We start from the raw sequence: 113,057 nt of genomic DNA, 5'->3' as shown, positions 1-113,057 counted from the left end.
TGTCGCCGGAAGCGCAGGCCAAGGCGCTGGCGGCCGGCAACATCGTGCCGTCCAACACCACCGCGAAAGCCACGACGCCGGCAGCCGAGCAGAAGCTCGCGACCTTCCACGTCTTCATGAAGAGCGCCGTCACGCTCGACTGGGACGTCATCAACGCCAAGCGCCCGGAGTGGAATACGCGCTGGAACAGGATGATCGAGCGGTGAGAAGAGTCGTAGGGTGGGCAAAGGCGCTCCGCGCGATGCAAAGCATCGTGCGAAGCGACGTGCCCACCGTACCCGCCACGCGTCGCGGTGAAATGGTGGGCACGGCGCGGTCAGGCAGCACGTCGCAAAAGCAACGAGCGGGCGCGCCTTTGCCCACCCTACATTGCCGCGCGCGAACTAATCCGCCGGATAGCTCGTCGCATACGCCTCCGTCAGCGCCTCATCGAGCCGCCGTCCAGCGCTGAAACCTGCCAGCGTCGCGGGACGGGTGACGCCCCGCAGCAAGCGGCCATCGGGCTCCGGCGGCCCGATCAGGGTGTGCACCGGAATGCGCTCGGCGTAGATCGGAAGCGCATAATCCTCCTCATCATCGATGACGCCCGCGGCGCGGATCTTCGCCGATGCCTTCTCGATCTCCATGGTCACGACTGACGTGGCCTTGAGCTCCTGCTCCGTGGTCGGGCGCAGGCTTGCAGTGCGGCCGGGAAACAGCCGATCGACCATCATCACCAGCGCGCGCGCCTTCTCGGCCTGATCCTCGATCAGCCGGGCATGCCCGAACGCCATCACCGAGCGGTAGTCGGCGGAGTGATGGAAGGCGCTGCGCGCCAGCACCAGGCCGTCGAGATGGGTGACGGTGAGACAGGCCGGCTGTCCCTCGGACAGGCTGCGCAGCATGCGGCTGGCGCTCGATCCATGCCAATACAGCGTCGTTCCCTCGCGCCAATACAGCGTCGGCGTGCAATAGGGCTGGCCGTCGATGACATAGGAGACGTGGCACAGCGTTGCGGAGTCGAGCAGGGCATGGACGGTCGCATGATCGTAGTGGGCGCGCTGATGCCGCCGCTTGACCCGGTTGGTGTCGTCGACGGGATAGCTCGGCATCTGTTGCTCGGACATCGTCAGTCTCCTGTTTCCGCCGACGTCATGCCATGGCAAAGTGGTTGCCGGGAGTTCCACTTCGATGCGAAAGCAAGCAACCACTTCGCGGCGCCGCGACGACGTGCTGGCGCTGCCGATCCACCTCGACCGCACCATCCGCAGCCAGTCGCAGCAGGTGCACGGTGCGCTGCGAACCGGCATCGTCGATGGCCTGCTCGTGCCCGGCCTTCGTCTGCCTTCGACGCGAGGGCTTGCCGAGCAGCTCGGCGTCCGCCGCAACGCGATCGTCACAGCCTATGAGGCGCTGCTGTCGGATGGCCTGGTCGAGGCGCGCCACGGCGCCGGCACCTATGTCGCCGCCCGGCTGCCCGCACCGCAGGTCGCCGCGCCGGTCGCCGAGCTGGATGTTCGCATTCCGCCGCGCCGGCCGTTCGCGCTCGGCTACACGCTGGTCGATCCCGCGCTCTTGAGGCGGCTCGCCGCAGCCAGCCGGCGCCGCATCGCCCACGCCGCGCCCGATGAACTCGGCTATGGCGATCCGCGCGGCAGCCTGCATCTGCGCACCCAGGTCGCGCACTACCTTGCCGCCAATCGCGGCGTACGCTGCGACCCAAGCTGCATCCTGATCGTGAGCGGCACCCAGCATGGCCTGCGGCTGTGCATCGACGCGTTGCTTGCGCCGGGCGATCCCGTCTGGTTCGAGGATCCCGGCTATGTCGCCTCGCGCCACACATTGAGCACGACCGGCGCGAAGCTGGTCCCGGTGTCCGTCGATGATGAAGGCATCATGGTGAGCTCGGGCGAGACGGCGTACGCGGCGGCCAAGGCCGCCTATGTGACGCCATCGCATCAGTTTCCGACCGGCGTTGCGATGAGCATGGCGCGGCGCATCGCGCTGCTCGACTGGGCGCGCAGGGCGGACGCCTACATCTTCGAGGACGACTACGACAGCGAATACCGCTTTGCCGGCCCGCCGCTGACGGCGCTGGCCGGAATCGGCGGTGAGCGCGTGATCTATCTCGGCACCTTCGGCAAGACGCTGTTCGCGGGACTGCGGCTCGGCTACCTCGTGGTGCCGCCGGCGCTGGTCGCGCGGGTCGTCGCAGCGCGCGCGGCGCAGGACCGGTTTCCGCCGGCCTTCATGCAGGACGCTCTGGCCGACCTGATGGTCGACGGCGTGCTCGCGGCCCACATGCGGCGGCTGCGCGCGCGCTACCGCCAGGCGCGCGATGTCGTCGCCGAGGCGCTCGCCAAGCACGGCAAAGGCAGCCTGCAACTGGCCGCGCCGTCGCAAGGACTGCATCTGCTGGCGACCTTGCCGCCGGCAGCGCCGAAGGGCGCAGCGAAACTGATCCGCGACCGGTCCGGCATCGAATGCCGGTTGTTGTCGGATGCGCGGATCGTGCAGCGCGCGCCCGACGGTTTCATCCTGGGCTATTCGGGCTTTGCGGCGAAGGATCTCGCCGATGCCGCGAGGCGGCTCGGGCGCGCCACACAGGACATCCTGGGCGCGGCCGGGCGCCCACGCTGAGCATCATCGATGCTGCAGGTGTGGCCGAGCCGGGCGAGACGGATCGCAAGCCTCGGGCATCATCTGCCGCGAGAATGCGCCCTCATGTTCATGGCTGTGCGAGATGTGGTTTGGAACAGATGCGCGTCAGGCGGCCCGGATGGGCATTGTCGCACCCGCGGCGCGTTCATTCATAGGGATTGTGCTCGGCGTTCGTCATCGTCTGGCGCACCCGGCGCAAGGTGATGGGTGTGCCGTCGGAGACGAACTGCAGCTCATAGGCGCGGCCGCCGTCGTCCTTGGCGGAGCAGGTCACGCTCGTGACCTTGAGCATCGCGAAATTGCCGACCTGACGGCACACGCCGGCCGAGCTCTTCGTCGCCGGCACCGGAATGCCATCGACCTTCGGACGATGCTTGGAATTCAGCAGCATGCGGTCGATCGGCAGCTCGTAGACGTTCTGAATCGACCTGCGGCCATTGACGCCGGAGAATGCGATGATGTGGCTCTCGTCGGCCGGATCGTCGAGCGCGACGGTGAAATGAGCCCGCCCCTTCTCGCTGTGAAAGAACGCCACCGTCTTGCACGAAAATTCGCGGCCATCGACCTTCGCGGTGCGGCAGGAGCCGGACATCAGCGCATAGAGGTCGATGTCGGGCTTGTTCTCAGACGTGCTGGCAGCCGTCATCGGCGCCTGGGCCAGACAGGACGAGCCGAGGCAGAGGCCGAGCGCGACGGCGACAATGCGAGGAAAATGCAGGGACATCCGCGGCGTCAGGCCCGATGGGAGAATCAGGAATTAAGGTTCGATCAACGGATGTGTCAACTTTGCGGCAAAATGAGGTCGGTAATCGCCGGACGCTATTTGCCAATCTGCACCTTCTGCTTCCACAACACCCAGGCACGATCCATGATCACCATGTTGACGCCATCGGCCTTGGCGGCCTCCTCGGCGCTGAGATACGTCACCTCGGAGCCGAGCCCGAGTGCCTGGGCCTGAAGCTTCGCATTCACATCGGTGTAGTAGGCGCGGAACACGGCGGCCTGGACCGCCGGACCGACGGTGACGTCACCATGGCCGCGCATCAGCACCACGGACTTGTCGCCGAGCGCGGATGCGAGCGACCTGCCGATGGCGTTGTTGCGCACCAGCATGTCGGTCGCGCCGAACTCCTTGCCGATGTCCCACACCGGGGCGCCGTCGCCGAGAAAGGCCGCATTGTGATAGAGCGGCTTCAAGGGTGTACGGCTGACGCTGAAGGGGACGACGCCGGGCGAATGCGTGTGTACCACCGCGTTGACATCCGGGCGGGCCTTGTAGATCTCGGCATGGATGAAGCGTTCGAGGAAGACGGCGCGGTTCTTGGCATCGACCGGCTCGCCGTTCTCGTCGAATTCCATGATGTCATTGGCCGTGACCTGCGCCGGCGCGATCGAGCGCGCCATCAGGAAGTGGCGCGGATTGGTGGGATGCCGCGCACTGACATGGCCGAAGGCATCGACGACGCCGAGATCGGCGAGCACGCGGCTGCCGGTCGCGATGTCCTCCAGCAGTTCGCGCGGCACGCCGGGGATAGAGTCTTCGGCGCGAGAGGGGGCGGCGGAGAGGAGGAGGGCGGTGACGGCAAGCGCGGCGAAGCGGCTGAAGCTGGACATCTGGCTCTTCCTCCCGGCCTTCGTTGTCTAGGCTCGTTGCTTCAACATACGCGTCATTGCGAGCGAAGCGAAGCAATCCAGGATGGTGGTCGGGACCCTGGATTGCTTCGCTTCGCTCGCAATGACGGGGAGAGGTTTGAGCGAGGCAACTGGCATGGCAGGGTGAGCGCTCCCTCAGGTCACCGGCGCCGGATTGAACAGCGTCAGATCGTTGTGGATGCCCCAGCGGTCCGACCATGGCTTGGTGCGGCCGCTCGCAACCTCGAGGATCAGCTTGAACAGCTCCCAGCCGGTCTCCTCGATAGTCATCTCTCCGGTGGCGATGCGGCCGGCGTCGAAATCGATCAGGTCCTTCCAGCGCCGCGCCAGTTCGCTGCGGGTCGCGACCTTGATCACGGGCGCGGCGGCGAGGCCATAGGGTGTGCCGCGGCCGGTGGTGAACACCTGGAGCGTCATGCCGGAGGCGAGCTGCAGGGTGCCGCAGATGAAGTCGGAGGCGGGCGTGGCTGCGAACAGCATGCCCTTCTGCTTGGCCTTCTCGCCCGGCGCCAGCACGCCATGGATCGGACCGGAGCCGGACTTGACGATCGAGCCCAGCGATTTCTCGACGATGTTGGCGAGCCCGCCCTTCTTGTTGCCCGGCGTCGTGTTGGCGCTGCGATCGGCGCCGCCGCGGGCCAGATAAGAGTCGTACCAGTCCATCTCGCGGATGAGCGCGCGGCCGACGTCCTCGTTGATCGCGCGCCGGGTCAAGAGCTGGATGGCGTCGCGAACCTCCGTCACCTCCGAGAACATCACGGTCGCGCCGGCGCGCACCAGCAGGTCGGCGGCGAAGCCGACCGCAGGGTTGGCGGTGACGCCGGAGAACGCGTCGCTGCCGCCGCATTGCAGGCCGATCACGAGATCGGCTGCCGGGCAGGTCTCGCGCGTGCGCTTGTTGAGCTGCGCGAGGCGCCGGTCGGCCTGGGTCATGATGGCGTCGACGATGGCGCCGAAGCCGTCGAAGGCCTCGTCCTGCATGCGGACGATCGAGTCTTCCGTGCCCTCCGGCAGCAGCCGTTCCGGCGCGAGCTTCTCGCAGCCGAGGCCGACGACCAGGATCTCGCCGCCGAAGTTCGGGTTCAGCGCCAGGTTCTGCAGGGTGCGGATCGGCACCACGGCATCGGGCGCCGTGATCGCGACACCGCAGCCATAGGCGTGGGTCAGCGCGACGACGTCATCGACATTGGGGTACTTCGGCAGCAGCTCGCTCTTGATGCGCTTGATCGCGAATTCCAGCGTGCCCTTGACGCATTGCACCGAGGTCGAGATGCCCAGCACGTTGCGGGTGCCGACCGAGCCGTCGCGATTGCGATAGCCTTCGAAGGTGTAGCCTTCGAGCGGCGGCAGCGGCGCCGGCACCGCGGTGGAGATTTCGAGCTGATCGAGGGCAGGGGCCTCAGGCATGTCGATGCGAGCCTCGTCCACCCATTCGCCGGATGCGATCGGCGACTTCGCATAGCCGATGATCTCGCCGTAGCGGACGATCGGCGCGCCCTCGGCGATGTCGACCAGTGCGGTCTTGTGGCCCTGCGGGACGAAGCTCCTCAGCGTCAGGCCATCGGGAAATTTGGTGCCGGCAGGCAGGCCGAAATCGTTCACCACGATCGCGACGTTGTCGCGTGCGTTGAGCTTGATGATGCGGGGCTCTTGGTTGGCGACGACCTGCTGGTTCATGCTCGCTCCGTGCTGCTCCGTAGGGTGGGCAAAGCGAAGCGTGCCCACCGTCTTTCGTCGTCTTCGAGCCGTCGGTGGGCACGGCGCTTCGCGCCTTTGCCCACCCTACAGGTCTTGGTTTCCGTCATTGCGAGCGAAGCGAAGCAATCCAGGGCCGAACAGGAGGTCTGGATTGCTTCGTCGCTTCGCGCCTCGCCATGACGGCGCTCACGACGGGCGAGGTCTCACACCGGATAGGTGTAGGCCGTCTTGACCGTCGTGTAGAATTCGCGCGCGTAGGAGCCCTGCTCGCGGGCGCCGTAGCTCGAGCCCTTCCGGCCGCCGAACGGCACGTGATAGTCGACGCCGGCGGTTGGCAGGTTGACCATCACCATGCCGGCCTCGCTGTTGCGCTTGAAGTGCGAGGCGTATTTGAGGCTGGTGGTGCAGACGCCAGCCGCGAGACCGAACTCGGTGTCATTGGCGATTGCCAGCGCCTCGTCGTAGTTCTTCGCACGGATCACGCAGGCAACCGGCCCGAAGATCTCCTCGCGGGCGATGCGCATGGTGTTGGTGGCCTCGGTGAACAGCGCCGGCTGCATGTAGAAGCCGGGCGTTTCGCGGTTCAACAACTCGCCGCCCCAGGTCAGCTTGGCACCTTCGTCCTGGCCGATCTTGAGATAGCGCTGGTCCTGCTCGAGCTGATTGCCGTCGACCACCGGGCCGATATGGGTGCCCTGCTTGACGGCGTCACCCACGACCAGGCCCTTCAGCCGCTCGGTCAGCGCGGCAACGAATTTGTCGTGGATGCCCTCGGTGACGATCAGGCGCGAAGACGCGGTGCAGCGCTGGCCGGTCGAGAAGTAGGAGCCGTTGGCGGCGGCCTCGACCGCGACCTTGACGTCGGCGTCGTCGAGCACGACGAGCGGGTTCTTGCCGCCCATCTCAAGCTGGAACTTCTTCATCGGGTTCGACAGCACGCAGGTCTGCGCGATCTTGCGCCCCGTGCCGACCGAGCCGGTGAAGGAGATCGCGGCGACGTCGGGGTGCTCGAGCAGCGTCTGGCCGACCACCGAGCCGGAGCCGACGACGAGGTTGAACACGCCGGCGGGAAGGCCGGAGCGCGCGATGATCTCGGAGAGCGCATGCGCCGAGCCGGGCACCAGCTCGGCCGGCTTGAACACCACCGTGTTGCCGTAGCAGAGCGCGGGCGCGATCTTCCAGGCGGGGATCGCGATCGGGAAATTCCAGGGCGTGATCATGCCGACGACGCCGACCGCCTCGCGGGTGATCTCGACGTCGAGGCCCGGACGTACCGAGGCGCCCTTCTCGCCGGTCAGGCGCAGCGCCTCGCCGGCAAAGAACGCAAAGATCTGCCCCGCACGCGCCACCTCGCCGATGCCCTCCGGCAGCGTCTTGCCTTCCTCGCGCGCCAAGAGGCGGCCGAGCTCTTCCTTGCGCGACAGGATCTCCGCCGAGATCTTGTTGAGCGCGTCATAGCGCTCCTGCGGGGTCGAGCGCGACCACGCCGGAAAAGCGGCCTTGGCGGCGGCGATCGCCTTCTCGGTCTGGGCGCGGTCGGCCTTGGCATATTCGCCGACGACGTCGTTGGTGTTGGACGGGTTGATGTTGCGGGTCACCCCGCTGCCGTCGACCCACTCGCCGGCAATGAAATTCTTGAGGATCGCGTTCATGTTGTTCTCCAGACTTTGCGCGATTGCTCGGACAATCTAACCGATCGCCTCCGTCATCGCACGAGACAGGGGCGCTTGTCGTCGAAGGTCCAGCCGGGGATCAGATACTGCATTGCGACGGCGTCGTCGCGTGCGCCGAGCCCGTGGCTCTTGTACAGCGCATTGGCCTTTTCGATGGCGCCGCGGTCAACCTCGATGCCGAGCCCGGGTTGCTCGGGCACGGCAATCCTGCCGCCCTTGATCTGCAGCGGCGCCTTGGTCAGCGCCTGGCCGTCCTGCCAGATCCAGTGGGTGTCGATCGCGGTGACCTTGCCCGGTGCGGCGGCGGCCACATGGGTGAACATCGCCAGCGAAATATCGAAATGGTTGTTGGAGTGCGAACCCCAGGTCAGGCCATTGTCCTTGCAGGTCTGGGCGACGCGGACCGAGCCCTGCATGGTCCAGAAATGGGGATCGGCCAGGGGGATGTCGACCGCGCCGAGCCGCAGCGCATGGCTGAGCTGCCGCCAATCGGTGGCGATCATGTTGGTCGCGGTCGGCAAGCCCGTCGCGCGGCGGAACTCGGCCATGATCTCGCGCCCGGAGAAGCCGGCCTCGGCGCCGCAGGGGTCCTCAGCATAAGCAAGGATGCCGTGCATGTCCTTGCACAGCCGGATCGCCTCGTCCAGCGACCAGGCGCCGTTCGGGTCGAGCGTGACGCGCGCCTGCGGAAAGCGCTTGGCGATCGCGGTCACCGCCTCGATCTCGGCCTCGCCCTTGAGGACGCCGCCCTTCAGCTTGAAATCGGCGAAGCCATAGGCGTCGTGCGTCGCCTCGGCCAGCCGCACGACGGCTTCAGGCGTCATCGCCTCCTGATGACGCAGGGCGAACCAGCCGTCCTTTTCGCCCTCGCCGGTCGCGTAGGGCAGGTCCGTCTTCTTGCGGTCGCCGACGAAGAACAGATAGCCAAGCGCCTCGACCGATGTGCGCTGCTGGCCCTCGCCGAGCAGCGCCGCCACGGGCAGGCTGAGATGCTGGCCGAGCAGGTCGAGCAGCGCCGACTCCACCGCAGTCACGGCGTGGATCATCACCCGCAGGTCGAACGTCTGCTTGCCACGGCCGCCGGCGTCGCGATCGGCGAAAGCGGTGCGCATCGCGGCCAGGATGGTGTTGGAGGCGCCGATGCTTTTGCCCACGATCAGGCTCTTCGCGTCCTCCAGCGTCTGCCGGATCTTCTCGCCGCCCGGCACCTCGCCGACGCCGGTGTGGCCGGAATTGTCGGTGAGGATGACGAGGTTGCGGGTGAAGAACGGCCCATGCGCGCCGCTGAGATTGAGGAGCATGCTGTCACGGCCGGCGACCGGAATGACCTCCATGCCGGTGACGACCGGCGCGCCGGAGATCCCGGTCTTGGTGGCTGCGTGACTCATCATGCTCCTCCCTCGTCGTCTCTTCTTGCTGCTTCGCTTCCCCTCATGGAGAGGCGGCGCGTAGCAGTCTTACTCCGCGGCCTGTCGCGACGGCATCGCTGCTGGCAGCGCCTTCACCAGCGCCGTCAGCTCCGCCATCTCCTCCGCAGTCAGATCGGTCAGCGGCAGGCGGACAGGGCCGGAATCGCGGCCGATCACCTTCATGCCGGCCTTGATGATCGAGACCGCGTAGCCCTTCTTGCGGTTGCGTATCGCGATCAGCGGCAAAATGAAATCCTTCAATCCGGCCTGGATGGTGGCGTGGTCGCGCTTGCGCACCGCGGCATAGAAGTTCGTCGCGAACTCCGGTACGAAGTTGAACACGGCCGAGGAGTAGGTCGTCACGCCCATGTCGAGATAGGGCAGGGCGAAGGTCTCGGCGGTCGGCAGGCCGCCGATATAGGTCAGGCGGTCGCCCATCCTGGTGTAGACACGGGTCATCAGCTCGATGTCGCCGATGCCGTCCTTGTAGCCGACCAGGTTCGGGCAGCGCTCGCACAGCCGTGCCAGGGTGTCCGGCTGCAGGATGGCGTTGTCGCGGTTGTAGACGATGACGCCGATCTTCACCGACTTGCAGACCGCCTCGACATGGGCGGCGAGGCCGTCCTGCTCGGCATGCATCAGATAGGGCGGCAGCAGCAGGAGGCCGTCGGCGCCGGCCTTCTCGGCGCCAATCGCGATCTCGCGCGCGATCGCGGTGCCGTAGCCGGTGCCAGCGAGCACGGGCACGCGGCCCTTGGTCTCGTCGACCGCGACCTTGACCACCTCCGGCACCTCGGCCGCGGTCAGCGAGAAGAACTCGCCGGTGCCGCCGGCGGCGAACAGGCCTGCGACCTCATAGCCGCACAGCCAGTCCATGTTGGCGCGATAGGTGGCCTCGTCGAACGAATGGTCGGCCTTGAACGGCGTCACGGGGAAGGAGAGCAGGCCGCTGCCGATCTTCGCAGCCATTTCCGTCGGGGTCATCTTGCTCATCGTGCGGGTCCTTCACGAATGTCCTTGGGAACGGGCGCGGCAGGCGCCGGCGCATTCCCCGGGCGATGTCGTAGGACCAAGTTCGATGCCGGTCCAAGCCAATGATGGTATCGATTGATGCAGATCAGATATCAATCTTCCGCTTGCTGCACGGCGAGATTGCCGGCCAGCTCGACCAGTGCCGGCAGCAGCGGATTGTCGTGATCGCGCCGCCAGACCAGGAACAGCTCGGCCGGCGTCGGGTTGCGCAGCCTCAGCGGCCGCAGCCGGACATCGGCGATCTTCAGGCTGGCGGCAGCTTCGGGCACGATCGCAAGCCCGAGGCCGGCGCGCACCATCGCCAGGATCGAGTGGATCTGGCTCAGGTGCTGCACGTAGCGCGGCAGCACCTCTGCGCGCATGAACTGCGACACCAGGAGATCGTGGAAATAGCGCGCCTCGGTCTGCGAATACATGATGAAGTTCTGGCCGTCGAAATCACGGATCGACACGGTCTCGGCCGAGGCCAGCCGATGCCGGCGCGGCAGCGCGGCGCAGAGCGGCTCGGCGACGACGCGGCGGGTGGCGAATTCGGGCCGCGCGATCGGCGGCCGCAGCAGGCCGGCATCGATCTGGCCGGAGGCGAGCGCCTCGATCTGGTCGCCCGAGACCATCTCCTTCAGCGACAGATCAGCTTCGGGCAGCTCTGTTCGGCAGGCGGCGACGAGGTCGGGCAGGAAGCCGTAGGCGGCGGCCGCGGTGAAGCCGATCTTCAGCGACCCGCTCTTGCCGCTGGCGATGCGCTGCGCCACCTGGGCGGCGCTCTCCGCCATCTTCAGGATGCGCCGCGCCTCCGGCAGGAAGCTGCGCCCGGCCGGCGTGAGCTTCACCGAGCGGCTGGTGCGCTCGAGCAGGACCGCATCGATAATGTGCTCCAGCACCTGGATCTGCCTGGAGAGCGGCGGCTGCGTCATGTTGAGCCTCACGGCGGCGCGGCCGAAATGCAGCTCCTCGGCCACGGTGACGAAGCAGCGCAGCTGGTTGAGGTCGAACATCGATGCTTCCTCGGCATGGATAGGGCCGGTGGTGCGAGTTTGGTAGCATCGATTGGGGGCAGTGGGAATATTGGCGGGATCTCCGGCCGCGGCTTTGGCAGACGCGCCAAACTCGGCGGTTGGCGTCAGGCAGGGCCACTGCTTGACGCCCCCGTCATGCGCGGAGCGAAGCGATGACGGAATCCAGAGTCGCCGGCCGTCGGAGCCAGCCACTGAGCCGCACCTTGCAGGCACGGCGTTGCTGCTGGCTGTCCATGGTGAGCGTCAGGCGCCGGCTCACTTGCCGGATGCAGCGGCGCGGGCATCCGCAATGGCCTGCTTGAAGGCCTGTGCATTGGGGACGCCGGGGATGCGGAAATGGCCGATGATGAAGGCCGGCGTGCCGCGGAAGCCGAGGCCCGTGGCCTGCTCGTGATTGCGCGCAAGCACGGCGTCGATGTCGGCGCGCTTGGCCGCGAGGTCGGCCTTGGCGCGGGCGAGGTCGATTCCGGCGCCGCTGAGCGCCGCATCGACCTTGGCCTCCGACAGCTTCTCATTGAGCGAGATCAGCGCCTCATGGGCTTCGGCGAACTTGTCCTGATATCTCGCCGCCAGGGTGAGACGCGCCGCGTAGATCGAGGCGCCGCCGAAGATCGGCCAATCCTTGAAGACGAGACGGACGTGACCGTCGTCGCGAACCACCTTGGCGAGCTCCGGGCTGATCTTGCGGCAATACGGACACTGATAGTCGAAATACTCGACGATCGTGATGTCGCCATCGGCGTTTCCGACAGCGGGGATGGCGGGATCGTGCAGGATGCGCGCTTCGCTCAGAATGTCGGTGTCGTCGTCCTCGGCGCGAGCCTGGATCGGCAGGATGGCCGCAGTCAACAGCAGCAGCATGGCGATCGATGCGGTAAAGGCCTTCATGGTCATGACTTGTCGTTCTCCTGATGAGGGATGGTCGATGCGGTGTCGATGGCATCCAGCACGGTCTGCGGCGTCAGCAGTTCGGGGAGCAGGATGCCGTTGGGAGCTCCGGGGCCGTACACGATGTTGAACGGCAGGCCGTAGCGGCCGAAGGATCGGAGATAGGTCGCGATCGCGTCGCTGGGCGAGGTCCAGTCCGCCTTGACGGCAACGACACCCGACGCGAGTCGGCTGCGCACGGCCGTGCTGTCGAGCACGAGCTTCTCGTTGACCTTGCAGGTGACGCACCAGCTGGCGCCGATGTCGACGAAGACCGTATGGCCGGCACGCACCTGTGCCGCGATCTCGGCCGGAGCCAGCGGCTGCCAGGCGATCTCGGCCACCCGGTCCCTGCCGTCCGGCGCCTTGATGTAGGTTGCTGCCGTCAGCGCCAGACCTGTCGCGATGGCGAGGCTGGCTCCAGCGATCGTTCGCCGCAACGGGAAACGGAGCGCCGCCGTGATCAGCGCAGGGACGAGCAGCGCAGCGGCGAGGATGACCGCAGTCGGGGGGCCACTGATGTCGGCGAGCACGATCAGCAACCAGAGCGCGGTCGCCGCCATCGCGGCCGCTGCGACGGCGCGCAGCTTCAGCATCCAGCGGCCGGGCCGCGGGAAGAGTGCGGCAAGGCCCGGCGCCGCGGCGAGAGACAGATACGGCGCAGCCATGCCGAGCCCAAGCGTGGTGAACACCAGCAGGATCTGCGGCGCGGCCTGCGACAGCGCAAAAGCGACGGCGGTGCCGACGAATGGCGCCGAGCACGGCGTGGCCAGCAGCGTCATGACGAAGCCGTTGATGGCATGACCTGCCATCGTCCTGCGGCTCGCAGCGTTGCCGAGGCGGCCGGCGATCCACCACGGCAGGCTGATCTCGAACAGGCCGAGCAGGTTGGCGCCGAATGCTGCGAGCACGATGATCATCGCGATGAGGAAAGCGGGCTGCTGAAACTGCAGGCCCCAGCCGACTTCGGCGCCCGCGGCCTTGAGCGCGGACAGGATGATGGCAAGGGTCACGAACGAGGCGACGATGCCGGCCGCCGTCGCCAGGAATGCCCGACGCGGCGAGGGCGCGTGTGCGGGATCGTGATCGACCAGCGAAACGAGCTTCAGCGACAGCACCGGAAACACGCAGGGCATGAAGTTGAGGATGAAGCCGCCGAGCAGGGCCACGCCGAGAATGGCCCAGATCGATGCCGCCGAAGGACGCGGTGCCGGTGTGGCTGCTTTGGCCGCAGAAGCGTGAGCAGCTTGATCGACATCCACCGGAAGCATGGCTTCTATCGATCGGTCGCCATCGACCAGGGTGACCCGCAGGCGTTGCACCGGACCGGCCCGATCGAGGCCTTGCACCGGCACGGCGATCCGTACGCCGCCGTCCGACATCGTGCTCACCTGGGGACGGCCGCCGGACACGGCGTCGTCCCCATCAAGGAAGACGTCGGGCGCGTGCAGTGGCGGCGTCGCATGCGCTTCGAGCAGCAGTTGCGGCTTTGGTTGCCGATCGATGCGCAGCGCCGTGATGGAAAGTCCGGGCGAACTCGCCCGCGGGACGCTCTGCCGCCATTCGTCGATCAGCGCCTGATCGTTCGGCCGACGCGAAACGGCGGGGATGTCGGCCTCGAGATCGGCCTCCTGTTGGGTGCAGATGACCGAGCAGACGAACAGCACGGCCTTCAGCGTGAGATGTGTGGGCGCCGCTCCATCCTCGAGCCGCACGCGCAACGGAAACAGCACGTGCTCGGCATAGCCGAACGTGTCGATATCCTGCTCGCTGAAGCGGCTCGGCGCCGGCCATTCGACGGTGACATCGGCGACGTTGCGCGAGCCGCTCCAGTCGAATTGCGGTGGTGCGCCGGCGTCGCCGGCCGAGCGCCAATAGGTGTGCCAGCCTGCATCCAGCCTGACATCCAGTCCCGCCCACGCCGTGGCCGGGCCGTCGTCTGCTCGCGTGATGTCGCCGACCAGCAGGCGCGTGTCGACGTTCGCCTGCGGCCGCAACTGACCCGCGGCGGCGGTCGTCGCCGCAAGATGGAGCAGGCCGAGCAGCAATACGAGCCGGCCAAGATGACGGATGGACATGATGATCTCCCGCGCGCTGATCGCACATTGCGGTGGCCGTTGCGCCGCGCGATCCGGCGCAAGGCACGCCTAGAGACGGGCACCACGAGCCGATCCGCGTGACCCGCGATCGATGTTGGATATTCGTTCGCTCAAGTCACGGCGTTACGCTGCCCGTGAGCCGATGAGCACGGAACGGTCAGGCGTGGCGACAGGGAGGACGGTAGGGCGAGGACCCGTGGCATTGCGTCGTCAGCGCCTCGTCATAGGGGCGCCAGGACAGCGTCCGGGAGGCGGCAACCGGCTGTGCCGCAGGATTGTCGTTCGCCGGGACGGCGGTCAGACCAGCCGCGGCAAACGGACAGGTGTTGATCATGCCCGGAAGGACGGCCTTCCTGCACGGCTTGGGCGCGCTCGTGGTCGTTCGGGACCATTGAGGGGCACCGGCACCGGTGTCTGCCGTGGCAACCTCGAACGTTCCGAGCAGAGGCGCCAGACTCAAGACGAGCGCGATCAGCGCCGCCATCAGGCGGCGTGTCATCGCGGGCATCTCGAAATCAGCATGCCTCATCTTGGATCATCTGCTCCAGCTTGGACTGGTCGCGCAGACCGGCCGCTCTTGGCAACTGACATCTTCGTGACGCCGCGAACTTGCGGCCCAGGCCGGCATCGCGTGAGCAAAGCGAGTGGTTCTCAAAGTACGTTGATCGGTACCTTCAGGAATGTCTTTCCCGTCGCGTCCGCGGGAGGCAGATGTCCGGCGCGGATATTGACCTGAAGCGATGGAATGATCAGGCGCGGCATGCCGAGCGTCTTGTCGCGGGCCTCGCGAAGCGCAACGAACTCGTCCTCGGTCATCCCGTCTCGCGCGTGGATGTTGTGGAGCCGCTCCTCGCCGACGGTCGTTTCCCAGCGCACCGCGCGGCCGTTGGGGGCATAGTCGTGACACATGAACAGCCGGGTCTCGCGCGGCAGCGTTTCAAGGATCTTCCGGATCGAGCGAAACAGCGTGCGCGCATTGCCGCCTGGAAAGTCGGCCCGCGCCGTTCCCCCGTCGGGCATGAACAAGGTGTCGCCGACGAAAGCTGCATCGCCCATCACGTGCGTGGCACAGGCGGGCGTGTGACCGGGCGTGTGCATCACGAGGGCCATCATCTGTCCCACCTGATAGGTGTCGCCATCCTTGAACAGCCGGTCGAATTGGCTGCCGTCGCGGCGAAACTCCGTGCCCTCGTTGAAGACCTTGCCGAAGGTCTCCTGCACGGTCAGGATATGCTCGCCGATGCCGATCTTGCCGCCGAGCCTGTCCTGGATGTAGGGCGCAGCGGAGAGATGATCGGCATGCGCATGCGTTTCGATCAGCCACTCTGGCCGGAGGCCGTTGATCTTCACGTAGTCGATCAGCATGTCGGCGGAGCGGGTGCTGATGCGGCCGGCCGCGTAGTCGATGTCGAGGACGGGATCGACGATCGCGCAGCACGGCGATGACGGGTCCTTCACTACGTAGCTGATCGTGCTGGTGTCAGGATCGAAAAATCCGGCCACCTTCGGCTGCACGCGGAGATCGATTGGATCGGACATGGCTGCTGCTCCACGATTTGGCTCCGGGGCGGCATCGCCGCCCACGCCGCGTTTGTTGTCCTGCGCGGTCTAAGACATCGGACTGGATTTCGTTCCGCAGGTATTGATGCCGAGCATCGCGTAGGGCGGGCACCAGCCGATCAGTGCGGTGCCGAGCGGGATCAGGCCCAGAAGGCCCCACAAGGTCTGCGGCCCTACGACCGTGAGACTGAGGATGGCGAGTCCGACGATGATCCTGAGCAGCCGGTCGATCTTGCCAATGTTCCGTGTCATGTCGCGCTCCCCTTTGGCTTGCGATGATGCAGACGATAGGGCGGGATACGGCGCGCGTATGTAACTAAGTCACCAAGAGGAGCCGGTTCCTAATCATGCTGGGCCAGCTGGACAAGCGCCGGTCTGTCGGTGATCTCGACGATTCCGCGAGCCATTCGCAACCAGCCGCGCCGCGCGAATTCATTGAGCTGGCGGCTGATGACCTCGCGTGCGCTGCCGAGCTCGTTGGCGAGATCCTGATGCGTTGCAACGATCTGCTGCTTTGCCCCGGCAAGCTCGAGAAGCTTCTGGGCGAGCCGCACATCGATCCGCTCGAACGCAACCTCCTCGATGATGCGGAAGAGATTGGTGACGCGGCGGCTGAACGCGGTGAAGACGAACTGACGGAATTCGCGCGAGCTGGCGATCAGCCGGTCGAACAGCGCGCGCGGGATCGCCACGGCGCGGATCCGGGTCTCCGCGATGCCCTCGGCCTGGTATTCCTCGTAACCCATCAGGCAGGCCGTGGTCAGCGCGCAGCTTTCGCCTGCCTGGACGCGGTAGAGCACGATCTCGCGGCCGGACTCGGACGTCTGCTGCACCCGGATGGTCCCGTCCAGCAGCAGCAGGAAGGAGTCCGGCGCCTGGCCGGGGCCGAAAATCCGGCTGCCTTCCGGAAGCTCGACAATGAGGCTGGCCTCGCGCAACTGCGCGAAGATCTCCTCCGGCAGTTGTCGCAACGGCGGGAAAGCGCTCGTCCAGTCCTGCTCCGACGACATCACGACATCCGGCTGCGCCACATCGGCGTCGTCCAGACTTGCCATAGGATCGCGCGTGGGTCGAGGGACGGGATCTGCCCCCCCCGACCCTAATCTTCGGCACCACGAGGGAGCTCGCATGGACTCCGGCAGCGCGTTGCCTTGCAACCGATCGGCGTCTCACGCATGCGCGGCCGTTGCAGGCGGGCCAGACCAACAGGTTGCCGCACCTGCCGGCAGAGCAAGGCGCGCGCACTCTCGGACCGCGCCTTTCCTCGCTCTTTGCTCTTAGCTCTTGGTGCTTGCCGTCTTGTCGAGCGCCGCCCGCAAACCCTTGGCGAGCTTGATCGCATCATCGTTCGCCCAGAAGTGCATGAAGAAGAGGCGGGGGTGTTCGTCCAGCATGTGGCTATGCAGCGCCGTGACCTCGATGCCGTGGGCACGGAGCGTCCGGATCACGGGGTTCACCTCCTCCCCGCTCAGCACGAAGTCACCGGTGACAGCGGCCTTGCCCGCGCCGGTCGGCTGGAAGTTGATGCCCGTCGCGACGCCCATCGCCGCGACGGGAGACAAGGATAGTCCGCCCTCGACAATTGGATCGCGTCGCGGCACGTTGAACTGATAGACCCCGCCATTGGCCTGTCCTTTGACCGCCAGGATCTGATCGAGCTGTGCCGTATCGAGATCGATGGCCGGTGGCGGCGTGGTCGGCGACGCCGCAATCGTCAACGGTGTCTTGCTGTCGGCGAGGGCGTCGCGGATGGCGGACGCGAGTTTGACGGGATCGCCGTGGCCGGCGACGTGCATGTAGAACGTTGCTGGGCTCGCGCGGAGCAGATGGTTGTGCACGGCGCTGATTTCGAGCCCGCCGGCGATCATCTTCGCCATTACCGGATTGACCTCTGATTCCAGCAGGACGAGATCGCCCATGATCATGGTGCCGCCATGCGCCGGCTTGAACGCGACCCAGCCGCCGAGCGCGAGCGCCGGCCTGATGGTTACGCCGTCCAGGGTCACCGCGAGATCGGTGCGCGGGAAGCCGTACCGGCGGACGTCTCCCGCCACGGACGGCTTCCGGCCCAATGTCTCGTCGACCTTCGGCCAATCGATGTCCTGTGCGCGCGCCGTCGAGACGATCGGTCCGGCGCCGGGTGCGAGGAGGCAGGCGCCGAGGCCCAACAGACTCCAGAACGTGCTTCTCATCGTTCGCTCCTTTTGGTCTGGCACTGCCCCATGTTCCGTCGCAGCGTGCTCTCAGATGGCGCCCGCAAAGCGCATCAGGATGCCCGCGATACACGAGGCGGCGAGCACGACGAGCATTCCCACGTTGAAGCGGAAAATGGCCGTAGCGGCCGCAACCGACAGGACAACGGCCGGCAGGTCGATGCTCATCGGCCGGGGCGCGTCGAATGACAGTCCAAATCCCTGGATCGGAAAGGTCTCGCGGAAGAGGGTGTGCAGCGCGAACCAGATCGACAGATTGAGAATCACGCCCACGACGGCGGCGGTGATGGCCGAGAGCGCGCCGCCGAGCGCCTTGTTTCCCCGCAACGCCTCGATGTAGGGCGCGCCAACGAAGATCCAGAGAAAGCACGGCGCGAACGTCACCCACGTCGCCAGCAGTCCGCCCAGCGTGCCGGCGAGCATGGGAGACAGCCCGCTGGCCCCGCGGAACGCGGCCATGAAGCCCACGAACTGGACGACCATGATCAGGGGACCGGGAGTCGTCTCCGCCATGCCGAGGCCGTCGAGCATCTCGCGCGGAGCAACCCAGTGATAGTACTCCGCGGCCTGTTGCGCGACGTAGGCGAGCACGGCGTAGGCGCCGCCGAACGTCACCATCGCCATCTTGCTGAAGAAGATCGCGATCTGGCCGAAGACGTCGTTCGGCCCGAGCAGGATCAGCAGTGCGAAGACGGGGACGAGCCAGATCGCGAGCCAGACGGCCGCCACGCGCAGCGTGCGCGCAGCGTTCGGACGGACGTGATCCGGCACGGCCTCGCCGAGCATGCTGTCGATCGCGCCGGCGCTCTTGCCGCCGTGCTCGAGGGGTGCGAACTCCGGCCGGCCGAGGCGGGCACCGACGAAGCCGATGACTCCGGCGGCAATGACGATGATCGGAAACGGCGCCCCGAAGAAGAAGATCGCAACGAAGGCTGCGGCCGCCAGTCCGATCATGATCCGATTGCGCAGCGCACGCTTGCCGACGCGGACGACGGCCTGGATCACGATCGCCAGCACGGCCGCCTTGAGGCCGAAGAACAAGGCTTCGACGACGCCGACATTGCCATAGGCTGCATAGATGTAGCTGAGGCCCATGATGGCGAAGATGCCGGGCAGAACGAAAAGCGTTCCTGCGACGATGCCGCCCGTGGTCCGGTGCAGCAGCCAGCCGATATAGGTCGCAAGCTGTTGCGCCTCCGGGCCGGGCAACAGCATGCAGTAGTTCAGGGCGTGCAGGAAGCGGCTCTCCGAGATCCAGTTCTTCTCCTCGACGAGGATGCGATGCATGACCGCGATCTGGCCGGCGGGGCCGCCGAAGCTCAGCACGGCCACCCGGATCCAGACGAGAAGCGCCTCATTGAAGGAGATGCCGTGGGCGAGCTCCTCCGCGATCGGCTTCCGGGATGCTGCGACGTCCGTCATGACTTCACCTTGCTGGTCGGCCAGTTGTGCGCCTCCTTCGTGGCGTCGCGGCACCAGCGGTAGAAGGCATCATAGAGCAGCAGGCCGGCGTTCAGCTGGTCCAGATCGTCGTCATACATTCGCGATAGGCCGAGTGAAGCGGCAAGGAGGCCAGGAGCCTCGGGCGAGAGATCAAGTCGCGCCGTATCCGCGGCACGCACCAGCGTGGCGAGTCGTTCCAAGGGTGGTGTCCGCAGACCGAGCTCCTCGACCATGACGTCGAAGGTGCAAAGCTCGCCGCGGTGGCTCCAGAAGACATTCTCGATGTCGAAGGGAGTGGCTTGGAAACGCTCGGCGACGGCTTCGACTTCGGCCGGCGTCACGAACAGGAAGACCGCGGCGGGGTCGACGAAGCGACGGATCAGCCATGGACAGGCGATGCGGTCGATCTTGGGGCGTGATCGCGTGACCCAGACGGTGCGGCCGCGGTCGTCCCTGCTCGGAATTCTGTCGGCTGGCACGGTCGGGAGTTGTGCCTCTGTCCAGCCGACGTGCCCGCCCTCGAGGACCTCGGCTGCGACGTTGCTGCACCGGAGCCAGGCCGCGGTGCCTTCGCTCAGCTTCTTGCCTTTCTGGCAGATCACGACAACCGATTGGCCGGTGAAGCTCGGTGCCCATTGCTGGACGTCGAGATGGGAGCGCCTGACGGCGCCGGGGATGAGGCGTGGGTCGGCGGCGAAATCCTCGTCGACACGCACGTCGACGAGCCGTGGCGAGGTCGCCGTGCCGATCAGTCGAGACAATTTTTCGGATGATATCGAGGTGTATGATGATGACATGTTGCGCCCTTGGTGACCAGGACGCGATTCTTGGGCATGTCGCCTCGCGGGGAGATCGCACATCCCCGTAAGCGAAATAAAGCGCTCGATGGCTCGGCTGTCAACTGCCGGATGGGCCGGGAACGCCGCGGAGGTAACGCGCTGATCTCTCCCTGTCCGGCTGGATCCCGGATCGCGGGCCTCACGTGATGAATTCGTGCAGACCCAGCCACCCCGTATAGACCCCGACGAGCACGATCAGAGCCGCCGAGACGTAGGGCGCACGGTGGGCGAAGCGACTGAGCCCGCTCCAGTGCCGCTCGACGTGCCGCAGGCTAAGGGCCGCCGCGACGCCAACCGAGACCATCGTGATCGCCAGACCGATGCCGAAGCACAGCACCAGAATGAAGCCGAGGGCGAACTGCTTCAATTGGATGCAGAGCAGCAAGACGGTGATGGCGGCGGGGCAGGGGATCAACCCGCCTGTGAGACCGAAGGCGACGATCTGCGCGGTCGTGACCGTACGTCCCGCAAAGCGCTTTCGAATGTCGTCCGCATGGGCGCGTGCGTGGGCATCGTCCTCATCGCCGAGGTCCATGTGATCGTGCCCGTGTTCCTCGAACAGGATCTCGGCAGTGTCACCCGCAAGCGCAAGCCGTGCCTTGAACGCGTGCGGCTCGGGAATCTCCTCGATGCTCTCCAGGTAATCGCTTGCGGCGCGGAAGCTGAAGCTCTGCGCGTCGCCATCTCCGCGAATGGTCGTGAGCTGGAGTTCGCCGGCCGGAGGGAGCGCGCCGGACTCGGTCCGGACTCGCCAGCGTGGCGGCACGCCGTCTTCGAAGATCTCGAGCAACAACGTACGTCCGGTCAGCACGACGGATGTCGGCGCGTCATGATGATGATGACCGTGATGTTCATTCTTATCCCGCCACGTGCGCCAGACCATCCACACGGCGATGCCGATGATGACGACGGCCGAGATCAGTTGCAGATAGGCTTCGCTCCGCGCCCCGGACAGTTCCTGGCCAAAGTGAAGCCCGGCCAGCGCGATCACCCACACGATCGCGGTGTGGGAGAGGGTTGCCGACAGGCCGAGCAGCACGGCCTGAAAAACGGTTCCTCGAATCGCGACGATGAACGCAGCCATCATGGTCTTGGAGTGACCCGGCTCGAGCCCGTGCAGCGCGCCTAGAACGATGGCGCTGGGGACGAACAGCCACGCGTTCGCGCTGCTTTGTTGCAGAAGGTGAGACAGGTCGGTCATGCGAGTGTCATTTCAGATAGGTTCGAACCACTTCGATGAGGTCCGCGGCGCCCTTGGCCTTTTCAGGGTCCTTTTCGTGCGCCGGATCGACGACATGGTGGCGGATGTGATCCTCCAGCAGCTCGGTGGTCAGGCCTCCGATGGCGCCCCTGACCGACGCCACCAGCATGAGGACGTCGGCGCAGCCCAGCTCCGCGTCCAGCGCCCGTTCCACGGCATCGATCTGTCCTTTGATGCGCCGGACGCGCGCAAGCAGCTTCGACTTGTGTTTGATCGTGTGCGACATCTCCATAAGATAGGGGGGTACCCTACAGAGGTCAACAGGACTCCGGGACCCCGACCGGTCTTTCGCCCGTGGCAGGAGCGCTTCTCGAGCCAGCCCGGCTCGACATGGACGACGTTGCGCGCGACGTGCGTCCGCCGTCCTCGACGCATGATCGGACCGTCCAGCCCGCCTCAGATCAGCAAGGGCAGCTGTGCGTCCGCCCCGGCGTCATTCTGCTGCTGCAAGGATGACAGCGAAACGCCGAGGAGCCGCACCGGCTTCGGCAACGGCATCTCGCTCTGCAGGAGAGCAACGGACAACCGCGCCAGATCCTCGCGACTCCCGACCGCGTGGGCGACGGACCTGCTGCGCGTCATGATGTCGAAGTCGGCGAACTTGACCTTCAGCGTGACCGTCCGGCCTCGGTTGCCGCTGGTTTCACAATGCTGCCAGACCTTGTCGATCAGGGGCTGCAGCTCCGCCAACATCGGCTCGAATTCCGTCAGGTCCGTCGAGAAGGTGTTTTCGGCGCCGACGGATTTTCGGATGCGATTGGCTCGGACCGGGCGATTGTCGATTCCGCGCGAGATCCAATAGTAGTGGTTGCCCGCTTTGCCGAAGTGCCGCTGGAGGAAGGGCAGGGTCTGATTGCGGATGTCGAGGCCGGTATGAATTCCGAGCGCGTTGAATTTCGCAGCGGTCGCCGGGCCGATGCCGTGAAACCTGCCGACCGGCAGCCCCTCCACGAAGACCGGACCCATCTCCGGCGAAATGACGTATTGCCCATTGGGCTTGCGATGGTCCGAGGCCAGCTTGGCGAGGAACTTGTTGTAGGAGATTCCCGCGGAGGCATTGAGTCCGGTTTCGGCCTTGATCTTGGCCCGGATCTGCAACGCGATGTCGCGCGCCAGCGGAATGCCTCGCAGGTTTTCGGTGACGTCCAGATAGGCCTCGTCCAGCGACAGAGGTTCGATGATCGGCGTGTGCTCGGCGAAGATGGCGCGGATCTGCTGGCTGATGGCCTTGTAGACCTCGAAGCGCGGCTTGACGAAGATCAGGTCCGGGCACTGGCGCTTTGCCGTCACCGACGGCATGGCCGAGCGCACGCCGAACGCCCGAGCCTCGTAGCTTGCGGCTGCCACGACGCCGCGCTCGCGCGATCCGCCGACGGCCACGGGTTTGCCGCGCAGCTCGGGATTGTCCCGCTGCTCGACCGACGCATAGAATGCATCCATGTCGATGTGGATGATCTTGCGAATGGCCGGCGGCGCGGCATCCTGTTCCGGACCGGAGCTTGGCATCGCCAAGCTCTATCAGAGCGTGGCGATGAAGTCTGCCCGGCCCGAGCGCTGCCTGCGACGTCCCTTTGACGGCGGCGTTGCGATGAGATCCGCCCGTCAGGCCTTCAAACGGCGGCTGGGGAAAAGCGCTCAGAAAAAGGGATGGCCTACGGTGATTGAAACGAAGCAGCGCAGCCGGGACCCGTTGTCAAAACGGGTCACGCCGCCGCGACCGAAATTCGTCTGGCCCGGCTGTGATGTTTGAGCTCACGTTTCTGGGGACCTCGGCGAGCGTTCCGTCCGCGGACCGCAATCATCCCGGCCTTCTCGTTCGAGCAGGCCGGGATCGCATTCTCGTCGATTGCGGCGAGGGGATCCAGCGTCAGCTGCTCCGCGGTGGGGCAGGCTTTCGGCGGCTCGATCGGATCCTGCTCACCCACGGCCATTTCGACCATGTCCTCGGCATTCCCGGACTGTTTTCCACCCTGCGGCTGCGCAGGAGCGCCGACATCATGCGCGTCCACGGCAGCCCCGGCACGCTCGATGTGGTGATCCGAATGCTCGCGGGGCTGTGGGGCGAGGGCCGCGCGCCGATCCCGCTTGAGTTCGTACCGCTCAGGCGCGGGGAGGTTCTCGACGCCGGTGAGTTTACGATCAACTGCTTTCCCGTCCGGCACCGCGACACCGACAGCTTCGGCTTCGAATTTGTGAGTCGAGCGCGCCGCCATCTGCTGCCAGAGCGTCTGGCAGCGCTCGCCGTGTCCGATGGGCCCGTGCGGAAGGCCTTGGCGGAGGGCCGGCCGGTCACGCTGGAGGATGGCCGAACCATCGATCCTGAGGATGTTCTGGGGCCTCCGCAGGGACCAAAGAAGCTCGTCATCGTCGGCGATGCGGAAACGACCGAGGGTCTGCATGAGTACGTCCGCGACGCGGACATGCTCGTGATCGAGGCGACCTTCCTCCGGCGCGATTCTGCCATGGCTCGCGACTACGGCCACCTGACGGCCGCGGAGGCCGCCGGCCTCGCGGCGTCCAGCAACGTCAGGCAGCTCGTCCTGAACCACATCTCCGGCCGCTATCCCGACGAGGAGATCCTCGCCGAGGCGCGGGAGATCTTTCCTGACAGCCGAGTCGCGATCGATTTCGACCGGATGGTGGTCTAGCGGCTCGTTCGGGCACGTCTGCTACGTCGCACCCGAGCCGCTCTGCAAACGGCTCTGGGCGAACGCGATGTACCAGTCGAGGCAACCGGGATTGGCCATCGCATCGCGGTTGATGACCTTGTCGAGGGGCTGCCCGAGCAGGAGCTTCTTGATCGGGAGCTCCTGCTTCTTGCCGGACAGCGTGCGCGGGATCTCGGTAACCGCGAAGATGTCGTCAGGCACGAAGCGTCGCGACAGGCTGCTTTCCACCGCCATGTTGATCTTCCGCTTCATCGCTGCATCGAGCGCGACGCCGTCGCGCAGGACCACGAACAGCGGCATGTAGCTGTCTCGGCCGAGATATTCGAGATCGACGACCAGCGAATCGAGGATCTCCGGCAGCGCTTCGATGGCCGAGTACAATTCGCTCGTCCCCATGCGCAGCCCGTGGCGATTGATGGTCGCGTCGCTACGACCATAGATCACGCAGGAGCCGTCCGGATTGACCTTGAGCCAGTCGCCGTGCCGCCAGACCGGCCCGCCCTCGCGCGTCTCGAAGGCGTCGAAATAGCTTGCGAGATAGCGCACATTCCCCGCGTCGTTCCAGAACCGCAGCGGCATCGACGGCATCGGCGCGGTGCAGACGAGCTCTCCGACCTCGCCGATGACAGGCTTGCCCTGGTCGTTGAAGGCCTCGACCGCTGCGCCGAGGACGCGGCACTGCATTGTTCCGGGCACCTGCGGCAATTCGCGATTGCCGCCGATGAAGGCGCCGGCGAAGTCGGTGCCGCCCGAGATGTTGGCCCACCACATTTGCGCCTGCGCCCGGCAGCCATTGACCTGCGACAGCGCCGCGAACCGCTGATCGAACCAGGCCTGCGTGTCGGCGCTGAGCGGCGAGCCGGTGGACCCGAGGCAACGCAGATGGGACAGATCGCCCGCGTCGGCCAGGTTGATGTCCGCCTTGACGCAGCTCGCGAAGAACGCCGCGCCCGCACCGAAGAAGGTGGATTTCGAATTCGCCACGAATCGCCACAGCGTGGTCCAGTCCGGACGATCCTTCGGTCCGGCGGGGCTGCCGTCGAAGATGCAGCACGTGGTCCCGTTCAGAAGCGCGCCGACCTGGTTGTTCCACATGATCCAGCCGGTCGAGCTGTACCAGTGATAGCGCTCGCCGAACGAATTTGGCTGATACGAGCAGCCGATGTCGTTGTGCAGTCCGAGCAGGGCGAGTGTGACGATGATGATTCCGCCGTGACCATGCACGATCGGCTTCGGCAGCCCGGTGGTGCCGCTCGAATAGACGATCCAGAGCGGATGATCGAACGGAAGCCGCTCCGGTTCGAAGGCATCGACGCCAGGGCTTGTTCTTGCCAGAACGTCCGAGAGACGAACCCCGTCGCTCACCTGCGCGCCGGCATCGTCACTGCGCAGGATGACGTGACCGAGTGTCGGCAACGACCGGCGCAGCTCCTCGACGACACCGCGGCGATCGTGCCGGCGGCCGGCATAGGTGACCGCATCGCAGGCGATCAGCACCTTGGGTTCGATCTGCTTGAACCGGTCGATCACGGCGGGCGCGGCCATGTCGGGCGCGCAAACGCTCCAGATCGCGCCAATGCTCGCCGAAGCGAGAAACGCGATGATGGCTTCGGGTATATTGGGCAGATAGGCGGCGACCCTGTCGCCGGGCGCCACGCCTTGCTCGCGCAGATGCAGCGCCAGGGCGGCTGCCTTTCGCCGAAGCTCGGGCCAGGTCGTCTCCGTGAGCCTGCCGTCCTCGTGACTGCTGATGATCGCAGGCAGGCCCGCCGCATCGGCGGCGTCGACGTGACGAAAGACCTGCTGGGCGTAGTTGACCGAAGCGCCCGGAAACCAGACCGCTCCCGGCATCGTGCGCTTGCCGAGGACGGTCGAAAACGCGGTCGGCGACTGCAGGTCATGATAGTCCCAGATGCTGCGCCAGAATCCGTCGAGGTCGCGGATGGACCATTGCCGCATCTGCTCGAAGTTCTCGAAGTGGAGGCCGCGATTGTCCCTCAGCCATTGGCGATAGAGGGCCATTTGCGGGACATAGGGAGCTGTCATCATTCGTTCCGGCTTGTTTGCATGGTACGGCCAGGAGACGCCAAGAGGCGCTCATTTCGACTTCTGCTTCCGCCGCTTGTAGAGCGCGTTGAAGCCCCCGGCCATGAAGGTCACGAACCGCTCGCGGACCGCGGCGAAATCGTCGGACTTGCACAGGCCGCCGGACAGGCGGTCGATCCGGCCGGTCCGTGACAGGATCAGCGAGTAGGCGCCGGAGGTGAACTGGAAGCTCCAGAACAGGTCCTCAGGCTTGGCGTCGGGCAACGCCTTCTGCAGCAGCCCGATGAGACGCAGCACCAGCGGATCGAGATAGGTGTCCATCATCTCCACGCCATAGCCCGGCGCGTTGGCGACCTGCGCGAAGATGCGGCCGAAGTGTCGCCAGTTGTCCTCTTCGTTGACGTAGACGTCGAACGCGCCGTCATAATAGGCACGCAGCGCGCCTTCAACGGTCGGACGATCTCCGACCTTGGCCTCGTAGGCATCCAGCCCGGCCGTGCGCACCGTGACCGCGTATTCCATGCGGCGTTCGAACACGGCATCGAACAACGCCCTCTTGCCCTCGAAGTAGTAATGGATCAGCGCAGGATGGATGCCCATCTTGTCCGCCACATCCTTGATCGTCACGCCGAAATAGCCGAGCTGCGCGAACAGCTCCTCGCTGGTGTCGAGGATCAGCTTCACCGTCGTCGCGCGCTGTTCCGCGCGCGTGCGGCGCCCTTCGGGTTTCGGCTCTGCTGGCATGCTCTCCGTGGTCCCTGATCGGCGCACACAGGAACGGCACCGTTGGTGTTTTGACGATGAGGGGGTGGGCGCGCCCGGTCAAGCAGGACTTCGGGCTTCCAACATTTTCATTTAGTGCTAAATGAATGAACTTGACCGGCGGCCGGCCGGACGGTAGGTCTCGGAGACCTGATGGAAGGCGGTCGACGATCGGGCGGCGGGCAGCGCGTCGCCAGTCTCGTCGTGCGCGGACATCATCAAAAACAATCGGCTGGCCATGGATCAGCCGCTCACGGGAGGACACAATGACACGGATCAAGTCGACGGCGGCTGCCCTGCTGATGCTCGGCGTGGGCCTTTCAGCCCCGGCATCCGCTGAAAAGAAATACGACGTCGGCGCGACCGACACCGAGATCAAGATCGGCCAGACCAACCCGCTCAGCGGGCCGGCTTCCGCTTTCGGTGCCATCGGCAAGGCGGAGGCGGCCTATATCCGCATGATCAACGAGCAGGGCGGCGTCAACGGTCGCAAGATCAACCTCATCCAGTATGACGACGCCTATAGCCCGCCGAAGACCGTCGAGCAGGTGCGCAAGCTGGTCGAAAGCGACGAGGTGCTGACCACGTTCCAGATCATCGGCACGCCGCCGAATGCCGCGGTCCAGAAATATCTGAACGGCAAGGGCGTTCCGCAGCTTCTGGCGGGAAGCGGAGCGTCCCGCTTCACCGATCCCAAGAACTTTCCGTGGACGATCTCCGCCAACCCGAACTACCAGTCGGAAGCGCACATCTACGCAAGATACATTCTGGAGACCTATCCGAACGCGAAGATCGGCATCCTCTATCAGAACGACGACCTCGGCAAAGACTACGTCAAGGGCCTGAAGGACGGGCTCGGCGCCAAGGCCGGCATGATCGTGAAGGAGCTGTCCTACGAGCTGTCCGACCCGACGGTCGATTCCCAGTTGGTGACGCTGAAGGCATCGGGCGCCGACCTCTTCTACAACATGTCGACGCCGAAATTCGCGGCGCAATCGATCAGGAAGGCCGCCGAGCTCGGCTGGAAGCCCGTCCACATCCTGGAGGTCAACGCGACGGCGGTCGGTCAGGTGCTCGTGCCTGCGGGGCTCGAGCATGCCAAGGACATCATCTCGGTCGCCTACGGCAAGGATCCGCTCGATCCGCAATGGGCCGACGACGAGGGCATGAAACGCTACAAGGCGTTCATGGCGAAATACGCGCCCGGCGAGGACGCCAACAGCGGCTTTGCGACCTATGGCTACTCGACGGCCGCTCTGCTCGTCCACATTCTCAAGCAATGCGGCGACGAGCTGACGCGCGCCAACATCATGAAGCAGGCGACCAACATCAAGGGCTTCGTTCCCGATCTCGGGCTGCCGGGAATGTCGGTGACGACGACCCCCGATGACTACCGCATCAGCAAGCAATTCCAGATGATGAAATTCGATGGTCAGCGCTGGATCATATCGGGGCCGATCCTGACCGACGACTTCAAGGCGGACTGAAGCTTCTCACCGGGCCACGGCCTGATCGGGCGCTGCTTGTGCGCCCGGTCATCCCGCGGCCTCTGCTTTGCCGTCACGGTGCCGCGGCGAAGGCCGGTGGCCGAAGCTGACCCCTGTCCATCGGAGCGCCGCTCATGACCAGTGAAGCCGTCTGCCGCCGTCGCGGCTTCGATCCTGCGGCGCTTGCGGCGATCGGCCCGGAACTCGCCGCATTCGTCGATCGCGGCGAGCTCGCCGGCATCGTGTCTCTCACCTCGCGCGGCGGCGAGATCGTTCATGCCGAGACGATCGGCTGGCGCGATGTCGAAGCCAAGAGCCCGATGCGCCCGGATACGTTGTTCCGGATCGCGTCGATGACCAAGCCGATCACCTCGGTGGCGGCGATGATGCTGGTCGAGGAAGGCAGGATCGCCTTGGCGGACCCGATCTCCCGGTGGATTCCAGAGCTGGCCGATCTGCGGGTCCTGCGTGACGCCGCCGGCCCGCTCGACGATACCGTGCCCGCCCGGCGCGCGATCACCGTCGAGGATCTGCTCACGCACCGTTCGGGCATCGCCTATGCGTTCTTCTCGGAAGGCCCGCTCAAGCTCGCCTATGAGCGCGCGCTCGGTGATCCCGCGATGAACCGGTCCACGCCCGACGAATGGCTCGCTGCGCTTGGCACGCTGCCGCTGGCGTATCAGCCCGGCAACCGCTTCCACTACGGTCATTCGACCGACGTGCTCGGCTTCCTGATCGGCCGGGTCGAAGGCAAGCCGTTCCGGCCGGTGCTGCAGGAGCGCATCTTCACGCCGCTCGGCATGGTCGATACTGATTTCTGGTTGCCGCACGCCAAGCGAGATCGTCTGGCGAGCCTGTACGGATATGACGAGACGGCGGGGCGGCTCGTGAAGGTCGAGCCGGTCATGTATGACGAGCCGCCGGCCTATACGCCGGGCGGCGGCGGGTTGATCTCGTCCGCGCCCGATTATCATCGGTTCTCGCGCATGCTGCTGAGAGGAGGCGAGCTGGACGGCGTCAGGCTGTTGCGACCCGAAACCGTCAACCTGATGCGCACCAACCGGCTGATTGACGCGCAGCGCCAGATTCCCTTCGCCGGCATGCCGCTGTGGCAGACCTCCGGATTTGGGCTCGGACTTGCGATCGCCGAGGATTCCACCGGCAATCCCTATGCCTGTGGCGCACCGGGCTCGATGACCTGGCCGGGCATCTTCGGCACCTGGTGGCAGGCCGATCCCGTCAATGACCTGATCATGATCTATCTGATCCAGCATCAAGTGCCGGTCTCGGCGGGGACAGGGGCCACGATTGCCACCGGGCGCGGCGCTGCCGGCCGCCGTGCTCTTCCCGTCTATCAGCGTGGAACCTACGCCGCGTTGTCCCACATTGTGGAACAAGCGACATGACCGGGGCAGCGCTTGTCACCCCCCGCGTGTCGGGCGGATTCGTCCAGGATGTGGACGCCAACATTCCGCCGAATGAAACGTCCGATCAGCGGCGAGCCGCCTGTCCTCACATTGCCGGAGCGGCAACATGCGTTCATGTCATGCCGAGCTTGTCATCCGGCCGTTATTCTGCTCAGTGCTTCTTCAAATTGCGCGATCATGCGCATCGATCGACTGAAGTCGACAGCCCGCGAGGAAACAAGACTATGCGCAAGCTAACTTTGGCCATTGCCCTGATCGTCCCGATGCTCGGTCACGCCGCGCAAGCCGAGGACACCGTCAAGATCGGCTATATCGATCCGCTGTCCGGCGGCGGCGCCAGTATCGGCGAGGGGGGCCTGAAGACGTTCCAGTATCTGGCCGACGAGCTCAACGCCAAGGGCGGCATTCTCGGCCATAAGGTCGAGATCGTGCCGTTCGACAATAAGACCAATCCGCAAGAGAGCCTGGTCCAGGCCCAGAAGGCGATCGACGCCGGCGTCCGCTACATCACGCAAGGCAACGGATCGTCCGTCGGGCTCGCGCTGGAGGATTTCGTCAACAAGCACAACACGCGCAACCCCGGCAAGGAAGTGCTGTACTTCAACTATGCCGCCGTCGACCCGAGCATGACCAACGAGAAATGCAGCTACTGGCATTTCCGCTGGGACGCCAGCTCGGACATCAAGATGGAGGCGCTCACCAACTACATGAAGGACATCCCTTCCATCAAGAAGGTGTATCTGATCAATCAGGACTATTCTTTCGGCCAGTCGGTCCGCAGCGACGCGCGCAAGATGCTCGCGGCGAAGCGGCCCGATGTCCAGATCGTCGGCGACGAGCTGCATCCGCTGCTGAAGATCACGGACTTCTCGCCCTACATTGCCAAGATCAAGGCGTCCGGCGCCGACAGCGTCATCACCGGCAATTGGGGCCAGGACATCGCGCTGCTGCTCAAGGCCGCCGCCGATGCCGGCCTGAAGGTCAACTGGTACACCTATTATGCGGGCGGCGCCGGCGGCCCGACCGCCATCAAGCAGACGGGTCTGGATCATCAGGTCTTCCAACTGACCGAAGGCTTCGCCAATTCGGGCCATCAGGCCGCGATGGACTACGAGAAGGCGTTCCGCGCCAAGGTCAACATGTCGCTGTGGTACCCGCGCGCGGTCAACGAGATGCGCATGTTCAAGGCGGCGGCCGAGAAGGCCAACTCCATCGACCCGGTGAAGGTCGCGGCCGCGCTCGAGGACCTCAAGCTCGAGGTGCTGGATGGCGGCACCGGCTTCATGCGCAAGGATGATCACCAGTTCTTGCAGCCGATCTACGTCTCGTCCTTCGGCAAGCTCGCGGCGAACGAGACGTTCGACGAGGAGAACACCGGCTGGGGATGGCACCTGGTCTCCAGGGTCGATACGCCCCAGGCCATGGTGTCGACGACGTGCAAGATGGCGCGTCCGTAACGATCCGCGCCGGCTTCCCGCACGAGGTCCGCGTGCGGGAAGTGGCGCCGGCCGTGCGTCGGTCCGTCAGAGAATGAGCGGCAGGGCATTGAAGCCCGGGACATTCGCGAGTGCGCCGTGCTTGAACTCATCGTCATTTCGACCCTCAACGGCGTGCTGTTCGGCATGCTGCTGTTCCTGCTGTCGAGCGGGCTGACCGTCATCTTCAGCATGATGGGGGTGCTCAATTTTGCTCACGCCAGCTTCTACATGCTCGGCGCCTTCTTCGGCTTCCAGCTCACGAAGTGGGTCGGCTTCTGGCCGGCCCTGCTGCTCGCGCCGCTGCTGGTCGGGGCCATCGGCATGGCGGTCGAGCGCTATGGTCTGCGCAACACGCACAAGCATGGCCACGTTGCCGAGCTGCTGCTGACCTTCGGCCTCGCGTTCGCCATCGAGGAGATCGTCTCGATGATCTGGGGCAGGACTCCGCTCGACTATCGCGTGCCGGCGCTGCTGGACTTTCCCGCGTTCACGATCTTCTCGACCAACTATCCGGCGTACAAGCTTTTCATGCTGGCGGTATCGGTGACGATCTTCGTGGTGCTCCTGATCGTGCTCAAGCGCACCCGCGTGGGCCTGATCGTGCAGGCCGCGTTGACCCATCCCCATATGGTGGGCCATCTCGGCCACAATGTCGGACGCGTATTCATGGTGGTGTTCGGGGTCGGCAGCGCGCTGGCCGGCCTCGCCGGCGTCATCGCCGGCCCCGCCTTGGTCACGCAATCCGACATGGCCGCCGCACTCGGGCCGATCCTGTTCGTGGTGATCGTGTTCGGCGGCCTCGGCTCGCTGCCGGGCGCCTTCATCGCCTCGCTCGTGATCGGCCTGGTGCAGACCTTCGCCGTCGCGTTGAACGGCTCGCTGGCGAGCGCCTTCGGACCGCTCGATCCCTCCGCAGGGCCATCGGTGCTCACCGACATCTGGAACGTGACGATCGCGCAGGTCGCGCCGATCGTTCCCTACCTGCTGCTGGTGCTCGTCCTGATCGTGCGCCCCGTGGGCCTGATGGGGACTCGCGAATCATGACCGCAGCAGTCACCTCCGCGTCTCATCTCGCGGCAAAGCCCGCCGGCTCCCGTCTCCGCTTCTACGCCGTCTGGCTGATCGGCGTGGCCGTGCTGATTGTGCTGCCGCTGCTGTTCAATTCGGGCGGATCGCTGACCTCGTTCAGCCTGATCGGGATCGCGATCGTGTTCGCGCTCTCCTACAACGTCCTTCTCGGTCAGACCGGATTGCTGTCGTTCGGCCACGCGGTTCACTACGGCCTCGGCGGCTTCGCGGCCTGTCACATGATGAACGCGGTGTTGGCGCATGGCTGGCCGATTCCGCTGCCCTTCATCCCCCTGTTCGGCGGGCTGGGCGGCCTCGCCTTCGCGATCATCCTCGGCTGGGTCATGACCAAGCGCGCTGGCACGGTGTTTGCGATGATCTCGCTCGGCATCGGCGAGCTCGTGGCGTCGTCGTCGCTGATCCTGCGCTCGGTGTTCGGCGGCGAAGCCGGCATCACCACGGACCGCACCGCTCTGCCGCGCATGTTCGGCTGGACCTTCGGCCCGCAGCTGCAGGTCTATTACCTGATCGCGTTCTGGCTGGTGCTGTCGGCAATCGCGATGTATGCGCTGACCCGGACGCCCCTGGGACGGATCAGCAATGCGGTGCGCGACAATCCCGAACGGGTCCAGTTCATCGGCTATGATCCGCACGTCGTCCGCTATCTCGCTTATTGTTTTGCCGGGTTCTTCGCTGGCATCGCGGGCGGACTCGCGGCGATCAGCTTCGAGATCGCGAATTCCGCCTATCTCGGTGCAATCCAGTCGGGCCTCGTGCTGTTCGCGACCTTCATCGGCGGGACGGCCTACTTCTTCGGTCCGATCCTCGGCGCGATCCTGGTGACCTATCTCCAGCTCGGGCTGACGAGCCTCACCAGCGTATGGCAGCTCTATTTCGGCATCATCTTCATCGGCATCGTCATGTTCTCGCCCGGGGGCATTGCCGGTCTGCTGATGATGCACCGGCCGCTGGTCCGTGCCGGAACGCTCGGAATGGTGATCCCGTCCTATCTCGTGGCCATCGTGCCGACCGCGGCGCTCGCCTACGGCGTCATCCTGACCATCGAGACGGTCGCGCGCTATTCGGCTGGTGACGCCATCAACCTGTTCGGCATGGCGTTGAATCCGCAATCGCCGGCGACATGGGGTGCCGCCGCGATTCTGGTGGTCGCCGGCTTAGTCGTCGCGCGGTGGACGTGGCAGCGGATCGCCGAAGCCTGGGACAGGGCCGCCACCGTGGCGCGTGACCGGGGGTATCTGGCATGACCGCAGCGATCGAAGTTCGTGCCGTCGAAAAGCGCTTCGGCAATGTCGGCGTGATCCGCGACCTCAATCTCAGCGTCACCAAGGGCGAGCGCCACGCCATCATCGGCCCGAACGGGGCCGGCAAGTCCACGACGTTCAACCTGATCAGCGGACACATCAAGCCGACCTCCGGCGAGGTGAGGCTGAACGGCGAGGTCATCTCGGGCCTGCGGCCGTTCGAGATCAATCGGCGCGGCCTGTCGCGCTCGTTCCAGGTCACCAACGTGTTCGCCCGCATGACCGTGTGGGAGAACGTCCGATGCGCCGTGCTGTGGGCGACCGGACATCGTTACGCGTTCTGGAAGAACGTCGACAGTCTCCCGGAGGTGCGGGAGCGGACCGCCCAGATTCTCGACGACATCCATCTCACGCATCGGCGTGACATTCCCGCGGGATTGTTGACCTATGCCGAGCAGCGCGAGCTGGAGATCGGGGTCACCATTGCGAGCGGTGCGACGGTCGTCATGCTCGACGAGCCGACGGCCGGAATGAGCCACGCGGAAACCGAGCGCGCCGTGTCGTTGATCCGGCGGCTCACCGAGGGGCGGACGCTGGTGATCGTCGAGCACGACATGAGCGTGGTATTCGGTCTCGCCGATCGCATCTCGGTGCTGGTCTACGGCCACATCATCGCGTCGGGCACGCCGGAGGAGATCCGTCGCGACCCGAAGGTGAAGGAAGCCTATCTCGGCGAGGAGGCCCACTGATGCTCGAAGTCAGGAACCTCCACGCCTACTACGGCAAGAGCCATATTCTGCAGGGCGTCGACCTCGACGTCGCCGCCGGCGAAGTCGTGAGCCTGCTCGGCCGCAACGGCGTCGGCCGCTCGACCACCGTGAAGGCGATCATGGGCGAGGTCAGCCCGCAGGGGACGATCCGCTTCAAGGACCGGGACATTGCAGGTCTGCCGAGCTACAAGATCGCGCGCCTTGGGCTCGGTTATGTGCCCGAACATCGCGATATCTTCCCGAGCCTCACCGTCCGGCAAAACCTCGTGCTCGGCATCAAGGACACGCGGCGGCCGGGGAAGTGGCGCCTTCAGGACATGCTCGACATGTTTCCCAATCTCGCGGCGCGCGCCGATACGCCGGCCGGCGTCTTGTCGGGCGGCGAGAAGCAGATGCTGACCACCTGCCGGACGCTGATGGGCGACCCCGACCTGATCATGATCGACGAGCCGACCGAAGGTCTGGCGCCGCTGATCGTGCAGCAGGTCGGCGATCTGATCGCCCGGATCGCAGCGGCGGGCGTCGCGATCCTGCTGGTCGAGCAGAAGCTCTCGATCGCCATGCGGATCTCGAAGCGCGTCTACGTCATGGGCCATGGCCGTGTCGTGTTCGAAGGAACGCCGGATCAGCTCAAGGCCAACACCGCGGTCCGGCAGGAGTGGCTCGAAGTGTGAGGTGCGCGGACTGCGGGCACGCGTTCGCCGATGCAGCTCGGGCAGATGTGCAACAGACATCCTGCCGTGCCCGAATCCATCAGTTCAGGTCTGAGGCGCTGGATGTCCCAACATGCCTCGCGGAAACGAGGCGTCGCGCTCGCGCAGCCTCAGGGCAACGAGACGCGCGATGCAGATCGACGCCGTCGCGATCGCGATGCCGGCGATCATGTCGACGAGGAAATGCCCGCCGCCGATTGGGGTCGAGAGCAACATCGCGCCGTGGATCAGGACATTGAATGGTCGCAACCAGCGCAACGACCACAGCGCCCAGCCGTCGAGAACCGCGGCCGCCGCGTGAAAGCTCGGAAAGGTCACGATCCCCGCGAGATGGCTGGTGTCCAACAGGCGCAGCGTCCCGTCGCGAACCAGGGGCACCTCGCGCGCCGTGTCGAAATAGGCCTGCGGGATGAGGTTTGCGTAGGCGGACGGCGGCAGCTCCAACGCGTGGTACACGCCGAGTGCAGGAACAAACAAGGTGACGATGCAGGTCAGCGCCAGCGTCAGGCTGATCGCGAGGTTGAACTCCGCGAACCGGCGGTAGTGGCCCAACAAGGGAAGGGCCACGACGATGATGCAGATCGTCCAGGAAATGGATCGATAGCCGAACGCGAGGGTCAAGACGGCCCACGGACGGTCATTGACGAACGACAAGTACTCGCGAAAGTCGAAGCCGAGGGCGCGATCGAGGGCGAGCAGGTTGGCGTCCTGAAGCGGCAGATTGGCGGCCGTCGCAATGTAGGACAGTGACGCCAGCACGGTGGATGCCAGGGTGGTCTGGGCCATCCCGGTCAGGAATGAGAACATCCAGGGTTTGGCACGCTGGGCCGACCGTGCATTGGCGTAGCCGATGAGGCCATAGACGGCCGATGTCGACAGCACGACGACGTAGCCGATTGGTTCGATGCGAAAGTCCGTAAAGATCAGGCACAGTCCGAACAGCGCCCAAAGTGCTGTCATGACAGCCCAGTTAAACCGGAACACGGCCCAGGCTGTCGCTGCATCCCCGCCTTCATGGCGCCGTCGCAGGACGCTCTTTGTCCAGGGGAGCCAGCGGCGGCTGAGATCAGGCAATAGACCACCGGCGGCGGTGTCCGACATTGTCGTCCGCTCTCACGTTTCAATGGATTTCGACTTGTTTCCCGTCGGTGTCTTGTTACGGCCAATCAGGCCAACAAATCAACCTTTGCGGGTAAAATACAGGGATACCGTGATGAGATGCTTAACTGAACGTAGCCTGGAATCCTGTATCGGTTGTGTCGAGACCGCATTCATGTCCGGAAAACGAAGCCGCTTTCGCGTCGACACAGCCCTCGTGTAAAGGGTCTTCACCATTCATCATGGGAAGCCACCCTTGGTAGTGCTGTCGCATGCGCCGCAGCTCGCAGGCCGGCTTGCGGGAGGGCCGGTCGCCGCGGTCGCTGTCCGTGCAGCCGTCTTCCGTCCGATCGCCCCGGCGCGATGTCGCGTGCGATCACAGTTTCTGGCGGCCGTAGATCAGAAGCATCAGGATGATCACGGCGCCGTAGATCAGCTGGCGGCCGGCCTCGCTGATCTGCATCACCGACAGGATCGATTGTAGCAGGGTGATCAGCACGACGCCGGCGACGGTGCCGAGATAGCTGCCGCGGCCGCCGAGAATGTGCGTGCCGCCGAGCACGACGGCGGCGATCGAGGGCAGCAAATAGGCGTCGCCCATCGACTGCGCTGCCTTCGAGGCATAGCCCGCGAGCAGCACGCCGCCGAAGGCGGAGAGGGCGCCCGACAGCGCGAACGCCAGCATGGTGATGCGGCGTGTATCGATCCCTGAGAGATAGGCGGCGCGCTCGCGGTTGCCGATGGCGTAGATGGCGCGGCCGAACGTGGTCCGCGACAGCAGCCAGATCGCTGCGCCGCCGATGATCGCCCAGACCAGCACCGCGTTCGGAACGCCGGGAACAATGGTGCCGGTGGCGAGATAGCGCATCGCCTTGGAGGCGGAATCCTGCGGCGCGAAGCCGCCGGTGTAGGCGACCATCAGCCCTTGCGCGACCGCGTTGGTCGCCAGCGTGATGATCATCGAGGGGATGCGCAGATAGGCGACGCCGATGCCGTTCAACAGACCGATGGCGGCACCGCAGAGAATGCCGCAGGGAATCGCGATGATGGCGCCGGTCGTGCCATGAGCGGCCGCCGCGCAGGCCATCATCGCACCGGTCGTGACGACCCACGGCACCGACAGATCGATCTGGCCGAGCAGGATCACCAGCATCATCCCGGTGGCGATCACGCCCAGGAAGCTCGCGACCTTCAACTGCTGCAGCAGATAGTCCGGCGACAGGAAGCTGCGCGAATAGAGACTGCCCACGAGCAGCAACAGCAGGATGCAGCCGAACGAGGCCGCCACCGCCGGATCGATCCGGCGCAGTATGGCGATCCCCCGACGGGCCGGTTGTGATGCCGTTGCGTCGCTCATCCGAACCACTCCAGGCGATTGCGCACCCGCACCAGGCCGAACGCTCCGATCGAGACCGCGAGCATCAGCACGAGGCCCTGGAATAGCGGCTGCCACAGCGGATCGAAATCGAACACGAACAGGAGATCGCCGATGGTGCGGAACGCGAGGGCGCCGAAGATCGCCCCGATCGCGCTGCCGCGCCCGCCCATCAGCGACACGCCGCCGAGCACCACGGCCGCGATCGAGAACAGCGTGTAGGCGTTGCCGCTCGCATAGGCGGCCTCGCCGGTATACGAGAAGAACGTCAGGAACAGGCCGCCGATCGCCGACAACAGGCCGGCCAAGGTGTAGGCGACAAACTTGGCCGCGCGGATCGGCGCGCCGGACATGTAGGCTGCGACCTCGGAGGAGCCGGTCGCGAACGCGGCGCGGCCGACGACCGAGCGGCTATAGGGCACCCAGATCAGCAGCGCCGTCACAGCCAGAACCACGAGACTCGTGGGCAGCACGCCGAACAGCCTGCCGGTCAGGGCATCGGCCAGCGTCTCGTTGACGGATCCGCCGGGATTGGGTCGCAGGAACAGCGCGAGCCCGTAATACATCGCGCCCGTGGCGATCGTGGTCACGATCGGCTGCAGACGCCCGAAGATCACGATCGCGCCGTTGATCATGCCGCAGACGATGCCGGTGCCGAGCACGCCGGCCACGCCGAGCGCCGTCTCGGTGGCGGTTCCGACCACGATCCAGGACGCGAGGCAGTTGGTCAGGGTCAGGATCATGCCGACGGACAGATCGATGCCGGCGGTGATGACCACGATCGCCTGCGCCATGGCGACGAAGGCCAGCAGCGTCGCCTTGTTGGCGGCGGTCTGCACCATGTTGGCGCTGAAGCCGGCCGGATGATTGGTCGCATAGAGCACGAACATCGCGACGAAGATCCCGATCGCGAGCAGGGTGCCGCGCTGTTCGGAGAGCCAGTACCGCCACTCGGTCATGCCAGACTCGCTTCCGCTCGCTCGCCCTCGTCGACGTTGAGCGCGCTGCTGACCAGCGCACGTTCGGTGATCTCGGCGCCCGCGAGCTCGCGCCTGATCGCGCCATCGTACATCACCAGCACGCGGTCGCAGCAGCCGATCAGCTCGTCATAGTCGGTCGAATAGAGCAGGATCGCGGCACCCTCGTCGGCAAGCCGGCGCAGCAGCCGGTAGATCTCCTGCTTGGTGCCGACATCGATGCCGCGCGTCGGATCATTGAGCAGGATGATGCGCGGCTTGTTCATCAGCCATTTCGCGATCACGACCTTCTGCTGGTTGCCGCCGGAGAGCGCGCTGACGGCGAGATCGGGGGAGGCGGTCTTGATCTCGATCAGGCGGATCATCTCGTCGATCAGCGTCGATTGCCGCTGCCGGTCGATGATGCCGAATGTCGCGAACCGGTCGAAGGCGGCAGCCGAGAGATTGTCGCGCACCGACATCGGCAGCATCAGTCCTTCGGTCTTGCGGTCCTCCGGAATGAGCGCGAGACCGATGCGCTCCGACTTGGCGGTGACGGGGCTGTCGATCGTCACCTTGTTGCCGTCGATCAGAATGTCGCCGCGACAGTCCCGCAGCACGCCGAACAGCGCCAGCAGCAGCTCGCGCTGGCCCTGGCCGTCGAGCCCGCCGAGACCGATGATCTCGCCGGCCTGCAGCGAGAACGAGATGTCCTTCAGCCGGTCGCCCCAACTGATGCTCCTGCATTGCAGCGCGGGCGGCCGGCCATCGATTTTCCGCGGCGGCTTTTCCGGGAAGGCATGCTTGTACTCACGGCCGATCATGAGCTCGATCACTTCGGCATCCGTCTTGGTGCCGGCCGGGAAGGTCGCAATGCGGCGGCCGTTGCGGAACACGCTGCATTCGTCGGCGAGCTCGGCGATCTCGTGCATGCGGTGGGAGATGTAGAGCAGCGCCAGCCCCTCGCTGCGCAGGCGCTTCAGCACCTTGAACACCTTGGTCACGTCGGAAGCGGTCAACGCCGAGGTTGCCTCGTCGAGGATCAGGATCTTGGGCTGCCGCGACAGCGCTTTCGCGATCTCGACCATCTGCCGGCGCGACAGCGGCAGGTCCTTCACCAGCGCACGCGGATGAATATCGCCGGCGCCAGCGCGGTGCAGCGCCTCCTCTGCAAGTCGACGCTGGGCTCGCCGATCGATCATGCCGAACCGCGTCGGCGGATGAGAGATCATGATGTTGTCCGCGACCGACAGGTCGGGAATCAGCGACAGCTCCTGGAAGATGCAGACGACGCCGGCATCGTTTGCCGCGGAAGGACCGGTGAAGGCGACCTCGCGTCCCGCAAGCGTCATGCGGCCTTCGTCCGGCGTGACCACGCCGACCATGAGCTTGATCAGCGTCGACTTGCCGGCGCCGTTCTCGCCGAGAATCGCGTGGATGCGGCCGGGATGGACCTCCAGGTCCGCACCGTCGAGAGCGATCACGCCGCCGTAGCGCTTGGACAGTCCTTCGGCGCGAAACAGCGGCTCGGCCGCGATCATGCTTGCTCCCTCAGTCGCTTGAGCAATAGGGACAGGCTGGCCGCGAGAGAACTCGCGGACCAGCGATCACACCGGCCTATTGATTTTCCTTCGACTGACCCATGATCTCCTGCGCCGTGAAGTTGATGCCGCAGGTCGGGAAGGAGTTGCCGACGAAGAAGTTGTCGGACTGGGCCGGGAAGTAGTCCTGATCCTTCTTGAAGTTCGGATCTTCCACGACCGCGAGCGGCAGCTTGACCGATTGCGGCACCACCTTGCCTTCGAGGGCGGCGAGCGCGACCTTGATCGCGACCGCGACCTGCGCAGGTCCGGTACCGGCGGAAGAGCATTTCAGGCCTTCGGACGCCTTGGCGGCGCAGAACTTGCGGAAGCCGTTTTCGGTCTCGCCACCGAACGGCACCATCTTGTGCTTGGCGTCGAGCATGGCCTGCACGATGCCGGTGTCGCCGCCTTGGCCGGAGATCGCATCGAACGGGCCATTGGTCGCGATCGCATCCGCCGTGGCCTTCTGGGCGACGCCGTCGTCCCATTTGCCGACGACCTCGGTGACCTGCCACTTCTTGCCGGAGCCGTCGAGAACGGAGTGGAAGCCGTTGTGACGATCGGTGTCGACCGAGGTGCCGGCGACGCCGCGCACCTCGAGCACCTTGCCGCCGCCCGGCACGTTCTTGACCAGCCACTTCGCCCAGAGTTCGCCGAGACCCTTCTGGTCGACATTGACGTTGATCGCATCTTCCGTCGCAAGGATGTTGTCGAAGGCAACGAGGATGACGCCGGCCTGCTTGGCGCGCTTGATCACCGGCCCGAATGCGGTCGGGTTCTGCGCGTTGACGACAATGGCGTCGTAGCCGGAGTCGATGAAGTTGTTGATCGCCGAGATCTGGGCCGGGACGTCCTCGCCGGTCGAGACGACCTTGAACTCCTTCAGCTTGGCCTTGACCTCCGGCTGCGCCGCATAGGCCTTCGCGGTCTGAATCATCTGGATGCGCCAGGTATTGGCGATGTAGCCGTTCGCCAGTGCGATGCGGTACGGGCCCTTCTTGGCCGGAAACTTGAAGAACTTGGTGTCCGCGGTCCACGGCACCATGCATTCAGGCTCGGTCGCCGGTCCCTTGACCATCTCCGGCTCCGCCAGCGCCTTGCCGGCAAACGCCGTGACCAACACCAGCGATGCACAAGTGGCAAGGCATCGCGCCCTCATCGACTTGGACGACATTCGTGACCTCCCCTGTTGTTGTGGCGCCAAATCAATGACGCATGTGCGAGACGCCTCTTTGTTTCCGGAGGTTTGTGCGAGCATTGCTCGTCGTCTCGACCCGCCAAGCGTTACTGATCAATGACAGCGCTGTCAATTACCGTCGCGCGGCTTTTGCCAAGCGGCCGGTCGCATGTCATGAATATGGTTCGGACAAATCCGCGTGAATCAATGTTGCAAGGATCATGTCTCAGAAGCGTCGCACCACGCTGGAGGACGTCGCCCGCATCGCTCATGTCAGCGCTGTCACCGTGTCGCGGGCGCTGCGGCGGCCCGATATGGTTTCGCCGGAGTTGCGCAAGCGGATCGATGCCGCGGTCGAGAGGCTGGCCTATGTGCCGAATTTCGCGGCGAGCCGGCTCGCCTCGACCCGCACGCATTCCATCGGCATCGTCGTATCGTCGCTCTCCAACGGCATCTTCGCGGACTACCTGCAGGCGATCTACGACACCCTGCTGCCGCTCGGCTTTCGTCCCGTCGTCGTCAGCAGCCGCTATTCGGCGGAGGAGGAAGAGGGCGCGATCAGGACGCTGCTGGGCCAGAACATCGAGGCGCTGATCCTGGTCGGGGTGAACCAGACTCGGGCCGCGCGGCGCGTTCTCGAACGTTCGCGGATTCCGGTGGTGCAGACGTTCGAGCTGACCGACGATCCGATCGATCTGAACGTCGGACTTTCGCAGCGCCAGGGCGGCTACGCCGCGACCCGCTTCCTGATCGAGCTGGGACATCGGCGGATCGCCTACCTCTCCGGACAGCGCGACGACCGGGCACGAGCCCGGCTGGAGGGTTATCGCGCGGCGCTGACGGAAGCTGGTTTGGACGGCGAGTCGCTGGTTGCCTGGCTCCCGGCACAGACGACGATCTCGCTGGGGCGGAAGCTGACCGAGGAGATGCTCGCGAGCGGAGCTCCCGATGCGATTTTCTGCTGCGATGACAACATCGCGCTGGGTGCGTTGTTCGCCTGCCAGCAGGCGGGGCTGGAGGTCCCGCGCCGGATCTCGCTGATCGGCTTCAACGACCTGGAATTCGCGGCGGCCTCCAATCCGCCGCTGTCGACCGTGCTGACGCCGCGAGCCGACATGGGGCGCGTGGCGTCCGAACTGGTGCTTCAGGTGATCGCCACCGGCAAGCGGCCGAGAACGCGGCGGATCGACCTCGGTTTCGAGATCGTCGCACGCGGCAGCACCGGACCGCACCTCGTGGCTTCGTGATGATGGTCGCGCCCTTTCGGGCGCAGTGCTGCACGTGGTGCGGCCGAGCACCCATTGCATCACCCACGAGCAGGCCAATCTCTCGCAAGGAGGCAGCGGCCGCGCTGGGCGAGATCGCCGCGCCGGCCACCAGCGTTCCCGACCGCCTGGCGGACCAGGCGGTAAGCCAGATGACGAGCCTTGCGACGATCACGTCGCGGCCGATCGCGCGCGAGCCCCGAAGCGCCGCGCGCCGCACGTTCTCGTGCACCCCACGCCCCGTTCTGGACGGCTCCGATATTGTCTGACAGAAACGTCGGACGCATCCATCGGGCATCATGACCGCTGCAGCGCAAACGGGGAGAGCGGCCGGCCAATCCGGCCATGGTGACACGCCTCCGTTGCCTCGGCCGTCGCGCGGCCGCGTGGTGATGCACCGTGCCGAGGTCTGACATGACCGAGGACGAGCTGCAAGAGAAGCCGGAGAGCTGCCATGAACGCCAATGTCAAACTGCCTGCCGCAAAGGGCGTCTTCATCGACAACACGTGGCAGCCCGCGCGGTCGGGCCGCACCATTGCGATGCTTGCTCCGGCGACCGGCCAGGTGATCGCTTCGATCGCGGCAGGGGATGCGGCCGACATCGATCTTGCCGTGGCGGCGGCGCGCCGCGCGCTCGAAGGCCCGTGGGGCCGGCTCGCCGCGGTGGACCGCGGGCGCCTGCTGTCGAAGCTCGGCCGCCTCGTCGAGGACAACGCCGAGGAACTCGCGAAGCTCGAAGCGGCGGATACCGGCAAGCCGATGAAGCAGGCCAAGGCGGACGTGGTCGCGGTCGCGCGCTATTTCGAATATTACGGCGGCGCCGCCGACAAGGTGCATGGCGACACCATCCCGTTTCTCGACGGCTTCTTCGTCACCACGGTCTATGAGCCGCTCGGCGTCACCGGCCATATCATTCCGTGGAATTATCCGGGGCAGATGTTCGGCCGCACCGTCGCGCCGGCGCTGGCGATGGGCAACGCGACCGTAATCAAGCCGGCCGAGGAGGCCTGCCTTGTGCCGCTGCGTCTTGCCGAGCTCGCGGCGGAAGCCGGCTTCCCGGCCGGTGCGATCAATGTCGTGCCGGGCCTTGGCGAGGAGGCGGGTGCGGCGCTGTCGGCGCATGACGGTATCGATTTCATCTCCTTCACCGGCAGCCCGGAGGTCGGCACGCTCGTGCAGACGGCGGCCGCGAGGAACCACATCGGCTGCACGCTCGAACTCGGCGGCAAGTCGCCGCAGATCGTGTTCGCCGACGCCGATCTCGATGCGGCGCTGACCTCGGTGGCCGCGGCGATCGTGCAGAACGCCGGCCAGACCTGCTCGGCCGGCTCGCGCGTGCTGGTGGAGCGTTCGATCTGGGACCGTTTCCTGGCTGACCTCAAGCTCCGCTTCGAGAAGATCACCGCCGGCACCCCGGAGATGGATCTCGATCTCGGCCCCGTCATCAGCGCGGTGCAGAAGAAGCGCATCGAGAGCATGCTGGCGCGTGCCGAGTCCGGCGGCGCCAAGCGCGTGGCCCAGGGCAAGATCGCCGACGGCGTGCCGAGCGAAGGCTTCTACGTCGCGCCTGCGCTCTATCAGCAGGTCGCCCGCGACTCCGAGCTGGCGCGCGACGAGGTGTTCGGCCCGGTGCTGGCGGCGATGCCGTTCGACGACGAGGCCGATGCGATCAAGCTTGCCAATGGCACCGATTTCGGCCTGGTCGCGGGCGTATGGTCGGGCGACGGCTCGCGGGCGATGCGCGTCGCGCGCAAGGTCAAGGTCGGCCAGATGTTCGTCAACGGCTACGGCGCTGGCGGCGGCATCGAGCTGCCGTTCGGCGGCATGAAGAAATCGGGACACGGCCGCGAGAAGGGTTTCGAGGCGCTGTACGAGCTTGCGGCGATGAAGACCCTGATCGTCAAGCACGGCTAGCGGATTCGCATCTCCGATCAATTCCGCCGTGCGGACGTCACTGACAACGCCGCCCGGCGTTGTTGTTGTCAGTCCGCGCGGCGAGGCGCTAGAGCATGATCCGGAAAAGTGGAAGCCGGTTTTCCGAAAAGATCATGCTCAGACAAAGAGCTGACATCTGGGTTTGCAGAAGGAGACGAGCGGATGAGCGACGAAAAAGAATTGTTCGAGAAGGGCCTGAAGGTGCGCCGCGAGGTGCTCGGCGCGGCCTACGTCGATGGCAGCCTCGCCAAGGCCGACGACTTCATGATGGCCTTCCAGCACATCACCACCGAAATGTGCTGGGGCTATGCCTGGACCCGGCCAGGACTGGATCGCCGCACCCGCAGCATCATCAATCTCGCGATGCTGACCGCGCTGAGCAAGCCGAGCGAGCTGAAGCTGCATGTCAAGGGCGCGCTCACCAACGGCGTCACGGTCGACGAGATCAAGGAGATCCTGCTGCACGCCACTGTCTATTGCGGCATTCCCGCAGGGCTCGAAGCCTTCAAGGCGGCGCATGAGGTGCTGGTCGCGGAGGGCGCGATCGCCAAGAAGGACGGCGCAAAGGACGGCACATGAGCGCGCCGGGGAAGATCCTGTTCGTCGGCATCGGCAACATGGGCTGGCCGATGGCCGCGCGCCTGCTCGGCGCCGGCTTTGCGGTGGCGGTCAATGATGCCGTTCCAGAACGGGCTGCGGATTTCGTGCACCAGGTCGGCGGCATCGAGGCGGGGGATCTCGCGGCGGCAGCGGCAGATGCCGACGTCATCATCACGATGCTGCCGACCAGCAAGCATGTCGCGGACGCGGTCGGGACCCTGCGCGCCGGTCTGAGGCAGGGTCACATCGTGATCGACATGAGCTCCGGCGCGCCGGCCGCGACGCAGGCGATCGCGGCCGATCTCGCCCCGCTCGGCGTGATCATGCTCGATGCGCCGGTCAGCGGCGGCGTGCCGCGCGCGGTGACCGGCGAGCTCGCGATCATGGCCGGCGGCGAGCCGGCTGCGCTCGATCGCGTCGAGCCGCTGTTGCGCGCGATGGGCACGACGATCCACCGCATCGGCGGCCTCGGCTCGGGCCAGGCGATGAAGGCGCTCAACAACCTCGTCTCGGCCGGCGGCTTCCTGATCGGCATCGAGGCGCTGCTGATCGGCCAGCAGTTCGGCATCGATCCCGGCCTGATGACCGACGTGCTCAACGCCTCGACCGGCATGAACAACTCGACGCAGAAGAAGTTCAAGCAGTTCGTGCTGTCGCGCCAGTTCAACAGCGGCTTCGGCCTCGACCTGATGGTCAAGGACCTCTCGATCGCGCTCGAGGTTGCGCGTGCCAGCGGGGTCGCGGCCCCATTCTCCAATCTCTGCCGCGAGCTGAGCGCGAGCGCGCAAGGGATGCTCGGACCCGGGCAGGATCACACCGCGCTGGCGAAGCTGAGCGAGGCGCTGGCCGGCATCGAGCTGAAGGGCTGACTACCCCTGGCGCCGCAGGAAGCCGGTGATCGTCACCTTGTCCCAGATGCCGACCGCGGCAAACGGGTCGGCGCGGTTGAAGGCTTCGACCTCGGCGCGGCCGGCAGCCTCGACCAGGAACAGGCTTCCGATCATCGTCGACCCATCGTCGGAGACGAGCGGGCCGGACATCACGATGGTGACGGGCAGGCGGGCGGTGTCACCGAGATAGGCCTTGTGCGCGTCGTAATTGGCAAGCCGGACCGGCAGCGCGTCCGGCTTGTCGATCGCGTGAATCGCAAACAGCATGAATTCTCTCCGCAAGTTGAAGCCGGACGGCTCCATGCCGTCCTGCTTCCGGACTGATGGCTGATCCTATTTCGCGCTGAGCTTGCTCGCCTCTTCGAAGGTCGGGCAGGTCCGCTGCTCGAGCGGAACGTCGAACGGCTGGTAGTTGTCCTTGGTGATGACGGTCGGCTTCAGCACGATCTCGCCGACGACCGGCTGGCCGCGCAGCGAGCGGACGACCATCATGGTGCCGAGGCAGCCCTGGGCGAAGCCGTTATAGTCGCCGCTGGCGAGCAGCTTGCCGGACTTGATCGCGTCGATCGCCTCCTTGGTGCCGTTGATGCCGATCACCTGGGCCTTGCGGTTGGCGCCGTCCAGCGCCTCGATGGCGCCGACGGCCATGGCATCGTTGGCGGCGAGCACGCCGTCGATCTGCGCATTGGACTGCATCAGGTTTTCCATCACCTGGAGGGCCTGCAGGCGCTGATAGTTGCCGGGCTGCGACGCCAGCAGCTTGGCGCCGGGGTTCTCCTTGAGCGCGTCGTTGAACCCGCGCACGCGGTCGACATTGGTCAGCGAGCCCTTGACCCCTTCGATGATGACGATGTTGCCCTTGCCGCCGAGCGTCTTGAGCAGGAACCGGCCCGTCTCCAGGCCGAGGCTGTAGTCGTCGGCGCCGACGAAGGAGACGAACTTGCCGCCCGCCGAGCGGTCGGTGATGTTGACGACGGGAATCTTGGCGTCGTTGATCTTCTCGACGCCGGGCACCATCGCCTTGTAGTCGACCGGCGTGAAGACGATGGCGCTCGGCTTCTTCACCACCACGTCTTCGATCTGGCTGAGCTGCTCGGGGATCGAGTCCGGCTTGGTCGGGATGTAGTGCAGGATCTTGGCGTTCAGCACCTTCGCCATGTTGTCGGCGCCGACCCGCACCGTCTGGAAGAACGGGTTGGTCTGGTTCTTGGTGAAGACGGCGATGGTCTCGCCGTCGGCCCGGGCCTGCGTCGTGACGGCCGTGATCAGGAGTGCGAGCGCGAGGCTGTGCGGTATCCGGTGTTGCATGGTGTTTCCATCCCTCGTTTTCTGAGTTTGCTTATGAGCTCATTGCGTCGGGCGCCGCGTCTTCATGTCGAGCCAGACGGCGATGATGACGATGATTCCGGTGACGAGCGGCTGCCAGTTGGCGCTGATCGCGAGCAGGTTCATGCCGTTCAGCACCAGCGTCAGGATCAGGGCGCCGATGAAGGTGCCGAACACGGTGCCGACGCCGCCGAACAGCGAAGTGCCGCCGATCAGCACCGCGGCGATGGCCGGCAGCGTCAGGCTTTCGCCGATGTCGGCTTCGGCGGAGTTGAGCCGCGACAGAAAGATGATCGAGGCGAGGCCGGCCATGGTGCCTGAGACGGTGTAGACCAGCAGCAGCCGGCGCGCGACCGGAATGCCGGAGAGTCGCGCCGCGACCGGATTGGCGCCGATGGCGTAGATCTCCTGGCCCCATGTGGTGCGTTGCGCGAACAGCGTTCCGATCGCGAGGAACACCAGCAGCAGATAGACCGGGATCGGCAGCCCGAGCAGATAGCCGCTGCCGATCTGGCGGAAGCCGGCCGGAAAGCCGTGGATCGTCTCGCCCGCCATGTACCAGTAGGTGACGCCGTTCAGCACCCAGAGCATGCCGTAGGTCGCGATGAAGGAGGGGATGCGGAGCGCCGTGACCATGAAGCCGTTGAGGAAGCCGACGCTGCCGCCCGCAAGCAGCCCCGTGGCGATCCCGAGCACCGGCGAGCCGGTCTGATGGATCACGGTGCCGGCGAGACACGCCGATAAGGCAACGTTGGCGCCGACCGACAGATCGAGGCCGGCGGTCAGCACCACGAGTGTCAGGCCGGAGGCGATGAAGAAGGTCAGGCTCGCCTGCCTGAGCACGTTGAGGATGTTGCCGAGGCTGAGGAAGGAGTCGCTCAGCACGGTCAGCGCGGCGCAGATCAGCAGCGCGGCGAGCAGCCGGTAGAACACCTGTGCCGCGTTCTGCGACAGGAACGACCGCTGCGGCAAGACGCTCTCTTTGGCGATGTCGGTCATGACCGGCTCCGCAGGCCGTCGAGGAACATCGCGACGATGACGAGCGCGCCGACGCTCGCGACCTGCACGGAGGATGGCAGCGACACCAGATTGAGGCCGTTGCGCAGCACGCCGACCGCGATGACGCCGAGCACGGTGCCGAGCAGCCAGCCATTGCCACGCTCGAACGAGGTGCCGCCGACCGCGACCGCCGCGATGGCGTCGAACTCCAGCCCGAGCCCTGCGGTCGGATGTCCCGAATTCATCCGCGCGGTCATCAGCAGACCGGCGATGCCCGCCATCGTGCCGCCGATCGCATAGACCGCGATCAGCAGCCGGGTCGGCGACAGGCCGGCATAGCGGAGCGCCTCGCGGTTGCCGCCGAGCGCGAAGATGTAGGTGCCGAACCTGGTGTGATAAAGCAGGCCGTGAAACACCGCGTAGGTTGCGAGCCCCATCACGATCGGCACGGGGATGCCGAGCAGCGTCGCCGAATAGATGTCGCGCACCCCGTGGGGAATGCCGACCACGCTCTGGCCGTCGCTCACGACCAGCGACAGGCCCTGCGCCATGCCGAGCGTGGCGAGGGTGGCCACGAACGGCGGAATCCCGACGATCGCGACCAGCCAGCCATTGACGGAGCCGAACGCCGCGCCGACCAGCACCGCGGCGCCGAGGCCCAGCAGCACGGACTTGGTCGCGAGCGAGACGATGGCGACGCAGAGCGACGTCAGCGTCAGCACCGCGCCCATCGAGAGGTCGAGCCCTTCAGTCATGATGATCAGGGTCATCGGCAGCGCGAGCATGGTCAGGATCGTCGACTGCACCAGCACATTGGAGAGGTTCGCGGCCGACAGGAAGCCCGGCGCGATCGCGCCGAACAGCGCGATCAGCAGCACCAGCACGATCGCCACGCCGGGGATGCGCTGCAGCGACCGGATCGGCGAAACGACGGCGGCGTCACTCATCATGCATCCCCAGTCGCACGATATTCTCCTCGGTCAGCTCGCTGCGCGCCAGGTGTCCGGCGATGCGGCCCTCGCGCATGACATAGGCGCGGTCGCAGACGTGGCAGATCTCGATCTGCTCGGACGAGATCATCAGCGCGGCCGCGCCCTCGGCGACCAGCCGGTCGATCAGCGCGAAGATCTCGGACTTGGCGCCGACGTCGATGCCGCGCGTCGGCTCGTCGAAGATGAACAGCCTGGCGCCGGCCGCGAGCCACTTGCCGATCACGACCTTCTGCTGGTTGCCGCCCGAGAGCAGGCCGACCGTCTGGCGCGCATTCGGTGTTGCGATCCGCAATTGCCGGATCAGCCCGTCCGCGGTGCGCTGTGCGCCGCGGGGATCGTAGAGCCCGCTGGGAAACAGCTTCTTCAGCGCCGAGACCACGAGGTTGTCCCCGACCGAGCGCAGCAGCGCCAGGCCCTCGCTCTTGCGGCTCTCGGGGATCAGCGCGATGCCGCGGCGGGCCGCGATGTCGGGCTCGCCCGCGATCGGTTTGCCGTCGAAGATGATCTCGCCCTCGCTGACCGGATCGGCGCCGAAGATCGCGCGCGCCACCTCGGTGCGGCCGGAGCCGACGAGGCCGCACAGGCCGACGATCTCACCCCGCCGCACCTCGATGTTGATGTCGGCGATCCCGGTCGTGGCGCTCAGTCCCTTGACCTCGAGCAGCAGCTCGCCGGGTGCTTCCGCGAACTGGCGCGGATAGGTCATGTCGACATTGCGACCGACCATCATGCGCACGAGTTGGTCGGGCGTGACGTCGGCGGGGCTGACATCGCCGATGCGGCGGCCGTCGCGCAGCACGGTGATGCGGTCGCCGAGCGCGAACACCTCGGCCATGCGGTGCGAGATGTAGACGATCGCGACGCCGTCCGCCTTCAGCCGTCGGATCAGCGCGAACAGCAGCTCCGCCTCGCGGTCGGACAGCGCCGCCGTCGGCTCGTCCATCACCAGGATCCGCGCATTCTGGCTGATCGCCTTGGCGATCTCGACCATCTGCTGCTGCGCGACGCCGAGCGTGTCGACGATGACAGAAGGATCGATGTCGAAGCCGATGCTGTCGAGCACGCGCTTCGCATCGGCCAGGATCCTGCGGCGGTCGATGGTGCCGGGCAGGCGGCCTTTCGGCTCGCGGCCGAGATAGATGTTCTGCGCGATGTCGAGGAACGGCACCAGCGAGAATTCCTGGAAGATCACGGCGATGCCGAGGTCTTGCGCATCGGCCGTCGAGGCGATCGCAACCTTCTTACCCTTGTAATAGACCTCACCCGCATCGGCGCTATAGGCGCCGCACAGGATCTTCATCAGGCTGGATTTGCCGGCGCCGTTCTCGCCGAGCAGCATATGGACTTCGCCCGGGTGGATCGTGAACGACACATCATCCAGCGCCTTGACGCCCGGAAACTCCTTGCTGATGCCGCGCAGCTCCAGCAGCGGCGATGGAGATGCGATGGCGGCTGCGGCGCTCATGCCTGCGCTCCGGCGGCGAAGATCTTGCCCGGATTCATCAGGCCATCCGGATCGAGCGCGGCCTTGATGGCGCGCATCACCGCGACGGCTTCGCCGAGCTCGTCCCGGAGATAGTCGACCTTGCCGAGGCCGATGCCGTGCTCGCCGGTGCAGGTGCCGTCCATCGCGATCGCGCGCGCCACCATGCGCGACTGCAGCGCCTTGGCGCCGGCCAGCTCGTGCTCATCAGTTGGATCGATCAGGATCAGCATGTGGAAATTGCCGTCGCCGACATGGCCGACGATCGGTGCGAGGAAGCCGTTGGCGTCGGCGTCCCGGCGCGTTTCGGTCAGGCATTCGGCCAGCCGGGAGATCGGCACGCAGACATCGGTGATGACGGCGCGGGCGCCGGGGCGCAGGCCGAGGCCGGCGTAGAGCGTATTGTCGCGGGCGTGCCAGAGCCGGCTGCGATCCTCGGCGGCCTTGGCCGAGGCGAAGCCTCGGCCGCCATGCTCGATCGCGATCGCCTCCGCCGTCTGCGCCTGCTCGGCGACGGCGGCATCAGAGCCGTGGAATTCCAGGAACAGCGTCGGGGCTTCCCGATAGCCGAGCTTCGCATAGGCATTGATGCCGCGCATCATAACGTCATCGACGAGCTCGATGCGGGCGGCGGGGACGGCCGACTGGATCAGCGCGATCGCTGTGTCGACCGCGTCGTGCAAAGTCGGGAAGCTGCAGGTTGCGGCCGAGATCGCCTGGGGCAGGGGATGCAGCTTCAGCGTGATCTCGGTGATCACGCCGAGTGTCCCCTCCGATCCGACGAACAGCCGTGTCAGGTCGTAGCCGGCGGCGGATTTGCGCGCACGCTTCGCGGTACGGATCACCCGGCCGTCGGCCAGAACCACCTCCAATGCGAGGACGTTGTCCTTCATGGTGCCGTAGCGCACCGCCATGGTGCCGGAGGCACGGGTCGAACTCATGCCGCCGATCGAGGCATCGGCCCCGGGATCGATCGGAAAGAACAGGCCTGTCCCGCGCAGCTCGGCATTGAGCTGCTTGCGGGTGATGCCGGGCTGCACCACGACGTCCATGTCGGCGTCATGCACGGCCAGCACCTTGTTCATGCGGGCGAAGTCGAAACAGACCCCACCCGCGACAGCCGCAGCGTTGCCTTCGAGCGACGTGCCGGCGCCGAACGGCACGATCGGCGTGGCAGCCTCGGCGCACAGCCTGACGATGTCGGCGACCTCCTGCGTCGTCTCGGGAAACACGACGATGTCGGGCGGCATCGCCGGATAGTACGACTCGCTCCGGCCGTGCTGATCCAGCACGCCGCGCGCGAGACTCGCACGCGGCCCGATCAGGTTCGAAAGCCGCTCGGCCAATGCGCCGGTGCCGACCCGCAACTCCATCATTCCTCCCGTCCGCTTCCTCGACGATGACAGGACTCTTGACGGTCCTTGTCGTCCGCTCAGCTCAAACCTGATTGGCGCGCTCCGCAAGCCGTTTCAGGCCGAAATCATAATTGAGATGAAAATATCCGTCCGTCACCATGCGGCCATCTGGCGCACGGCCCGGCGGGCAGCGCGTGAAGTCGCGGATCAGGCTGTCCTTGACGCCGAACACGACGTCGGAATCGAGATACTGGTCACCGGCCACGAACACATGCGTCACCAGCCGCTCGAAGCCCGGCGCCGAGATCATGAAATGCACATGCGCCGGCCGCCACGGATGCCGCCCCTGCGCCGTGAGCATGTCGCCGACCGGCCCGTCGTTGGGGATCGGATAGGCGGCGGGCTTGATCGACCAGAAATGGAAGCGGCCGTCGGCGTCGGTATGGAAGCGCGCGCGCATGGCGAGATCGCCGATCTGCTCGAGCCGCTGCACGTCGTAATAGCCGTCGTCGTCGGAGTGCCAGACGTCGACCACGGCGCCTGCCAGCGGCGCGCCGTCCGCGCTCGACACCGAGCCGGTCACCAGCAGCGGATCGCCTTTCATCGGGCCCGCGATATCGTCGCCGTTGGCGCGTTCCGGCGCCGCCTGGACGAAGAAGGGGCCGAGCACCGTGGTCTCGGTGGCGCCTTCCGGCACCGGATGATTGATGGCGTCGACCAGCATCGAAACGCCGAGCGTATCCGACAGCAGGATGAACTCCTGGCGCTTGTCGTCGCACATCTGGCCGGTGCGGGTCAGGAAGTCGATGCCGTATTCCCATTCCTGCTGAGTCGGACGGACCTCGCGCACGAAGGCATGGAGATGCCGCACCAGCGCCTCGCTGACCTGTTTGATCCGCGCATCACGCGCGCCCGCCAAGCGTTCGAGCACGGCATCTGTGATCGTGGTTTCGTTGAAGTTGCGCAAGACGCGGCTCCTTTCAGAGAGGCTCGCCGAGCCCGGACAGCCGCTCGACATGCCGGACGGTGGCGAGGAAGTCGGTGTCGGCATCGCCTGACGCGATCAGCGCGCCATAGGTCTCACGGACCTGCGCCGCGAGCTGCAGCGGCACGCCGACGGCATGGCCGGCGCCGAGAATCAGATCGAGATCCTTGGCCATCTGCGCGCAGGAGAACGTCGCGGCAAAGTCGCGCGCCAGCAGCGGCGCGGTCTTGTACTTCACCATCGGCGAGGCGACTGCGCTGTCATGCAGCACCTGCAGAATGTCGGGCCAGGCGATGCCGCCCTTGCGTGCGAGGGCGAGGCTTTCGGCCATCATCGCCGCCGTCGTCGCGATCATCAGGTTGACGGCGAGCTTGGCGTAGCGCGCCTCTTCCGCCGCGCCCAGATAGGTCTGCGCGCGCGTGAAGCCGGCCAGCACCGGCGTAATCAGGGTGAACGCCTCTCTTGGACCGGACACGAAGCACGTCAGCTCGCCGGTGTGGGCGATGCTGGCATTGCCGGAGATCGGCGTGCGCAGATAGGCGACGTCGCGAGCGCTCGCGGCGGCCGCGACCGCGCTCGACGCGTCGACACCCACGGTGCTGGTCTCGATCAGGATCGCGCCCGGCGCCATGGCCGCGATCAGTCCGCCGCTGTCCAGCATCGCCGCGCGCAGTGCGGTATCGTCGGGCAGTGACGAGATGACGACGGCATGGTCGCGCACCGCCTCGGCAGCGGACGACGCGGCGGCCATGCCGAGCGCACGTGCCTCGTCGAGCCGGGCGGCGTTGGGATCGAACGCCGTGACGTCATGGCCGGCCTTGGCGAGCCGCGCCGCGATCGGCAGGCCGATCTTGCCGATGCCGATGAAGGCGAGGCGCTTGTCAGGAAGTGACATGGGTGAGGTCCGCCGATTGCTTCATTTGCTGCGCCTGTGGCGACGCGATGCTGCCTCGCAGGTTCGTCGACGTGAGGGGGCCGGTCACGTGCCGGTCGCCACGGGATAGTCGACCTGGAAGCGGCCGATCCTGAGGTCGCCGAGCTCCTCGCGGACGCGCAGGTGCTCCGGATGCGACGCATAGGCCTTCAATGCGGCGCTGCTGGCGAATTCGGAGAACAGGACGACGTCGCAGGCATAGTCGACGTCGCTGACATCGAGACCGACCTCGATGTGGGTCAGGCCGTCGATCCGGCCTTTCAAACTCTCGAACAGGGTCTTGACCTTGAGCCGGGCCGCGGCGCGCTCGGCAGCCGTTTCGGCGCGCAGCCGCCACATCACGATGTGCCTGATCGGCCCCGTCATTCGTGCGTTCCTCACCTGTGCTTGGTCTTGTCGGACGATTTTGCCTTGCAGGAAATGGAAATAAAGGACAAAAATTGTAACTCTGTTTTCCGCTCAGCGTAACAATGGACCGTCTGCTCCAACTCGAGGTGTTTTCCAAGACGGCCGAGCTGGGCAGCCTGTCCAAGGCCGCCGAGTCCCTGCGGATGTCCAACGCCGCGGCGAGCCGGCATCTCAGCGCGCTGGAGGAACGGCTCGCGGTGCGCCTGATCGAGCGCAACACGCGCCGGCTCTGGCTGACCGAAGCCGGGCAGGAGCTGCTGCAGCGCTGCGGCCCGCTGCTCAACGAGCTGGCCGAGGCCGAGGACGCCGTCAGCGACCGCGCGCTGTCGCCGCAGGGCATGCTGCGCGTCACCAGCTCGCTGTCGTTCGCGACGATCTATCTCGCGCCGATGCTGCCGGCGTTTCGCGCGATGTATCCAAAGCTGAGCCTGCAGATCATCGCCGCCAACCGCTACCCGGATTTCATCGAGGCGGGCATCGACGTGGCGATCCGCACCCGCGAGCATGAGCCGGACTCGGGCATCGTCGTCCGCCGCATCGGGCAGATGCGGCGCGTGCTGGCGGCCGCGCCGTCCTATCTCGCGAGCCGTGGCTGTCCCGTCGTTCCCGGCGATCTGGTGCGCCACGACATGCTGATCTACAATCTTGCCAATGATCCGTATTCCCTGTCCCTGCGCAACGGCACGACAGCCCAGAGCATTCGGATCGCGCCGACGCTCGACAGTAATGACGGCCAGGTGATCAAGGGCGCCGCGCTTGCCGGGCTCGGCATCCTGATCCAGCCGCTCTACATCGTGCAGAGCGACATTCTGGCCGGCCGGCTGGTGCCGGTCCTGCTCGACTGGGAGTTGCCGCTCTTGACGATGAACATCGCCTACCAGAACCGCGTCAGGCTGCCGGCCAAGATCAGGGTGTTCGCCGATTTCCTCGTCGATCACATCCGGACCCATTCCGACCCGGGAATCTGGATCGAGCCGCCCAAGCCGGATTGAGCCGATGCCCGCGTGCGGGGGAGGGCGGATCATGTTCTGAGAAAAATAATTACCTTGCTATTTTTCGGAAATCATGGTCTCCTGCGTGCATCCCGCCTCGAGCAGAGGGACGTACGCGTCGTCACGAACGTGGAGGTGGGCTGCGATGGACGTGACGGCTGTGCCAGACGAGCGCAGGCGGCGCGGACGGCGAAGTCGTGTGGTCCTGGCCTCTCGACGCTGAGGTCAAGTCCGTGGTCGTTGCTTGACGGCACGCGCGGGCGATGGGGGCAAGAACGCCGATCCCCAGGGAGAGCACGAAGGACACCGTTAACACCGTCGCGCGGGGAAGGCCGGGTCTGTCCGGCTGTACCTGTGGTACCTGCCGCCTGCATTCTTTTGAGCAGGCGGGCCACGGGCCTCAGCCGAGGTCCGGCCTTCCTCGCGCCCTCTCATGATCAGGAGGGACACGACGAACCCACACCTCGGGCCTCGTAGGCCGCGGGAACGCACGCGCTCATCTCCATGGCTGCTCATGTCGCCAACCCAATCCCCGGTGTCGTCCCGGACAAGCGCGCACAGCGCGCCGATCCGGGACCCATAACCCCAGGGCGCAGACGGGCATCCAGTACGCCGCGGCGTCTCGGCGGATCATGGCCGCCGGTGGTATGCTGGTTCGCCCGCCCGCGCGGGCGATGACGGCGGTGATGGTCTGTCCTCGGGGGGGAGCGACGCTCGCACGGACGCGAGGTGCCGCAGCCCGCCGCAATATGTCGGTTGGCCCGTAGAAATTCGGATTTGGATCGAAAGATCAATACTTATCAACGGCTTGTGACTGTCATCCGACTGTCATCGAACCTTTATAAAAGCCACACTGAGGCCCCGTAAAGCGGCCGGGGAAGCGCAATCGGGCGCAGATGGCGCTTCGCTTCCCAAGCATGGAGACCAGCTATGAATTTCGTCAAAGCTATCGTCGCTGCCGGCTTGGTCGCCGCATCGACGTCGGCCTTCGCTGCCGACATTACCGGTGCGGGCGCGACGTTCCCGTTCCCGATCTATTCCAAGTGGGCGGACGCCTACAAGAAGGAGACCGGCAACGGTCTGAACTACCAGTCGATCGGTTCTGGCGGCGGCATCAAGCAGATCCAGGCCAAGACCGTGACCTTTGGCGCCACCGACGCGCCGCTCAAGGCCGAGCAGCTCGAGAAGGACGGCCTGGTGCAGTGGCCGATGGTGATGGGCGGCATCGTGCCGGTCGTCAACCTCGAGGGCGTGAAGCCGGGCGAGATGGTGCTGGACGGCGAGACGCTCGCCAACATCTATCTCGGCAAGATCACCAAGTGGGATGACGCCGCGATCAAGAAGCTCAACCCCAGCGTCAAGCTGCCGTCCGATGCGATCGCCGTGGTCCGCCGCTCCGACGGCTCGGGCACGACCTTCAACTTCACCTACTACCTCTCCGAGGTGAGCGCCGACTGGAAGAGCAAGATCGGCTTCAACACCGCCGTCGAGTGGCCGGTCGGTGTCGGCGCCAAGGGCAACGAGGGTGTGTCCGGCAACATCGGCCAGACCAAGAACTCGATCGGCTATGTCGAGTACGCCTATGCCAAGCAGAACAAGCTCACCTACACCGGCATGATGAACAAAGCCGGCAAGACCGTGCAGCCGACCGTCGAGGCCTTCCAGGCCGCGGCCGCGAATGCCGACTGGGCCAAGGCCCCCGGCTACTACGTGATCCTCGCCAACCAGCCCGGCGACAAGTCCTGGCCGATGACGGCGGCGACCTTCATCCTGATGCACAAGGAGCCGGCCGACAAGGCGGCGTCCGGCGAAGCCATCAAGTTCTTCAAGTGGTCGTTCGAGAAGGGCGGCAAGATGGCTGAGGAGCTCGACTACATCCCGATGCCCGACAGCGTCGTGAAGCTGATCGAGAAGACCTGGTCGGCCGACATCAAGAGCTGAGCTGGACGTATCGAAAATCCCCTCTCCCGGCCTCCGGGGGAGGGACGCTACCGGGGTTGCGGCGTGTCCAAGGAACAGGGGGCAGAATTGGCAGAGATGGCGGTTCAGACCGAAGTCAGCGATATCGCGGCCGCTGCCGGACCCTATGACCGGGCACGCGCGCTCAACGCCTTCAAGCTCGGCGACGTGACCTTCTATTGGATCACGCGGCTGTCCGCGATCTCCGTCCTGTTGATCCTGGGCGGCATCATCCTGTCGCTCATCGTCGGCGCATGGCCGGCCATGAGAGAATATGGCTTCGAATTCCTGTGGACGCGGCGCTGGGCGCCGTCGGCCGATCCGCCGGTGCTCGGCGCGCTCGGCCCGATCTACGGCACCTTGGTCACGTCCTTCATTGCGATGCTGATCGCCATTCCGGTCGGTCTGGGCATTGCGATCTTCCTCACCGAGCTGTGCCCGCAATGGCTGCGCCGTCCGATCGGACTTGCCATCGAGCTGCTCGCCGGCATTCCCTCGATCATCTACGGCATGTGGGGCTTCTTCGTGCTGGGGCCGTTCCTGGCCTATACGTTCCAGCCGTTCATGATCAATCTCTGCGCCGGCATCCCCGTGCTGCAGGACATCTTCGCCGGTCCCCCGTCCTATCTCAGCCTGTTCAACGCCTCGCTGATCCTGGCGATCATGGTGCTACCGTTCATCACCTCGATCTCGGTCGACGTGTTCAAGACCGTCCCGCCGGTGCTGAAGGAAGCCGCTTACGGGGTCGGCTGCACCACCTGGGAGGTCGTGCGCAGCGTCGTCATTCCCTACACCCGCGTCGGCGTCATCGGCGGCGTCATGCTGGCGCTGGGCCGTGCGCTCGGCGAAACGATGGCGGTGACCTTCATCATCGGCAACTCGTTCCGGATCTCATCCTCGATCTTCGCGCCGGGCACCACGATCTCGGCCGCCATCGCCTCCGAATTCCAGGAGAGCGACGGGCTGCACCAGTCGAGCCTGATCCTGCTCGGTCTGCTGCTGTTCGTGCTCACCTTCTTCGTGCTGGCGAGCGCGCGGCTGATGCTCATGCGGCTCGAAGCCAAGGCGGGAAGATAAGCCATGTCCAGCGCTGACACGCTTACACTCGATGCGCAGGTCAATCCGATCTATGCGCGCCGGCGCCGCAGGGACATCGTGATCCGCGGCCTCTGCGTCGCCGCCGCGATGTTCGGCGTCACCTGGCTGGCGTTGATCCTGTTCACGCTGTTCTATAACGGACTCGCCGGCCTCAGCCTGCAGGTTTTTGCCGCCGACACGCCGCCGCCCGGCTCCAGCGAAGGCGGCCTGCGCAACGCCATCGTCGGCTCCTTGATCATGACGATCATCGGCGTCGGCATCGGCGCGCCGCTCGGCCTGTTCGCCGGCACCTATCTCGCCGAATACGGCCGCAACGACCGCCTGACCTCGGTGATCCGCTTCATCAACGACATCCTGCTGTCGGCGCCCTCGATCATCATCGGCCTGTTCATCTATGGTGCGGTCGTGGTGCCGATGGGCGGCTTCTCGGCACTCGCGGGTTCCCTTGCATTGGCGGTCATCGTGATCCCGGTGGTGCTGCGCACCACCGAGGACATGCTGCTGCTCGTGCCCAACCCGCTGCGCGAGGCGGCGTCTGCGCTCGGCCTGCCGCGCTCGCTGGTGATCCGCCGCATCGCCTATCGGGCGGCGCGCTCGGGCCTCATCACCGGCGTGCTGCTTGCCACCGCCCGCGTCGCCGGCGAGACCGCGCCTCTGCTGTTCACCGCGCTGTCGAACCAGTTCTGGAGCCTCAACCTTTCCAGGACGATGGCGAACCTGCCCGTCACCATCAACAATTTCGTCCAGAGCCCTTATGCCTACTGGAAGCAACTGGCCTGGAGCGGAGCCCTTCTCATCACTCTGGCCGTGCTCGCCCTGAACATCGGTGCACGCATTCTCGGCGCCGAGAGGAACACCAAATGACCGAACTGTCCGTCTCCGTCAGTCAGCCCAATCACGCTCTTCACGGCAAGGCGCTTCCGGATGCGCCGGCCAAGGTGACCGCGCGCAACCTCAACTTCTACTACGGCGACCATCACGCGCTGAAGAACATCAACCTGTCGCTGGGCACCAACCGCGTCACCGCGTTCATCGGCCCGTCCGGCTGCGGCAAGTCCACGCTGCTGCGCATCTTCAACCGGATGTACGATCTCTATCCGGGCCAGCGGGCGACCGGGCAGCTGATGCTCGACAACACCAACATCCTCGATCCCAAGCTCGATCTGAATCTGCTGCGCGCCCGGGTCGGCATGGTGTTCCAGAAGCCGACGCCGTTCCCGATGACGATCTACGAGAACATCGCCTTCGGCATCCGCCTCTATGAGAAGATCTCGAAGTCGGAGATGGACGACCGGGTCGAGAAGGCGCTGCGCGGCGGCGCGCTGTGGAACGAGGTCAAGGACAAGCTCAACGCCTCGGGCCTGTCGCTGTCCGGCGGCCAGCAGCAGCGACTGTGCATCGCGCGCACCGTGGCGGTCCGGCCGGAGGTGATCTTGTTCGACGAGCCGTGCTCGGCGCTCGATCCGATCTCGACCGCCAAGGTCGAGGAGCTGATCCAGGAGCTCGCCGAAAACTATACGATCGCCATCGTGACGCATAACATGCAGCAGGCGGCGCGCGTCTCCGACAAGACCGCCTTCATGTATCTCGGCGAGCTGATCGAGTTCGACGACACCAGCAAGATCTTCACCTCGCCGAGTGATCGGCGGACCCAGGATTACATCACCGGCCGGTTCGGCTGACGCCGACGACATTGTCTTCAGGAGATCATCATGGCCAGTGAACATACCGCCAAGGCGTTCGACAGCGATCTGCAGGACCTCACCCGTCTGGTATCGGAGATGGGCGGCCTCGCGGAGCGGCTGATCGTCGATTCCGTCGATGCGCTGGTGCGGCGCGACATCGCGCTCGGCCAGAAGGTGGTCGCCACCGACGCCGAGGTCGACAAGCTGCAGCGCATCATCGAGGAGCGCGCCGTGCTCACGATCGCCCGTCGCCAGCCGATGGCGGTCGACCTGCGCGAGATCGTCGGCGCGATGCGCGTGGCGACCGATCTGGAGCGCATCGGCGACCTCGCCAAGAACATCGGCAAGCGCGTCGCGGCGCTGGAGAGCGACTTCCATCCGCTGAAGCTGATCCGCGGCCTCGAGCACATGACCGATCTGGTGCAGTCGCAGGTCAAGACGGTGCTGGACGCCTATGCCGCGCATGACCTGCCGGCGGCGATGACGGTGTGGAAGGGCGACGAGGAAGTCGACGCCATCTGCACCTCGCTGTTCCGCGAGCTCCTGACCTACATGATGGAGGATCCGCGCAACATCTCGTTCTGCATCCACCTGATGTTCTGCGCCAAGAACATCGAGCGCATCGGCGATCACGCGACCAACATCGCCGAGACTGTATTCTATATGATCGAAGGCCAGCAGATCATGGACAAGCGCCCGAAGGGCGACATGACGAGCTTCGCGACGACGATTCCCGGTAACTAAGAGAGACGGTTCAGACATGGGCGCCCGAATTCTGGTGGTGGAGGACGAGGAGGCGCTGACGACGCTGCTGCGCTACAACCTCGAGGCCGAAGGCTACGAGGTCGAGACCGTGGCGCGCGGCGACGAGGCCGACACGCGGCTGAAGGAGCGCGTTCCGGATCTCGTCGTGCTCGACTGGATGCTGCCGGGCCTCTCCGGCATCGAGCTGTGCCGCCGCCTGCGCGCGCGCTCCGAGACCCGGCAACTGCCGATCATCATGCTGACGGCGCGCGGCGAGGAGAGCGAGCGCGTGCGCGGACTCGCCACCGGCGCCGACGACTACATCGTCAAGCCGTTCTCGGTGCCGGAGCTCCTGGCGCGCGTGAAAGGCCTGCTGCGGCGGGCGAGCCCGGAGCGGCTGGCGACCGTGCTGTCCTATGGCGACATCGAGCTCGACCGCGAGAAACGCCGCGTGGCGCGCTCGGGGCGGCCGATCGATCTCGGCCCGACCGAATACCGCCTGCTCGAATTCTTCCTCGAGCACCCCGGCCGCGTGTTCAGCCGCGAACAGCTGCTCGACAGCGTCTGGGGCCGCGACATCTACATCGACGAGCGCACCGTCGACGTCCATATCGGCCGCCTGCGCAAGCTGCTCAATCCCGGCCGCGAGCAGGACCCGATCCGCACCGTGCGCGGCGCCGGTTATGCGCTCGATGATCGCTTCGCCAAGAGCGAGCAGGTGTAAGGGCGATGGGCGTGAGGATGAAGAAGGTGTGAGGCGCGAGCGGGCCCGATTGAGGAGATCGCGGTCCGCTTTCCGCCACGCCGCCGCCGTCTTGATCGTGTCTGCTTCGTGGCCCGTCACGATGTTTCGGTCCCAGCGGACGCCCTTGATCAAGACCATCATCATATCTCTTGTCATGCTGCTCGGCAGCTTGGCGGGCGCCACGGCCGCCGAGCTCGAAGACGCGGTCGCGGCGGCAGGCAACGGGCAGCATGCGGCGGCGATGCGACGGCTGCTGCCGCTGGCCGCCAAGGGCGATGCGCGGGCGCAGTTCGACGTCGGCTTCATGCAGGCGTTCGGCTGGGGCGTGCCGCGTAATCCGAGCGAGGCGCTGGCCTGGTACCGCAAGGCCGCCGATCAGGGGCTCGCCGTCGCGCAACATTATCTCGGCATCGCCTACGTCAATGGCGAGGGTGTTGCCTCCAACTACGGCGAAGCCAGTCGCTGGTTCAGCCGCGCCGCGGCGCAGGGCTTCGCCCAGTCGCAATACATGCTCGGCCTGATGCTGCTCGACGGCCGCGGTGTGAAACAGGACGTCGTGCAGGGCTATGCCTGGCTGGTGATGGCGGGCCGTAGTGGCGTGCGATCGGCCGGCCGCGACGTGCAGCGGGTCAGGTTGACCGAGCCGCAGCGCGTCCAGGCCCAGAGCGCCATTGCGTCCTGGCAGCCGAAACCGGAATCGGCGGATGCGGGCATTGCCACTCCGCGTCCGGAGCAACTGCTCGGGCTCGATCGCCACATCGGCGAGGTCGTCGATCCCACCTCCTGGCCGGCGTCGTCGATCGGCGTCGTCACCGTCGCGCAATACTCGAGCGGCGGCTGGTGCACCGGCACCCTGGTGGCGCCGCGCGTCGTGCTCACCGCCGCGCATTGCGTCTTCAACGGCGTGGCGCAGGTCAGCCCCGGCAATGTCCGCTTCCTGGCCGGCATGAACCGTGGCACGCCGGCGGCATCGTCGGTCGCCGACAAGCTGATCGTGGCGCCCGATTTCGTTCCGACCCGGCACGACAGATGGTCGCTCGACCGCTCGCCCGCCGATTGGGCGCTGATCGTGCTGAAGGATGCTCTGCCGTCGAAGCCGGTGGCGGTCAAGGCGCTGACCCGCGAGGAGCTCGCGGCTGCGACCACGGCCGGAACCATCTCCGAGATCGGCTATGGCCAGGAGCGGCGCTATTCGCCGACCGGCCAGCGCAATTGCAGCGCCGGCATGACCGGGGATGCCCGGCTGTTGACAGTGCATTGCCTGGCCAATTTCGGCTATTCGGGCTCGCCGATCCTGGCCGAGGTCGGCGGGGAGCCGGCCGTGGTCGGCATCTTCTCGGCGTTCCACGAGGAGACCCGGCTGATGTTCGCCGCCCCCGCGAGCCAGTTCGAGGCGGTCGTGCGGCGCGAGATCGCGGCACAGAGTGCCTCGGCGCGGTGAGGGAAGGAGGGGGCGAGAGGGACGAGGTCCCCGCCGCTGGTCATGATCTGTGCGTGACTGGATAGCGGGTTGCCAAGCGAGAGGGCAATCCGGGAAGCGCCGCCCAGGTTTTCCTGCAGCTTTTGCCTGCAGCGGGGGCTTTACCGAACTGGCCTGGCTCTTGCTATAGTCCGAGTATGACGATTGTTCCAATTGATCATCCTCGGGCCGCGCGGCTGCTGTGGTGGCGGTCGCAGCCCGGCCGGACCGTCGCGCTCGTCGCCGGGCTGGTCGCGGCCAACGCGCTCGCCTGGGCCTGGGCGTTCGCGCTCTATGCCGACCGCCCCGCCATCGTCGGCACCGCGATGCTGGCCTGGCTGCTCGGACTGCGTCATGCGGTCGATGCGGATCACATCGCGGCCATCGACAACGTCGTGCGGAAGCTGGTGCAGGACGGTAACCCCCCGCGCGCCGCCGGCCTCTATTTTGCGCTCGGCCACTCCAGCGTCGTCGTCATCGCCACCATCGTCGTGAGCCTCATCGCGGGCGCGGACCTCCTGGATGAAGAGGGTGCGATCAGGACGATCGGCGGCGTCGTCGGCACGTCGGTATCGGCCGGCTTCCTGCTGCTGATCGCGTTGGCGAACCTCATTCTGTTCGTGAACCTCTGGCGCCGCACGGCACAGCCGCAGTCCGAGATGGAAACCGCCGGAAGCCCCGGACGGGGCATCCTCATCCGCCTGCTGCGCCCCGTGCTCCGCCTGGTGGGACGCGCCTGGCACATGTATCCGCTCGGCTTCCTGTTCGGTCTCGGCTTCGACACCGCGAGCGAGATCGGGCTTCTCAGCCTGTCGGCGACCGAGGCTGCGCGCGGCGCGAGCCTCGCCCATGTGCTGGTATTCCCGGCGCTGTTCGCGGCTGCGATGGCCACCGTCGACACCGCCGACAGCATGCTGATGGTCGGCGCCTATCGCTGGGCGCTGACCGATCCCGCACGCAAGCTGCGCTATAACCTCGTGATCACCGGCGCATCCGTTGCGATCGCGCTGGTGATCGGCAGCTTCGAGGCGTTCACGCTGTTGGCGCCGCGGCTTGGCCTGACGGGGGGATGGGCTGACGTCGCCACCGCGCTGGGCGACGGTGTCGCCAATCTCGGAATCGTCGCGATCGGCCTGTTCGGACTGGTCTGGGCGGTCGCCATGCTGCTCGGTCGCAGTCAGCGCGGTTCCGAGGCGACGCCCGGCGAAGCGCTTGCCAGCGTTCGTGCGGGGGCGCTAAACCCGCCGGCGATACGAAGCGGAACGCATAAGACGGGCTAGGAGCGGGGCCTCATGATGGTCGGCTCGGAGGGAACGATCAGGATGCTGTGGCTGCAGGGCGCGAGCTGCGGCGGCTGCACCATGTCGATCCTGGAAAGCGGTGCGTCCGGCTGGTTCGACGAATTGCGCCAATCCGGCATCGATCTGGTATGGCATCCCTCCGTCAGCGAGCAGACAGGGGACGAGGTCGTGGAGCTGTTGGAGGCGATCCGCGACGGCCGCGAGCGGCTCGATCTGCTGGTGCTCGAAGGCTCGGTGGCGCGAGGCCCCGGTCTGACCGGCCGCTTCAACATGCTCGCCGGCACCAACCGCTCGATCTATCACTGGCTGCTCGATCTGGCGCCGCTGGCCGACTACGTCGTCGCCGTCGGCAGCTGCGCCGCCTATGGCGGCATTCCCGCGGCTGGCATCAATCCGACCGATGCGGTCGGACTGCAGTTCGAGGGCAGCGATATCGGCGGCGCGCTTGGCGCGGCCTTCCGCTCGAAACGCGGGCTGCCGGTGATCAACGTCGCAGGCTGTGCGCCGCATCCGGGCTGGATGATGGAGAGCCTGCTGGCGCTTACCTCGGGCGATCTGACGGCAGACGGCCTCGACACAGTCGGCCGTCCGACCTTCATCGCCAACCACCTCGCTCATCACGGCTGCTCACGCAACGAGTTCTACGAGTTCAAGGCGAGTGCGGAAGCGATGTCAGAGCGCGGTTGCCTGATGGAGCATCTCGGCTGCCGCGCAACGCAGGCGGTCGGCGACTGCAATCAGCGCTCGTGGAACGGCGGCGGCTCCTGCACCAAGGGCGGCTACGCCTGCATCGCCTGCACCTCGCCGGGCTTCGAGAGCGCGCAGAACTATCTGGAGACGGCGAAGCTCGCCGGCATCCCGGTCGGCCTTCCCACCGACATGCCGAAAGCCTGGTTCGTCGCGCTCGCAGCGCTGTCGAAATCGGCCACGCCGCGCCGCGTCCGAGTCAATGCGACTGCCGATCACGTCGTGGTGCCGCCGGGCCGGGCCAGTGACAAGCGTCGCCCATGACGCGGATCACGGTCGGGCCGTTCAATCGTGTCGAAGGCGATCTCGAGGTCAGGCTCGATATCGAGAGCGGTCGCGTCACGAGGGCAGAGGTGACGGCGCCGCTCTATCGCGGCTTCGAGCAGATCTTGGAGGGGCGGCCGCCGTTGGACGCCCTGGTGATCGCACCGCGAATCTGCGGCATCTGCTCGGTGTCGCAATCGATCGCCGCCGCCGCGGCGTTGCGCCAGGCCATGGGTATTGCGGCAGCGCCAAACGGTGTCCTCGCGGCCAACATCGCGCACGCGGCCGAGAACGCAGCGGACCATCTGACGCATTTCTACATCTTCTTCATGCCGGACTTCGCCCGCGACGCCTACGCCTCGCATGCCTGGCATTCGGCTACGGCCGAGCGTTTCGCGGCGACGAAGGGCAGCGCGGCCCGCGAAGCGTTGCCTGCGCGCGCGCGACTGCTCGAGATCATGGGCCTGATCGCCGGCAAATGGCCGCACAGTCTCGCCTTCCAGCCGGGCGGGACGACGCGCGCGATCGAGCTCGGCGAGCGCGTGCGGCTCAACGCGATCGCGGCGTCGTTTCGCGGTTTCCTTGAGCGCGTCCTGTTCGCCGACAAGTTGGAGAACGTGCTCGCCTTGTCGACGCCGGACGAACTCGACCGTTGGCGCGAGGGCCGAGCCGGCGACTTCGCGCATTTCCTTCGGCTGGCCGATGCGCTCGCGCTGGCCGACCTCGGCAGCGGACCAGGTCTCTTGATGAGCTTCGGCGCGTACCACGACTTCAATGGGGCTCGTTTTCGCGCTGGCGTCCGCACGAGCAGTGGCGAGGTCCAGGCTTTGCCGTCGGACGGCATCACCGAGGACGTCTCGCACGCCTGGATGCACGATACGTCGCTCGATCCGGCCGAGAGCCGCACCGTGCCCGATGCCGACAAAGCCGACGCCTATAGCTGGTGCAAGGCGCCGCGTCTCGCGGGAGAACCGGTCGAGGTCGGCGCTCTCGCAAGGCAGGCCATTGACGGTCAGCCGCTGATCACCGCGCTGCTCGCGAGCGGTCGCAGCAATGTCCGCAATCGTGTCATCGCCCGGCTGATCGAAACCGCGCAACTCGCGCTGTCAATCGAGCACTGGATCAAGGCGCTGCGTCTCAACGAGCCGTTCTGCGTGAACAGCGGTGAGGCGGCCGACGGCCACTTCGTCGGGCTCGTGGAGGCTGCGCGCGGCAGCCTCGGCCACTGGCTCGCAGTGCGCTCCGGCCGGATCGAGCGTTATCAGATCATCGCGCCGACGAGCTGGAATTTTTCGCCGCGCGACGCCAACGGCGTTGCGGGCCCGCTCGAGCAGGCGCTCGTCGGCACCGAGGTCGGCGATGCCGGCGCGCGTGCGGTCGGCATCCAGCACGTGGTGCGGTCGTTCGATCCCTGCATGGTCTGCACGGCGCATTGAGCGCGCTGCACACAGGCAGGCGGCAAGCGGAAACAAGATTGTCGGTGCAAAGCGCGTGATTTCCGATTGTCGCGCGCGATCCACCACCGAAGGCTCCGTCACTGCGATCGCACCGCTTCAAGCATCTGAAATCATTATGATTCAAATCCAGCAATGATGCTGGCCCGCATCTTGCTGTCCTTCTCGCCAGAACGCGATCAGATGATCGCCAACGCGATGTCAGGGGAGGACTCATGGGCGCGGCAACGGAAACCTTTTACAGCGTCATCAGGCGTCAGGGCATCACGCGGCGCAGCTTTCACAAATTCTGCAGCCTGACCGCGACGAGCCTCGGCCTCGGCCCGGTCGCGGCGAGCCGCATCGCCAATGCGCTGGAAACCAAGCCGCGCACGCCGGTCATCTGGATGCACGGGCTGGAGTGCACGTGCTGCTCGGAGAGCTTCATCCGCTCGGCGCATCCGCTGGTGAAGGATGCCGTGCTGTCGATGATCTCGCTCGACTATGACGACACCATCATGGCGGCGGCCGGCCACCAGGCGGAGGCCATCCTCGACGAGACGCGCGCGAAGTACAAGGGACAGTATATCCTCGCGGTCGAAGGCAATCCGCCGCTGAACGAAGGTGGCATGTTCTGCATCGACGGCGGCAAGCCGTTCGTCGAAAAGCTGAAGATGATGGCCGAGGACGCCATGGCGATCATCGCCTGGGGCGCCTGTGCCTCCTGGGGCTGTGTGCAGGCGGCAAAGCCCAATCCGACGCAGGCGACCCCGATCGACAAGGTCATCACCAACAAGCCGATCATCAAGGTGCCGGGCTGCCCGCCGATCGCGGAAGTCATGACCGGCGTCGTCACCTTCATCACCACCTTCGGCAAGCTGCCGGAGCTCGACCGCCAGGGCCGGCCGAAGATGTTCTACTCACAGCGTATCCACGACAAGTGCTATCGCCGACCGCATTTCGACGCCGGCCAGTTCGTCGAGGAGTGGGACGACGAGGCCGCGCGCAAGGGCTACTGCCTCTACAAGATGGGCTGCAAGGGCCCGACCACCTACAACGCCTGCTCGACGGTGCGCTGGAACGGCGGCGTGTCGTTCCCGATCCAGTCTGGTCACGGCTGCATCGGCTGCTCCGAGGACGGCTTCTGGGACAAGGGCTCGTTCTACGACCGCCTCACCAACATCAAGCAGTTCGGCATCGAGCACAACGCCGACCAGGTCGGCATGGTGGCCGCGGGCACGGTGGGCGCAGCGGTCGCGGCGCATGCGGCGGTGACGGCCGTGAAACGGCTCGCCACCAAGCGCGACGACGCCAAACAAGATCATTGATCGCATTCAGGGCAGGCAACGATGGGCATCCAGACTCCCAACGGCTTCAATCTCGACAATTCCGGCAAGCGCATTGTCGTCGATCCGGTCACTCGCATCGAGGGACACATGCGGGTCGAGGTCAACGTCGACTCCGACAATGTCATCCGCAATGCGGTTTCCACCGGCACGATGTGGCGCGGCATCGAGGTGATCCTCAGGAATCGCGACCCGCGCGACGCCTGGGCCTTCACCGAGCGGATCTGCGGCGTCTGCACCGGAACGCATGCGCTCACATCGGTGCGCGCGGTCGAGAACGCGCTCGGCATCACCATTCCGGAGAATGCCAACTCCATCCGCAACCTCATGCAGCTTGCGCTGCAAGTGCACGACCACGTCGTGCACTTCTATCATCTGCACGCGCTGGACTGGGTCGACGTGGTCTCGGCGCTCTCGGCCGATCCGAAGGCGACGTCGACACTGGCGCAGTCGATCTCGAGCTGGCCGCTGTCGTCGCCCGGCTATTTCAGGGACCTCCAGACCCGCCTCAAGAAATTCGTCGAGTCGGGGCAGCTCGGCCCGTTCAAGAATGGATATTGGGGCAGCAAGGCCTATAAGCTGCCGCCCGAAGCCAACCTGATGGCGGTGGCGCACTATCTGGAGGCGCTCGATTTCCAGAAGGAGATCGTCAAGATCCACACCATCTTCGGCGGCAAGAACCCGCACCCCAACTGGCTCGTGGGTGGCGTGCCGTGTCCGATCAACATCGACGGCACCGGTGCGGTCGGCGCCATCAATATCGAGCGGCTGAATCTCGTCTCCTCGATCATCGATCGCCTGATCGAGTTCAATGAGATGGTCTATCTGCCCGACGTCGCCGCGATCGGCTCCTTCTACAAGGACTGGCTCTATGGCGGCGGCCTGTCCGGCAAGAGCGTGCTCGCCTATGGCGACGTGCCCGAGCATGCCAATGACTACTCCGCCAAGAGCCTGAAGCTGCCGCGTGGCGCGATCATCAACGGCAACCTGTCCGAGGTGTTTCCGGTCGATCACGCCAATCCGGACGAGATCCAGGAGTTCGTGGTTCACTCCTGGTACAAATACCCCGACGAGACCAAGGGACTGCATCCCTGGGATGGCATCACCGAGCCGAACTACGTGCTCGGCCCCAACGCGAAGGGGAGCAAGACGGACATCAAGGAGCTCGACGAGGGCGGCAAATATTCCTGGATCAAGGCGCCGCGCTGGCGCGGACACGCGATGGAGGTCGGACCGCTCGCGCGCTGGGTGGTCGGCTATGCGCAGAACAAGGCGGAGTTCAAGGACCCCGTCGACAAGTTTCTCAAGGATCTCGACCTGCCTCTGACGGCGCTGTTCTCCACGCTCGGCCGCACCGCGGCGCGTGCGCTGGAATCGGTGTGGGCCGGACGCCAGATGCGCTACTTCCAGGACAAGCTGATCGCCAACATCAAGGCGGGCGACAGCTCGACGGCGAATGTCGACAAATGGAAGCCCGAGAGCTGGCCGAAAGAGGCCAAGGGCGTCGGCTTCACCGAGGCGCCGCGCGGCGCGCTCGCGCACTGGATCAAGATCAAGGACACCAAGATCGACAACTACCAGTGCGTCGTGCCGACGACCTGGAACGGCTCGCCCAGGGATCCCAAGGGCAACATCGGCGCATTCGAGGCGTCGCTGATGAACACCCCGATGGCCAATCCCGAGCAGCCGCTCGAGATCCTGCGCACGATCCATTCCTTCGATCCGTGTCTGGCCTGCTCGACGCACGTCATGAGTCCGGACGGACAGGAGCTGGCCAAGGTCAAGGTCAGGTAGGCGGGAGAAGCACCATGATGGATGCAGTTGCACGTCCCGCGGAGTCCGAGCCCAATCTGGCCGCGATCGCGGCCGATGCGGCCGGCGAGCATGCGATCGGCCGGCCCACGGTCTATGTCTACGAAGCGCCGGTGCGCATCTGCCACTGGGTCAACGCGTTCGCGATCATCGTTCTGATGATCACCGGTTATCTGATCGGATCACCGCTCCCGACGGTGTCGGGAGAGGCGTCCGCGAACTTCGTGATGGGCTATATCCGCTTTGCCCATTTCGCGGCCGGACAGGTGCTGGCGGTGTTCTTCCTCGCCCGCATCTTCTGGGCCTTCGTCGGCAACCACCATTCCCGGCAGATCTTCTACATTCCGGTGCATCGCAAGCAGTTCTGGAAGGAAGTGCTGCACGAGATCCGCTGGTACGCGTTCCTGGAGCGTGAGCCGAAGATGTATGTCGGCCACAATCCCCTGGCGCAGACGGCAATGTTCACCGGCTTCACGCTGTTCGTCGCCTTCATGATCGTCACCGGCTTTGCGCTCTATTCGGAAGGCACCGGGATCGACAGCTGGCAGCACAAATTGTTTGGCTGGGTGTTTGCGATCTGGCCGAACAGCCAGGATGTCCATACCTGGCATCACCTCGGGATGTGGGCGCTGGTCACGTTTGTGATGGTGCATGTCTATGCCGCCATTCGCGAAGACATCATGTCGCGCCAGAGCATCATCTCCTCGATGATCTCAGGCGAACGGCAGTTCCGCGACTAGCAGGGGGCCGGCATGGTCGATGAGCGCGGGCGCGATCGCATTTTGGTGCTCGGGATCGGCAACATTCTCTGGGCTGACGAAGGCTTCGGCGTGCGGGTGGTGGAGGAATTCCACCGCCGCTTCACCGTGCCCGACAACGTCACGATCCTGGATGGCGGCACGCAGGGACTTTACCTCGTCAACTATGTCGAGGAAGCCGACGGCCTGATCGTGTTCGACGCCATCGACTATGGCCTTGTGCCGGGCGAGCTCAAGCTCGTCCGCGATGACGAGGTGCCGCGCTTCACCGGCGCCAAGAAGATGAGCCTGCACCAGACGGGCTTCCAGGAAGTGCTGAGCGCGGCCGACCTGCTCGGCCGCTATCCGCAGCGGCTTGCGCTGATCGGCTGCCAGCCGCTCGACCTCGAGGATTGGGGCGGTCCGCTGACTGCGCCGGTTCGTGCGCAGATCGCGCCGGCGATCGAGCTGGCCTGCGCCCTGCTGGCGGAATGGGGCGCGCCCGCCGTGCCGCGGCGTGAGCCGCTCGCCGGCGACGCGCGCCTGCTCGCCAACGACATCGACCATCACAACTATGAGCAGCGGTCGCGCCCGGCCGAGTGACCGCGTCGCGAGGGAATCCGACATGTGTCTTGGCCTGCCGATGACAATCCTCGAGACCGATGGCGTCTCGGCGCTGTGCAGCTTCGACGGCGAGGAGCGCCGCGTCTCGGTGCTGTTGCTGTCGACCCCGCCGGTCGGGGCCAAGGTGCTCGTCTATATCGACAACGCCGTTCGCCTGCTCGATGACGAAGAAGCGCGGCTGATCGGCGAGGCGCTGCGCGGCCTGCAGGCGGCCGTGAACGGCGAGAATTGCGACGACTTCTTCGCCGACCTGATCGGGCGCGAGCCGGAGCTTCCGGAGCATCTGCGGTAGCGGTGTTATGCCCTTGGATGGGCGCCAGATTCCTGGCAATAAGATTTCCATAAGAAAAGTAAGTTGCCAGATATTATCTGGAAAGCGGCTTTCCGATTGATTGCGCGGCCCTTAACTTCGATAAAAATCTGATATTTTTCAATGTATTGAGCTACACGCTGCCGCGTGGGCGTCTGGCACGTTGATTGCTAAAGTGGAGAGCACGGCAACGATAACTGGTCAGGGAGAAGCATCGATGGAAATGCAGCAGCGTGACCCCGCGCGCATGCGAGGCGGGTTGCCGGAGGTCGATGCCGGCACCGTCGATGCCTTTCTCGCCGAGGCCGATCGCGCCGGGCTGGTCGCCGTGCTGCTGTCGGCCGGAGATCCCGCGCGGTTTCCGGAGGCGCTCGATGTGGCCATCGTGCTGCCGGAGCTGATCACCGCGTTGCAGGGCCGGCTGCGTGGGGGGGTCATCGCGCGCGACGCGGAGGCGGAGCTCGGGACGCGATTCGGCGTGCGCGTGCAGCCGAGCCTGATCCTGTGCCGCGGGGCCGACACGCTCGGCCTGATCGCCAAGATCCAGGACTGGTCTGTCTATGTCGATCGCATCTCGCGGCTGATCGACCGGCCGCAGGGCGCGACTGCAACGGTCGTTGCCAGCATCGTCCCAGTCCATCAGCCTGCGGGAGCCGAGCGATGAAGCCGGGATTCTGGATCGCGCCTGAAGGAGCCGAGGAGCCGGTCAACATCTTTCCGATCGGCGAAGAGGCGCTCGATACATCGCACAAGGGGCTGACCGCTTCCGGGGCCCTGGCCAAGCTGGCCTCGCTCGACTCGGAGGCGCTGGCGCGCAGCTGCCCGCGGGCGGTCGAGCTGCTGTCGACGATTGCAGCGGCCGTCGCGGCGCAGACCGCCGGCGCGCCGACGCAATTATTCCGGCTCGAGGGCCTCAACGATCTCGAGCGCCGGCTGATCGACGACGTGCTGGGCGAGGGCGAAGTCGCCGGCGTCGTGGCTCTTCCCGACGGGACGCTGGCTCAGATCCAGGAATCGGTGCTCGCCGGAATATGGCGGGTGCGGCTGGAGGCGGACGAGCGCCACGACTACGTCGAAATCGGCGCCGTCCCGGAGATCGTATCGCGCGCCGCCGCCGATCTGACTGCAGGTGACATCGTGATCGGCCCTGTGCCCGAGGGCACCATGAACGCGCTGCCGGTGCTCGCCGAGATCCGCGAGCGCGCGCTGTCCTGGCGACCAGGTCAGCGCTCGCAGACCATCAACTTCACGCTGCTGCCGATGAGCCCAACCGACATGAGCTTCCTGCAGCAGACGCTCGGCAACGGTCCGATCCAGCTGATGTCGCGTGGCTACGGCACCTGCCGCGTGCTCGCGACCGGCATCCGTCATGTCTGGTCGGTGCAGTTCTTCAACGCCATGGACACGATCATTCTCGACACCCTCGAGGTCGGCGGTGTGCCGGTGGTCGCGCTCGCCGCGGCTGAGGATTTCGAGGATTCGGCCGAGCGTCTGACCCAGATCATCGAGGCCTATTTCACATGAGCGGCGGCTTCGAGAATTTCGGTGTCCGCAGCGATCTCGCTGATGACGTGCTGCTGGAGTGCGGCATCTGCTGGACGCGCTACGACCCGGCCGAGGGGGATGGCGTGGCGCAGATTCCGCCGGGCACGCCGTTCGCGGCCTTGCCGGACGACTGGCATTGCCCGAACTGCGATGCGCCGAAAGCCAAGTTCATGGTGGTCGGGCCATGAGCACTGAGGCGGTCGGGCAGGGGACGTCGGACGTCACGCCGGCCGCGTGGGGCGAGCGTCTTGCCGGCGTTTATCGCGAGATCGGCGCTCGTGCGATGCGCGAGCTGCCGATCTATCACGACGCGCTCGACGTCGAGGCGATCGGATTTTCAGTGGTCGACGGCCGCATCCTCGGAATCGTCGTCACGCCCTGGTTCATGAACGTGGTCACTCCGGCCGCACAAGGCGCCGCCGGATCCGTCGTCAAGATCGTGCTTCCGGCTGGCTCGTTCGAATTCACGATCGGCGATGTTGCCGAGGTCGGTCGGATCGCGAGCTGCTCGCTGTTCTCGCCGATGTTCCAGTTCGAGGACATGACCGCGGCGCGTGCGGCGGCGGAGGCTGCGCTCGCCGCGCTGATGACGGCGCCGGAGGATGATCTGTCGTCCGAACGCGCTGCGAAGGCGTCGAGCGCGATCGATCGCCGTGCGTTCCTGCGCGGCACCCTCTCCGAGGGCCGCGCATGACCCTCACCTTTCGCAACCGCATCGACGTGACGCTGTCGGTCGCCGATCGGCTGATCACAGGCGTCGACATTCAGCCGCGCACGAGGCCGCCGCTGGGACGACTGTTCGCCGGCAAGCCGGCCGATATGCTGCTCGCGGCCCTGCCGCGGTTGTTCTCGCTGTGCGCCAGTGCGCACCAGGTCGCGCTGCTGTCAGCGTTGGAAGCCGCACGCGGCGAGCAGGCGCCGCCGTTGACCCGTCACCGTCGGATCAAGGCCGTGGTGGTGGAGCGCTTCGCCGAGCTTATGCGCGGGCTGCTGATCGCGCCATTTGCGCAAAATCGCAGTGACGCGCAGCTGGCGCAACGGCTGTTGCAGGCGGTCGCGTCGCTGCAGATGCATTCCGGCGCTGACACCCAGCAGCAATCTCGCGCTGCAACCTTGTCTCAAATCAAGACGGACATGGTGGTCCTGGGCATAGGCTTGCCAGCGGAGCCGGTTCTGCCGGAAACTCCGCTTGCATCTCTGATGGACTCGGCCCGGAATGCCGTCGACGATGGAGGATGGAGGCACATGCCGGCCGCGCACGACATCCTGTCGGCCGCCGACGATGACGTCATCGTCGCGCAATTGATGGACGTGGGATCTGCCTTTGCTGAGGCTCCGGAACTCGACGGCCGGGCTCCGGAGACCGGGGTCTGGGCCCGGTATGCGGAGCGCCATCAGTTGGCATCAGCCGGTCCCGTCGAACGCCTCTCAGCCAAGATCACCGAGGTTGCCGAGCTGTTCCGCTGGATCGAGGCCGGCGAGGCTGAGGACGAAGCGGCCGACCAGCATGCCATCGCGAGCTACGCGCTCGGGTCGCGGCGCGGCGGCGCCGCGGTTGAATGCGCCCGCGGCCGGCTGCATCACGCAATCGAGCTGGATGCGCACGGCGCGGTCTCGCGTTTCGAGTATCTGGCGCCGACGGAATGGAATTTTCACCCGCGCGGCCCTGTCGTGAGGAGCCTCACCGGGGCTGCGCTGCGCGGAACGGGCGATCGCGAGGCCATCAATACGATGGTCGGATCGTTCGATCCCTGCGTCGGCTATCACCTGGCATTCCGGGAGATGGCCGATGCATGAGATGGCGCTGTGCGAGGGCATCGTCGAGATCGTCGAGCAGGAGGCGCGCAAGGGCGCCTTCTCCACGGTGAAGACGGTGTGGCTGGAGATCGGTGCGCTCAGCCATGTCGCGCCGGAGGCGCTGCGATTCTGTTTCGAGGCGGTGACCGCGAAGACCCTGTTGCAGGGGGCGGCGCTCGAGATCATCGAACAGCCGGGCACGGCGTGGTGCCTGGGCTGTTCGCGCAGCGTCGAGATCAGCCAACGCTACGCGCCTTGTCCGGCCTGCGGCAGTCATCAGCTGCAGGTCACGGGCGGTGAGGACATGCGGGTCAAGGAGCTGGAGGTCGAGTAATGTGCACGGTGTGCGGCTGCAGTGACGGCAAGTCCTCCGTCGAATCCGGTGATCATCATCACGATCACGGTGAGCATCAACATGCTCATGGACATGATCAGTCCGGACATCATCATCATCACGGCCATCACTGCCATGATCATGATCACGAGCATGGTCACCATCACCATGATCATGACCATCATGATCACGGTCACGCGCATGACCACCATCATGATCACGCCGCCGACCGCATCGACTGCTCGGCCAACCCTGCGGGGCAGGAGGTTGCCGGTCTCTCCAGCGGACGCATCATCCAGATCGAACGCGACATTCTCGGCAAGAACAACCGGCTCGCGGCCGAGAACCGCGCACGCTTCGCCGCGCATGACGTGCTGGCATTCAACTTCGTCTCCAGCCCGGGCGCCGGGAAGACCTCGCTGCTGGTCCGCGCCGTCTCCGATCTCAGGCAGAGCCGGCCTGTCGCGGTGATCGAGGGCGACCAGCAGACCTCCAACGATGCCGAGCGCATCCGCGCCACCGGCGTTCCGGCGATCCAGATCAATACCGGCAAGGGCTGCCATCTCGATGCGGGCATGATCGGCGAAGCCTATGGCCGGCTGCCGGCACTGCGCGGCGGGCTACTGTTCATCGAGAATGTCGGCAACCTCGTGTGTCCGGCCGCCTTCGATCTCGGCGAGGCCTGCAAGATCGTCGTGTTCTCGACCACCGAGGGCGAGGACAAGCCGCTCAAATATCCCGACATGTTTGCAGCGTCATCGCTGATGCTGATCAACAAGATCGATCTGGCGCCGGTGCTCGATTTCGATCTTGCGCAGACGATCGAATATGCCCGCCGCGTCAATCCGAAGATCGAGGTGCTGACGATCTCGGCCAAGACCGGCGAGGGCCTCTCGGCGTTCTACGCCTGGATCAGGAAGCAGTCGGACCGGATGCGGGCGAGCGCGATGAACGCGGTGCAGGGATGAGCACGTCCGGCCGGACATCGGCGGCGAACCATACGCGCCTCCGGCTCCGCGTCCGCGGTGCCGTGCAGGGCGTCGGCTTTCGTCCCTATGTCCATGGCTTGGCGATCCGCCATCGGCTCGGCGGCTTCGTCGCCAACGATGCTGATGGCGTGCTGATCGAGGTTGAGGGCGACGAGGTCGCCGAATTCGTCGAGGCTCTGCCGCGGCAGACGCCGCCACTGGCGCGCATCGACGACATCGCCGTCGAGCCGATCGTGGCCGACGCCGGCACGGGCTTCCGGATCGCCGAGAGCGTGAGTGGGCGCGTCACGACGCGGATCGTGCCGGACGCCGCCACCTGTGCCGCGTGCCTGGCCGAGCTGTTCGATCCCGGCAGCCGCTTCCATCTCTATCCCTTCGTCAACTGCACCCATTGCGGTCCGCGCTTCACCATCGCCGAGCGCCTGCCTTACGATCGCCCGTCCACGGCGATGAAGCACTTTCCGATGTGTGAGGCTTGCCGGTCCGACTACGACGATCGCGCAGGGCGCCGCTTTCATGCCGAGGCGATCTCGTGTCCAAGCTGCGGGCCGCGGCTCAGCCATGGCATCGATGAGATCGCGGCCGCGCTCGCGAATGGCAGGATCGTCGCCGTCAAGGGGCTCGGCGGCTATCAGTTGCTCTGTGATGCGCGAGATGAGCAGACCGTCCAGCGGCTGCGCGCCCGTAAGCAGCGCGACGGCAAGCCGTTCGCCGTGATGTTGGCCACGGCCGACGCTGCAACTGAGATTGCCGAGATCGACAAGCCTGAGCGCGCGCTGCTGGAGCAGGTGGCGCGGCCGATCGTGCTGTTGCGCTCACGCCAGCGTGTTGCGTCCTCGGTCGCACCAGGCCTCGCAAAGATCGGGGTGATGCTGCCGGTCGCTCCGCTGCATCATCTGATCTTCCATGTGCTGGAGGCGGGCCGCCGCGCGGCTGCCGACGGACCATGGGCGCTGGTCTGCACCAGCGCCAATCCGAGCGGGGAGCCGCTGCTGACCGACAATGATGAAGCGAGGAGCGGTCTGGCTGATATCGCGGATCTGATCGTTACCCATGACCGAGACATCGTCATCCGCGCCGACGATTCCGTGCTTGCTGTCGTGGCCGGCGTTCCCCGCTTCGTCAGGCGTGCGCGCGGCTATGTACCGGAGCCGATCCGGCTCGCACGTGCAGGGCCGCCGGTGCTCGCGGTCGGCGCTCATCTGAAGGCGACGGTGACGGTAACGCGCGGCGACGAGGCGTTCGTATCGCAGCATCTCGGTGATCTCGACACGGCAGCCGCGATCCGCTTCTTCGAGGAGACGATCGCGCATCTCACCTCCATCCTCGACGTCGAGCCGGTCGCGATCGCGCATGACCTGCATCCGGACATGGCGTCGACCCGGTTCGCGCAGGCACGAGGTCTGCCGACGTTGCCCGTGCAGCATCACCATGCGCATGCGGCTTCCGTCATGGCCGAACAGGGCGTGACCGGCCCCGCCCTCGCGCTGGTGCTGGACGGCTACGGCTATGGCAGCGATGGCGGCGCCTGGGGCGGTGAATTACTGTCGTGCGACGGCGCTGGCTTCCAGCGCCTCGGCCATCTCGCCCCATTGAAGATGCCGGGCGGCGACCGGGCCGCACGGGAGCCGTGGCGGATGGCGGCGTCAGTGCTGCACGATTTCGGTCGCGGTGACGAGATCGAGCGGCGTTTCGTAGCGCAGCCCCAGTCGCGCAACATAGTCACGCTGCTAGACCTTGCCGATACCGCGGTCACCACCAGCGCCGGCCGGCTGTTCGATGCCGTAGCTGGTTTGCTCGGTGTCAGCACGGTGCAGAGCTATGAAGGCGAGGCGGCCATGAAGCTGGAGGCGCTGGTGCGTGAACCGGCGACGCTTGAGCGCGGCTGGACCATTGCCGATGGCGTGCTGTCGCTGCGGCCGCTGCTCGCGCATCTGATCGCGCGTGATCTCGACACTGTCGAAGCGGCGGGGCTGTTTCACGGCACGTTGGCCGCGGCCTGCGTCGACTGGATCGCGAGAGCTTCGCGCGCGACTGGCATCGGCACGATCGTGCTGAGCGGCGGCTGCTTCCTCAATGCGCATCTGGCCGAACAGATCGTGCGCGGCTGCCGTTCCGCAGGCCTCGATCCGCTGCTGCCGCGCCGGCTGCCGCCCAATGACGGCGGCCTCAGCCTCGGGCAGGCCTGGGTGGCTGGTCTGCATCTCACACAAAGCAATGTGCTGTCTGGAGGGACCGTCTGATGTGCCTGGCCATTCCCGCCGAGGTGATCAAGCTCTTGCCTGACGACATGGCGATCGTCTCGATTGACGGCGTCAGCAAGGAGGTCTCGATCGCGCTGATCGAGGAGATCGCCGTCGGCGACTACGTCATTCTTCATGTCGGCCATGCGCTGGCCAAGATCGATCCGGAGGAGGCGCGCGAGACGCTCGACCTGCTCCGGCAGATGGGCGAGGCTATGGCGGAGGTCAGGCCATGAAATATGCCGACGAGTTTCGCGACAAGGAGCTGGCGACGGGTCTTGCGCGCGCCATCCGCGCCAAGGCCGATCCGGCGCGCGCCTATCGCTTCATGGAGTTCTGCGGCGGCCACACCCATGCGATCGCGCGCTATGGCCTCGAGGACATGCTGCCGGACAATGTGCGCATGATCCATGGTCCCGGCTGCCCGGTCTGCGTGCTGCCGGCCGGGCGCATCGACATGGCGATCGCGCTCGCCGAACGGCCGGAGGTCATCCTCTGCGTCTATGGCGACCTGATGCGCGTGCCGGGCTCGCGCGGGTCCTCGCTGCTCAAGGCGAAGGCGCGCGGCGCCGACATCCGCATGGTGTATTCGACGCTGGATGCGATCGCGCTGGCCGAGCAGAATCCCGGTCGCGAGGTGGTGTTCTTCGCCATCGGCTTCGAGACCACGACGCCGCCGACCGCCGTGATGATCCGGGCCGCCGAGAAGAAGCGATTGTCGAACTTCACCGTGTTCTGCAACCACGTGCTGACGCCGCCGGCGATGCGCGCGATCCTCGACAGCGGCGACACGGTCGAGATCGACGGCTTCGTCGGGCCGGCGCATGTCTCGACCGTGATCGGCACCGAGCCCTACGCGCCGTTCGCGCGCGATGACGGCAAGCCCGTCGTGATCGCGGGCTTCGAGCCGCTCGACATGATGCAGGCGATCCTGATGCTGATCGAGCAGGTCAATGACGGCCGCCACGAGGTGGAGAACCAGTATCGTCGCGCCGTCACCGGCAGCGGCAACCAGCGCGCCATCCGCGAGGTCGCCGAGATCTTCGAGCTGCGCGACCGGTTCGAATGGCGCGGTCTCGGCAGCATTCCGGCGAGCGCATTGAAATTGCGGCCCGGCTTTGCGCATCTCGATGCCGAGCTGCGCTTTGCCATGTCCGAGCTGGTGGTGGCCGACAATCCGGCCTGCGAATGTCCGGCCATTCTGCGCGGCCTGAAGAAGCCGGTGGACTGCCGGCTGTTCGGCACCGCCTGCACGCCGGAGACGCCGATCGGCTCCTGCATGGTGTCGTCGGAAGGTGCCTGCGCGGCGCATTGGACCTATGGCCGCTTCCGCGACCATCAGCGGAGGCTTGCATCATGAGCATGCATCAGCGCCGGCTCGACCTGAAGAACGGCTGCGTCGATCTCTCGCACGGCGCCGGCGGCCGTGCGATGGCGCAACTGATTGCCGGCCTGTTCCACGAGGCGTTCGGCAACGAATGGCTGGCGCGAGGCAACGATCAGTCGGCGTTCGACGTCGCGGCCGGCCGCATGGTGATGACGACCGATGGCTATGTGGTCTCGCCGCTGTTCTTCCCCGGCGGCAATATCGGCTCGCTCGCGGTGCACGGCACGGTCAACGACGTCGCCATGGCCGGCGCGACGCCGCTGTATCTGTCGGCGAGCTTCATCATCGAGGAGGGGTTTCCGTTTTCCGATCTGAAGCGGATCGCCGATGCGATGGGAGTGGCGGCGCGCGAGGCCGGCATCGCGATCATCACCGGCGATACCAAGGTGGTCGAGCGCGGCAAGGCGGATGGCGTGTTCATTTCGACGGCCGGCGTCGGCGTGCTGTCGGAAGGCCTCGATTTGTCGGCCGACAAAGCCAGGCCCGGCGATCGCGTGCTGCTGTCCGGCAGCCTCGGTGACCACGGTGTCGCCATCATGTCGAGGCGGCAGAATCTCACCTTCGACACCGAGATCATCTCGGACTCGGCCTCGCTGCACGGCCTCGTCGCCGACATGGTTGCGGCCGGCGGCGCCGGCATCCGGCTGATGCGCGACCCGACTCGCGGCGGGCTTGCGGCCACGATGAACGAGATCGCCCAGCAGTCCAATCTCGGCTTCCGGTTGCAGGAGGAATCGATTCCGGTGAAGCCTGCGGTCGCAGCCGCCTGCGAGCTGCTGGGGCTCGATCCGCTGCATGTCGCCAACGAAGGCAAGCTCGTCGCGGTGGTCGCGCCCGAGGTGGCCGGCGCCGTGCTCGCCGCCATGCAGGCGCATCCGCTCGGCCGCGATGCCGCCGAGATCGGCGAAGCGGTGGCCGATGATCACCGCTTCGTCCAGATGGCGACGAGCTTCGGCGGCGGCCGCATCGTCGACTGGCTGTCCGGCGAGCAGTTGCCGCGGATCTGCTGAGACGCGCGATGGGCATCCAGGGAACGATACTGGTCGTGGATGACGAGGTCCGGTCGCAGGAGGCGCTGCGCCGCGTCCTCAACCAGGATTTCGAGGTCTTGTGCGCGGGCAACACGAACGATGCCGAGAAGCTGCTCGAAGGCGAGATCGTGCATGCCGTGATCTGCGACCAGCGCATGCCGCAGGAGTCCGGCGTCAGCTTCCTGAAGCGCGTGCGCGAGATGTGGCCCGACCCTGTACGGATGATCATCTCCGGCTATTCGGACTCCGAGGACATCATCGCCGGCCTCAACGAGGCCGGCATCTATCAGTACATCACAAAGCCCTGGCAGCCGGATCGCCTGATCGAGATCGTCCGCGAGGCCGTGCAGCTGTACCGGCTGCAGAAGGAGACGGAGACCGCCGGCGTTGACGTGAAGGCCACGCCGGCCCATATCAAGAAGGTGGTGTCGGTCAAGCGCGGCGCCGCCAAGCAGCTCTACGATTTCGACCGCATCGTGCATTCGGCCGCGAGCCCGATGCGCAACGTGATCGAGCTCGGCCGGCGCGCCGCCGACTACGACATCTCGGTCTTGATCACCGGCGAATCCGGCACCGGCAAGGAGCTCCTGGCGCGCGCGATTCACTACGGTTCTGCGCGGGCCACCAAGGCGTTCGTCGTCGAGAATTGCGGCGCGCTGCCGGATGAGCTGCTGGAAAGCGAGCTGTTCGGCTGCAAGAAGGGCGCGTTCACCGGCGCCTATCAGGACCGCATCGGCCTGTTCGAGGTTGCCGATGGCGGCACTATCTTTCTCGACGAGATCGGCGAGACCTCGCCGGCATTTCAGGTCAAGCTCCTCCGCGTGCTGCAGGAGAGCGAGATCCGGCCGCTCGGCGCGCAGCGCGTGCGCCAGGTCGACGTGCGCGTGGTCGCTGCCACCAACCGGGATCTCGAGGCCGAAGTCGAGGCCGGCCGCTTCCGCCGCGACCTCTACTACCGGCTCGCCGCGTTTCCGGTGCACATGCCGTCCTTGCGCGAGCGTCCGATGGACATTCCGCTGATCGCCGAGGGCGTGCTGTCGGCGGTGAAGACATCGTTCAACCGGCCGCATCTGCGTTTCGCACCGGCGGCGCTGGAGGAATTCTCCCGCTATCACTGGCCCGGCAATGTCCGCGAGCTGCAGAACGAGATCCAGCGCATGGCCGTGCTGGCCGATGCCGACGAGCTGCGCTGTCCGCCGTTCGCCGCCCGGCGCAGCGCACGCCGCGCCGCGCCCGCGATACCCAATGGCAAGCTCAATGGTTCCGGGAGCCTGAAGGACAGGGTCGAGGATCTCGAAAAGACCATCATCGTTCACTGTCTGGAGAAATATGATGGTAACATCAGTCGCGTCGCCAGCGAGCTCGGCCTGTCACGGGTGGGGCTCCGGAACAAATTGTCGAGATACGATCTGAAGAAACATGGCAAAGGCCACTCACTCTCCTGAGTCCGGGGCTGACACGCTGCTCAAGCTGATCGCGAGCAGCAGCACGCTCGAATTCGACAGCGAGCGCGAAGGCGTGTGGATCGAAGTGATCCGCAAGATGGACGAGGTCTATTCCGACCTGCTGCGCTACGAGGTCGATCTCGAGCACAAGAACGCCGAGCTCGAGGAAGCCCAGGCGTTCGTCACCAACGTCATCGAGTCCGTCTCCGACATCCTGGTCGTCTGTGACGCCAGGGGCACGGTGCAGCAGGCCAACTCCGCCTTTCTGCAGACATCGGGACGGGCCTTGGCTGACATCGCCGGTCGCGATATCGCCGAGATGATTGATCCCGATCATCGGCCCAAACTTGTCTCGCTGCTGAAGCCGCGCAGCAGCGCGGAAGTGGTCGACGGTGAATTGCGCTTTGCCGCGGCGGCCGGCGTCAGCTCCGACCTGTTCGCGATCAACAGCTCGCCGCGGCATGACCATCGCGGCCGCTTCATCGGCGTCGTGCTGACGGGCCGTCCGATCGGCGAGCTGCGCCGCGCCTATGAGGCCCTGCACAAGGCGCATCAGGAGCTGCAGCGGGCGCAGCGGCAATTGGTCGAGCAGGAGAAGATGGCAAGCCTCGGCCGGCTCGTCGCGGGCGTGGCCCACGAGCTGAACAATCCGATCAGCTTCGTCTATGGCAACATCCACACCCTGATGCGCTACCGCACCTCGCTGGTCGGCTATCTCGATGCCATCCATGAGCAGCCGGTCAGCGAGGACATCGCCGCGCTTCGCTCGGATCTGAGGATCGACGCCATCCTGGAGGATTTCGGGCCGCTGATCGACGGCACGCTGGAAGGTGCGGTGCGCATCAGCGAGATCGTCAAGAACCTGCGCCGCCTGTCGTTCTCGAAGCTCGGCGAGGTCGAGCGCGTCAACATCGAACGGCTGATCAATACCGCCGTGCTGTGGGCAGGGCGCACCAAGCAGCATCGTGTCGACATCCAGATCGAGGTCGAGCCGGATCTGTGGATCTCCGGCAACGAAGGCCAGCTGCATCAGGTGATCGTCAACCTCGTGGAGAACGCGATCGACGCGATGCGATCGACCGACCTGCCGCGTCTTCTGGTCGCGGTGGCGCGCCAGGGCAACGAGATCGCCTTTCGCATCACCGATAACGGCCCCGGCATCGACAAGGATCACCTGACCCACATCTTCGAGCCGTTCTTCACGACCAAGCGCGTCGGGGAGGGGACGGGGCTCGGGCTGTGGATCAGCTACGGCATCGTCCGCGAGCACGGCGGCGAGCTGTCCGCGACCAACGAGCCGCAGGGCGGCGCCACGTTCTCTTTCAGCTTGCCGGCGGCTTGACCATAGCGGCGGGGCTGCTGCCGACGCTGAAGTGGGATGCTGGGTATCCCTTCGAAACGATGTTGGGGTTCCTGACGGCGGTGCCGTCGGATGTTGCGGGCAGAAGCCAAGCCCGAGGTGATCAGGACGCCGTCGCGACCGGCACGCGCTCGCGCTGATTGGTCAACCGCGCCAGCAGCACGGTTGCGGTTCGCGTGATGTGTTGCCGTGCGAGATCCTCGGCCTTCTGCGCATCGCCGGCGATCACCGCCCGCAGGATGTCCTCATGCTGATCCCAGATTCGCCGCGGCGTCTCGTCGCGCATCAGCACCTCGCCCATCAGCCGGCGCAGATGCAGCCAATGCGGCAGCGTGGTGTCCTGGATGACGGAGTTGCCGGAGATCTCGTAGAGGAATTCATGAAACTTGACGTCGGCCTCGATCAGCTTCTCGACCGAATGCTCGCGCTCGGCGCTCCGGCCCTGCTCGATCAAATTCGGGCCTTCCTCGGCCGCTCGCTTGGCGCCGCGGGTCGCCGCGAGCCGGCAGGCGAGGCCCTCGGCGACCGCGCGTATTTCATAGAGGTTGCGGATGAAGTCGGTGTCGATCGGCGCGACTTCCAGGCCGCGGCCCGGCGCCTCGCGCACAAAGCCGTGATTGCGCAGCAGCAGCAGCGCCTGCTGCACCGGCTGGCGCGATACGCCGAGGTCGCGGGCCAGATCGTCCTGAATGAGGCGGGCCGATTCCGGCAGTTCGCCGCCGACGATGTCGGAGAGAATGCGCTCGTAGACGCGTTCGGTCAGGCTCGGCTGTGTCTTCAGCGGCGGCACACGGCCTCCACGGGATCAGGTGTGATGTCCGGTCGCGAATGTGGAGCTGCCGTGCCGGAGCCCGGCGCTCGCATTGCGGCCGATGTCGGTCTGAACGGGGTCATAGCGAGAATTTCCGCGCAGTGAGCGTTCGCCGCTGCTTGGGCTTGCTGTCCTGCTGGATTTCGAGGTGATGGATGAACACACTGGCCGCGCGCGAAATGTGCTCGCGGCTCAGCCGTTCGGCCTCGGCGCTGCGGCCTTCGATCACGGCTGCAAGAATGTCCTCATGCTCGTCCCAGACCGCCCGGGACATGCTCTGCTCCTTCTGCAGGACGTCGGACATCACGCGCTTCAGGCAGGGCCAATGCGGCGCCATCGTCTCGCCGATCAGCGCGTTGCCGGAGAGGTCGCCGAGGAAGCAATGGAAGGCGATGTCGGTCTCGATCTTGCGGTTGACGAGCCCGCTCTTCACCGCCTCGTGGCCGGCTGCGATGTAGGCCGGACCTTCGCGTGCGGCGCGATCGCTCGCGCGCTCGGCGGCCAGCCGCGCCGCGAGGCCTTCGAGCACCGCGCGCATCTCATAGAGGTCCCGAACGAAGCCGGGGTCGAGCGGCGCCACGATCAGGCCGCGGCCGGGCGCGCTCTGCACCAGCCCGCAGCCGCGGAGCAGGATCAGCGCCTGCTGAACCGGCTGGCGCGATACCCCGTAAGCCTGGGCCAGATCGTCCTGGATCAGCCGCGAGCCCGGCGTGAGAACGCCGCTGACGATCTCGTCAGTGATCGCTTCGACGACCTGGTCGACCAGAGAGGGAGCGGCGGGCACGATTCGCATGGGTCATCACATTTTGCCGCACATTAGCATGTCAAGTCCGAAAATCCATTTGCGAGGTATTCGAATTCAGAGTACGAATTCAAAAAAGAACGCTGCGTTAAGGCAAGTTAAAAAGCGGCCAAATAGGGAGGGACTCCGTTGTCGGAAGATCCGACCAGTCTGGAGCGCGATCAGGTTTGGTCCGTGCGCTCGGAGGGCAGCGTGCCCGCCGGCGTCATGCTGGCGGTGTCGCGGGCATTGCTGGTGGCCTCGGTCGCGTCGTTCGCCGCGATGGCGCCTGCGCTCGGGGCGGCCGGAGAAGGCCTGACCTTGTCCGATGCGTGGGTGCCGGCGGCGCCCGAGGTGGGACGCGATATCCCGTTGCTGATCACGATCAAGAATGACACGACCGCGCCGGAAGCCTTGATGCGCGTGCGTTGTCCGATCGCCAATTTCTCGGAGCGGCACACCGTCGACCGCGGCGAAGGCGCGCCGGCGATGCGCTCCATTCCCAACATTCCAATCGCCGCGGGCAGCACGCTGGTGCTGCTGCCGACCGCCTATCACGTGATGCTGCTGCAGACGCGGGAGCCGCTCGAGCCAGGCAAGCGCTTCACCTGCACGATCGTATTCCAGAAAGCAGGATCCATCGAAACGGAGGTCGAGGTTCGCAAGTCGCCTTGAAGCGTGTTTGTCGCCTGCTGCCCTCCGCCGCCGCGCTTGGCGGAGCGGTATTCGCTCCAACTCATAATCAATATAATGGGAGAAGGAAACGATGAGGACTAACGTCAGGTCGACCCTGCGGGCGGTGCTGCTGGCCAGCGCAGCCTTCGCCTGTTTCCAGCTTGCATCGCCGGCGCAGGCCGCCGACGAAATGACCCCCGAACGGCTGCTCAACGCCGACAAGGAAGCCGGCAACTGGCTCCACCATCATAAGAACTACTCGGGCACACGGTTCTCGGCACTGAAGGAGATCAACAAGGATAACGTCAAGAACCTGAAGGTCGCCTGGACGATGCATCTCGGCGGCGTCGAGGGCGGCGGCATCTGGAGCCACGGCGGTCTCGAAGGCACGCCGATCGTCGAGAACGGCATGATCTACGTCACCGACGGCTGGGGCTCGGTCTACAAGATCGACGCGCGCGGTGGCAAAGGCCAACTGGTCTGGAAGATGGATCCTAAGACGGATCACGACTGGGCCGGCGCCATCGCCTGCTGCGGCGTCGACAATCGCGGCGTCGCGCTGTGGGGCGATCTGGTCGTCTCGCACACGCTCGACGGCCGTCTGATTGCGACCAACAAGGAGACCGGCCAGGTTGCCTGGCAGCGCCAGGTTGCCGATCCCGACAAGGGCGAGGTCATCACCGGTGCTCCGCTGATCGTGAAGAACATGGCGATCTCGGGCGTGGCCGGCGCCGAATACGGCATCCGCGGCTGGATCGCGGCGACCGATCTCGGCACGCAGAAGGAGGTCTGGCGCACCCACACCATTCCGGGGAAGGGCGAGCCGGGCAGCGAGACCTGGAAGGACAGCAACGACGCGGCTGCGGCCGGCGGCGGCTCGACCTGGGTCACGGGCACCTATGATCCGGCGACCGACACCATCATCTGGGGCGTCGGCAATCCCGGTCCGGACTGGGACAACGCCTATCGTCCGGGCGACAACCTCTACACCGACAGCTCGCTGGCGCTCGATGCCAACACCGGCAAGATCAAGTGGCACTATCAGCACACGCCGAACGATCCCTACGACTACGATAGCGTCGCCGAGAACGTCCTGGTCGATGTGCTCGCGCCGAACGGCTCGACCCTGAAGCTCGCGCTCGAAGCCGACCGCAACGGCTTCGCCTATGCGATCGACCGCACCAGCGGCAAGTTCATCTGGGGTCTGCCCTTCGTCAAGAAGGTCACCTGGACCAAGGGGCTCGATGCCGAGACCGGCAAGCCGATCGAGTATGATCCGAAGAACCCGGTGCAGCGCTACAATGCGTCGGTGACGCCGCATCGTGAGAACAAGGTCGCGGACATCTGCCCGGGCAACATGGGCGGCAAGAACTGGCCGCCGACCTCCTACAATCCGGACCTGAAGCTCTGGTACATCCCTGTCATCGAGAGCTGCAACCGGATCACCGTCGAGGAGGCGACCAAGGACAAGCTCAAGGCGCGCGAATTCTGGACCGGTGGCGGACCGAGCCAGCCGTTCAAGATCACGGGCAGCGTGACCGCGATCGACGTCACCACCGGCAAGATCGCCGGCAAGATGGAGACGCCGTTCCCGAACCTCGGGGGCATGCTGTCGACGCCTGATCTCGTCTTCACCGGCCAGCCCTCGGGCGAGGTGATGGCGCTCGATGCCAAGACGCTGCAGAAGCTGTGGGAGTTCAACACCGGCGGCGGCGTCAATGCGCCTCCCGTGACGTTCTCGGTCGACGGCAAGCAGTATGTCGCGATCCTGGTCGGTCTCGGCGGCGCCTGGGACAAGTGGTTCATCGAATCCACGCCCGAGCTGAAGAAGATCCAGCCCGGCTCGATGCTCTACGTCTTCTCGCTGTGAAGTCGATTGCGGAGCGGAGGCATAGCCTCCGCTCCGTCCTCATCCCCTGTTCGACAAGAAAATCAGATGAAACTCAGTGCGATCACGTTCGCTGTGGCGTCGGCTCTCGTCCTCGGCTCCGCTTCGCTCGCATTGGCGCAGTCTGCGGCGCCGGCAGATCCGACCGATGCCGGCAAAGCCGTGTTCAAGCGTGCGAACTGCGTCGGCTGCCACAAATGGCACGGCAATGGCGGCGGCGGCTACGGCGGCGACGCGCTGTCGCTGCGCAAGACCGAGCTCGACCGCCAGCACATCGTCGAGACCGTCACCTGCGGCCGTCCCGGCACGGGCATGCCGTACTTTGCGCGCGGCTCCTATGACACGGCGAAGTGCTACGACATGAGCCGCCAGGATGTCGGCGAGCGCATGCCGCCCGAAGGCGGCGTGTTCCTGCGGCCCAACGATATCGAGGCGGTCGCGGACTACGTGCTCGCGCACATCAAGGGACGCGGCGAGCCGAGCTACGACGAGTGTACCGCCTTCTTCGGCAACACGTCCCGGGTCTGCGATATCTACAAGGCGAATGCCAGCAAGCCTGCAAGCGAGCCATCGAAATGAAACGGTCAACCTGCGCTGCGATCTTCGCCACGTTCGTGCTGCCGTTCTTGATGCATGCGGCCTCCGCGCAGGCCGTGCCGAACTACGATCTGCGTGACATCACCGTCGGCATGCCGGTCGGCGACCTGCCTAGTGAGGGCTATGTCAATCTGACCTGCGCCAAGGACCCAAACCGCAAGCTCAGTGCGTGGTCGGCGTGGCGCGATTGTCCCGCGGACGAGCAGGCGCGGCATGCGGTGCGTTTCGACTTCGATCCGGAGACCAGCCAGGACGGCACCAAGGTGGCCGGTCATCCCGTGCTGCTGACGGTCCTGGTCGACGACAAGGGCACTGTCACCGGCCTGACGATCGAGACCGATCCGAGGGCGCGGCTCTACATTCGCAAGAAGGCGTTCCTGCTCGGCAACCAGGTGAAGTCGCGCTATGGCGCCGAGGGTTGGAACTGCAAGGAGCTGGAGCCGACGGCGGGCGAGCAGCCGGTCGGCGGCGTGTTCCTGCGCGAGGTCTGCAAGAAGACGGTGCCCGGTCGGACGCTGACGGTCGAGCGCGAGCTGTTCCGCAAGCCGGATCAAGACGCCAAGAGCTTCGTCGATCAGACGCTGGTGCGGATCACCAAGGATATCAACTAGCCCGCCGCCGACCTTCATCGCGCTCCGCTGGAGGCGCGCGCCAGTCGGCGTCGTGAACCCGGTTGCCGGGAGGAAACGACGATGAGGGATCTCTTGAATTTCGGGCAGATGCTGTCGGCCCATGCGCGCATGTCGCCGGAGCGCACCGGTGCCCGCGATCTCGAACGTGCGATGAGCTTTGCGCTGTGGAATGAGCGCACGTGCCGGCTCGCAAACGCGCTGCTCGGGCTCGGCCTTGCCAAGGGCGATCGCGTTGCGATCCTTGCTTACAATTGCGTTGAATGGTGCGAGATCTATGCGGCCACAGCCAAAGCCGGGTTGGTGGCGCTGCCGATCAATTTCCGCCTCACCGCGTCCGAGGTGCAGTTCATCGTCCAGAACGCCGAAGCGGCGGCGATGATCGTGCAGGACGAACTCGTCGGCCTGGTCGAGGAGGCGCGCACGGATCTCGGCATCGCCGATGACCGCTTCATCCATTTCGGCGCGAAGCCGCGTCCGGCAGGCTATCGCGGCTATGAGGACATCATTGCGATGGCCGCGGATCGGGAGCCCGACCAGCAGGTCGCGCTGTCCGATCCCTGGACCTTGATGTACACCTCCGGCACCACCGGCAAGCCGAAGGGCGTGCTGCGCAGCCATCGCAGTGCTGTCCTCCTGTCGATGGTCACCGAGATCGAGCTGAAGCTGAGCCGCAACGACGGCGCGCTGCTGGTGATGCCGATGTGCCACGCCAACTCGCTGAACTTCTTCGGCGCGTTCGGTTATATCGGTGGCGTCAACTCGATCTACTCGCGCAAGAGTTTCGATCCCGAGCACGCCGTGACGACGCTTGCGGACGGCGGCTCCACGTTCACCTCGCTGGTCCCGACGCACTACATCATGATGCTGGATCTGCCGCGCGCGGTGCGCGCGCAGCATGATTTCAGCGCGGTCACCAAGCTGATGATCTCCTCGGCGCCGGCCCGCCCGGAGACCAAGCGCGAGGTGATGGAGATGTTCCCGAAGTCCGGGCTCTACGAGCTCTATGGCGCGACCGAGACCGGCTGGGTCACCATGCTGCATCCGCATGAGCAGTTCACCAAGCTCGGCTCGGTCGGGCGCGAATGCGTCGGCGCCGCGCCCATCCGCATCTTGGATGATGCGGGACATGAGGTGCCAGACGGCGAGGCAGGCGAGCTCTATTCCTCGAACGCTCACACCTTCGACTGCTATTGGCGTCTGCCGGAGAAGACCAAGGAGGCGTTCCGCGGCGACTACTGCTCGGTCGGCGACATGGCCCGTCGCGATGCCGACGGCTACATCCATCTCGCCGACCGCAAGAGCAACCTGATCATCTCAGGCGGCGAAAACATCTATCCCTCCGAGGTCGAGGCGATGGTCGGCGCGCATCCTGGTGTCAAGGACATCGCGGTGATCGGCCTGCCCGACGACAAATGGGGCGAGCGCGTCCATGCCGTGATCGTGCCGCGCGACGGCATGGCGGTGAAGGAGGGCGATCTGGCCGAATGGGCGAAAGAACGGCTCGCCGGCTTCAAGCGGCCGCGCTCTTACGCCTTCATCACCGATAGCGAGATGCCGCGCAACGCGACAGGCAAGATCCTGCATCGCGAATTGAAGAAGAGATTTACGCAGTGAGCCGCGGCAATGCCGTACGGTCTGATATGTAGCTGCGATGCAGGCCGTCCTCAATTCCGCTCTTCCGATCTTCGCGCTGATCCTGACCGGATTCCTGTGCGGCTGGTTCGGTGTGTTCGACCGCACCGCGACCGACAATCTCAACCGCTTCGCGGTCTATCTGGCGCTGCCGGCGCTGATCTTCACGGCGATGTCCAGGATCGGCGTCGAGCAGGTCAGCCAGTTCGGCTTCATCGGCGCCTTCTGCGGCGGAATTGCCGCGACGTTCGCGACCGGTTTCGTGATCAGCCGTCTGCGCGGCCGTCGCGTTGCCAACGCCAGCATCGAGGGACTGGACGCCGGCTACAGCAATGTCGGCTTCATGGGCATTCCGATGTGCCTCTTGGTGTTCGGTCCGGACAGCGCGCCGGCCTCGATCATCGCTACCTTGTTCACGGCCTGCGTGCTGTTCCTGTTCGCGATCGTGGTCGTCGAGATGGATCTTCAGAAGGGCGCCACGCTCGGGGCGACGGTCGTCAAGGTCGCGCGTTCGCTGCTGACGAGCCCGTTGTTCATCGCGCCCGTGGCCGGGCTCGCTGTGGGCCTCAGCGGCTTTGCATTGCCAGCGCCGTTCCTGAGCTTCACGACTTTGCTTGGTGGAGCAGCATCGCCGGCGGCGCTCGTGTGCATCGGCCTGTTCCTGGCGCAGGAACGGGCGGTGACGCACGATGCGGCTTCGATCGGCATTCTCGTATCGCTGAAGCTCGTGATGCAGCCGGCGGTCACCGCGCTGCTTGCCTTCCACGTGTTCTCGATGCCGCCGCTGTGGTCGCATTCCGCCGTGATCCTGAGCGCGCTGCCGATCGGCTCCGGGCCGTTCACGATCGCCAAGCTCTATGGTCTGGAGGCCGGCGTCACCTCGGGCTCGATTCTCGTCTCGCACATGTCAGCCGTTCTCACCGTCTCGCTGCTCGTGGCCTGGCTCGCGCCGGGCTGATCACGTCACCATCCGCAGGAGTCGTCAGATGAAGATCTCTCCCGACAGTGCCGCCGATCTGATCGCCCGCCTGCTCAAGCGCCGCGGCGTCAGCCGCGTGTTCGCGCTGTGCGGCGGCCACATTATGCCGATCTGGATGCGGCTCGATGCTGAAGGCATCCGCATCATCGACGTGCGCGACGAGCGCGCCGCCGTGCACATGGCGCAGGCGCATGCCGAGCTCACCGGCGAGCTCGGCGTCGCGCTGGTCACCGCGGGGCCGGGCGTGACCAACGCGATCACCGGCATCGCCAATGCCCACGTCTCGCGCGCGCCGGTGCTGGTGATGTCGGGCGGCAATCCGCGGCCGCAGGAGAACCGCGGTGGCCTGCAGGACATGGATCACACCCAGCTCGTGCGCTCGATCACGCGCTATGCGCGCACCGTGCGCGAGCCGTCGCTGGTGCTGCAGGAGCTCGACGAGGCGATCGCGCGTGCCTTCGGCGAGGGCGGCGAGCCTGGCCCGGTTTTCATCGATTTTCCCGTCGACACGCTGCGCGGCGTCGTGCCGAAGGCGCTGCAACTCGAGGAGCATCTCGCGCCGAAGCCGCGCGCGGCGACACGGCCTGATCCGGCCGAGGTCGAGAAGGCGGTCGAGCTGTTGTGGTCGGCGCGCCGTGTGCTCGTCATCTCCGGCCGCGGCGCGCGCGGCGCCGGGCCCGAGCTGATCGCGCTGCTCGACCGGCTCGGCGCGGTCTATCTCGACACCGGCGAAAGCAGGGGGCTCGTGCCCGACGATCATCCCTCGGTCGTCGGTGCAATGCGCGGCGCCGTGATGGGTGATGCCGACGTGGTGCTGACGGTCGGCCGCCGGCTCGACTTCCAGCTCGCCTACGGCTCGCCTGCCGTGTTCAAGGACGCCAAGTTCGTCCGCATCAGCGACACCGCGAGCGAGCTGCGCGACAATCGGCGCGGTGGGGCCGAGATCCTGGCGACACCAGCGGGGACCTTGCGCGCGATGGTGGCGCTGGCGGGCAACCGCGAATCGGCCATCGATCGGCAATGGGCCGCAAAACTGCGGGCCGCGCATCAGGAGCGCGCGGCCAAGCTGAAGCAGAGCATGGCGACGGCGCCGGCCGGCTCGGACGGGCGGCTGCATCCGAATCGCGTGCTGTCGGCGCTGCAGGAGGCGATCGGCAATGACGCCGTGGTCATCACCGACGGCGGCGATTTCCTGTCCTTTGCCCGCGTCGGCCTCAGCGCGCCCCTGATGCTCGATCCCGGCCCCTTCGGCTGCATCGGCATCGGCGTGCCCTATGGCATCGCCGCGAGCCTCGCTTTTCCCGACAAGCCCGTGGTGGTCGCGACCGGCGACGGCGCCTTCGGCTTCAACGCGATCGAGGTCGACACCGCGGTGCGCCACAAGGCGCCGGTGCTGATCGTCGTCGCCAACAACGGCGCCTGGCAGATCGAGGTGCACGACCAGGCGGTGACACACGGCAAGGTCGTCGGCACGAAGCTGCAATTCGCCGATCACGCCGCCATGGCGCGCGCCTTCGGCATGCATGCCGAGCGCGTCGAGACCGAGGAGCAGCTCGGCCCCGCAATCCAGCGCGCGCTGGCCAACCGCCCGGCGCTGCTCGACATGGTCGTCACGCCGGAAGCGGTGTCGTCGGACGCCAAGACAGGACTCGCCTGGGTGCCGGACCTGCAGCCGCTCGCCGCGTGGGACGAGGCGGAACGGAAGTGGCGCGGCTGGTGAGGCCTCACACCTGCTGCAGCTGCCGCGGCGCGCTGAGCCACAGCGCGAGCAGGGTGCAGACGGCGCCGGACAAGAGATAACCGCCGGCCGAAATCAGGCCGAGATAGGCGGCCAGCAGCAGGGCGGCGAGCGGCGCGAAGCCGGCGCCGAACAGCCAAGCGAGGTCGGCGGTCAGGGCCGAGGCCGTGTAGCGATAGGTGCGCGCGAAGTTGGCGGCGATCGCGCCCGAGGACTGGCCGAACGACAGGCCGAGCAGGATGAAGCCGAGCACCATGTAGATGGTCTCGCCGACCGGGCCGGCGTCGAGCAGTTGCGGCGCGAAGCCCGAGAACACCGCGATTGCGATCGCCGAGCCGATCAAGAGCGACTTGCGACCGATACGGTCGGCCAGCATGCCAGACGCGACAATGGCGACGACGCCGAACACCGCACCGACGGCCTCGATGAGCAGGAAGCGCGCCGGCGTCTCCTTGGTGAACAGGAACACCCAGGACAGCGGAAACACCGTCACCATGTGGAACAGCGCGAAGCTCGCCAGCGGCGCGAAGGCGCCGATCACGATGTTGCGGCCCTCGTGCCGAATCGTGGTGATGACGCGTGCCGGCTGCAATTCGCGCGACTGGAACAGCTCATCATACTCCGGCGTCACGACCATGCGCAGCCGCGCGAACAGCGCCACGACGTTGATGGCAAACGCCACGAAGAACGGGTACCGCCAGCCCCAGTCGAAGAAGTCGGCCGCGGAGAGATAACCGACGAAGAACGCGAACAGCACGCTGGCGACGATCAGCCCGAGCGGCGCGCCGAGCTGCGGAATCATCGCGTACCAGCCGCGCTGGTGCTCCGGCGCATTCATCGCGAGCAGCGACGCCAGCCCGTCCCAGGCGCCGCCCCAGGCGAGACCCTGGCCGATCCGCGCCAGCGCCAGCAGCCAGATCGCCGCCGCACCGACGGTGTGGTAGCTCGGCAGGAACGCGATCGCGACGGTCGAGGTGCCCAGCAGGAACAATGCGGTGATCAGCTTGGCGCTCTTGCCGTAGCGGCGGTCGATCGCCATGAAGATCACGCTGCCGAACGGACGCGCGAGGAAGGCGAGCGCGAACAGCGCGAACGAATACAGGGTCTGCGTCAGCTCGTCCGCAAACGGAAACACCAAGCGCGGAAACACGATCACCGAGGCGATGGCATAGACGAAGAAGTCGAAGAACTCCGACGTCCGCCCGATGATCACGCCGATCGCGATCTCGCCCGGATGCGCCTCATGCGTGCGGGAGAGATGGGTTTCGCCGTCGGCGGTCGCCGCTGCCTGTGTCATCGCGCTGCCTGCAGTCCTCTCGTACTCTATTCACGCCCCGTAATTGTCGTCCTCGGCGCCGCTCCGGTATTGGACAAATTGTCCAATGTCGGCCGTGTCGTCCGGTCGCTAGGTGAGGCCTCGTTCAGAGATCCGCCTTGACGAGGTTGAGCGTGCGTTACTGGAAATCCTTGGCTCTGCTGCCGCTGGGGCTCGCGCTCGGTGGCTGCAATCTGGTGGTGCTCGCGCCCTCGGGCGACGTCGCCGCCCAGCAGCGCGATCTGGTGATCATCGCCACGGTGCTGATGCTCCTGATCGTGGTGCCGGTGATGGCGGCGACGGCGATCGTGGCCTGGCGCTACCGCCAGTCGAACCAGGCGGCGAGCTACACGCCGGATTGGGATCACTCCACCCAGCTCGAGCTGCTGATCTGGGCGGCGCCGCTGCTCATCATCATCTGCCTGGGCGCGGTCACATGGATGGGCACGCATCTGCTCGATCCCTACCGCACGCTCGGGCGCATCGCGGTCGATCGTCCAGTGACGCCGCAGGACAAGCCGCTCGAGGTGAACGTTGTCGCGCTCGATTGGAAGTGGCTGTTCATCTACCCGGAATACGGCGTCGCCAGCGTCAATGAACTCGCCGCACCGGTGAACCGGCCGCTGGATTTCAAGATCACCTCGTCCTCGGTGATGAACTCGTTCTACATCCCCGCTCTGGCCGGCCAGATCTATGCGATGCCGGGCATGCAGAGCCGGCTGCACGCGGTCATCAACAAGCCCGGCGTCTATCGCGGCTTCTCGGCCAACTATAGTGGTGCCGGCTTTTCCAGCATGCGCTTTGCCTTTCATGGTCTGTCGGATGCGGAGTTTTCCGGCTGGATCGAGAAGGCGAAGGCCAGTGGCAATCACCTCGGCAAGCCGGATTATCTCGTGCTTGAGCGTCCCAGCACCGACGAGCCGGTCCGCCATTTCGCCTCGGTCGATGCTGACCTGTTCCGCGCCATCCTCAACATGTGCGTCGAACCGGGCAAGATGTGCATGAGCGAGATGATGGCGATCGACGCGAGAGGCGGCATGGGCCTGGCCGGCGTCCGCAACACGCTGCCGCTCGCCTACGACAAGTTCGCCGCGCGTGGCGCCGTCTTCGGCGCCGAGCCGAGCTTCGTCGCCGGCGGCGTCTGCCTGCCGGGCGACCAGGTCACGCGCATGGCTGCGGAATCGTCGCCCACCGTTCTCGCGCCACTCGATTGGACGCCGCTGCAGGGCCGCGGCCTTGAACGGCCCAGCCTGCTGCGGCCGTCGAAGGCGTCTTTCATCACGGGGCCAGCCTCCAAGTCGGATTCGTGAGGGTCACATCATGTTCGACACGTCAGATCTCACCCGATTGATCTTCGGCCGGCTCACGCTGGAGTCGCTGCCGCTGCACGAGCCGATCATCGTCGGCACCTTCGCGATGGTCGCGCTCGGCGGCATCGCGCTTTTCGGCGCTATCACCTATTTGCGGCTGTGGGGCTATCTGTGGAAGGAGTGGTTCACCACCGTCGACCACAAGCGCATCGGCATCATGTACATGGTGCTCGGCATCGTCATGCTGCTGCGCGGCTTCGCCGATGCGCTGATGATGCGGCTGCAGCAGGCGATCGCGTTCAACGGCTCCGAGGGATACCTGAACTCGCACCATTATGATCAGGTGTTCACGGCGCACGGCGTGATCATGATCTTCTTCGTGGCGATGCCGCTGGTCACCGGTCTGATGAACTATGTCGTGCCGCTGCAGATCGGCGCCCGCGACGTGTCGTTCCCGTTTCTCAACAATTTCAGCTTCTGGATGACCACGTCGGGCGCCGTGCTGGTGATGTGCTCGCTGTTCGTGGGCGAGTTCGCGCGCACCGGCTGGCTGGCCTATCCGCCGCTGTCGAACCTCTCCTACAGTCCGGATGTCGGCGTCGACTATTACATCTGGGCCCTGCAGGTCGCCGGCGTCGGCACGCTGCTGTCCGGCGTCAACCTGATCTGCACCATCGTCAAGATGCGTGCGCCCGGCATGACCATGATGAAGATGCCAGTCTTCACCTGGACCTCGCTGTGCACCAACGTGCTGATTGTCGCCTCCTTCCCGGTGCTGACGGCGGTGCTAGCGCTGCTGTCGCTCGACCGCTACGTCGGCACCAACTTCTTCACCAATGATTTCGGCGGCGACCCGATGATGTACGTCAACCTCATCTGGATCTGGGGCCATCCGGAGGTCTACATCCTCATCCTGCCGGCTTTCGGCATCTTCTCCGAGGTGACCTCGACCTTCTCGGGCAAGCGCCTGTTCGGCTACACCTCGATGGTCTACGCCACGGTCGTGATCACGATCCTGTCGTACCTCGTCTGGCTGCACCATTTCTTCACGATGGGCTCCGGCGCCAGCGTGAACTCCTTCTTCGGCATCACCACGATGATCATCTCGATCCCGACGGGCGCGAAGATGTTCAACTGGCTGTTCACGATGTATCGCGGCCGCATCCGCTTCGAGCTGCCGATGATGTGGACGGTCGCCTTCATGCTGACCTTCGTGATCGGCGGCATGACCGGCGTGCTGCTCGCGGTGCCGCCGGCCGACTTCGTGCTCCACAACAGTCTGTTCCTGGTCGCGCATTTCCACAACGTGATCATCGGCGGCGTGCTGTTCGGCCTGTTCGCCGGCATCGCCTACTGGTTCCCGAAGGCGTTCGGCTTCAGGCTCGACCCGTTCTGGGGCAAGATGTCGTTCTGGTTCTGGACGGTGGGCTTCTACTTCGCCTTCATGCCGCTCTACGTGCTCGGCCTGATGGGCGTGACCCGTCGGCTGCGCACCTTCGACGATCCGAGCTTGCAGATTTGGTTCGTCGTCGCCGGCATCGGTGCGTTCCTGATCCTGCTGGGCATCGCGAGCTTCCTGATCCAGATCGCGGTCAGCATCCTCCACCGCGAGCAGCTCGCCGACGTCTCCGGCGATCCCTGGAATGCGCGCACCCTGGAGTGGGCGACGTCGTCGCCGCCGCCGGCCTACAATTTTGCCTTCACGCCAGTGGTGCACGACAATGACGCCTGGTGGGACATGAAGCGCCGCGGCTACACGCGTCCGCTCGCCGGCTTCAAGGCGATCCACATGCCGAGCAACACCGGCACCGGAGTCGTCCTTGCGGGGCTCAGCACCACCATGGCGTTCAGCCTGATCTGGTACATGTGGTGGATGGCGGCCGGCAGCTTCATCGCGCTGCTCGCGGTCGCGATCGGCCACACCTTCAACTATCACCGCAGCTTCCACATCGCGGCCGATGAGGTTGTCAGCGCCGAGCGTGCGCGCACCGAGCTGCTCGCCGCAGGAGCCAAGTCATGACCGTTGCGATGGGCACTCTGAAGGCCGGGGAGCCGGTCTTCTATGTCGTCGACGAGCACGAGCATCCCGAAGGCAGCAGCACGATGCTCGGCTTCTGGATCTATCTGATGAGCGACTGTCTCATCTTTGCGATCCTGTTCGCCGTGTATGGCGTGCTCGGCGCCAAATACGCGGCAGGTCCCGCGCCGAAGGACCTGTTCGACCTGTCGCTGGTCGCGGTCAACACCTCGTTCCTGCTGCTGTCGTCGCTCACCTATGGCTTCGCGATGCTGTCGATGCAGCGGAACCGCGTTGGCGCGATGCAGGTTTGGCTCGTGGTGACGGGGCTGTTCGGCCTCGCCTTCCTCGGCATCGAGCTGACCGAGTTCGCGCACATGATCCATGAGGGCGCGACGCCGCAGCGTAGCGCCTTCCTGTCGTCGTTCTTCACCTTGGTTGGAACCCACGGCCTGCACGTGACGTTCGGTCTGGTCTGGCTGGTCACCCTGATGGTGCAGGTCAGGACTCACGGCCTGATCGAGGCCAACCGGCGGCGGCTGGTCTGCCTGAGCATGTTCTGGCACTTCCTCGACGTGATCTGGATCGGTGTCTTCACCTTCGTCTATCTGATGGGGATGCTTCGATGAGCGCTCACGCACACGCCCATGATGCCGCCGATGCCCATGCTGGCACGCGCTCTGGCCAACTGATTGGCTTCGGCGCCTCGGTCGTCCTCACCGCGATCCCGTTCCTGCTGGTCATGACCGGCTCGCTCGACAAGCAGGCCACGGCGCTGATCATCATGGCGCTCGCGGCCGTGCAGGTCGTCGTTCACATGGTCTTCTTCCTGCACATGAACACCAAGGCCGAGGGTGGCTGGACCATGATGGCGCTGATCTTCACGATCATCATGGTGGTGATTGCGCTCAGCGGCTCGCTCTGGGTCATGCATCACCTGACCACGAACATGATGCCGGTGCACGAGATGGGCCAGACGCCGTGATGTCAGCTCCTGCCGACGGGGCAGGGGAACGCGACGAGGCCGGCCGCGGGCGATCCGGCGCGCTGCGGCTCGCGATCGGCGCGGCGTGGGTTGCCTGCGTCGCGATGCTGCTGGCGCTGGGCGTCTGGCAGATCGAGCGGCGGGCCTGGAAGCTCGACCTGATCGATCGTGTCGAGCGCCGCGTTCATGCCGCGCCCGTGCCGGCGCCGAGCCCGGCGGATTGGCCGGCCATCGATCGCAGCGACGACGAGTACAAGCTGATAACGTTGAGCGGCCGCTTCCTCAACGACCGCGAGACGCTGGTCCAGGCGCTGACGGTCGAGGGCTCCGGCTATTGGGTGGTGACGCCGCTGCAGACCGCCGCCGGCACCGTGCTCGTCAATCGCGGCTTCGTGCCCGCGGACCGCCGTGCGCCGGCGAGCCGCAGCGCCGGGAACCCCGATGGCACGGTCGGCGTGACCGGATTGCTGCGGATCTCCGAGCCGGGCGGCGGCTTCCTGCGCCACAACGATCCCGCGGACAATCGCTGGTATTCACGTGACGTCGTGGCGATCGCGGCGGCGCGCGGTCTGTCCGACGTCGCACCGTTCTTCGTCGATGCCGATGCGACCCCGAATCCCGGCGGGCTTCCGATCGGGGGACTCACGGTGATCTCGTTTCCGAACAACCATCTGGTTTACGCGCTGACCTGGTTTACATTGGCCCTCATGCTGGCCGGCGCCGGGCTGCAGCGGCTCCGCCGCGGGCAGAGTGAGCGCGAAGCGCCGGCAGCGCAGGATGTGGAATGGGATCAGCGGCGGCAGGACATGGGTGGATGCGGGGCGGCGTCTTGAGGGATCGAAGCTCGCCGTTCTGTCGGCGGAGATCGGACGTGGCCTCATGAGAAGCGAGGCCCCTAATCTGCCGTTTGGGGCCGTGGCCGCGATCGCCACACCCGAGATCAACGCGCCGCTGCCGACGAAGGACGCGACCAACCGCAAGAACATGGTGCTGCTGATCCAGCTGCGCTGGATCGCCGTGGTCGGTCAGATCGTCACCATCGGCTTCGTGACCACCTGGTTCGGCATTGCGCTGCCGCTGCTGCCGATGGCGGCGATCATCTGCGCGCTGGTGGCGCTCAATATCGCCAGCCATATCTGGCTGCGCACGCATGACGACGTCGGCAATCGTCACCTGCTGATCGCCCTGATGCTCGACGTCGTGGCGTTGACGTCGGAGCTCTATCTCACCGGCGGCGCGTCGAATCCGTTCACGTGCCTCTATCTGCTGCAGGTCACGCTGGGGGCCGTTCTGCTCGATGCGCGCTCGTCCTGGTCGCTGGTCGCGCTGACGGTGCTCAGCTTCATCTGGCTCACCATCGAGTACCGTCCCCTGCAACTGCCGCAGCATCACGTCAGCGATGCATTCACCCTGCACATCACCGGCATGTTCGTCGGCTTCGTGCTCGACGCCGTGCTGCTCGTCGTCTTCGTCACCCGCATCAACCGGAACCTGCGCGAGCGCGACGCCAAGCTTGCCGATCTGCGCCAGCACGCTGTCGAGCAGGACCACATCATCCGCATGGGCCTGCTCGCCTCAGGCGCCGCGCATGAGCTCGGCACGCCGCTGGCGTCGATCTCGGTGATCCTGAACGATTGGCACCGCATGACCGCGATCTCTGCCGATCCGGCGCTCGCGGAGGATTTCACGGAAATGGAAGCGGCGGTGCAGCGCTGCAAGTCGATCGTCACCGACATCCTGGTCTCGGCCGGTCAGGCGCGCGGCGAAGGCTCGGCGCCGACGACGTTGAAGGCGTTCCTGACGACGCTGGTCGCCGAATGGAGCGCGGCGCGCTCGGCGCGCAATCTGATGTTCCGCAACGAGTTCGGCTCGGACCCGGCGATCGTCTCCGACGTCGCGCTGAAGCAGGCGATCGTCAACGTGCTCGACAATGCGTTCGAAGTCTCGCGCGAGTGGGTGGAGTTCGTGGCCGAACGAGATGGTGATCAGCTGCTGCTCAGCGTCAGCGATCGCGGGCCGGGCTTTGATCCGGCGATGCTAGGTCAACTCGGACGTCCCTATCAGTCGAGCAAGGGCCGCCCGGGCCGCGGCCTCGGCCTGTTCCTGGTGGTCAACGTGATCCGCAAGCTGGGCGGCAGCGTTTCGGCCTGGAACCACCGGGGACGTGGGGCGACCGTGCGGCTGTCACTGCCGTTGTCGACGCTTGTCATTGGAGAGCGCGATGGCGAATGACCTGTCCCTCTTGATCGTCGAGGACGATGACGGTTTTGCACGCACCCTGAAGCGCTCGTTCGAACGGCGCGGCTACGAGGCCGTCGTCGCCGGCTCGCTCGAGGACGTCGACGAGATCCTCAAGAGGAAGACGTTCGGCTATGCCGTCGTCGATCTCAAGCTCGGCGGCGCTTCCGGCCTCGTCTGCGTCGAGAAGCTGCATGCGCATGATCCGGAGATGCTGATCGTGGTGCTCACCGGCTTCGCGAGCATCGCGACGGCGGTGGAGGCGATCAAGCTCGGCGCCTGCCACTATCTGGCCAAGCCGTCCAACACCGACGACATCGAGGAGGCGTTCCGCAAGGCGCAGGGCAATGCGCAAGTGGCGCTGGCCGAGCGCTCCACCTCGATCAAGACGCTGGAATGGGAGCGCATCCACCAGACCCTGATCGAGACCGACTTCAACATCTCCGAGGCTGCAAGACGGCTCGGCATGCATCGCCGGACGCTCGCGCGCAAGCTGGAGAAACGCCCGGTGAAGTAGATCGATCCGGTTGTTGTCCGGAGGAGTGGAGCTCATTCTTTCCGGCCTACTCCCTTGCCAGAGCCGTTGCCGGATCGAGCCGCGAGGCGCTGCGGGCGGGCATGTAGCCGAAGCCGATGCCGATCGCCATCGACGTGACGGCGGCGCCGACCATTGCGAGCGGCGAATAGATCAGCTGGAAGCCGACGTCGAGCGCGTTGAAGACCGTGCCGAAGCCGACCGCGAGCGCCAGGCCCAGCGCGCCGCCGAGCAGGCAGACCAGCACGGCCTCGATCAGGAACTGCATCAGGATGTCGCTGCGCCGCGCGCCGACCGCCATGCGCACCCCGATCTCGCCGACGCGCTCGGACACCGATACGAGCATGATGTTCATGACGCCGATGCCGCCGACCAAGAGCGAGATCACGGCGATGGCTGCCACCAGCAGGGTCAGCACCTGCGTCGTGCTCTCGACGGTCTTGCGGATGTCGTCGGTGTTGAGCACGAAGAAGTCCTTGGCGTTGTGCCGCGCCGTCAGCAGCGCCGTCGCGGCGCGCTCGGCCGCGGCCATCGGCGTCGCCTCGTCGACGCGGACGCTGATGCTGCGCAGCACCTGGTTGCCGAGGAAGCGCGCCTGCACGGTCGTGTAGGGCAGGTAGACGATCGGCGTGGAGCTGGAGCCGAAGCCGGCCTGCTGCTGCTTGGTGATGCCGACGACGCGGCAGGGCACCTTGCCGATCAGGACCACGCTGCCCAGCGGACTGACGTCGGGATCGGGAAACAACGCCTTGCGCGCATTGTCGTCGATCACGGCATCCTGGGCGTAGGAGCGCACGGTATCGGCATCGAGATAGCTGCCTTCGGCGAGCTCGGTGTTCTTGACCCGGAAATACTGCTCGCCGACGCCGGAGATCTGGGCGCTGACCTCGATCGCGCCGAACCGCAACGTGCTGGTGGTCGAGACCGTCGGCGAGATGGCGTCGACATAGGGCTGCTGCGCCATGACCTTGGCATCGGCGAGCACCAGCGTCCTGATCTTGCTGGAGCGCGTATCGCCGAAATCCTTGCCGGGAAAGAATTCCAGCGTGTTGGTGCCGAGCCGGTTGATGTCCTTCAGCACCTTGGCCTGCGAGCCTTTGCCGAGCGCCAGCACCAGGACGACCGAGGCGACGCCGATGATGATGCCGAGCATGGTGAGGAACGCGCGCATCCGGTGTGCATTCATGGCGAGCAGCGCCATCCGCGCGGCCTCGCGGAAACGGTCGAGCTGGCTGCGCCACCACGACGCCGCCGGAGCGGAGTGGTCTTCGGTCGCTGCGGCTGGCGCGGGTTCCGAAGTCCGCGGATTGAGCCGGTCGGAAATGACGCGGCCGTCCTCGATCTCGATGATGCGCCGGGCGCGCTGCGCGACGCTCGGATCGTGCGTGACGATGATGACGGTGCGCTCGGAGGCGCTGATCTCGTCGAGGATGCGCAGCACCTCCTCGCCGCTGGCGCGGTCGAGCGCGCCGGTCGGCTCGTCGGCCAGGATCACGTCGGGATCGTTGACCAGCGCGCGGGCGATCGAGACCCGCTGCTGCTGGCCGCCCGAGAGCTGACCCGGCTTGTGCTCGGTACGGCTGCCCATGCCGAGCCGCTGCAGCAGCGCCGCCGCCTTCCGGCGCCGCGCATTGGGGCCGAGCCCGGAATAGACGGCCGGGACCTCGGCATTCTCAGCGGCCGTGAGTTCGCCCAGCAGATGGTAGCGCTGGAAGATGAAGCCGAAATGCTCGCGCCGCAACGCCGCCAGCTCGTCCGGATCGAGCGAGCCCATCTCGCGGCCGGCGATCCGGTAGCTGCCGGATGTCGGGCGGTCGAGGCAGCCCAGAATGTTCATCAGCGTCGACTTGCCGGAGCCCGACTGGCCTATGATGGCGACCATCTCGCCGCGCGCGATCTGGATGTCGACCTCGCGCAAGGCATGGACGATGTTTTCGCCGGAGGCGTAGCACCGCCCGACGTTCTGCAGATCGATCAGCACCTCCGCCATCACGGACCTCCGGAGGAGGCCGGCGGCGGCATCACGGTTCGCTTCGGTCCCTCGTCGGGCGTCGAGATGACGACCCGCTCGCCCTCGCTCAGGCCGGACTGCACCTCGGCCCGGATCTTGTTGTTGAGGCCGATGTGAGTGGTGCGCTTCTCCAGTGTTCCTGCGCCGGTCAGCACGCGCACCGTGTAGCTGCCATCGGGATTGGCGTTGCCAAGCGCGGACGACGGAATGGTCGGGACCTTGCGGGCCTCGCCGAGCAGGATGTGGACCTCGGCCGTCATGTAGGTCATCAGCCGCCCGTCCGGATTGGCGATGTCGAACACGCCGTTGTAGTAGATCGCCGACGACGTGGTGGACGAGGACGAGCTGCTGCTCGACGTGGTCGTCGTGCTCGACGAGAAGCTCGAATCGCTCTTGATCGATTCGGGCGCCGGCTCGATCGATCCGAGCGTGCCCTCGTAGCGATGATCGGGCTCGCCCAGCACGGTGAAATAGACGTTCTGTCCGGGCCTGACCTTGACCACGTCGGCCTCGGAAATCTCCACCCGCACGGTCATCGTCTCGACCTGGCCGAGCACGACGATGGTCGGTGCCGACTGCACCGCATTCACGGTCTGGCCCTGCTGGGTGACGATCGACAGCACGGTGCCGTCGATCGGAGCCGTGATCTTCGTGTAGCCGAGATTGACGCGCGCGGTCTCGATCGCCACCTCGGCCTCGACGATCTGCGCGTCGAGCTGCGCGATCTGGGCCTGGGTCTGCTTCGCGGTCGCCTCGGCGCTGTCGTAGTCGGCGCGCGACGACGCCTTCTGCGCCAGCGTAACCTGCTGCCGCGCCAGGTTCGCCTCGGCCAGCGCCAGGGTGGCGACCTTCTCGTCACGCTGCGCCCGCACGCTCCGCAGGCTCGCCTCGTTGGTGCGCAGCGTGTTCTGCTGCGTCAGCGAGTCGATCTCGGCGATCAGGTCGCCGGCCTTCACTTTCTGGCCGAGCTTGACGTTGAGCGCGACGAGGCGCCCCGAGGCCTGGGCACCGACCGCGACGAGCTTGACCGGCTTCAGCGTGCCGGTGGCGAGCACGGTCTGCTCGATGTCGCCGGTCGTGACGGGGGCGGTGACGAGATTGGCGTTGGGATTGCTGGTCAGCCTCATGACCAGCACGATCGCGGCGGCCAGAACGACGAGCGCTCCCACGATCAGCAGCGGCCAGCGGCGCAGCCGCTTGGGCTTCGGTACCGGCGCGTGGCCGTCATCGACCGCGACCGCTCGGGGCATCTGGGATAGGGGTGCGTTCATCGGATCATTTCGGAAACACGTTTTGGAATTCAGGACGTGGGCTATTTGGGGTCGACGGACTGCGCGAGATGCGGCCCGGTGCCGCTGTCGACGACCTCGGGCCGCGAGCTGTCGATCGCGCCGGTCCAACCGCCGCCCAAAGCCTTGGCCAGTGCGACGTAGTTTTTCGCCAAGGTCGCGCGGCTGGCGAGCAAATTGTCCTCGGCCGTGAATTGCGAGCGCTCGGCGTCGAGCACGTCGAGGAAAGTGCTGGACCCCGTCTGATAGAGCGAGCGCGACAGCCGTGCAGCCTCGCCATAGCGTCGCGCCGACTCCGTCAGGCTGCGGATGCGGATGCGTTCCTGGGCGAGATTGACGATGGCGTTCTCGACGTCCTCGAGCGCGCTCAACACGGCGCTCTGCCAAGCGACGTGGTACTCGTCGCGCTGCGCCTCGGCGATCTCCACCGCCGCCTGCAGCTTGCCGCCGTTGAAGATCGGCACCGACACGCTGGGGCCGATCGACCAGCCGATGGTCGAGCTCTTGCCGAGATCGCCGAGCTTCAGCGCGCTGGTCGAGACCGAGCCGCTGAGGCTGACATCCGGATACAGCGCAGCCGTCGCTTGTCCGATCTTCGCGGTGAACTGTGCGAGCTGCCGCTCGGCCTTGCGGACGTCCGGCCGCATCACCAGCACGTCGGCCGGGATGCCCTTCGGCAACGGCAGGCGTGGCGCCGGGATCGCCGCAGTGCGCGACAGGCGCAGGCTCAGTGCGGCCGGGTCGCGGCCGAGCAGCACGCCGAGCCGGTGCACGGCCTGCTGATAGCTGCTCTCATAGGTCGGGATGGTGGCTTCGGTGCTGGCGGCGAGCGCGGAGGCCTTGGCGGTGTCGACGGCCGACGCCGAGCCGGCATTCTGCTTGCGCTCGGTCAGTGCCGCGGTTTCGCGCTGCGAGGCCGCCGTGCGCCGGGCCAGCGCCACCCGCGCCTGATAGGCGCGGGCATCGATGTAGTTCGAGGCGACGTCGCCGATCAGCGTCAGCAAGGTCGCGCGCAGATCGTCCTCCGCAGCGTCGACGCCATAGCCCGCGGCCTCGACCGCGCGGCGGTTGGCGCCGAACAGATCGAGCTCCCAGCTCGAATCGAAGCCGGCCTGGTACTGGCTGTAGGTGGTAGGAGCGATCGCGATGCCGCTCGTCGAGCTGCCGGCGCTGCGGGTCTCCGTCGCCGTGCCGGTGCCGCTCACTGTGGGAAACAGTGCGCCGATGGCCTGGCGCTGCGTCGCCCGCGCCTCGCGGATGCGCGCCTTGGCGGCGGCGACGTCGAGATTGCCGCTGACGGCGTCTGCGATCAGCTGATCGAGCATGACATCGCCGAGGCTGCGCCACCAATGTGCGAGCTTCAGCGCTTGCGTGGGTTTGTTGCGGTCGCTGCTCCAGCTCTGGGGCATGCCGAAATCCGGCTTCACGTAGTCGGGCCCGACGGCGCAGCCGGCGAGCAGCGGTGTGGCCAGGCAGAGTGCGAGCAGGAGAGGCTTCACGGTGGCTGAGACGATCGCGGTTCGGAAGAGGGCCGCGCCGGCCGAAGAGCCATGCCGCAGGACTTCCCTGTTGATGCTTGTCTGATGCGTAAAGCCTAGGCGTGATACCAATTTCGCAGGATTAAGTCGCGTGAAGAAATGTTTCCGCCTTAACAATACAGCTTACTTTTGCCACGATCGGAGCTCGCTTCGGGCTGTTCTTTTGGACTCAAATCGACCATGTTCCGCGCATGATGTCGTCACACAATACCGCCGTGGCCGCAGACGCAAACATACCGGCAGCTGCGCGCATTCTCTGCGTCGAAGATGACCGGGAGATTGCGGCGCTGCTCACCGAGCTGTTGCAGGAGCACGGCTTCGCGCCGCGCTTCGTGTCCTCCGCGGCCGCAATGAACGACCTCTTGCAGCGCGAGCAGGTCGACCTCATCATGCTCGACGTGATGCTGCCGGACGATGACGGCATGAGCATCTGTCGCCGCCTTCGCCAGATCTCGACCGTGCCAATCATCATGGTGACGGCGAAGGGCGAGGACATCGATCGCATCCTCGGTCTCGAGCTCGGCGCCGACGACTACGTCGTCAAGCCGTTCAATCCGCGCGAGCTGGTGGCGCGGATCCGCGCGCTGCTGCGCCGCTCGCAATTGCATCCCGCCGTGATCGCGGCGCGGCAGGCACCGATGACTTTCGACGGCTGGCGCATCGAGCCGGCGACGCGCACGCTGTTCGATCCCGACCGCGTCAAGATCACGCTGACGAGCGCCGAGTTCGACATTCTCCTGGCGTTCTGCCGCAACGCCGGCCGGGTGCTGTCGCGCGAGCAACTGATCGAGCTGGCGCATGGCGGGCAGGCCGGGCCGGTCGAGCGCAGCATCGACGTTCACATCAGCCGCATCCGCCAGAAGATCGAGCCCGGCGCCAGGAGCTGGACCCTGATCAAGACGGTGCGCCTCGGCGGCTACGTCTTCACGCCAAGAGTCGAGAGCATCGATGACGCCTGATAGCAAGCCGTGCCCGCGCCTCGGCCTCACCACGCAGATCGTGACGCTGGCGTCGCTGTCGGTGCTGTTCGGCATGGTCGTGATGATCGCGGCGGCGCTGCTGTTCCTCGATCCGCCCGACGAGCAGGAATCGCCGGCCTACGGCATCGCGCGCGTGGCCGAGGCGGTGCACTTCGTCCGCGCCGCGAACGACCCCGTGGCCGTCGACAGCAGCCTGTCGAGCCTGCGCAGCTCCGGCATCCAGGTCGAGCTCGTGCCGCTGACCTCGCTCACGCTGCTCGCCAAGCCGGTCAGGGACGTGCCATGGACCTCGCGGCTGGCCCGCCGTCAGCTCAGCGTGCTGCGTGACATCACCTTGCTCCACGGCGTCGGCTATGGCGCGTCGCCGCCGACCCAGATCATCGTTCAGGTCGACGGCGAGCGTGCGCTGGTGTTCGACGACGTGCCGCGCCTCGAATTCTGGTCGATGGTGCTGAAGCCGACGGCGGTGTTCCTGTTCCTCATCCTGATCCTGGGCGTGCTGCTGTCGATCTACGCGGCGCGGGCGATCATCCGGCCGCTGTCGGAGATGGCGCGCGCGGCGGCGGCGTTCGGCCGCTCGCCGGGAGCGCAGGAGCCGCTGAGCCGGCGCGGGCCCCGGGAGATCGCCCAGGTCGCCGAGGCGCTGAACGAGATGCAGGCGCGCATCCGCGCGCTGCTCGACGACCGCACGCGCATGCTGGCCGCGATCAGCCACGATCTGCGCACGCCGCTGACGCGGCTCCGGCTGCGCTCGGAGCGCATCGGACAGGGCGAGATGCGCAGCGCGATGCTGCGCGACATCGACCAGGTCAGCCGCATGCTCGACGAGACGCTGGACTATCTGCGCGACGACACCAAGGCCGAGCAGCCGGCGCGGATCGAGCTGGCGAGCCTGCTCGAGACGATCTGCTGCGACTTCGCCGATGTCGGCCACGCCGTCACCTTCGATGGACCGTCGCGGCTGGTCTGCGAGGGCCGGGCCCGGGCGCTGTCGCGCGCCGTCACCAACGTGGTCGAGAACGCGGTCAAGCATGGCAGCGAGGTCGTGGTCAGCCTGTCGACCCTGGCCGACGGCATGATCGCGATCGAGGTCGCCGACGACGGTCCGGGCATTCCGCAGGCGCTGCAGGCGCGCGCGCTGGAGCCGTTCGTCAAGCTCGACCAGGCGCGCTCCGCCGGCGGCTTCGGCCTCGGGCTGTCGATCGCGCAGGAGATCATGAAGAAGCATGACGGCGGCATCGCGCTGATGCCCAACGCCCCGCGCGGTCTGCGGGTGCGGCTGTCGCTGCCGCTGCGCATCGCGATGCCCTCGGCGATCCCCGCCAAGGTGGCGTAGCAGACGCCACGAGAAAGAAACCCCGCCGGTGCTGATCCCGGCGGGGCCTTTGCGTTTGCCGATGTCGAGGGACGGCGATCAGCTCACGCGCTTCCAGGTCTGGCCGCCGCAGAACAGGCCGCCGAAGGCGCAGCCCTGGACCCGCAGGGTGTTCGGGCTCTTGAGCACGACGGTGGAGTCGTAATTGCCGCCGCCGTCCGGATCGTGGATGCGGCCGACCCATTTGCTGTCCTTCGGCTTCATGTTGATCAGGATCTTCTCGCGCGTCTTCTCGGCAAAGCCGCAGATGTTGGCGCCGCACGGCTCGATCACGACGTTGCCCTTGCCGCCCTCGGTGGCCCACAGGCCGAGCGGCGAGTTCGGATCGGCCGCCGGCGCCGGGGCGGGCTGAACTGCGGCAGGCGCCGCGGCGACGGTGACCGGCGCGGGTGCCGGAGCAGGCTGGGGAGCAGGCGCGGTCGCCGCGACCGGTGCCGGCGGCACCGGCATCTGCCCCGTCGTGGATGGCGCGACGGAAGCGGGCGCTGCGGGGGGTGGCGCGGCCACGGCTGGCGCGGCGGCGACGGGCGCTGGCGCATTCACGACCGGCGCAGCAGGCGCCGCGGCGGCGGGAGCCGGAGCGCTGGCCGCAGGCGCGCTGCTCGCCGGCGCATCATCGTCGAGCTTGGACGATGTCAGCCCGCTGAGGTCGATGCCGGACACCTGCAGGCAGGACAGCGACTGGCAGTTGCGCGGCACGGTGACGCGGATCTTGTGTCCGTCGAAATTGAACGCGATCGAGCTGCCGGCCTGCGCGGCGCTGCTCGCGATCAGAACGGCTGCTGCGGCCAGAAAGACGGTCTTCATGGATGAGCTCCCTCGGGACGGCGTCGTGAACCTGAGGGACCTGTTAAACGCGGGCGCCGGCGCGATCTGTGACAGAGATCACAGCCGACGGATGCGCGTCTGAAGACGACAACTCCGCGCGGGAAGGTGGGCGATGGCACGCCGCCGGCCGACAGCCGCCCGTCGATTGATCGAGATCGGATCTCAGCGATCAGATCATCCCGACGACGATGGCGCCGACGAATGCAAACACGATACACGTGACCGCCATGCTCAGCCGATCGGCAGGGCTCATGGGATGGCTCCCGTTTTCGTATCTCTCGCGCCCCTGACGTGCGCGTCGCTCTTGACGCAGGCGTTCCGCGGAGCGCGCGCCACACATATCCGATCGGCATCGGCAAAAAAGACAGCGCGGTTGTCGCTTCCCCGTAAATGGACTGCCTTTCACGTCACGATGGTTTGCGCGCCGTAAATGGACGGCATTGACAGGTCCTTAAGCAAATTGCCGCAAACCTCTGCATATGACGCGCGGAGTTCGTTTGTATCTCGTCGGCTCCATCGTCCTTGTCTCGCTTGCGGGTTGCGGCCGTGGATTCTTCCAGGAGCGCGAGCCGTGGCGGGCCGAGGCCGAGATTGCCTGCCTGAAATCGGGCGCGGTGAAGGAGAGCGCGGATATCGTCCGCATCAATCCGATCTCCGGCCCCGGCATGTGCGGCGCCGACTATCCGCTGAAGGTGGCGGCGCTCGGCGAAGCGACCACGAGCTATGGCTTCGCCGATGAAAGCCTGCGTCCACCGGCCGCGATCGGCGGCCAGCCGCGCTGGCCGATCAACCAGCCGCCGCAACGCTACGCCCCGCCCGCGACCTATCAGCCGCAGGCCGCGCCGCAGCCGGCCTATCCCGCGTCGAGCGCGGCCTATCCGAATTCGGCATCGCCGTCCTATGGCGCTCCTCCCGGCGCGCCACTGCAGCTCGAGCCGCCGGTCGGCGAGGACGACGTCGATCAGCCGGCCGACGCGGCCTATTCGCCCTATCGCGGTCAGCCGGCCGCTCGCACCGCCTATCCGCCGCAGGAACCGCCACCGCGGCTCGGACCGTCGCGCGATCCGGTCGGCACCGTCGGCCCGGTCGCGGTGAAGCCGACCGCGACGCTCGCCTGTCCGATCGTCTCGGCGCTGGACCGCTGGCTTGCGGAATCGGTGCAGCCGGCGGCCCAGCGCTGGTTCGGCACCAAGGTCGTCGAGATCAAGCAGATCTCGGCCTATTCCTGCCGCGGCATGAACGGCAATCCGAGCGCGCACATTTCCGAGCATGCCTTCGGCAACGCGCTCGACATCGCCGCCTTCACGCTCGCCGACGGCCGTCGCATCAGCGTCAAGGATGGCTGGATCGGCCTGCCGGAGGAGCAGGGCTTTCTGCGCGACATCCAGGGTGGCGCCTGCCAGCAGTTCACCACCGTGCTGGCGCCGGGCTCCAACGTCTATCACTACGACCACATCCATGTGGACCTGATGCGCCGCGCCAGCCGCCGCCTGATCTGCCAGCCGGCCGCGCAGTCCGGCGAGGCGGTGGCGGCGCGCGCGCAGCAGCGGCGCTATGGCTACGGCCAGCGCGAGCCCGACGTGACCAGCTCGATCCCGTCGCGCAAGCAGCCGCGCAGCATCGGCCAGCTGATCAACGAGGAAGACGAATTCCGGGACTATTGAGAGGGGCGAATAGGGAATAGCGAGTAGCGAATCGGGACGATCACCTGCTCGCCATTCGCTCGCGCCTGTGCGCCGCTGTGGATTTCTCCCGCCGTTGGCCGCGCCTGAAACCGTTCTGTCCCGCCCCGAAACGGAAACGCCGATGTCACGCGCTGCGCATTAGGAGTCCGTTGACCAGTTTTGCCGTCCGCCATTGGCCGACACTAGACCTGCCACAGTCGCCAGGAACAAGGCGCGCGGGGTTCTGGTTGCTGCCGGATTGGGAGAGGCGGAGATGGTATCGTATCGCATCAAGGCGATTGGCTCGGGCTTCGAGGTCGGCACCGCCGAGCAGGCCGTGCTGGTCTGCCGTTCGCTGAAGATCGCCCGCCGCGCCGTCGCCGACGCGCAGCGCCTGGAGCGGATGCCGCCGAAGCCGATTCCCTGGCGCACGCCGCCGCAGAGTGAGACCTCCGCTGGCGGAGCGGACGATGCCGCGCGCAGAGAGGATACCGACATCGAGGTTCTCGTCGTGTCGGATGGCCCGCCTCTGTGCTGCTGACTAACCGGCGCGGAAGCGACAGAACTGGAACTGCTGCGTCGAGTCCCATGGCGTGCGATGCGCCTCGGTGCAACTGTCCTCCAGCGTGAAAGCAGGACCCAGCGTTGCGGCCAGGCTGTGGGCGTCGTAGCGGACGACCGGCAGTCCGCTGCACCTCTCCGGACCATCGGGCGCGAACGTGCCGATGATGACGGCCCCGCCGGGCACCACCGCCGCGCGCAGGCGGTCGACGTAGGCGGCCCGGTCCTCAGGCGCGGTGAGGAAATGGAAGGCGGCCCGGTCGTGCCAGACGTCGTAGCGCGCGTCCGGCGTCCAGGTGGTGACGTCGGAGGCGATCCACGTGACCCCGGCTGCCGCCGCGCCGAGCCTGCGGCGGGCCGTCGCCAGTGCCGCATCGGAGATGTCGAGCACGGCGAGCGCGCTGTAGCCGGCCGCGAGCAGCGCATCGACCAGCCGCGAGGCGCCGCCGCCGATGTCGATGATCCGCGATGTCGGCGTCGCGCCGGCCTCGCGGATCATCCGCAGCGAGGTCGCCGGATCGTCCTGGTACCAGCTGACCTCGGTCTCGGCCTTGGTGGTGTAGACGCTCTGCCAATGGGTGGTGCGGTCGGACATGGTTTCGGTCCCGAGGAGAGGCACACATTATAGCACGCGACGGCTCGAACTCTTGCCCAGGCGGTGGTGGGCTCCCCTCCCCCTTGCGGGGAGGGGTCGGGGGTGGGGGTCCCCACGCGCTGAACGTGGTGAGATCCCCATCATCTGTCGAGAACTCATGGGGTGCGTAACGCGACACGCAACGAAGCG

The 113,057-nt window shown here is 66.0% G+C and carries 106 protein-coding genes (1 of these 106 running past the window's edge); 62 read left to right on the top strand and 44 right to left on the bottom strand.

What is annotated here, in order from left to right; all coding sequences use genetic code 11:
* On the top strand, nt 1–206 hold the final stretch of the coding sequence (locus QX132_RS14245) for an ABC transporter substrate-binding protein (protein WP_316161586.1). The gene continues 841 nt to the left of window position 1, outside the view; 206 of the gene's 1,047 nt are visible here — the last part of the coding sequence; its start codon lies off the left edge, out of view; it ends in the stop codon at nt 204–206.
* A 177-nt stretch (nt 207–383) separates the two neighbouring features.
* Here the strand turns inward: QX132_RS14245 and QX132_RS14240 are convergent, their stop codons facing one another.
* Nucleotides 384–1,106, bottom strand: coding sequence for a pyridoxamine 5'-phosphate oxidase family protein (locus tag QX132_RS14240; protein ID WP_316161585.1), 723 nt, complete (start codon nt 1,104–1,106; stop codon nt 384–386).
* Between the two features lie 64 nt (nt 1,107–1,170).
* Between QX132_RS14240 and QX132_RS14235 the strand changes: the two genes are divergently transcribed.
* Nucleotides 1,171–2,619, top strand: a complete 1,449-nt coding sequence (locus QX132_RS14235; RefSeq protein ID WP_316161583.1) for a PLP-dependent aminotransferase family protein — start codon at nt 1,171–1,173, stop codon at nt 2,617–2,619.
* Nucleotides 2,620–2,785: 166 nt separating this feature from the next.
* On the opposite strand, the gene QX132_RS14230 is transcribed toward QX132_RS14235, so the two are convergent.
* The 19 genes from QX132_RS14230 to dinB all read right to left on the bottom strand — a co-directional run bounded on the left by QX132_RS14230 (nt 2,786) and on the right by dinB (nt 22,969).
* Nucleotides 2,786–3,364: a hypothetical protein gene (locus QX132_RS14230; RefSeq protein ID WP_315771303.1), complete on the bottom strand. Its 579-nt coding sequence runs from the start codon at nt 3,362–3,364 to the stop codon at nt 2,786–2,788.
* 95 nt (nt 3,365–3,459) lie between these two features.
* Nucleotides 3,460–4,254, bottom strand: a complete 795-nt coding sequence (locus tag QX132_RS14225; protein WP_315736651.1) for a class II aldolase/adducin family protein — start codon at nt 4,252–4,254, stop codon at nt 3,460–3,462.
* Nucleotides 4,255–4,428: 174 nt separating this feature from the next.
* Nucleotides 4,429–5,970, bottom strand: coding sequence for a galactarate dehydratase (gene garD / locus QX132_RS14220; protein ID WP_316161581.1), 1,542 nt, complete (start codon nt 5,968–5,970; stop codon nt 4,429–4,431).
* 224 nt (nt 5,971–6,194) lie between these two features.
* Nucleotides 6,195–7,643 (bottom strand): aldehyde dehydrogenase family protein, encoded by a 1,449-nt coding sequence (locus QX132_RS14215; RefSeq protein ID WP_316161579.1) that lies wholly within the window; start codon nt 7,641–7,643, stop codon nt 6,195–6,197.
* Between the two features lie 53 nt (nt 7,644–7,696).
* The gene (gudD, locus tag QX132_RS14210) at nt 7,697–9,052 is read right to left on the bottom strand and encodes a glucarate dehydratase (RefSeq protein WP_316161578.1); all 1,356 of its coding nucleotides are present in this window, start codon (nt 9,050–9,052) and stop codon (nt 7,697–7,699) included.
* 69 nt (nt 9,053–9,121) lie between these two features.
* Nucleotides 9,122–10,066 (bottom strand): 5-dehydro-4-deoxyglucarate dehydratase, encoded by a 945-nt coding sequence (gene kdgD / locus QX132_RS14205; RefSeq protein WP_316161576.1) that lies wholly within the window; start codon nt 10,064–10,066, stop codon nt 9,122–9,124.
* Nucleotides 10,067–10,197: 131 nt separating this feature from the next.
* Entirely contained in the window at nt 10,198–11,100 is a 903-nt protein-coding gene (locus tag QX132_RS14200; RefSeq protein WP_316161574.1) for a LysR substrate-binding domain-containing protein, read from the bottom strand.
* A gap of 276 nt (nt 11,101–11,376) precedes the next feature.
* Nucleotides 11,377–12,015 carry a DsbA family protein gene (locus QX132_RS14195; RefSeq protein WP_316161572.1) on the bottom strand — a complete coding sequence of 213 codons (639 nt, stop codon included), beginning with the start codon at nt 12,013–12,015 and terminating at the stop codon, nt 11,377–11,379.
* Nucleotides 12,012–14,126 carry a protein-disulfide reductase DsbD family protein gene (locus QX132_RS14190; protein WP_316161570.1) on the bottom strand — a complete coding sequence of 705 codons (2,115 nt, stop codon included), beginning with the start codon at nt 14,124–14,126 and terminating at the stop codon, nt 12,012–12,014. Before QX132_RS14190 ends, QX132_RS14195 begins: the two co-directional genes overlap by 4 nt.
* A 178-nt stretch (nt 14,127–14,304) precedes the next feature.
* Nucleotides 14,305–14,646: a hypothetical protein gene (locus QX132_RS14185; RefSeq protein WP_315736659.1), complete on the bottom strand. Its 342-nt coding sequence runs from the start codon at nt 14,644–14,646 to the stop codon at nt 14,305–14,307.
* Nucleotides 14,647–14,798: 152 nt separating this feature from the next.
* Complete coding sequence (locus QX132_RS14180; protein ID WP_316161569.1) at nt 14,799–15,686, bottom strand: MBL fold metallo-hydrolase; 888 nt, start codon at nt 15,684–15,686, stop codon at nt 14,799–14,801.
* Between the two features lie 69 nt (nt 15,687–15,755).
* Nucleotides 15,756–15,959: a DUF2892 domain-containing protein gene (locus QX132_RS14175; protein ID WP_316161567.1), complete on the bottom strand. Its 204-nt coding sequence runs from the start codon at nt 15,957–15,959 to the stop codon at nt 15,756–15,758.
* 89 nt (nt 15,960–16,048) lie between these two features.
* Nucleotides 16,049–16,717: a Crp/Fnr family transcriptional regulator gene (locus QX132_RS14170; protein ID WP_315771433.1), complete on the bottom strand. Its 669-nt coding sequence runs from the start codon at nt 16,715–16,717 to the stop codon at nt 16,049–16,051.
* A gap of 267 nt (nt 16,718–16,984) precedes the next feature.
* A complete protein-coding gene (locus QX132_RS14165) occupies nt 16,985–17,899 on the bottom strand; it encodes a DUF1259 domain-containing protein (RefSeq protein WP_316161565.1) in 915 nt (304 codons plus the stop codon).
* Nucleotides 17,900–17,950: 51 nt separating this feature from the next.
* Nucleotides 17,951–19,342 carry a chromate efflux transporter gene (chrA, locus tag QX132_RS14160; RefSeq protein WP_315811207.1) on the bottom strand — a complete coding sequence of 464 codons (1,392 nt, stop codon included), beginning with the start codon at nt 19,340–19,342 and terminating at the stop codon, nt 17,951–17,953.
* A complete protein-coding gene (locus QX132_RS14155; protein ID WP_315811208.1) occupies nt 19,339–20,160 on the bottom strand; it encodes a sulfurtransferase/chromate resistance protein in 822 nt (273 codons plus the stop codon). The genes chrA and QX132_RS14155 overlap by 4 nt, the downstream gene beginning before the upstream one ends.
* A 181-nt stretch (nt 20,161–20,341) precedes the next feature.
* Nucleotides 20,342–21,403 (bottom strand): nickel/cobalt efflux transporter, encoded by a 1,062-nt coding sequence (locus QX132_RS14150; protein ID WP_316161563.1) that lies wholly within the window; start codon nt 21,401–21,403, stop codon nt 20,342–20,344.
* A gap of 7 nt (nt 21,404–21,410) precedes the next feature.
* Entirely contained in the window at nt 21,411–21,689 is a 279-nt protein-coding gene (locus QX132_RS14145; protein WP_315736666.1) for a metal/formaldehyde-sensitive transcriptional repressor, read from the bottom strand.
* Nucleotides 21,690–21,859: 170 nt separating this feature from the next.
* Entirely contained in the window at nt 21,860–22,969 is a 1,110-nt protein-coding gene (gene dinB / locus QX132_RS14140) for a DNA polymerase IV (protein ID WP_316161561.1), read from the bottom strand.
* Between dinB and QX132_RS14135 the strand changes: the two genes are divergently transcribed.
* Both QX132_RS14135 and QX132_RS14130 read left to right on the top strand, forming a co-directional pair.
* Nucleotides 22,902–23,213, top strand: coding sequence for a hypothetical protein (locus QX132_RS14135; RefSeq protein WP_315811425.1), 312 nt, complete (start codon nt 22,902–22,904; stop codon nt 23,211–23,213). The two genes, dinB and QX132_RS14135, sit on opposite strands and share 68 nt — an antisense overlap.
* On the top strand, nt 23,206–24,111 hold the full coding sequence (locus QX132_RS14130; RefSeq protein WP_316161559.1) for a ribonuclease Z: 906 nt from the start codon (nt 23,206–23,208) through the stop codon (nt 24,109–24,111). Before QX132_RS14135 ends, QX132_RS14130 begins: the two co-directional genes overlap by 8 nt.
* Before the next feature lie 21 nt (nt 24,112–24,132).
* On the opposite strand, the gene QX132_RS14125 is transcribed toward QX132_RS14130, so the two are convergent.
* Together QX132_RS14125 and QX132_RS14120 are read right to left on the bottom strand one after the other, a co-directional pair.
* Nucleotides 24,133–26,178 (bottom strand): acetoacetate--CoA ligase, encoded by a 2,046-nt coding sequence (locus QX132_RS14125; RefSeq protein WP_316161558.1) that lies wholly within the window; start codon nt 26,176–26,178, stop codon nt 24,133–24,135.
* A gap of 51 nt (nt 26,179–26,229) precedes the next feature.
* Complete coding sequence (locus QX132_RS14120; protein ID WP_315771333.1) at nt 26,230–26,922, bottom strand: TetR/AcrR family transcriptional regulator; 693 nt, start codon at nt 26,920–26,922, stop codon at nt 26,230–26,232.
* Nucleotides 26,923–27,206: 284 nt separating this feature from the next.
* On the opposite strand from QX132_RS14120, the gene QX132_RS14115 reads away from it, so the two are divergent.
* The 7 genes from QX132_RS14115 to QX132_RS14085 all read left to right on the top strand — a co-directional run bounded on the left by QX132_RS14115 (nt 27,207) and on the right by QX132_RS14085 (nt 35,106).
* Complete coding sequence (locus QX132_RS14115) at nt 27,207–28,427, top strand: ABC transporter substrate-binding protein (RefSeq protein ID WP_316161557.1); 1,221 nt, start codon at nt 27,207–27,209, stop codon at nt 28,425–28,427.
* Nucleotides 28,428–28,561: 134 nt separating this feature from the next.
* Nucleotides 28,562–29,833: a serine hydrolase domain-containing protein gene (locus QX132_RS14110; RefSeq protein ID WP_316161555.1), complete on the top strand. Its 1,272-nt coding sequence runs from the start codon at nt 28,562–28,564 to the stop codon at nt 29,831–29,833.
* Nucleotides 29,834–30,078: 245 nt separating this feature from the next.
* Entirely contained in the window at nt 30,079–31,311 is a 1,233-nt protein-coding gene (locus QX132_RS14105; RefSeq protein WP_315754896.1) for a branched-chain amino acid ABC transporter substrate-binding protein, read from the top strand.
* 117 nt (nt 31,312–31,428) lie between these two features.
* Nucleotides 31,429–32,376 carry a branched-chain amino acid ABC transporter permease gene (locus tag QX132_RS14100; RefSeq protein ID WP_315736674.1) on the top strand — a complete coding sequence of 316 codons (948 nt, stop codon included), beginning with the start codon at nt 31,429–31,431 and terminating at the stop codon, nt 32,374–32,376.
* Nucleotides 32,373–33,665 (top strand): branched-chain amino acid ABC transporter permease, encoded by a 1,293-nt coding sequence (locus tag QX132_RS14095; RefSeq protein ID WP_316161553.1) that lies wholly within the window; start codon nt 32,373–32,375, stop codon nt 33,663–33,665. Before QX132_RS14100 ends, QX132_RS14095 begins: the two co-directional genes overlap by 4 nt.
* Complete coding sequence (locus tag QX132_RS14090) at nt 33,662–34,411, top strand: ABC transporter ATP-binding protein (RefSeq protein ID WP_315736676.1); 750 nt, start codon at nt 33,662–33,664, stop codon at nt 34,409–34,411. Before QX132_RS14095 ends, QX132_RS14090 begins: the two co-directional genes overlap by 4 nt.
* The gene (locus tag QX132_RS14085; protein WP_315736677.1) at nt 34,411–35,106 is read left to right on the top strand and encodes an ABC transporter ATP-binding protein; all 696 of its coding nucleotides are present in this window, start codon (nt 34,411–34,413) and stop codon (nt 35,104–35,106) included. Before QX132_RS14090 ends, QX132_RS14085 begins: the two co-directional genes overlap by 1 nt.
* Nucleotides 35,107–35,190: 84 nt before the next feature.
* Here QX132_RS14085 and QX132_RS14080 read toward each other — a convergent pair whose 3' ends face one another.
* The 5 genes from QX132_RS14080 to QX132_RS14060 all read right to left on the bottom strand — a co-directional run bounded on the left by QX132_RS14080 (nt 35,191) and on the right by QX132_RS14060 (nt 41,331).
* Nucleotides 35,191–36,105 carry a phosphatase PAP2 family protein gene (locus tag QX132_RS14080; protein ID WP_316161552.1) on the bottom strand — a complete coding sequence of 305 codons (915 nt, stop codon included), beginning with the start codon at nt 36,103–36,105 and terminating at the stop codon, nt 35,191–35,193.
* A gap of 514 nt (nt 36,106–36,619) precedes the next feature.
* Nucleotides 36,620–37,600, bottom strand: a complete 981-nt coding sequence (locus tag QX132_RS14075; protein WP_316161550.1) for an ABC transporter permease — start codon at nt 37,598–37,600, stop codon at nt 36,620–36,622.
* Nucleotides 37,597–38,577 (bottom strand): ABC transporter permease, encoded by a 981-nt coding sequence (locus QX132_RS14070; RefSeq protein ID WP_315754908.1) that lies wholly within the window; start codon nt 38,575–38,577, stop codon nt 37,597–37,599. The genes QX132_RS14075 and QX132_RS14070 overlap by 4 nt, the downstream gene beginning before the upstream one ends.
* On the bottom strand, nt 38,574–40,115 hold the full coding sequence (locus QX132_RS14065; RefSeq protein WP_316161548.1) for a sugar ABC transporter ATP-binding protein: 1,542 nt from the start codon (nt 40,113–40,115) through the stop codon (nt 38,574–38,576). The genes QX132_RS14070 and QX132_RS14065 overlap by 4 nt, the downstream gene beginning before the upstream one ends.
* Nucleotides 40,116–40,191: 76 nt before the next feature.
* A complete protein-coding gene (locus QX132_RS14060; protein WP_315771346.1) occupies nt 40,192–41,331 on the bottom strand; it encodes a sugar ABC transporter substrate-binding protein in 1,140 nt (379 codons plus the stop codon).
* A gap of 224 nt (nt 41,332–41,555) precedes the next feature.
* Between QX132_RS14060 and QX132_RS14055 the strand changes: the two genes are divergently transcribed.
* The 4 genes from QX132_RS14055 (at nt 41,556) to QX132_RS14040 (ending at nt 46,004) form a co-directional block, all read left to right on the top strand.
* On the top strand, nt 41,556–42,581 hold the full coding sequence (locus QX132_RS14055; RefSeq protein WP_315778909.1) for a LacI family DNA-binding transcriptional regulator: 1,026 nt from the start codon (nt 41,556–41,558) through the stop codon (nt 42,579–42,581).
* A 472-nt stretch (nt 42,582–43,053) separates the two neighbouring features.
* Nucleotides 43,054–44,514 (top strand): aldehyde dehydrogenase family protein, encoded by a 1,461-nt coding sequence (locus QX132_RS14050; protein WP_315811218.1) that lies wholly within the window; start codon nt 43,054–43,056, stop codon nt 44,512–44,514.
* A gap of 183 nt (nt 44,515–44,697) precedes the next feature.
* Complete coding sequence (locus tag QX132_RS14045; RefSeq protein ID WP_315736685.1) at nt 44,698–45,114, top strand: carboxymuconolactone decarboxylase family protein; 417 nt, start codon at nt 44,698–44,700, stop codon at nt 45,112–45,114.
* Nucleotides 45,111–46,004 carry an NAD(P)-dependent oxidoreductase gene (locus QX132_RS14040; protein WP_316161546.1) on the top strand — a complete coding sequence of 298 codons (894 nt, stop codon included), beginning with the start codon at nt 45,111–45,113 and terminating at the stop codon, nt 46,002–46,004. The genes QX132_RS14045 and QX132_RS14040 overlap by 4 nt, the downstream gene beginning before the upstream one ends.
* Here the strand turns inward: QX132_RS14040 and QX132_RS14035 are convergent, their stop codons facing one another.
* The 9 genes from QX132_RS14035 to QX132_RS13995 all read right to left on the bottom strand — a co-directional run bounded on the left by QX132_RS14035 (nt 46,005) and on the right by QX132_RS13995 (nt 54,465).
* On the bottom strand, nt 46,005–46,292 hold the full coding sequence (locus tag QX132_RS14035; RefSeq protein WP_315778904.1) for a YciI family protein: 288 nt from the start codon (nt 46,290–46,292) through the stop codon (nt 46,005–46,007). It lies immediately after the preceding gene.
* Between the two features lie 66 nt (nt 46,293–46,358).
* The gene (locus tag QX132_RS14030; protein ID WP_315771357.1) at nt 46,359–47,333 is read right to left on the bottom strand and encodes a sugar ABC transporter substrate-binding protein; all 975 of its coding nucleotides are present in this window, start codon (nt 47,331–47,333) and stop codon (nt 46,359–46,361) included.
* A gap of 39 nt (nt 47,334–47,372) precedes the next feature.
* Nucleotides 47,373–48,350: an ABC transporter permease gene (locus QX132_RS14025; RefSeq protein WP_316161544.1), complete on the bottom strand. Its 978-nt coding sequence runs from the start codon at nt 48,348–48,350 to the stop codon at nt 47,373–47,375.
* Nucleotides 48,347–49,297: an ABC transporter permease gene (locus QX132_RS14020; RefSeq protein WP_316161543.1), complete on the bottom strand. Its 951-nt coding sequence runs from the start codon at nt 49,295–49,297 to the stop codon at nt 48,347–48,349. The genes QX132_RS14025 and QX132_RS14020 overlap by 4 nt, the downstream gene beginning before the upstream one ends.
* Nucleotides 49,290–50,807, bottom strand: a complete 1,518-nt coding sequence (locus QX132_RS14015; protein ID WP_316161542.1) for a sugar ABC transporter ATP-binding protein — start codon at nt 50,805–50,807, stop codon at nt 49,290–49,292. Before QX132_RS14015 ends, QX132_RS14020 begins: the two co-directional genes overlap by 8 nt.
* Complete coding sequence (locus tag QX132_RS14010; protein ID WP_316161654.1) at nt 50,804–52,198, bottom strand: FAD-linked oxidase C-terminal domain-containing protein; 1,395 nt, start codon at nt 52,196–52,198, stop codon at nt 50,804–50,806. The genes QX132_RS14015 and QX132_RS14010 overlap by 4 nt, the downstream gene beginning before the upstream one ends.
* A 64-nt stretch (nt 52,199–52,262) precedes the next feature.
* Complete coding sequence (locus tag QX132_RS14005) at nt 52,263–53,147, bottom strand: intradiol ring-cleavage dioxygenase (protein WP_315754952.1); 885 nt, start codon at nt 53,145–53,147, stop codon at nt 52,263–52,265.
* A gap of 13 nt (nt 53,148–53,160) precedes the next feature.
* Nucleotides 53,161–54,060, bottom strand: coding sequence for an NAD(P)-dependent oxidoreductase (locus tag QX132_RS14000; RefSeq protein ID WP_315778892.1), 900 nt, complete (start codon nt 54,058–54,060; stop codon nt 53,161–53,163).
* A gap of 84 nt (nt 54,061–54,144) precedes the next feature.
* Nucleotides 54,145–54,465 (bottom strand): Dabb family protein, encoded by a 321-nt coding sequence (locus QX132_RS13995; RefSeq protein WP_315754956.1) that lies wholly within the window; start codon nt 54,463–54,465, stop codon nt 54,145–54,147.
* Nucleotides 54,466–54,569: 104 nt separating this feature from the next.
* On the opposite strand from QX132_RS13995, the gene QX132_RS13990 reads away from it, so the two are divergent.
* The 29 genes from QX132_RS13990 to QX132_RS13850 all read left to right on the top strand — a co-directional run bounded on the left by QX132_RS13990 (nt 54,570) and on the right by QX132_RS13850 (nt 83,876).
* Nucleotides 54,570–55,499 (top strand): LysR family transcriptional regulator, encoded by a 930-nt coding sequence (locus QX132_RS13990; RefSeq protein ID WP_315736697.1) that lies wholly within the window; start codon nt 54,570–54,572, stop codon nt 55,497–55,499.
* 930 nt (nt 55,500–56,429) lie between these two features.
* Nucleotides 56,430–57,440, top strand: a complete 1,011-nt coding sequence (pstS, locus tag QX132_RS13985) for a phosphate ABC transporter substrate-binding protein PstS (RefSeq protein ID WP_315736698.1) — start codon at nt 56,430–56,432, stop codon at nt 57,438–57,440.
* Between the two features lie 96 nt (nt 57,441–57,536).
* Nucleotides 57,537–58,535, top strand: coding sequence for a phosphate ABC transporter permease subunit PstC (gene pstC, locus QX132_RS13980; RefSeq protein ID WP_315778888.1), 999 nt, complete (start codon nt 57,537–57,539; stop codon nt 58,533–58,535).
* Nucleotides 58,536–58,538: 3 nt separating this feature from the next.
* Nucleotides 58,539–59,420, top strand: a complete 882-nt coding sequence (pstA, locus tag QX132_RS13975; RefSeq protein WP_315778886.1) for a phosphate ABC transporter permease PstA — start codon at nt 58,539–58,541, stop codon at nt 59,418–59,420.
* Complete coding sequence (pstB, locus tag QX132_RS13970) at nt 59,417–60,238, top strand: phosphate ABC transporter ATP-binding protein PstB (RefSeq protein ID WP_315713505.1); 822 nt, start codon at nt 59,417–59,419, stop codon at nt 60,236–60,238. The genes pstA and pstB overlap by 4 nt, the downstream gene beginning before the upstream one ends.
* A 30-nt stretch (nt 60,239–60,268) precedes the next feature.
* Complete coding sequence (gene phoU, locus QX132_RS13965; RefSeq protein WP_315736702.1) at nt 60,269–60,985, top strand: phosphate signaling complex protein PhoU; 717 nt, start codon at nt 60,269–60,271, stop codon at nt 60,983–60,985.
* 16 nt (nt 60,986–61,001) lie between these two features.
* Nucleotides 61,002–61,709 (top strand): phosphate regulon transcriptional regulator PhoB, encoded by a 708-nt coding sequence (phoB, locus tag QX132_RS13960; RefSeq protein WP_315754964.1) that lies wholly within the window; start codon nt 61,002–61,004, stop codon nt 61,707–61,709.
* 145 nt (nt 61,710–61,854) lie between these two features.
* Entirely contained in the window at nt 61,855–63,171 is a 1,317-nt protein-coding gene (locus QX132_RS13955) for a trypsin-like serine protease (protein ID WP_315778884.1), read from the top strand.
* 176 nt (nt 63,172–63,347) lie between these two features.
* Complete coding sequence (locus tag QX132_RS13950; protein ID WP_316161539.1) at nt 63,348–64,469, top strand: HoxN/HupN/NixA family nickel/cobalt transporter; 1,122 nt, start codon at nt 63,348–63,350, stop codon at nt 64,467–64,469.
* 15 nt (nt 64,470–64,484) lie between these two features.
* Entirely contained in the window at nt 64,485–65,501 is a 1,017-nt protein-coding gene (locus tag QX132_RS13945; RefSeq protein ID WP_316161653.1) for a HupU protein, read from the top strand.
* On the top strand, nt 65,498–66,937 hold the full coding sequence (locus tag QX132_RS13940) for a nickel-dependent hydrogenase large subunit (protein WP_316161538.1): 1,440 nt from the start codon (nt 65,498–65,500) through the stop codon (nt 66,935–66,937). The genes QX132_RS13945 and QX132_RS13940 overlap by 4 nt, the downstream gene beginning before the upstream one ends.
* Nucleotides 66,938–67,170: 233 nt before the next feature.
* Nucleotides 67,171–68,262: a hydrogenase small subunit gene (locus QX132_RS13935; protein WP_315736707.1), complete on the top strand. Its 1,092-nt coding sequence runs from the start codon at nt 67,171–67,173 to the stop codon at nt 68,260–68,262.
* 21 nt (nt 68,263–68,283) lie between these two features.
* Entirely contained in the window at nt 68,284–70,074 is a 1,791-nt protein-coding gene (locus QX132_RS13930; protein WP_316161536.1) for a nickel-dependent hydrogenase large subunit, read from the top strand.
* A 14-nt stretch (nt 70,075–70,088) separates the two neighbouring features.
* On the top strand, nt 70,089–70,832 hold the full coding sequence (cybH, locus tag QX132_RS13925; protein WP_316161535.1) for a Ni/Fe-hydrogenase, b-type cytochrome subunit: 744 nt from the start codon (nt 70,089–70,091) through the stop codon (nt 70,830–70,832).
* 12 nt (nt 70,833–70,844) lie between these two features.
* The gene (locus QX132_RS13920; protein WP_316161533.1) at nt 70,845–71,432 is read left to right on the top strand and encodes a HyaD/HybD family hydrogenase maturation endopeptidase; all 588 of its coding nucleotides are present in this window, start codon (nt 70,845–70,847) and stop codon (nt 71,430–71,432) included.
* A 22-nt stretch (nt 71,433–71,454) separates the two neighbouring features.
* On the top strand, nt 71,455–71,745 hold the full coding sequence (locus QX132_RS13915) for a HypC/HybG/HupF family hydrogenase formation chaperone (protein WP_316161531.1): 291 nt from the start codon (nt 71,455–71,457) through the stop codon (nt 71,743–71,745).
* 235 nt (nt 71,746–71,980) lie between these two features.
* Nucleotides 71,981–72,427 carry a hydrogenase accessory protein gene (locus QX132_RS13910; protein WP_316161530.1) on the top strand — a complete coding sequence of 149 codons (447 nt, stop codon included), beginning with the start codon at nt 71,981–71,983 and terminating at the stop codon, nt 72,425–72,427.
* On the top strand, nt 72,424–73,287 hold the full coding sequence (locus QX132_RS13905) for a hydrogenase expression/formation protein (protein WP_316161528.1): 864 nt from the start codon (nt 72,424–72,426) through the stop codon (nt 73,285–73,287). Before QX132_RS13910 ends, QX132_RS13905 begins: the two co-directional genes overlap by 4 nt.
* Nucleotides 73,284–73,496, top strand: coding sequence for a rubredoxin (locus QX132_RS13900; RefSeq protein ID WP_315778869.1), 213 nt, complete (start codon nt 73,284–73,286; stop codon nt 73,494–73,496). The genes QX132_RS13905 and QX132_RS13900 overlap by 4 nt, the downstream gene beginning before the upstream one ends.
* Entirely contained in the window at nt 73,493–74,002 is a 510-nt protein-coding gene (gene hybE, locus QX132_RS13895) for a [NiFe]-hydrogenase assembly chaperone HybE (RefSeq protein WP_315778867.1), read from the top strand. Before QX132_RS13900 ends, hybE begins: the two co-directional genes overlap by 4 nt.
* Nucleotides 73,999–75,105 carry a nickel-dependent hydrogenase large subunit gene (locus tag QX132_RS13890; protein WP_316161526.1) on the top strand — a complete coding sequence of 369 codons (1,107 nt, stop codon included), beginning with the start codon at nt 73,999–74,001 and terminating at the stop codon, nt 75,103–75,105. The genes hybE and QX132_RS13890 overlap by 4 nt, the downstream gene beginning before the upstream one ends.
* A complete protein-coding gene (gene hypA, locus QX132_RS13885) occupies nt 75,098–75,439 on the top strand; it encodes a hydrogenase maturation nickel metallochaperone HypA (protein WP_315736719.1) in 342 nt (113 codons plus the stop codon). The genes QX132_RS13890 and hypA overlap by 8 nt, the downstream gene beginning before the upstream one ends.
* Nucleotides 75,439–76,407: a hydrogenase nickel incorporation protein HypB gene (gene hypB / locus QX132_RS13880; RefSeq protein ID WP_316161525.1), complete on the top strand. Its 969-nt coding sequence runs from the start codon at nt 75,439–75,441 to the stop codon at nt 76,405–76,407. The genes hypA and hypB overlap by 1 nt, the downstream gene beginning before the upstream one ends.
* Nucleotides 76,404–78,671 (top strand): carbamoyltransferase HypF, encoded by a 2,268-nt coding sequence (hypF, locus tag QX132_RS13875; protein WP_316161524.1) that lies wholly within the window; start codon nt 76,404–76,406, stop codon nt 78,669–78,671. The genes hypB and hypF overlap by 4 nt, the downstream gene beginning before the upstream one ends.
* Complete coding sequence (locus QX132_RS13870; protein WP_315796222.1) at nt 78,671–78,907, top strand: HypC/HybG/HupF family hydrogenase formation chaperone; 237 nt, start codon at nt 78,671–78,673, stop codon at nt 78,905–78,907. Before hypF ends, QX132_RS13870 begins: the two co-directional genes overlap by 1 nt.
* The gene (gene hypD / locus QX132_RS13865) at nt 78,904–80,031 is read left to right on the top strand and encodes a hydrogenase formation protein HypD (protein WP_316161523.1); all 1,128 of its coding nucleotides are present in this window, start codon (nt 78,904–78,906) and stop codon (nt 80,029–80,031) included. The genes QX132_RS13870 and hypD overlap by 4 nt, the downstream gene beginning before the upstream one ends.
* On the top strand, nt 80,028–81,068 hold the full coding sequence (gene hypE / locus QX132_RS13860) for a hydrogenase expression/formation protein HypE (RefSeq protein ID WP_316161521.1): 1,041 nt from the start codon (nt 80,028–80,030) through the stop codon (nt 81,066–81,068). Before hypD ends, hypE begins: the two co-directional genes overlap by 4 nt.
* 8 nt (nt 81,069–81,076) lie before the next feature.
* Entirely contained in the window at nt 81,077–82,534 is a 1,458-nt protein-coding gene (locus QX132_RS13855; protein WP_315796226.1) for a sigma-54 dependent transcriptional regulator, read from the top strand.
* Entirely contained in the window at nt 82,509–83,876 is a 1,368-nt protein-coding gene (locus QX132_RS13850) for a sensor histidine kinase (RefSeq protein WP_315796228.1), read from the top strand. The genes QX132_RS13855 and QX132_RS13850 overlap by 26 nt, the downstream gene beginning before the upstream one ends.
* Before the next feature lie 121 nt (nt 83,877–83,997).
* Here QX132_RS13850 and QX132_RS13845 read toward each other — a convergent pair whose 3' ends face one another.
* Together QX132_RS13845 and QX132_RS13840 are read right to left on the bottom strand one after the other, a co-directional pair.
* On the bottom strand, nt 83,998–84,684 hold the full coding sequence (locus tag QX132_RS13845) for a GntR family transcriptional regulator (protein WP_315736729.1): 687 nt from the start codon (nt 84,682–84,684) through the stop codon (nt 83,998–84,000).
* 100 nt (nt 84,685–84,784) lie between these two features.
* Entirely contained in the window at nt 84,785–85,498 is a 714-nt protein-coding gene (locus QX132_RS13840; protein ID WP_315755007.1) for a GntR family transcriptional regulator, read from the bottom strand.
* Nucleotides 85,499–85,636: 138 nt separating this feature from the next.
* Here QX132_RS13840 and QX132_RS13835 point away from each other — a divergent pair, with 138 nt between their 5' ends.
* The 7 genes from QX132_RS13835 (at nt 85,637) to QX132_RS13805 (ending at nt 93,609) form a co-directional block, all read left to right on the top strand.
* The gene (locus QX132_RS13835; protein WP_315796230.1) at nt 85,637–86,161 is read left to right on the top strand and encodes a copper chaperone PCu(A)C; all 525 of its coding nucleotides are present in this window, start codon (nt 85,637–85,639) and stop codon (nt 86,159–86,161) included.
* 91 nt (nt 86,162–86,252) lie between these two features.
* Nucleotides 86,253–88,031: a PQQ-dependent dehydrogenase, methanol/ethanol family gene (locus QX132_RS13830; protein ID WP_315796232.1), complete on the top strand. Its 1,779-nt coding sequence runs from the start codon at nt 86,253–86,255 to the stop codon at nt 88,029–88,031.
* 66 nt (nt 88,032–88,097) lie between these two features.
* A complete protein-coding gene (locus QX132_RS13825) occupies nt 88,098–88,628 on the top strand; it encodes a c-type cytochrome (protein ID WP_315755013.1) in 531 nt (176 codons plus the stop codon).
* Nucleotides 88,625–89,257, top strand: a complete 633-nt coding sequence (locus QX132_RS13820; protein WP_315796234.1) for a hypothetical protein — start codon at nt 88,625–88,627, stop codon at nt 89,255–89,257. The genes QX132_RS13825 and QX132_RS13820 overlap by 4 nt, the downstream gene beginning before the upstream one ends.
* 81 nt (nt 89,258–89,338) lie before the next feature.
* A complete protein-coding gene (locus QX132_RS13815) occupies nt 89,339–90,892 on the top strand; it encodes an AMP-binding protein (RefSeq protein WP_315796235.1) in 1,554 nt (517 codons plus the stop codon).
* 37 nt (nt 90,893–90,929) lie between these two features.
* The gene (locus QX132_RS13810; RefSeq protein WP_315796236.1) at nt 90,930–91,868 is read left to right on the top strand and encodes an AEC family transporter; all 939 of its coding nucleotides are present in this window, start codon (nt 90,930–90,932) and stop codon (nt 91,866–91,868) included.
* Nucleotides 91,869–91,896: 28 nt separating this feature from the next.
* Entirely contained in the window at nt 91,897–93,609 is a 1,713-nt protein-coding gene (locus QX132_RS13805) for a thiamine pyrophosphate-binding protein (protein WP_316161519.1), read from the top strand.
* A gap of 4 nt (nt 93,610–93,613) precedes the next feature.
* Here QX132_RS13805 and QX132_RS13800 read toward each other — a convergent pair whose 3' ends face one another.
* On the bottom strand, nt 93,614–94,924 hold the full coding sequence (locus QX132_RS13800; RefSeq protein WP_315796240.1) for an MFS transporter: 1,311 nt from the start codon (nt 94,922–94,924) through the stop codon (nt 93,614–93,616).
* Between the two features lie 152 nt (nt 94,925–95,076).
* Between QX132_RS13800 and cyoA the strand changes: the two genes are divergently transcribed.
* The 7 genes from cyoA to QX132_RS13765 are packed head-to-tail and all read left to right on the top strand — an operon-like array spanning nt 95,077 to nt 102,009.
* Nucleotides 95,077–96,252 (top strand): ubiquinol oxidase subunit II, encoded by a 1,176-nt coding sequence (gene cyoA, locus QX132_RS13795; protein WP_316161652.1) that lies wholly within the window; start codon nt 95,077–95,079, stop codon nt 96,250–96,252.
* A gap of 10 nt (nt 96,253–96,262) precedes the next feature.
* Nucleotides 96,263–98,272 (top strand): cytochrome o ubiquinol oxidase subunit I, encoded by a 2,010-nt coding sequence (gene cyoB / locus QX132_RS13790; protein ID WP_316161518.1) that lies wholly within the window; start codon nt 96,263–96,265, stop codon nt 98,270–98,272.
* Nucleotides 98,269–98,898: a cytochrome o ubiquinol oxidase subunit III gene (gene cyoC, locus QX132_RS13785; protein ID WP_315778830.1), complete on the top strand. Its 630-nt coding sequence runs from the start codon at nt 98,269–98,271 to the stop codon at nt 98,896–98,898. Before cyoB ends, cyoC begins: the two co-directional genes overlap by 4 nt.
* On the top strand, nt 98,895–99,254 hold the full coding sequence (cyoD, locus tag QX132_RS13780) for a cytochrome o ubiquinol oxidase subunit IV (protein ID WP_316161517.1): 360 nt from the start codon (nt 98,895–98,897) through the stop codon (nt 99,252–99,254). Before cyoC ends, cyoD begins: the two co-directional genes overlap by 4 nt.
* Entirely contained in the window at nt 99,254–100,087 is an 834-nt protein-coding gene (locus QX132_RS13775) for an SURF1 family protein (protein ID WP_316161515.1), read from the top strand. The genes cyoD and QX132_RS13775 overlap by 1 nt, the downstream gene beginning before the upstream one ends.
* A gap of 46 nt (nt 100,088–100,133) precedes the next feature.
* Complete coding sequence (locus tag QX132_RS13770) at nt 100,134–101,486, top strand: ATP-binding protein (protein WP_316161513.1); 1,353 nt, start codon at nt 100,134–100,136, stop codon at nt 101,484–101,486.
* Nucleotides 101,476–102,009 carry a response regulator transcription factor gene (locus QX132_RS13765; RefSeq protein ID WP_316161512.1) on the top strand — a complete coding sequence of 178 codons (534 nt, stop codon included), beginning with the start codon at nt 101,476–101,478 and terminating at the stop codon, nt 102,007–102,009. Before QX132_RS13770 ends, QX132_RS13765 begins: the two co-directional genes overlap by 11 nt.
* A 46-nt stretch (nt 102,010–102,055) precedes the next feature.
* On the opposite strand, the gene QX132_RS13760 is transcribed toward QX132_RS13765, so the two are convergent.
* The 3 genes from QX132_RS13760 to QX132_RS13750 are packed head-to-tail and all read right to left on the bottom strand — an operon-like array spanning nt 102,056 to nt 106,826.
* Nucleotides 102,056–104,017 (bottom strand): MacB family efflux pump subunit, encoded by a 1,962-nt coding sequence (locus tag QX132_RS13760; protein WP_316161511.1) that lies wholly within the window; start codon nt 104,015–104,017, stop codon nt 102,056–102,058.
* A complete protein-coding gene (locus QX132_RS13755) occupies nt 104,017–105,309 on the bottom strand; it encodes an efflux RND transporter periplasmic adaptor subunit (protein WP_316161509.1) in 1,293 nt (430 codons plus the stop codon). Before QX132_RS13755 ends, QX132_RS13760 begins: the two co-directional genes overlap by 1 nt.
* A gap of 41 nt (nt 105,310–105,350) precedes the next feature.
* Nucleotides 105,351–106,826, bottom strand: a complete 1,476-nt coding sequence (locus QX132_RS13750) for an efflux transporter outer membrane subunit (protein WP_315811253.1) — start codon at nt 106,824–106,826, stop codon at nt 105,351–105,353.
* A gap of 230 nt (nt 106,827–107,056) precedes the next feature.
* Between QX132_RS13750 and QX132_RS13745 the strand changes: the two genes are divergently transcribed.
* Both QX132_RS13745 and QX132_RS13740 read left to right on the top strand, forming a co-directional pair.
* Nucleotides 107,057–107,824: a response regulator gene (locus QX132_RS13745; protein ID WP_315796253.1), complete on the top strand. Its 768-nt coding sequence runs from the start codon at nt 107,057–107,059 to the stop codon at nt 107,822–107,824.
* Nucleotides 107,814–109,181 (top strand): ATP-binding protein, encoded by a 1,368-nt coding sequence (locus tag QX132_RS13740; RefSeq protein WP_315796255.1) that lies wholly within the window; start codon nt 107,814–107,816, stop codon nt 109,179–109,181. Before QX132_RS13745 ends, QX132_RS13740 begins: the two co-directional genes overlap by 11 nt.
* 78 nt (nt 109,182–109,259) lie before the next feature.
* Here QX132_RS13740 and QX132_RS13735 read toward each other — a convergent pair whose 3' ends face one another.
* Nucleotides 109,260–110,027, bottom strand: coding sequence for a DUF2147 domain-containing protein (locus QX132_RS13735; protein ID WP_315796256.1), 768 nt, complete (start codon nt 110,025–110,027; stop codon nt 109,260–109,262).
* Nucleotides 110,028–110,527: 500 nt separating this feature from the next.
* Here QX132_RS13735 and QX132_RS13730 point away from each other — a divergent pair, with 500 nt between their 5' ends.
* Nucleotides 110,528–111,712 (top strand): extensin family protein, encoded by a 1,185-nt coding sequence (locus QX132_RS13730; RefSeq protein WP_315796257.1) that lies wholly within the window; start codon nt 110,528–110,530, stop codon nt 111,710–111,712.
* Nucleotides 111,713–111,986: 274 nt separating this feature from the next.
* Nucleotides 111,987–112,253 carry a hypothetical protein gene (locus QX132_RS13725; RefSeq protein ID WP_316161507.1) on the top strand — a complete coding sequence of 89 codons (267 nt, stop codon included), beginning with the start codon at nt 111,987–111,989 and terminating at the stop codon, nt 112,251–112,253.
* Here the strand turns inward: QX132_RS13725 and QX132_RS13720 are convergent, their stop codons facing one another.
* The gene (locus QX132_RS13720; protein WP_316161505.1) at nt 112,254–112,868 is read right to left on the bottom strand and encodes a class I SAM-dependent methyltransferase; all 615 of its coding nucleotides are present in this window, start codon (nt 112,866–112,868) and stop codon (nt 112,254–112,256) included.
* Between the last annotated feature and the right edge of the window lie 189 nt (nt 112,869–113,057).

It is taken from the genome of Bradyrhizobium sp. SZCCHNRI20481 (assembly GCF_032485055.1).
Lineage (GTDB): Bacteria > Pseudomonadota > Alphaproteobacteria > Rhizobiales > Xanthobacteraceae > Bradyrhizobium.
The sequence above is the reverse complement of the archived record's forward strand: the minus strand, read 5'-3'. Positions and strand labels throughout refer to the sequence as shown.

What these genes read in the sequence shown, in the direction of transcription:
- QX132_RS13755 (WP_316161509.1), bottom strand. Translation starts at nt 105,309, where the DNA reads ATGAACGCACCCCTATCCCAGATGCCCCGAGCGGTCGCGGTCGATGAC.
- QX132_RS14070 (WP_315754908.1), bottom strand. Translation starts at nt 38,577, where the DNA reads ATGACCGAGTGGCGGTACTGGCTCTCCGAACAGCGCGGCACCCTGCTC.
- QX132_RS13805 (WP_316161519.1), top strand. Translation starts at nt 91,897, where the DNA reads ATGAAGATCTCTCCCGACAGTGCCGCCGATCTGATCGCCCGCCTGCTC.
- QX132_RS13770 (WP_316161513.1), top strand. Translation starts at nt 100,134, where the DNA reads ATGAGAAGCGAGGCCCCTAATCTGCCGTTTGGGGCCGTGGCCGCGATC.
- QX132_RS14200 (WP_316161574.1), bottom strand. Translation starts at nt 11,100, where the DNA reads ATGTTCGACCTCAACCAGCTGCGCTGCTTCGTCACCGTGGCCGAGGAG.
- QX132_RS13815 (WP_315796235.1), top strand. Translation starts at nt 89,339, where the DNA reads ATGAGGGATCTCTTGAATTTCGGGCAGATGCTGTCGGCCCATGCGCGC.
- QX132_RS13800 (WP_315796240.1), bottom strand. Translation starts at nt 94,924, where the DNA reads ATGACACAGGCAGCGGCGACCGCCGACGGCGAAACCCATCTCTCCCGC.
- QX132_RS14000 (WP_315778892.1), bottom strand. Translation starts at nt 54,060, where the DNA reads ATGTCACTTCCTGACAAGCGCCTCGCCTTCATCGGCATCGGCAAGATC.
- QX132_RS14125 (WP_316161558.1), bottom strand. Translation starts at nt 26,178, where the DNA reads ATGACAGCTCCCTATGTCCCGCAAATGGCCCTCTATCGCCAATGGCTG.
- QX132_RS13760 (WP_316161511.1), bottom strand. Translation starts at nt 104,017, where the DNA reads ATGGCGGAGGTGCTGATCGATCTGCAGAACGTCGGGCGGTGCTACGCC.
- QX132_RS13840 (WP_315755007.1), bottom strand. Translation starts at nt 85,498, where the DNA reads ATGCGAATCGTGCCCGCCGCTCCCTCTCTGGTCGACCAGGTCGTCGAA.
- garD (WP_316161581.1), bottom strand. Translation starts at nt 5,970, where the DNA reads ATGAACCAGCAGGTCGTCGCCAACCAAGAGCCCCGCATCATCAAGCTC.
- QX132_RS14075 (WP_316161550.1), bottom strand. Translation starts at nt 37,600, where the DNA reads ATGAGCGACGCAACGGCATCACAACCGGCCCGTCGGGGGATCGCCATA.
- QX132_RS13935 (WP_315736707.1), top strand. Translation starts at nt 67,171, where the DNA reads ATGGGCGCGGCAACGGAAACCTTTTACAGCGTCATCAGGCGTCAGGGC.
- pstC (WP_315778888.1), top strand. Translation starts at nt 57,537, where the DNA reads ATGGCGGTTCAGACCGAAGTCAGCGATATCGCGGCCGCTGCCGGACCC.
- QX132_RS14090 (WP_315736676.1), top strand. Translation starts at nt 33,662, where the DNA reads ATGACCGCAGCGATCGAAGTTCGTGCCGTCGAAAAGCGCTTCGGCAAT.
- pstS (WP_315736698.1), top strand. Translation starts at nt 56,430, where the DNA reads ATGAATTTCGTCAAAGCTATCGTCGCTGCCGGCTTGGTCGCCGCATCG.
- QX132_RS14030 (WP_315771357.1), bottom strand. Translation starts at nt 47,333, where the DNA reads ATGCAACACCGGATACCGCACAGCCTCGCGCTCGCACTCCTGATCACG.
- QX132_RS14095 (WP_316161553.1), top strand. Translation starts at nt 32,373, where the DNA reads ATGACCGCAGCAGTCACCTCCGCGTCTCATCTCGCGGCAAAGCCCGCC.
- QX132_RS13920 (WP_316161533.1), top strand. Translation starts at nt 70,845, where the DNA reads ATGGTCGATGAGCGCGGGCGCGATCGCATTTTGGTGCTCGGGATCGGC.
- pstB (WP_315713505.1), top strand. Translation starts at nt 59,417, where the DNA reads ATGACCGAACTGTCCGTCTCCGTCAGTCAGCCCAATCACGCTCTTCAC.
- QX132_RS13990 (WP_315736697.1), top strand. Translation starts at nt 54,570, where the DNA reads ATGGACCGTCTGCTCCAACTCGAGGTGTTTTCCAAGACGGCCGAGCTG.
- QX132_RS14020 (WP_316161543.1), bottom strand. Translation starts at nt 49,297, where the DNA reads ATGAGTGACGCCGCCGTCGTTTCGCCGATCCGGTCGCTGCAGCGCATC.
- QX132_RS13945 (WP_316161653.1), top strand. Translation starts at nt 64,485, where the DNA reads ATGGTCGGCTCGGAGGGAACGATCAGGATGCTGTGGCTGCAGGGCGCG.
- hypB (WP_316161525.1), top strand. Translation starts at nt 75,439, where the DNA reads ATGTGCACGGTGTGCGGCTGCAGTGACGGCAAGTCCTCCGTCGAATCC.
- gudD (WP_316161578.1), bottom strand. Translation starts at nt 9,052, where the DNA reads ATGAGTCACGCAGCCACCAAGACCGGGATCTCCGGCGCGCCGGTCGTC.
- QX132_RS13725 (WP_316161507.1), top strand. Translation starts at nt 111,987, where the DNA reads ATGGTATCGTATCGCATCAAGGCGATTGGCTCGGGCTTCGAGGTCGGC.
- QX132_RS14170 (WP_315771433.1), bottom strand. Translation starts at nt 16,717, where the DNA reads ATGTCGTCGGAGCAGGACTGGACGAGCGCTTTCCCGCCGTTGCGACAA.
- QX132_RS13730 (WP_315796257.1), top strand. Translation starts at nt 110,528, where the DNA reads ATGACGCGCGGAGTTCGTTTGTATCTCGTCGGCTCCATCGTCCTTGTC.
- QX132_RS14145 (WP_315736666.1), bottom strand. Translation starts at nt 21,689, where the DNA reads ATGTCGCACACGATCAAACACAAGTCGAAGCTGCTTGCGCGCGTCCGG.
- QX132_RS13720 (WP_316161505.1), bottom strand. Translation starts at nt 112,868, where the DNA reads ATGTCCGACCGCACCACCCATTGGCAGAGCGTCTACACCACCAAGGCC.
- dinB (WP_316161561.1), bottom strand. Translation starts at nt 22,969, where the DNA reads ATGCCAAGCTCCGGTCCGGAACAGGATGCCGCGCCGCCGGCCATTCGC.
- QX132_RS13735 (WP_315796256.1), bottom strand. Translation starts at nt 110,027, where the DNA reads ATGAAGACCGTCTTTCTGGCCGCAGCAGCCGTTCTGATCGCGAGCAGC.
- QX132_RS14135 (WP_315811425.1), top strand. Translation starts at nt 22,902, where the DNA reads ATGTCGATGTGGATGATCTTGCGAATGGCCGGCGGCGCGGCATCCTGT.
- cyoB (WP_316161518.1), top strand. Translation starts at nt 96,263, where the DNA reads ATGTTCGACACGTCAGATCTCACCCGATTGATCTTCGGCCGGCTCACG.
- hypE (WP_316161521.1), top strand. Translation starts at nt 80,028, where the DNA reads ATGAGCATGCATCAGCGCCGGCTCGACCTGAAGAACGGCTGCGTCGAT.
- QX132_RS14240 (WP_316161585.1), bottom strand. Translation starts at nt 1,106, where the DNA reads ATGTCCGAGCAACAGATGCCGAGCTATCCCGTCGACGACACCAACCGG.
- QX132_RS13870 (WP_315796222.1), top strand. Translation starts at nt 78,671, where the DNA reads ATGTGCCTGGCCATTCCCGCCGAGGTGATCAAGCTCTTGCCTGACGAC.
- QX132_RS14015 (WP_316161542.1), bottom strand. Translation starts at nt 50,807, where the DNA reads ATGAGCGCCGCAGCCGCCATCGCATCTCCATCGCCGCTGCTGGAGCTG.
- phoU (WP_315736702.1), top strand. Translation starts at nt 60,269, where the DNA reads ATGGCCAGTGAACATACCGCCAAGGCGTTCGACAGCGATCTGCAGGAC.
- QX132_RS14110 (WP_316161555.1), top strand. Translation starts at nt 28,562, where the DNA reads ATGACCAGTGAAGCCGTCTGCCGCCGTCGCGGCTTCGATCCTGCGGCG.
- cyoD (WP_316161517.1), top strand. Translation starts at nt 98,895, where the DNA reads ATGAGCGCTCACGCACACGCCCATGATGCCGCCGATGCCCATGCTGGC.
- QX132_RS13950 (WP_316161539.1), top strand. Translation starts at nt 63,348, where the DNA reads ATGACGATTGTTCCAATTGATCATCCTCGGGCCGCGCGGCTGCTGTGG.
- QX132_RS14180 (WP_316161569.1), bottom strand. Translation starts at nt 15,686, where the DNA reads ATGTCCGATCCAATCGATCTCCGCGTGCAGCCGAAGGTGGCCGGATTT.
- QX132_RS14040 (WP_316161546.1), top strand. Translation starts at nt 45,111, where the DNA reads ATGAGCGCGCCGGGGAAGATCCTGTTCGTCGGCATCGGCAACATGGGC.
- QX132_RS14150 (WP_316161563.1), bottom strand. Translation starts at nt 21,403, where the DNA reads ATGACCGACCTGTCTCACCTTCTGCAACAAAGCAGCGCGAACGCGTGG.
- QX132_RS14035 (WP_315778904.1), bottom strand. Translation starts at nt 46,292, where the DNA reads ATGCTGTTTGCGATTCACGCGATCGACAAGCCGGACGCGCTGCCGGTC.
- QX132_RS14025 (WP_316161544.1), bottom strand. Translation starts at nt 48,350, where the DNA reads ATGACCGACATCGCCAAAGAGAGCGTCTTGCCGCAGCGGTCGTTCCTG.
- QX132_RS13930 (WP_316161536.1), top strand. Translation starts at nt 68,284, where the DNA reads ATGGGCATCCAGACTCCCAACGGCTTCAATCTCGACAATTCCGGCAAG.
- QX132_RS13775 (WP_316161515.1), top strand. Translation starts at nt 99,254, where the DNA reads ATGTCAGCTCCTGCCGACGGGGCAGGGGAACGCGACGAGGCCGGCCGC.
- QX132_RS14235 (WP_316161583.1), top strand. Translation starts at nt 1,171, where the DNA reads ATGCGAAAGCAAGCAACCACTTCGCGGCGCCGCGACGACGTGCTGGCG.
- QX132_RS14050 (WP_315811218.1), top strand. Translation starts at nt 43,054, where the DNA reads ATGAACGCCAATGTCAAACTGCCTGCCGCAAAGGGCGTCTTCATCGAC.
- phoB (WP_315754964.1), top strand. Translation starts at nt 61,002, where the DNA reads ATGGGCGCCCGAATTCTGGTGGTGGAGGACGAGGAGGCGCTGACGACG.
- QX132_RS13765 (WP_316161512.1), top strand. Translation starts at nt 101,476, where the DNA reads ATGGCGAATGACCTGTCCCTCTTGATCGTCGAGGACGATGACGGTTTT.
- hypF (WP_316161524.1), top strand. Translation starts at nt 76,404, where the DNA reads ATGAGCACGTCCGGCCGGACATCGGCGGCGAACCATACGCGCCTCCGG.
- QX132_RS14130 (WP_316161559.1), top strand. Translation starts at nt 23,206, where the DNA reads ATGTTTGAGCTCACGTTTCTGGGGACCTCGGCGAGCGTTCCGTCCGCG.
- QX132_RS14155 (WP_315811208.1), bottom strand. Translation starts at nt 20,160, where the DNA reads ATGTCATCATCATACACCTCGATATCATCCGAAAAATTGTCTCGACTG.
- QX132_RS14045 (WP_315736685.1), top strand. Translation starts at nt 44,698, where the DNA reads ATGAGCGACGAAAAAGAATTGTTCGAGAAGGGCCTGAAGGTGCGCCGC.
- QX132_RS13825 (WP_315755013.1), top strand. Translation starts at nt 88,098, where the DNA reads ATGAAACTCAGTGCGATCACGTTCGCTGTGGCGTCGGCTCTCGTCCTC.
- QX132_RS13850 (WP_315796228.1), top strand. Translation starts at nt 82,509, where the DNA reads ATGGCAAAGGCCACTCACTCTCCTGAGTCCGGGGCTGACACGCTGCTC.
- hypA (WP_315736719.1), top strand. Translation starts at nt 75,098, where the DNA reads ATGCATGAGATGGCGCTGTGCGAGGGCATCGTCGAGATCGTCGAGCAG.
- QX132_RS14065 (WP_316161548.1), bottom strand. Translation starts at nt 40,115, where the DNA reads ATGATCGCGGCCGAGCCGCTGTTTCGCGCCGAAGGACTGTCCAAGCGC.
- QX132_RS13740 (WP_315796255.1), top strand. Translation starts at nt 107,814, where the DNA reads ATGACGCCTGATAGCAAGCCGTGCCCGCGCCTCGGCCTCACCACGCAG.
- hybE (WP_315778867.1), top strand. Translation starts at nt 73,493, where the DNA reads ATGAGCACTGAGGCGGTCGGGCAGGGGACGTCGGACGTCACGCCGGCC.
- chrA (WP_315811207.1), bottom strand. Translation starts at nt 19,342, where the DNA reads ATGACGGACGTCGCAGCATCCCGGAAGCCGATCGCGGAGGAGCTCGCC.
- QX132_RS14225 (WP_315736651.1), bottom strand. Translation starts at nt 4,254, where the DNA reads ATGTCCAGCTTCAGCCGCTTCGCCGCGCTTGCCGTCACCGCCCTCCTC.
- QX132_RS14055 (WP_315778909.1), top strand. Translation starts at nt 41,556, where the DNA reads ATGTCTCAGAAGCGTCGCACCACGCTGGAGGACGTCGCCCGCATCGCT.
- QX132_RS14230 (WP_315771303.1), bottom strand. Translation starts at nt 3,364, where the DNA reads ATGTCCCTGCATTTTCCTCGCATTGTCGCCGTCGCGCTCGGCCTCTGC.
- QX132_RS14105 (WP_315754896.1), top strand. Translation starts at nt 30,079, where the DNA reads ATGCGCAAGCTAACTTTGGCCATTGCCCTGATCGTCCCGATGCTCGGT.
- QX132_RS13915 (WP_316161531.1), top strand. Translation starts at nt 71,455, where the DNA reads ATGTGTCTTGGCCTGCCGATGACAATCCTCGAGACCGATGGCGTCTCG.
- QX132_RS14080 (WP_316161552.1), bottom strand. Translation starts at nt 36,105, where the DNA reads ATGACAGCACTTTGGGCGCTGTTCGGACTGTGCCTGATCTTTACGGAC.
- QX132_RS14085 (WP_315736677.1), top strand. Translation starts at nt 34,411, where the DNA reads ATGCTCGAAGTCAGGAACCTCCACGCCTACTACGGCAAGAGCCATATT.
- cybH (WP_316161535.1), top strand. Translation starts at nt 70,089, where the DNA reads ATGATGGATGCAGTTGCACGTCCCGCGGAGTCCGAGCCCAATCTGGCC.
- QX132_RS13745 (WP_315796253.1), top strand. Translation starts at nt 107,057, where the DNA reads ATGATGTCGTCACACAATACCGCCGTGGCCGCAGACGCAAACATACCG.
- QX132_RS13995 (WP_315754956.1), bottom strand. Translation starts at nt 54,465, where the DNA reads ATGACGGGGCCGATCAGGCACATCGTGATGTGGCGGCTGCGCGCCGAA.
- hypD (WP_316161523.1), top strand. Translation starts at nt 78,904, where the DNA reads ATGAAATATGCCGACGAGTTTCGCGACAAGGAGCTGGCGACGGGTCTT.
- QX132_RS14165 (WP_316161565.1), bottom strand. Translation starts at nt 17,899, where the DNA reads ATGAGAAGCACGTTCTGGAGTCTGTTGGGCCTCGGCGCCTGCCTCCTC.
- pstA (WP_315778886.1), top strand. Translation starts at nt 58,539, where the DNA reads ATGTCCAGCGCTGACACGCTTACACTCGATGCGCAGGTCAATCCGATC.
- QX132_RS14175 (WP_316161567.1), bottom strand. Translation starts at nt 15,959, where the DNA reads ATGACACGGAACATTGGCAAGATCGACCGGCTGCTCAGGATCATCGTC.
- QX132_RS13900 (WP_315778869.1), top strand. Translation starts at nt 73,284, where the DNA reads ATGAGCGGCGGCTTCGAGAATTTCGGTGTCCGCAGCGATCTCGCTGAT.
- QX132_RS14195 (WP_316161572.1), bottom strand. Translation starts at nt 12,015, where the DNA reads ATGACCATGAAGGCCTTTACCGCATCGATCGCCATGCTGCTGCTGTTG.
- QX132_RS14190 (WP_316161570.1), bottom strand. Translation starts at nt 14,126, where the DNA reads ATGTCCATCCGTCATCTTGGCCGGCTCGTATTGCTGCTCGGCCTGCTC.
- QX132_RS13830 (WP_315796232.1), top strand. Translation starts at nt 86,253, where the DNA reads ATGAGGACTAACGTCAGGTCGACCCTGCGGGCGGTGCTGCTGGCCAGC.
- QX132_RS14115 (WP_316161557.1), top strand. Translation starts at nt 27,207, where the DNA reads ATGACACGGATCAAGTCGACGGCGGCTGCCCTGCTGATGCTCGGCGTG.
- QX132_RS13820 (WP_315796234.1), top strand. Translation starts at nt 88,625, where the DNA reads ATGAAACGGTCAACCTGCGCTGCGATCTTCGCCACGTTCGTGCTGCCG.
- QX132_RS13810 (WP_315796236.1), top strand. Translation starts at nt 90,930, where the DNA reads ATGCAGGCCGTCCTCAATTCCGCTCTTCCGATCTTCGCGCTGATCCTG.
- kdgD (WP_316161576.1), bottom strand. Translation starts at nt 10,066, where the DNA reads ATGAGCAAGATGACCCCGACGGAAATGGCTGCGAAGATCGGCAGCGGC.
- QX132_RS13905 (WP_316161528.1), top strand. Translation starts at nt 72,424, where the DNA reads ATGAAGCCGGGATTCTGGATCGCGCCTGAAGGAGCCGAGGAGCCGGTC.
- QX132_RS13940 (WP_316161538.1), top strand. Translation starts at nt 65,498, where the DNA reads ATGACGCGGATCACGGTCGGGCCGTTCAATCGTGTCGAAGGCGATCTC.
- QX132_RS14215 (WP_316161579.1), bottom strand. Translation starts at nt 7,643, where the DNA reads ATGAACGCGATCCTCAAGAATTTCATTGCCGGCGAGTGGGTCGACGGC.
- QX132_RS13855 (WP_315796226.1), top strand. Translation starts at nt 81,077, where the DNA reads ATGGGCATCCAGGGAACGATACTGGTCGTGGATGACGAGGTCCGGTCG.
- QX132_RS14060 (WP_315771346.1), bottom strand. Translation starts at nt 41,331, where the DNA reads ATGTCGTCCAAGTCGATGAGGGCGCGATGCCTTGCCACTTGTGCATCG.
- cyoC (WP_315778830.1), top strand. Translation starts at nt 98,269, where the DNA reads ATGACCGTTGCGATGGGCACTCTGAAGGCCGGGGAGCCGGTCTTCTAT.
- QX132_RS14010 (WP_316161654.1), bottom strand. Translation starts at nt 52,198, where the DNA reads ATGGAGTTGCGGGTCGGCACCGGCGCATTGGCCGAGCGGCTTTCGAAC.
- QX132_RS14185 (WP_315736659.1), bottom strand. Translation starts at nt 14,646, where the DNA reads ATGACACGCCGCCTGATGGCGGCGCTGATCGCGCTCGTCTTGAGTCTG.
- QX132_RS13890 (WP_316161526.1), top strand. Translation starts at nt 73,999, where the DNA reads ATGACCCTCACCTTTCGCAACCGCATCGACGTGACGCTGTCGGTCGCC.
- QX132_RS13910 (WP_316161530.1), top strand. Translation starts at nt 71,981, where the DNA reads ATGGAAATGCAGCAGCGTGACCCCGCGCGCATGCGAGGCGGGTTGCCG.
- QX132_RS14120 (WP_315771333.1), bottom strand. Translation starts at nt 26,922, where the DNA reads ATGCCAGCAGAGCCGAAACCCGAAGGGCGCCGCACGCGCGCGGAACAG.